Genomic DNA, 115343 nt, shown 5'->3' on the forward strand with positions numbered 1-115343 from the left:
GAATAAAATGGAAATAATAGTTTGTTTTCTGGCCTTGTTGGAACTGGTTAAAAGACGAAATATTATTTTAGATCAGAATAATATTTTTTCTGATATTTCTATAAAAAAAATTAATAATGAAAACGCATGAATTTAAAATCAAAAATAGAAAGCTTACTTTTTGTCAGTATCAGTCCGCTTTCGGTTAGCAAAATTGCTAAACTAGTTTCTTCAGATAAAGATAAAGTGAAGCAGTCCTTGCAAGATCTTAAAGAGAGGCTAAAGGAGGAGCAGAGAGGTATCCAGCTTATGAAGATACAAAACAGTTGGCAGCTTTCAACTAATCCGGATAATTCTTCAATTGTTAGAGAATATTTAAAAGACGAGCAAACTGGAGAATTAACCCGGCCGGCTCTGGAAACATTAACCATAATTGCCTATCGTGGGCCTATAGCTAAATCGGAATTAGATGTTATTCGTGGAGTTAACTGCTCTTTAATTTTAAGAAATTTAATGATTAAGGGATTGGTTGAGTCTTATAAAGATAAGAGCAAGATGGATACTTTTTATAAAGTTACTTTTGAATTTTTAAAATTTTTAGGACTCTCTGAAACTAGTCATCTCCCTGATTATGAAAAACTGAATAAAGATGAAAGTTTAGAAAAATTACTCAATCCTGAAAGTCAAAAAGAGTCTGAAAATGAAGAAAAGGAGAAAAAAAATGAAGAAGAATAATTATTTACATGAGGAGATAAATTTGCTATGTTTAGTATAGAATGGGCTAGTTTATTTAGTTCTTTACCAGGAGAAATAAGTACGTTATTAGTAGCCATGATACCCATAGCTGAGCTAAGAGTAGCTTTACCGATGGCTCTGGGCCCTTATAAATTACCTTTATTTGAAGCTTTTATTTGGTCTTTTATCGGTAACATGATTCCTGTATTTTTTATTTTATGGTTTTTAGAGCCGGTTTCGCGTTTTTTAATGAAAAAATCTCGCTTCTTTAACAAATTTTTTAACTGGCTTTTTGACAGAACCCGCCGGAAATTTACTAAAAATACCGAACGTTATGGTGTAGTCATTGCTTTAATATTATTTGTAGCTATTCCTTTACCTGTTACTGGGGCCTGGACTGGTTCAGTTGCTGCTTTTCTTTTTGCTGTTTCTTATAAAAAAGCCATTCTTTCCATTGCTTTAGGGGTTTTAATTGCCAGCTTTGTTGTTGGCTCCTTATATTTTGGCGCTATTAGTTTATTTTAATATTTATGGCTAAAAATAAAAAATCGAAAAAAGAATTAATTATCATAGCTAATTGGAAGATGAACTTATTTTATCAGGATACTGAAGATTTGATTATTAATCTAAGAGAAATTTTAAAAAATTATAGGGGTAAAATGGAAGTAGTTATTTGTCCCTCTTTGACCTATTTGGACCGGGCTCATGAAATATTAATTGCTTCAAAAATTAAGCTTGGAGCCCAAAATGTTTTTTGGGAGAAAGACGGTAATTATACTGGGGAAGTTTCGCCAAAGATGTTGAAAGAACTCGGTTGCCAGTATGTAATTATCGGTCATTCAGAGAGGAGAAAATATTTGGGAGAAACTGATGAAATGGTTGATCGTAAAACTGTTAATACTTTGCGTAATCATTTAACCCCAATAGTTTGTGTGGGTGAAACTAAAGATGAAAGAAGGCAGCAGGTTCACCAGATGGTAGTAACTGATCAGGTAAAAAAAGCCTTGCGCTATCTTAATCCTATTTTCAGGAAGGAAAGAATTATAATTGCTTATGAACCGGTCTGGTCAATATATCCGGGACAGCCTTGTTCTCCGGATGAAGCCAAAGAAATGGCTTTAGTTATAGAGCAGGCTTTGATAGATCTCTATCCGAAAAAAGTGGTTGGAAATAATTTTAATATCATTTATGGCGGCAGTATCAATGAAAAAAATGTTCTTGATTATATTGACCAAAAACATTTTCAGGGCGGATTAGTCGGCAATGCTTCGTTAGATCATAAAAGTTTTTATAAGATTATTAAAAAATTATAAAATAAACCTATGCTTGTCTCTTTAAAAAAGTTAGTAGAACAGGCTCATCAGCATAAATACGCTGTGGGAGCTTTTAATACTTCAAATTTGGAAGTAACTCAAGGGATTATCCAGGGTGCTGTGGAAATGCAGGCCCCGGTTATTATCCAAGTCTCAGAAACCGCTATTAAATACGCTGGCTTAAAATCAATCACAGCCATTGTTGAAACTGTAGCCAAAAATGAAGCGGTTAATATTCCAGTAGCTCTTCATCTTGATCACGGTCGTAGTTTTCGAGCCGTAGCAGAATGTATAGAAGCCGGTTTTTCCTCAATCATGATTGATGCTTCAAATTTACCTTTTGACGAAAATGTAACTATTACCAAACAGTCAGTTGAGTACGCTCATAAAAAAGGTGTTTGGGCCCAAGGAGAATTAGGTAAGATTAGCGGTTCAGAAGACTATATAGTAGTTGATAAAAAAGACGCCTATTTTACTGATCCTAAAGAAGCAAAAAAATTTGCTAAGCAGACAAAAGTTGATACTCTAGCCGTTTCAGTAGGTAACGTTCATGGTATTTATAAATTACGTAAGGGTGTGCCTAAATTAAATCAAAAAAGATTAAAAGAAATTCACCAGATAATTCCTGAAATTCCTTTAGTTTTACATGGAGCTTCTGGTTTGCCAGAAGATGCGATTATTGAAGGGGTTAAAAACGGTATTAGAATTATTAATATTGATACCGAACTTCGTTTAGCTTTTACTGATAAATTAAGAGAAACCTTAGAAAATGATAAAAAAGAATACGATCCCAGAAAAGTTTTAAAGCCATCAACTGAGGCAGTCAAAAAAATAGTAAAAAAGAAAATCAAAATTTTTCAATCTGAAGGACAAGCTAAGAATTTTCAAAAATAATTAACTATTAATTATAAATATATGAGTAAAAAAATTGCCATCAATGGATTTGGTCGTATAGGCCGAACCACCTTAAAAATTTTAATTGAAAAAAAAGATGTAGAAATTGTAGCGGTTAATGATTTAACTGATGTGAAAACATTAGCTCATCTTTTAAAATATGATTCTTCTTACGGCATTTATAATCATGAGGTAGATTTTAAGGAGAAAAAACTAATAATTGATGGAAATAAAATAAAAGTAATTTCAGAAAAAGATCCCGAAAATTTACCCTGGGATAAACTGGATATTGACATAGTTTTAGAATGCACTGGAATTTTTCGTGATTTTGAAGGAGCTAATAAACATATAAAAGCCGGAGCTAAAAAAGTAATAATTTCAGCCCCGGCTAGGAGTGAAAATATAAAAACTTTTGTTTTAGGGGTAAATGATGATGATTATGAACCCGATAAGGACAAAATTATATCTAATGCTTCTTGTACCACTAATTGTTTAACTCCTCTAGTGCATGTTTTAAATAAAGCTTTTGGTATTGATAAGGGATTAATGACTACTGTACATAGCTATACTAGTGATCAAAAACTTCAAGATTTGCCTCATAAGGATTTAAGGAGAGCTAGGGCTGCGGCTTTAAATATTATTCCTACCTCTACTGGTGCGGCTAAAACTACTACCAAAATAATTACCGAACTTGATAAAAAAATTGACGGTCTAGCTTTTCGAGTACCGACACCAGTTGTGTCAGTAGTTGACTTTGTTTGTTTATTAAAGAAGGAAACTACTAAAGAGGAAATTGATAAAGCTTTTATAGAGGCCTCTAAAAGCAAAAAATTAAAAGGAATTTTAGGAGTTTCCAATGAAGGTTTAGTTTCTATGGATTATAAGGGCAATCCCTTTTCCTCAATTATTGATTTACCTTTAACAAATGTGGTTGGTGGTAATTTAATAAAAATAGTAGCTTGGTATGATAATGAATGGGGCTACGCTACTCGTTTAGCAGAATTATGTCAGCTAGTTAGTAAAAAAATATAATTAATAATTATTTTTAATAGGGAAGGAGGTGAAAAGTTAATGTTTAAACTTAATAACAAAATATTAGTTGAATGTTTTTGGTGGTTTGGCTTAGTTTGTGCTTTATTTGGTATAGTTACTGAAATTTCAGGGCAACAAGTTTATCTTTCCTCTTATTTTTATTTAGAAGTAGCAGTAGTTGCTTTTTTAGCCGGTGTTTTTACCAAGATAAAAGATTAATAAACAAGAATAGTATTATTTTTATATTTTCTTCAGATCATAAGAAAGCGGTTTATTGACTGATTAGAAAAAAAATGTTATTTTCTATGTTATAAAACAGGCCGCTTTCGTCTAGCTTGGTTTAGGACGCATCCCTCTCACGGATGAAACACGGGTTCAAATCCCGTAGGCGGTATTTCAAATTTGTTGTGATTTTTTCACCAGTTACTATAAGTTAATTTATATTATATTAAAAAATTGCTTAGGCCATAGATTATTGAGGGAGAAACTATATTATATTCAAGTACTTTAAAGCTTTTTTTCTAATTTATAAATGATATATTTTTAATTAAACTTTAAATCTTATTTAAACTATCTGTTAAAAAAAAGATAGTTTTAATTTTATGAAAATTGCTATAATTACACAAAGCTATTATCCGGTTAAAGGAGGGGTGGCCGAACACGTTCACGCTCTTTCTGGAGAGTTAGAAAAAAGAGGGCATGAAGTAGTGATAATAACCGGTAATTTTACCGGCTTTGATGATAATTTTGGCCGTAATGTTATTCGTATCGGCCGTGACCTGACAATTTTAGCTAACGGCGCTTTCTGCAATGTTACGATTAGCCTACAGTTTAAGAAACTTTTGGAAAAAATTGAAAAAAAAGAAAAATTTGATGTTGTTCATATCCATCAGCCGATTGACCCAGTATTGCCACTTCTGGCCACTAAATATTTAAAAGCTCCAAAAGTCGGCACTTTCCATACCTATCAGAAGAAAAACTTTTGGCTGGAAATGTTAAAAGAGCCAGCCGAGCCTTATTTCAAAAGGCTAAAGGCTCTAATTGCTGTTTCCAGTTCAGCCCGGCAGTTTATTTCGCAGTATTATAAGGCTGATTATCATATTATACCTAACGGTATAGATACCAAACGTTTTTCTCCTGAAGTTAAGCCAATGGAGCAATATAAAAATGACAAAGATTTTAAAATTCTTTTTTTGGGTCGTATGGATCCAAGAAAGGGTTTTAAATATTTATTAAGAGCTTTTCCTTTAATCTATCAGAAAATTACTAATGTTAAAATAATAGTAGTTGGTGGCGGTATTATGAAGCATTGGTATAAAATGGCTCTGCCTTCTGAATTATCGCCAAGAGTGGATTATCACGGTTTTGTGCCCAATGATCAGGTACCGCGTTTTTATGCTGCCTGTGATTTGTACTGTTCACCAGCTACTAGGGGTGAAAGCTTTGGTATTGTATTATTAGAGGCCATGGCTTCGGGTAAACCGGTGGTGGCTTCAAATATCCATGGGTATAACTCTATAGTCAAGGACGGTCAGACCGGATTTCTGGTCGAAAAGAAAAACCCTCTAGCTTTAGCGGAATCTATTATTAAATTGGCAAAAAATAAAGAGATGAGAAATAATATGGAAAAGTTTGCAAGAGAAGAAGCTTTAAAGTATGACTGGAAGAAGGTGACCGATCGGATAGAGAGAGTTTATAAAGAAGTTTTAAGCTAAAAAAATGCCTAAAAAAAAGCATAAAATAATTAAATTAATTTTATGGAGCTTTATTTCTCTAGTTCTTTTTTTTAGTATTTTGTATTTTTCCTTTGTCTTAGTTATTACGCCATCCCCCCAGCCGAAATTTATACCAAGCCAAAATAATTTGAAAGTAAATAAAGCGGTTGAATTTGATTTTAATATACCCATAGCCAGAGAAGTGAAAGTTGATATTGAGCCAGAAACTTTAGGGGTGGTTAGTTATGAAAATAAATTAATTAATAATCATTTATCACGGACAATAGTTTTTACTCCGGAATATAATTGGCAGGCTGAAACAAATTATAAAATTACTCTTTCTAATCTTAGAAATGCTTTGCCTGGTTTTCGTTCTTCAAAAACATACAGTTTTAATTTTCAGACCGAGAAATTGCCAAGTATTAAAAAAGTTTCTCCTTCACAAAAGGAAAAAATAGAACTGCTTAAATATTTTACCATTGAATTTGATAAAAAACCGAAAAATTTAGCTGAATATTATTTTGAGTTTGATCCTCAAATAAGTTTTACTAAGGAAATCAGCCAGGATGGAAAAATTCACACTCTTAAACCTAATCTTCTGCTTTCACAAGGCACAGAATATAATCTAACAATAAAAAGAAGTAAAATTAGAAAAATCTTTTGCCAAGAAGAAATAGTAGAATGTTTACAAAAAGAAACTGTTTGGCTGGGATCCTGGACAGTTCAGGAGGCTCCTTATATTAATAATTTTTATCCCAAGGGTGATAAGGTTGACTTAGACAGCCAGATAAAAATAAATTTTAGTCAGGAAGTTGATTTGAATTCATTCCTAGAAAAAGTGAAAATCTCTCCTGAATTATCCGGTCAGTGGACGACCAGTGATAATCTTACTTTTATTTTCGAGCCGGAAAACATGGTTAAGGATATGAAATATGAAGTGCTAATTTTAAAAGATTTAAAAACAAAAAACGGCGGATATTTTGAGGAGAATTCTCTTCATAGTTTTACTACCAAAGGACCGGTAAAAATGATAAATTCTTTTCCGCAGGCCGGAGATACTGGTATTTTAGTAAATAGTCCTATAAAAACTACTTTTAGCGGTTCAGTTGATCACTCTTCAGCTCAAAACCATTTTTTAATAGAGCCGGCTATTGAAGGTGATTTTTCCTGGGATAACAATACTATGATATTTATACCAAGGCAGAGTTTAGATTTTAATAAAACCTACACCATCTCTTTAAGTCCGGGTATTGTTTCCCATGAATTATATGATTCTGAAAGTGAGTTTAATTTTAGTTTTTCTACTGAATTATCAACAACTAAACTTGAGGTGTCTTTTCACCGTCAGGAACATAATCTATCCTGTGAAGTAGCCACTTTAGTTATGGCTTTAAATTATAAAGGGGTTAATGTAGGCGAAGCAGAATTAATTAATTTAATTGGTTTTGATCCGACTCCAAAACAAAACGGAATTTGGGGTAATCCGCACATTGCTTTTGTTGGTGATATTGATGGACTTCAGCCATCTACTGGTTATGGAGTTTATTGGCAGCCGATTGCCGCCGCCGGACAGAATTACCGCCCCACCCGCTGGTTCACCGATGGCCGCTTGGAAACTATTACTAGTGAAATAAAAAAAGGCAACCCAGTGATTATCTGGGGCACCGCTGGTACCGGCCGGAGAATAGACTGGAAAACTACTTCCGGTGGTAATGTAGTGGCAGTTACTGGCGAACATACTATGGTGGTCACCGGATTTATCGGCTCAGCTTCCAACCCCACCCGCATTATCGTACTCGATCCGCTTTACGGCGAAAAAACCTTTAGCCAGTCTTCTTTTTTATGGAACTGGGGCCTTTTAAATCGTAGCGGGGTAGTGGTTGAGTAGGAGGGAGTTAGTTAATTAGTTAGGTAGTTAATTGGTTGATTAGTTTTAGCTAGTGGCAAATCCTTTCGTATCTTTACCAGACTTGTCTTTGTGGAATTTAAATAGTTAATTGGTTGATTAGTTGATTAGTGATTAACTAATTAATTATATAGACCCATAGTTGATTGCTTAAATAAAAGGAATCTGTTGACAAAAATGGCAAAATTTATTATTATTTACTATCAATAAAGTATTTATTTGTATGAACAATCAAGAAAAAGATATGTCTTCTGTTTGCCCTCATTGTGGTTACCCACTAGAAATTAAAGAGCATTCACCTGACTGTCCGAATAATCCGGCTAATCAAAAAGAGGATGGGGAGAAATCATCTGAAAGTCAGGTTGACGAATCTGAACTGCGTTTATTTAGCCGTGAAAATTTGCCTGAGGAAAGAAAAAGATTGGCCGAAGAATTATTGGAAATGCGCCGTCTTTATTACGAACAGAAAAAGGCGGTTGAAAATAAATTGTCTGAAATTAGATTTTTAATAGAAAGAAAAACTGAAGAGATCGATGATTTAGAAAGAAAACAAAATGAATTAGAACAAATTGCTAGTGATAAAAATAAAACGCTTTTTTCTCGCCTGTGGCAGCATAGTACTATCAGAGGTATTGATTCTCAGCTTGAAAGTGTGCAGTCTGGAATTGAAGATCGAAAAGAAGCTATTGGTGAATTAATAAGAAGTCAAGAAGAGGTAGAGCAAAATCTGGGGGATAAAAAGTTAATAGAAGAGTCTCGGAGGCGAGTAGACAATTTTTATAAAAGCCACATCGAAGATTTTCTAGAACACCAAGAGAAAAAAAGAATTGAAGAATTAGAAAGATTTGAAAAAGAAGAAAAATTAAGGCAGGTTGAAAGAATAGCCAGAGATCATAAAGGGGCATTTTTACACGGGATCATGAATAAACACGCCCCGGGTACTAATTCATTATTACAGAACGGGACTTCCTTTGAAACTAAATTAAAACTGGCTATTGGGCTCGAACCCACTCTTTCAACTTCAGTGATCCAAAAAGGTGATAGCCCTAAAGCCACCTGGGCCCGAATGGGAGTGGTTATTAGTGAGGGTCGGGTTGACTCAGCCAGTTCACAGGACTCAGCCACAGTAGCCAAAAGTTTATCAAAAAGAACAGTCGGAGCCGGTTCGGAAAAAATTGCCGATATCGAAACAAGCGTTCGCGGTAAGTCTTCCACTGATTATAATGAATTTGTAGTCTCTAGCCCTAAGATTGCTGGCATGTATTATTCTCCCGAACATCATGGTTTAAAATCAAGTATTTCTGAAGATGAATTTTTTTCTCTAGCAAAAAACTTAGAACTTCCTACCTATGTAGTTAAGAGTGGAGAATTATTTGAAATTAGTCTTGATGAAGAAAGTGGAGAATTAATAATTGGCGATTCGGTTGATCCGGAAAAAATCAAAGAAAATGCAAAAATATTTTCTGAGGAAGAGAAAGATAATATTTTAACTGAAACCCTTGAGAACGATATGCCTTTTCGGGTCGAAAGTATTTTACCGGAAGCAAGACTACTTAGTTCTCGTTCAAATGGCATAGAATTATATTTGCAATTACAGCAAAATAAACTCGATACAAAAAATTTAGGCGAAAAAGTGTCAGTTGAATCACTTGGTCTTTATCCTGATGCTGTAAAAGGGAAGCTAGTTGGCGGTAAAGTTAAAGTAATACAGGAAGTTAAATTTCCTGGAGGAGCTACCATCAGATATTTTGAAAATAACGGAATAATTTATCAACAGGAATGGGATTATAATAAAGGTGAATTTAGCCGTAATTTCCGCCAGCCAGAAGATCCTAATCATTTTGCTAGCGAATATATTAGAATTTCGCAAAATACCATGAAACTAGACAAAAAGATTAGAAAACCAGAGAATTACCTTGCAGGTATGGAAAAATGTGTTAGGCAAGCATTAGAAAGATATAATAATATTGATGATCAAGATAAAGAAAATAAAGAATTTTATCATGAATTATTAGGACGATTAGCTTTTCATTTACATGGCTTTGCTGAAACAGCCGAGCGCTATGGAAATAAAGAAAGCAGTGAGAAAGCCTTAGCTATTGCTGAAAAAATTATCTCTGATGATGATTATCAAGAAATGCTTGAGAGACGTATAGATAATAAGGGTAATTTTAAGATTTCTAGAGAAGATTTAGAATAATATTTATCAAGATATATAATAACTTAGTAAATTTATGAAAAAAAGAACCTCCACTATAATACTATTACTACTTTTCGCTTCTTTAATCTGGTTTGGCCGGCATCAGATATTAGATGTTTTGGATTCCTGGACAGCTGAACCGATTCCGGAGGTAACTCCTAAAGATGAGGTTATCAAAAACGAAAATACTAATGAGAATTTAAATACTAATCAAGCCCCGGAACCAGTGGTTTTGCCCGATGAATTTAATTTGAACGTACCCTTTACTACTCAATCACCGTATGCTGAATGGACCGAGCAGGATAATGAATCTTGCGAAGAAGCGGCTCTTTTAATTACTCATTATTATTGGCAGGACAAAGCTTTTACTAAAGAAATTGCTAAGCAGGAACTGCAAAAAATAGTTGATTTTGAAATGGATTATTTTGGTTATTATAAAGATACGACAGCTGAAGAAACTGCTGAATTAGCCCAGCAAATGTGGGGTTATGACAAAGTTGAAGTTATTTCAGATTTTACTATGGAAGACATTAAAAAGCATGTTTATCAGGGCCGGCCAGTTATTTTACCAACCGCCGGACGCATGCTGGATAATCCAAATTTTCGCAGTCCGGGACCTCTATACCACATGCTGGTGGTGAGGGGCTGGAACAAAGATAATATTATCACTAATGATCCGGGTACTCGCAAAGGGGAAAATTTTCAATACACCCCGGAAAATTTATACAAGGCTATTCATGACTGGAATGACGGTGATCCAGTCAATGGCCAGAAAGTCATTATTGTCATCTATGGAGAAAATAGTACTTAAAATTATTGGCTGCCGAATAAACGGAACTACTATTTAATTTTTTAATTAGGGAGTGGACGAATTTTATTCGGCGGCTTTTTTATTTGCTTTATTTTAACTTATAGGCTACACTTGTGAATAAGTATGAAATTTCATACTTTTCATATTAATGATTATTTATTATGACTAAAACAAACCATATTAATATTGGCGGCACCACCAAAATGGGAAAACGCGGACAAGTAGTTATTCCGGCTGATATCAGGCGAGAAATGAAATTAAAAAAAGGTGACCATTTACTGGTTTTTTACAGAAAAGGCCATTTAATTGGTCTGGTAAAATCGGACCAACTTGATAAGATGCTTAGCAAGATGACCGGACAACTTACCAAGTTAAAAAAGTTAAAAAAAGATATTACGAGATAAATGCCTATTATAGAAGTCAATAATTTAACCAAAAAATTTAAAAATTTAACCGCGGTTAATGATGTTTCCTTTAAGGTTAAAAAAGGAGAAATTTTTGGCTTTTTAGGTCCTAACGGGGCTGGTAAAACTACTACCATTAATATACTGACCACGCTACTGCCACCAAGTTCGGGAAAGGCTAGAGTCAATGGCTATGATGTAATTAATGAAAAGGATAAAGTTAGAGGATCTATTGGCTTAATTTTTCAGGAGCCTTCCTTAGACGAGCAGTTAACAGCCTTGGAAAATCTAAAATTTCATGCTTGGGTTTATCATGTGCCCAAAGAAAAAATTGACAAGAGAATCAACAAAATGTTGAAAATGGTTGAATTAGCTGACCGGGCTAAAAATAAAGTGGAAACTTTTTCTGGTGGTATGAAAAGGCGTCTGGAAATTGCCCGCGGATTGCTTCATCACCCGTGTGTTTTGTTTTTAGATGAACCAACCATTGGCCTGGATCCACAGACTAGAAGCCGCATCTGGGAATATATACTGGAGTTAAGAAGAGCTCATAATATTACTATGTTTATGACTACTCATTATATGGATGAAGCGGAATATTGTGACCGTATTGCTATTATGGATCAGGGTAAGATAATTGCCTTGAACACCCCGACTGAGCTTAAAGAGAGTATTGGTGGTGACGTGATTAATATTAAAACCGATAATGATAAGCAAGCGGCTGAAATAATTAAAAATAAGTTTAATTTAAAGGCTAAAAAAATTGACAGTCATATTTGTATTTATGTTAAAGAAGCTGATAAATTTGTACCTAAACTTTTAAATGAATTAGATTTGAAGGTTAGTTCAATCAATATTCACAAACCAACATTAAATGACGTTTTTCTTAAATTAACCGGTAAAGAAATAAGAGATGAAGAAGCTTCAGCTTCGGATAAAATGAAAAGAAGGCTAAAAACGAGGGGCCGGCCTCATTAATTTTAATAATAAACATATGCAATTTTTACGTTCAATTTATATAATTTGGCTACGTGATATGCTGCGTTATTGGCGCAATCGAGTGCGGCTGATTTCTTCGATAGCTATGCCTTTGCTCTGGTTAGTTATTTTTGGCTCGGGTATGAAAGGTTCTTTAAATTTTGCCGGGCCAGAAATGGCAGCCAGTAATTTTGACTATTTGACTTTTCTTTTTCCGGGAGTGATTGGTATGACGGTTTTATTTACTTCAGTCTTTTCGGCTATTTCTATTGTTACTGACCGTGAATTTGGGTTTTTAAAGGAAATTTTGGTGGCTCCGATATCGCGTACGTCTATTGCTTTGGGTAAAATTTTAAGCGGCTCAACCACAGCTGTCATTCAGGGATTAATTATTGTGGCCATAGCGCCTTTAGTTGGTATTAAACTTTCTTTTCTTTTAGTCTTAGCATTAATACCAGCCATTTTTTTAGTGGCTTTTGCTTTGTCTTCTTTGGGTCTTTTGATTGCTTCACGTATTAAGTCAACCGAAGGCTTTCCCATGGTAATAAATTTTATTATGATGCCGATGTTTTTTCTGTCTGGTGCTATGTTTCCTTTAGTTAATTTACCGACTTGGATGTCTTTTGTTTCTAAGATAAATCCCGCTTCATACGCTATTGATATGTTTCGACAAATAGCTTTTAGTTTTATGTCAGTGCCGACTATGGTAAGCGATTTTTTTCGGATTAAGCTTTTTGGTCAACCAGTAACCTTATTCGGGGATATTGCTATAGTTGTCGGTTTTGGCTTGGTTATGGTCATTCTCAGCACTATTGCTTTTAAAAAGAGCGAAAATTAGAGTAATAAGCATAAAGAAAATAAACAGAGGAGACCAACGGCCCTTGACCGCTATTTTTTATATGGTATACTGAAATTAGCACTCGGAGTGTGAGAGTGCTAATAGATAAAAGAAGCTAATATTAGGTAAAAATGCCCGAAAAACGTCAAAATAAGATATTAAATATCATTATAAATGAGCATATCAAAGAAGCTCAACCGGTTGGTTCAGGAGCTATTGCTAAAAAATACGGTCTTAAACTCTCTTCGGCTACTATACGTCATGAAATGAAGGATTTAGAAGATAAAGGCTATATTTATCAACCATATACCAGTGCTGGCCGAGTACCTACAGAAAAAGGCTGGAAATATTATCTAGAAAACTTTTTATCAGAAAAAAAAATATCAGATCAAGAAAAAAAGGAACTGGAGCATTCATTTAATATTAAAAGCGATGATAAAAAACAAAATGTTAAAAATTTAGCCAAAAAATTAGCTGAAATATCTAGAGAAACAGTAATAGTTGGCTTTAGTCCGGAGTATACTTATTATACGGGTCTTTCCCACTTATTTCGTCAGCCAGAATTTGAAGAGTATGAATTGATTTGTCACATAAGTGAAGTAATAGATCATTTAGATGAAGTTATTATAAGATTATTTAAAAATACAGAAAAAGACGATTTTAAAATACTCATCGGTCAGGAAAATCCTTTTGGAGAGAATTGCGGGGCAATAATTTCTAAGTATGAGGATAAAAATGGGCAGGAAGGAATATTTACTTTACTGGGGCCGAGAAGAATGTCTTATGCTCAAAATCTTTCCCGTTTAAAACATTCACATTCATTATTAAAAACAATATAAAAAAGGAAAATTAAATTATGGGTAAAAATAAAACAGACAAGAAAGAAAATTCCTCTATCAATTCAGGATTAGAAGAAGATCAAGAAAGTAAAACAGACTGGGAAAAAAAAGCGGCCGAGTATTTGAATGGCTGGAAAAGGGCTAGGGCTGACTATCTTAATTTAAAAAAGGAAAAAGATAAGGAAAGAGAGGAGATTATGAAATTTTCTAACGCCGCTTTAATTATCCAGCTTTTGCCAATCTACGATCATTTAAAAATAGCTTTTGATCATGTGCCAAAAGACTTAAAAAATAATGAATGGGTTAAGGGAATAGAAGGTATAAAAAAACAAACTCAGGATTTTATAGAAAGTATTGGTATTAAAGAGATTAAAACTGTGGGTGAAAAATTTGATCCGGAAAAACACGAAGCAGTAGCTCATGAAAAAAATAAGGATTTTAAAACTGATATAATTTTTGAAGAAACTAAACCCGGGTATAAACTACACGACAAAGTGCTTTATCCAGCTAAGGTAAAAGTAGCTAAATGACAAGCTAAAGCTTGTCACCCTGTACTTTCTTCAGGGTCTCGTTAAATAACTGACCAAGGTAATTTAACGAGATTCCGGATAAAGTCCGGAACGACTTAAAATAATTAAAAGAAAGGAGGAATAAAATTATGGCATTAATAAAATACAGACCATTTTGGCCGGACTTTGACGAAGACTTTTTTAAGCTGCCATCAGAAATGGGTAATTTCACCCCAGCGGTAGACGTTTATGAAGAAAAAGACAATGTTATTGTTGAATCTCCTTTGGCTGGTATCGACCCAGAAAAAGTAGATATTGAAATTGAAGATAATGTGTTAAAAATTTCCGGTCAGCAGGAAAAAGAGACAGAAGTTGAAGAAAAGGATTATTATCGCAAAGAAGTGCGTTCTGGTTCTTTCTACCGTTCAGTGCCGTTGCCAAAAGCAGTTGATGGGCCAAAAGCTGAAGCAGAATTCAAAGATGGTATGCTCAAAATTACCGTGCCTAAACGGGAAGAAGCCAAACCTAAGAAGATTAAAGTTAAGGCCAAAAAAGAATAAATATTTAAAATACCTGGAGCCTGATATGTCAGGCTATCCAGGCTAGTCAGTAAAAAAAATTACTGGCTGACCTGGCTCATTATTTAAAGTAAATAAAAAAGCGGCTCGCTGAACGCTCGCCGCTCACAGATAAAAAAATTAATTAGGACAGAGATTTTTAGGATAAGGTCCGGGCAGACGCTGAAGCTGAGCATTGAGAGAAATCTCTCCCTGGCCGCACGGATTGTACTGCGGGTGGAAATAAATAATCCCATCTCTGACAGAATCCAGAATATGTGGACCACTTTTTCCCCCGGAAGAGGAAATTATCCAGAACCTTGTACCTTGACTCCATTTCCTAGGGTCGCTCATAAAAACTCCTTTGGTCAAAAAACCCTAAGCGCAGAGGAAGATAAAGAGCTAGAAACAAATTATCATATAAATAAAAATTTGTCAATACCATTATTAACTTAATCACTCAATCACTTAATTAACTCAATTACTTAACTCCATGTTTAAAAATAACTTTAATAAAAAAAATAACTTCCAGCAAATGAAAATAAACGGACGCTGTCCAGTCTGTCAATCTATGTATGATTTTGCCAAGCTAGAGGTTTTGGGCGAAAAAGACCATTCTCTTTTACTCTATATGGAATGTACTAATTGTGGGGCTTCAGTTATTAGTATTCTATCCATGAAACCAAACGGTATGATGGCCAAAGCTATGGTTACTGATCTCTTACCAGAAGAAGTAATAAAAATGGGCCAGGAAGAAGCAGTTTCTTCTGACGATGCTTTGAATATGCATGAAATTTTGAGAGAAGATGAACCAGTTGATAATTTTATCAACTAGCTGATAGCCGATCGCTTATGGTATAGCGAAATAAGCGATAAGCAATTAGCACTAAGCAAAAAGAACTATGAAAAAAGGATCATGGAAAAAAGAAAGAACTACCGGCCGAAAATACTGTAAATCTGATGTTCATAGTGAACCCAAAGCCAAAACCCGTAAAAAAATCTGGGTTAGTGCTTATAAAAGAAAGGGTCAGAAAATCAAGGGCTATTTTCGGAAAAATCCCTGGTATAAATAAGACTGTCACTCTGAGCGAAAGCAAAAGAGTCTTGTAAAAAGTCAAAAAAGACTTAATTAACGGGATATACTAACTCATTACGAGTTATCAAAATTCGCTCAGGATAATAGTATTATTAATTAACAAAAGGAGATAAAAAAAATGAGTAAAATTTTAGGCATTGACTTAGGTACTACTAACTCGGCTATGGCTGTGATTGAAGGCGGGGAACCAAAAGTGTTGGAAAACTCTGAGGGCAACCGCACTACGCCGTCAGTAGTAGCTATGTCAAAAAACAACGAGCGCTTGGTTGGTCAGACCGCCAAACGCCAAGCCGTCACTAACCCTGAAAACACATTATTTTCTATAAAGCGTCTGATTGGACGTAGATTTGAAAGTGATGAAGTACAAAAAGACGTCAAACAAATGCCGTTTGAAATTAAAAAAGACGGCCAGGGCGTTAAAGTAAAAATGGGAGATAAAGACTACACTCCGCAGGAAATATCAGCTATGGTCTTGCAAAAACTAAAGGCTGATGCGGAAAGCAAACTCGGCGATAAAATTACTGAAGCAGTGATTACGGTACCGGCTTATTTTGACGATTCACAGCGACAGGCCACCAAAGACGCCGGTAAAATTGCCGGCTTTGAGGTTAAGAGAATTATTAATGAGCCGACCGCGGCTGCTTTGGCTTATGGTTTTAACAAGAAAAAAGACGAAAAAATAGCGGTTTACGACTTAGGTGGTGGCACTTATGATATTTCTATTCTAGAAGTTTCCGAAGATACTGTAGAGGTTAAGTCTACCAATGGTGATACTCATCTCGGCGGTGAAGACTTTGACCAGAAAATTATTGGATGGATGATAGAAGAGTTTAAAAAAGACCAGGGTATTGATTTATCAAATGACCAGATGGCTTTGCAGCGGCTTAAAGAAGCGGCTGAAAAGGCCAAGCATGAGCTTTCTACTACTCCGGAAACGGAAATAAATCAGCCCTTTATCACTACTGATTCATCCGGTCCTAAACATCTGCAGCTTAAATTAAGCCGGGCTAAACTGGAAGATCTCACTCGTGATTTGGTGGAAAAAACTAAGGAACCGATGAAAAAAGCCTTAGAAGATGCCAACCTAAAAACTTCCGATATCAATGAAGTTATTTTAGTTGGTGGACAAACCCGCATGCCTTTGGTCCAAAAAACTGTTGAAGAATTCTTTGGTAAAAAACCGAATATGAGTGTTAACCCGGACGAGGTAGTGGCCATTGGTGCCGCTGTCCAGGCTGGTGTGCTTCAGGGTGATGTTAAAGATGTCTTATTGCTGGACGTGACTCCGCTCACTTTAGGTATTGAAACTTTAGGCGGCGTGATGACCCCTTTAATTGACAAAAACACCACTATTCCAGCCTCCAAGTCAAAAGTCTTTTCAACAGCCGCTGACAATCAAACTTCAGTGGAGATCCATGTACTGCAGGGTGAACGACCGATGGCGGGTGATAATAAAACTTTAGGCCGCTTTATTCTATCCGGTATTCCGCCGGCTCCCCGAGGCGTGCCTCAGGTAGAAGTTAGTTTTGACATCGACGCTAACGGTATTCTCAATGTCAAAGCAAAAGACAAAGCCACAAATAAAGAGCAGTCAATTACCATTACTGCCTCTACCCAACTTTCTAAAGATGAGGTGGAGAAAATGAAACAGGAAGCCCAAAAACACGCTGAAGAAGATAAGAAAAAGAAAGAACTCATTGACCTGCAAAATCAGGCCCAAAGCTTAGTCTTCACGGCTGAAAAATCAATTAAAGACGCTGGAGATAAACTACCGGAAAAAGACAAAAAAGAAATTCAAGAAAAAATTGAAGCCTTAAACAAGGTCAAAGAATCGGATAAAAAAGACGAAATTAAAAAATCAATTGACGAATTAAATGAAGTCATTCAGAAAATTGGCCAGGCTATGTATGGACAGCAACAAGGACAACCAGGAGCTCAAGGCCAATCCGGAACTGGTCCACAGGGTCAACCTGGCACTGGTTCTCAAGGCCAAGCCGAAGCTCAAGGTGAAAAGGCCAAACAAGAAAAGGATAAAAAGCAGGAATCAGATAAACAGAAAAAAGACGGAGATGAAACTGTCGATGCTGATTATGAGGAAGTGAAGAAGTAATTAACGACTTAAATAGGGCGGGGCCAACGGCCCCGCCCAAATATATAATTATAAAGAATGATAAAAATAATAACTGATAAAAATATAAATGATTACATCAATTACCGCCCTTCATTTGAAGGAAAAAATTACTGATGCCGGGAAAAACTGGCACCACCATTGTTTGCCCAAGACTTGTTTTAAGAATAAAACTGGCCAAGATATAATATTGCTTGAGGTAGAAAATGGCGTATATTACTGCGAAAGCGATCGGGCCTTAAAAAAAGAGCTGGAAGAGATGGCTTTTCAGCAGGCTAAAGGAGATAATTATAAAGAGGGGGAGGTTGAACACAAAGCTCTGGACTTAGTCAAAGACTACACCAAGAAAAAAACCAAATGGCATTTTCATATTTGCTACCCGGACTGTTATTTAAATGATACAGATAAGTTTTTGCTGATTTTGGAAAATGATGAGAATAAAGAAATGAAAAAATGGGAATTTAAGGAAAAACCGGTGGCCCTTGCCCGGGCCATTGATGATTATTATCTAGGGAGAAAAAAATAATATACTATTCCCAAAAAATCACCCACAGAAGTCGTTGTGGTTTGAACCTGATCTTTAAAAATTAAAATAAAAACCCCGCATAAAACGAGGTAAAGATCAAAAAAATTCAGCTCTTTTTTCAAAATTCATCGCAACAGTCAAAGCCGGCGTATAGCTTTATCATCTCAATCATTATTTCAGTGCCGCTGTAGACTAAGAAGGTAATTAGCCAGAGAATAAAAAAGCTGAAGCAACCGCTAAGGGTATATATCTGGGGTTGCGGCCAGAGTAGTAAAGTAGTCGTCAGGACAAAAGAGTAGAAGAGAAATGTTGAAAAATGGTCTTCGAAAATAGCGATACTCCAGAGTGGTCCCAGAGAGAGGAAGGCCAAAAAGAAAAGCGGATTCACCGCTAGATTGAAAAAGCGGTAAACTAAGTAATAAGCGATGAGGAATAAACCGTAGACTGTTAGCTTCAGTAAAACACTAAAAGTTTTCAATATTATCACACTTCTTTATTTTTTAGCCTCTAATTCTTGATTTTTGAAAGCAATTATCATAACCTCTTTCAGGCAAAAGGTGAGCAGAATATTAATAATGAAAAGAATTAAATAGGTAGCGATAATGCTCTGGTAGCCGGAACGGCCCCAAATCGGGTTGAAATAAATAATCGGAAAAATAAATACAGCCAGATAATGCATAAAAGCTAATTTTTTTCCGATTAGCATTCGGCCAGCGTAAAAGCGATCATCGGTATCATAAAAGTCCAGGCCGGCACATTACTGGCATGATGGTGCCAAGTTTGAGCGCCAATAATACCAATTAGCAGGCTAATACTAGGGTTAATCCGTACTTCATTTTACACCTCATTTTTAAAGAGCCAATCATTAACTAGTTAATTAAAGTATCAATGATTTGAGTTTATATCAATTTTTAAGGTAAAATAAAGCTAATGAAACACCTTATTATTATCACTTCATATCGAGCACCAAAATTGATTAAAAAATGTTTGGATAATCTCGTCCTAACGACTAATTTAAATAGTAACAAAATTGTTTTAGTTGATGACGCTAGTGATTTTAAAACTACCAAAATATTGAAAAAACTGGAAGAAAAATATCCGCAGATAAATTTTGTTTATAATAAAAAAAATATATCCAAACCTTGTTCAGTGAATAATGTTTTAAGAAAAAATTCTAATATGGATTACTATACTATTCTTGACCAGGATGTTTTTATAAAAACTAAAAACTGGGATAAAATTTTATTTAAAGCTCATCAAGTTTTTAAAGATAAAGCTATCCTGGGAGTCTTTACCCAGGAAAAAGGTTATTCTTTTCAAAAAGGTGGGTTTAATTTTATGGATCCTTATCCTTTCTGGACTTTAGCTGGGCGTTTTTTCTCATTTTCTAAAAAAATTTTTAGTAAATTAGGATACTTATATGATAAGAGTTATCGTCATGAAGATAGAGAATATTGTTTTCGCGCTTATTTGGCTGGTTTTAGATGGTATTACTTGAGAGATATTAAAGCTAGTACGGTTATCCATTCTTTAACCAAAAGAAGAAAATTTGAATTAAAACGAGGCGAAAAAGAGGAAAAGATTATTCAAAAGAAGAGAAACCAGTATTTAATGCTTACTCATGATATTTATTATTCTCCCTTTAAAAAATAAAAATTTATTATAATTAATCTTTAAGAACTATGAATCAAAATCAAGCCCAAGGGCAAAAAGTTAATCTCAAAGCCACAGATGAAATCTTAAAAGGCCATTATGCTAATAATCTGATGGCGGCACACTCTAAAGAAGAATTTGTTTTGGATTTTATTAATCTTTTTCCGCCACAGGGGCAATTAGTCTCGCGGATAGTTACTTCACCCGGTCATTTAAAAAGAATTGTCAATGCTTTAACTCAAAATCTGAAAAAGTACGAGGAAAAATTTGGCGAAATTAAACAGGCTGAAAATCCACAAAAGCAGGATATTGGTTTTAAAGGCTAAATAAAAACTTTCCATATATAAATGGAAAGCTGTGAAAAAATAAGGCCCTGGTTTTGTTTCCAGAGCCAAGGGAGGGAAGACCTATGCGCTTTAGTGTATTATTATATAAGTTATAAAAGAGGCTAATATAATAAAACCCATCATAACTAAAAGGAACTTATCAGCAAAATCTAAAGGCCGGTGATTCATTCTTTCCATAATATATTCATATTCCCAAGATTCAGGAATAATCCCCAAATAGTTATTGTTTCTATCTCTGGCCATTTCTCTTATCAGCCTCTCTTTAAAGGAACCTCTGTTTAGCAGTTTTGACAATAACATTTATAACCTCCTTTTAAAAGTGCGGAAAAAATTAACAATTTAATTTACCATAAAATATAATATATGTCAAACCAAGATCTTGAAAAATAAGGCAATTTTTGCTAAAATTCATTTATTAAAACCAAATATATGAAATATAAAAATAAACCCAAAATAGATAAAATAAAAGATAAAGTAAAACCGAAAAAAGAAATTTCCCGGAAACAAAAGATTAAAATCTTGGCTATGAGCATAGTTACTTTTGGTGGGGGGCTTTTATCTTGGTATGCTCTTTTCCGAGTTTTAAAAAATGGTATTCGTCTGGAAAGTGGCCAAGTTATTTCTTCTTTAGTTACTTTACTTTTTCCGGTTTTATCATTTTGTTTATGGGTGGCTTTGGTTGGTTTAGTAGCTGTTTTTGTCAACAAAAAATGGTTGCGAAATTTAACCTATTTTCTTTCAGTGGCTTTAGTTTTTATATTTTTTGGAATATCTATTTATACCTTTTTAGTTTTTATTTTTATTAGTCTTGGTTTTCTTTTCTTTGCCAGGGGAGTGCGAAAAGAAAGAGATGATCGTATAAAATTTCATATATTAAACTGTATCAAGGTTCATTTATTGTTTACTTTTTTAATTTGTGTTCTAGGTGTTTCCATACTTTTTTATGCTCAGCTGGTCGGTCAGGAGAGAAGCGATGATGAAAAAATCAGCTCTATTTTGGCCGGCAATTTGGCTAATATTGTTAATTTGGTTTTAGAAAGTCAGTTTGAAACTTATAATCCGGATATGACTTTAGACGAATTTATTTTGACTGGAGCCGAAAGTTTTGTAGAAAATATTGGGTCGCAGATCGGAGATGAGGTTAAAGTTGAGGAAAGTTTTCAACAGCAAGAATTACAGGAAGAGATTCAAAGAGCTATTGATTCGGGGCAGATTAAAAGAGAAAAAATTCCGCCCGAGATTTTAAAGAAAATAGATGAAGGTCGTCTTGAAACCAAAGACATTGTTGAAGCTGAATTAACCGGTTTATTTACTGAAGAGTTAAGTCAGGCCCGGGACGATTTTCTGAAACAAATGGGTATTGAAGCTTCCGGGGACGAAAAAATTGGTTCAGTTATAAAAAAAATAGTATCGGTCAAACTTGATGAAGGTATGGCTTCTTATGAAAATATTATTCCTCCAGTATTGGCAGTGACTTTATTTATTAGTCTGGCTATTTTCAATTATTTTTACAGTCTATTGGCGGCTATTTTTGCTCTAGTTATTTATATGATACTATTTTTAACCGGTTTTGTGGCTATCAGAAAAGAGAACCGAGAAGTAGAAGTAGCTGAGTTGTCTTGAAAATTTAAATATTATGTCTAAGGATTACTATAATATACTCGGCGTTGGTAAAGACGCTGATGAAAATGAAATAAAAAAAGCTTATCGTAAGCTAGCCCATAAATACCATCCTGATAAAAAAGGCGGTGATGAAGCTAAATTTAAGGAAATTAATCAAGCCTATCAGGTTTTAAGCAATAAAGAAAAAAGGGCCCAGTATGATCAATATGGCTCTACTTTTGAAGACGCCGCTTCCGGCGGTGCTAGAGGCGGGTTTAATTGGCAGGACTTTGCTCGTCAAGCTGGCGGTTTTTCCTCTTCGGACTTTTATCGGCAGAGCCAGGGGACCGGAAGAGGACAGTATCAAGATTTCGATTTTGGTGATTTAGGTGATATTTTCGGGGATATTTTTGGCTTTGGCGGCCGTTCTTCGCAAAGGCAAAGTCGTCGAGGTCGGGCCCGCGATATAGAAGCATCTATGAATGTAGATTTTATGGAAGCTGTTTTTGGCGCCGAAAAATTTATTACCCTGGACAAAAATGTCCGTTGTGAGAAGTGTCAGGGCAGTGGAGCCGAACCTGGTAGTAAAATAGAAACCTGTAAAACTTGTGGTGGCTCTGGCCAGGTGCAAAGAATACAAAATACTTTTTTAGGTCAAATGAGAACAGCTGGTGTTTGTCCCGATTGTCAGGGGCAGGGCCAAAAGCCTGGCAAAAAATGTTCTCAGTGTGGCGGCCAAGGAATAGTTAAAGAGAGAAAAGAAATAAAAGTGAAAATACCAGCTGGTATTGATACCGGTCAGGCTATTCGTTTAGCTGGTCAGGGCGAAGCCGCGCCAAGAGGCAGACAAAATAGTGATTTATATATTAGGATAAAAGTTAACCCGGATTCTCGCTTTGAACGCCGTGATTTTGATATTTACAGTAACTTAGAAATTTCTTTTTCTGAAGCGGCCTTAGGCACTAAAAAGCCTGTAGAAACTGTCGATGGAGAGGTTTCTTTAAAAATTCCTTCAGGGGTGCAGACTGGAAAAATGTTAAGATTAAAAAATAAGGGAGTGCCACGCCTTAAAGCCGGTGGCCGGGGCGATCATTATGTAAAAATAATAGTTAAGACACCCGGGCGGTTAAATCGTAAACAAAAGAAAATATTTAAGGAATTAGCTGAAGAAGAGTAAGTAGTCTGTTATTTTTGATTTTTTCGTAAATTTATGCTATAATATAGATATAAAAATAAAAAACAAAAAGTATGGCAATATTTTTTGGCAGTGTGGTGGCTAATGCCACTAATTCAGCTACTACCTATGTATCTAATATAAACTGGGCTGAACCGACCTGGGACTTATTTATAGTCTTGTTTTTTATTATTGCCGGTTTTCTTTACGGCATGTCCTTAGGTAAGGATAGGATTATTATTATAATAATTTCTATTTATATGTCTCTGGCTGTGGTTAATACGCCGCCAGTGATGGATGTGATGAAAGAGATGTTTGCCGTTAAAATGTCTACTTTCTTAGTTATTTTTATTTTATTATTTTTCTTTCTTTCCCGTTCAGCCTTACTTAAGGCTTTGAGCAATACGGATAGCCGCGGTAGCTGGTGGCAGGTTATTCTTTTTAGTATTTTACATGTTGGTCTTTTGGTTAGTATTACCCTTTCCTTTTTACCACCTGAGTCTTTAGAACAGCTATCACCCTTAACCAAAACTTTATTTGCCGGCGACTACGCTCGTTTTGGCTGGATAGTGGCCCCGATTGTTATGATGATATTGATTAAAGGGGATTCAAAAAAGAAAATTAAATACGATTTATAAATATATACTGATTTAAAACAGCTATTTTTTTAAAAGGGAGTTTTTTTTAACCTCTTTTGTATTCTCCTAGAATAGGCGGTTAAGTGGTTAGGCTTAGAACTTGTTTTTTTTAGACTTGACAAGGTTTATCTCTTATGATAATATTCTTAGTTGTTCCAAAAGAGAACAGTCTTGAATATGACTAAATTCGATATTGAATAGCACCTTATATTAGATATTATTTATAATATCAATACACCAAGAGGGGAGAAAATGAACATTAAGAGATTGTATTATGCCTTATATGATTTAAAAAATCAGATTATAGTTTACGGATATATTTCATCGCCTAAAAATAGTATTGAAATAACTGATAAAATAAAAACTCTGATTGCTAATAACCCCAATTTTAAAATCAGTAAAGAATCATCCAAAGTTTTCATCAAACTTAAAAGAATAAATAATCCTGAGAAGTTTATCCGTAATAGACTAAATTTACCTGACGACTTAGTACAAGCGCAGGTTAAAAAAATTCATCTCAATAATATAACAAGCTCCTATTATTAAAAGGAGCTTTTTTTTATTTTTTTAATTATTGTTTTGATTTCTTCAATATGGCTGGTTTGAACCAGTTCTTTTCTGTATTTAGAAGCGCCTGGAAAACCGCTGATATACCAGGCTAGGTGCTTTCTTAGCTCAATCAAACCATGGTCTTTTTTTGTTTTATAGACCAGCCGGGCGTGCTGAAGTATTACTTTTTTTATTTGCGGCCAGGTGAATTCTTTGTATTCATTCTTTTTAAGATAATCTTTTATTTGCTGAAAAAGCCAGGGTTTTCCTCGTACACTACGAGCTAATCCTAAGCCATGACAGCCGGTTTTATCTAGCATTTCTTTGGCTTTTTCAGGGCTGTCAATACCGCCATTGCCTAAAACAGGAATATTGACCAGTCTTTTAATTTTTTTAATCATCTCAAAGTTAACCGGACCAGAAAAAGGTTTTTCATAAGAACGTGCGTGAATCATAATGGCGGATAAGGGCAGTTTTTTTACCTTTTTGATTAGATCTACACCAGTTATTTTTTTTGCTTTATAATTAATAGATGATCTTATTTTTATTGATACTGGTAAGCTCGTGCCTTTAAGTGTATTTTCAATAATTTGATAACATTTATCTAAATCTCTCATTAAAGATACCCCGCCGCCGTGGCGGGTTACTTTCTTAGCCGGACAGCCAAAGTTTATATCGATGCCGCTGGCTCCTGATTTTTCCCCTAAGGAAGCGGCTTTGGTAAATTTTTCCGGGCGTTTACCAAAAAGCTGAATGACAAGGGACTTTTCTTTTTTATTCGAATTTAGTAAGTCTAAAGTTTTTTTACTCTCATAAAAAAGCCCGTCAGCTGAAGTCATTTCCGAATACAAAACATCAGCGCCGTATTTTTGACAAAGCTGCCTAAAGGCTGAGTCAGTAATACCGGCCATAGGAGCCAGAGCCAAAATAGGCTTATTTATTTTTTGCCAGAAGTTTTTCATTATAGATTTATATTACTTTAAATTTTAAGTATTTACAAATAGAAAAAGACCCCCTCCCTCAGTAGTGGAAGGGGGCTGATTAATTGAGCAGTAAAATTTTGTTACTCAATGTTTGGAAGCAAAAGAACGATTTAAACTAATCCCACCATAGCCACTAAGAAAAGGCTGAGACAAGAAACCATAGTACTGGCTAAACAGATACCGCCGGCAATTTCACCGAGGACGTGTCTGTCTTTTTGGCACTCCATGCCTTCAGGAGTTTCTTGTTCAGGAGTGTTTTCTTCGCCTTGGGGATCTTCTTTGATTTTTGACATAATTTTTTCCTTTTTGTTTTTGTTTTTTTTTCGAGCTGAGCTCGATTTTCGACCTTTTATTATCCTAAATATTAGGAATTATCAATTAATTCTGAATTCTCGTCATCGGACCAGTCTTTAAGAGTGGCTTCTACATAATTTTTAGTAACAACTGGTTTTTTGGTATTAAATTTTTCCGGGTGCTTAATAAATTCTATTCTTACCTTGGCGGCGGTTTCGTCCATAAGGTCAATAGCTTTGTCAGGAAAACATCTGTCTTTTAGACGTTTATTAGAAAGCATAACACAAGCCGCTAAAGCCTCGTCAGAAATTTTAACACTGTGGTGTTTTTGGTAGCGGTGGCGCAATCCTTTTAATATTTCCAGGGTTTGATCGCCGCCGGGCTCTTCAATATAGACTGGCTGGAAACGCCTTTCTAAGGTTCGGTCATGAGCAATAGATTTTTGGTAATCCTGACGGGTAGTAGCGCCAATAGCTTGCAGCTGTCCACGAGCCAGAGCTGGCTTTAAAATATCAGCGGCGTCAATAGCGCCAGTAGCTTCACCAGCCTCAGCTAAAGAATGTAATTCATCAATAAATATTATAATATTTCTTTTGGAAGCGATTATTTCGTCAACAATCATTTTTAATCTTTTTTCAAATTCACCGCGATATTTAGTACCGGCTACTAAGCCAGACAAATCCAGAGCTAAAACTTTTTTATTGAGTAGGGGACGGGGGATTTGACCTTTAACAATTTCATTAGCCAATTCTTCAACAATAGCAGTTTTACCGACTCCTGATTTGCCAATTAAAACCGGATTGTTTTTAGTTCGTCTGGTTAAAACTTGAATAACTCTTTCAATTTCATGGGTTCTTCCAATGACTGGATCAAGTTTTCCAGCTTTAGCTAGAGCGGTTAAATCTTTAGAATAAAGATCCAGAGTATTGGTTTTAGCTATAGTTTTTTGGCTCCTGTAATAAATAAAAATTACTAAGCCGACAGCCAGAAATCCGATTATATAATAATGGTTCATTTGAAATTTTAAAAATTAATTATTATTTAGTAATTTGATTAACAGTTGTTTGATTTGTGTTTTCCGTTAAATTCGTATCAGTATAAATTCTAGGCAAAACAAAAGTGTAAAAAGCGGAGAAAAAAGTTAATCCAAGAGTAATAACACCAACACTCACAAAATAGATAACAGAAACTTTTTCGGCCAGTGATTGTTTAGTAATGATTTGAGTTTTTTCTTTTTTCATAAATTTTTTATAAATATTTACGTTTTTTAAAATATTGCCACATGCCCATAGCCACTACAATTAAAAGCATCAAGATGAGCCAAAAAGCCCAGGGCAGATTAAGAAAAGGAGTACCCGGAGCACCAATACCAAATAAAGTAGCCACCAGTGTCATAACAAAGATAACTACCGACATAGTGGTAAAGGTTTTCATAATATCATTCAGCCGGTTAGAAATCAGTGATTCATTAGTGTCTTGCAGAGTTTCAATAGCTTCCTTAAATCCGCCTAAATGATCCCAGATCTCCTTACTTAATTCTATTAGGTCATTATAATAAATTTTAATTTTTGAACTGGTTGAAAAATTACGGTCTTTAATAACGGCTGCTAATTTTTTGAGAGTATTTTTATGGGCCTGCATAATTTTTCTAAAATCTGTAATGTTGCGGCGGGTGATTAATAATTCTGAGAGATTTTTTCTTTCATAACCGGCAAATATTTGTTTTTCAATAGTGCGAATATCAATACTAATATGATCAAGCATGGGGTAACAATAACTAAGTAGTTTATCTAACATTTCATAAAGCAGATAACTTGAGCCGTGAGACAAAAGTCTTTGAGAATCTTCATCATCAGTCTGGCATTTTTCATAAAGCTCATTAACCGGCGGTAGTTTGGTATCATGGATAGTAATAATTAGGTTATGACCGATAAAAAAGTTTATTTCAGACGGCTCAATTTCGCGAGTCTCACGGTTATAAACTGGGAAAATTAAGACTAAAAATATATAATCTTCGTATTTTTCAATTTTTGGTCTTTGTCCAGAAACTAAACAATCCTCTAAATCTAGAGGATGGAAGTTAAAATTATTACGCAAAAAATCAATCTCACCTTTAGTGGCTTCAGAGATATTGACCCAACGTAAATTATTCTTTTTTAGTTCCGCTAAACTCATTTTTTATTTTTATTTTATGGCTAAGTTGCCTCTTTTTTTGTTTTTTTGTTTTTAAAATCCCAAATGCTTTTTTTGGGACATTATACCTATATTGTAGCATACTTTAGTACTTTTGTAAAGGGCACTTGGTAATGTGCACAGACATATGGCGGTTTTCTATAAAACGAATTAAGCCAGTAATTGTAATAATAATTGGCTTTCTTTCACGCCTAATGATATTTATCTCCGCCTAATTAAATTTTTATTAAGAGCGTAGCCGCCAGTCGCGACTGACAGCTACTAGGGTAAAAAACAAAGAAAATAAAAAAAGCCCGGGACAAATAAATGCCACCGGGCTAAATCTTTTCGGAAGGATGTTAATTATTAATAACATCCAGTTCAAACGAGCCATAGCCAGGCTCGTTAGCGGCTTTGGGCAGTCTTATAACACTACCCATTATATGACCGTGCATACTATAAATACGGCCATCGGCGGCCTGGATTTTAATCCGATGTCCTTTGTTAGTGGACATCGAGATTAAGTAATACCCGGGTTTTAACAAGAGTCTTTTAATACCACCTGGCTCAAGTTGCAAATGAATATTTTTAGCTCTACTTTCTTGCAACTTATAATTGTGAGTAGTAGTATTCATATTTTTAGATTTTGATACCCGGGGGGTAAACTCATTCGAGCTTAAAGGCTCTATGCTTACCCTCCCAATATGTATACTGGGATTGAAAAAAGTAAGATAAGCCTTTTTGTGTCGAGTTATACTGTACCTCTTAACATAAGAGGTACAGCCAAATAAACTGGTAATAAAAACTAAAGCGAAGAAAATCAGAATTAATCGTTTCATATCAGGACCTCCTTTTAGTAGGTTTCAACCACTCCCGGCGGAGTAACATCTAGACTGTGACTAAAAAAAATCGAACCAGAATTTATTTTTATTGGTTCTGAAGTTTTAGCAGTATAGACGTTGATTATTTTTATATAAATAATCAAATTAGCCGGCACTTTCACTTTGATTTTTTCGCCTGGCGGGACATCAATGTTGATGTCAAACCTTTTTTTTCGCAGCTGATGTCCGTTAGCGGCATAAGGCTCAAAACGCCCATACCAGTCATAATAGACATGAACTCTAGACATAACCGAAGAATCTCGGTTATTGAGTTCAACTTCAGTAATAGGCCAATTCTCTACCCTTCTAATTTTTTCATATCCGGAGTTATCTACTCCGAATTCCGGATGCAGAATATTATCCCGGAAAAACCCAACTGAGCAACCTATGTTTAGGCTGATAAATCCGAAAAGAATGAAAAGAACAAAAATCCGTTTCATCTCAAGACCTCCTTTTTAAGGGTTCAAATAGATTCTAATAGATTTAAACAAACTTAACTTAATAGACTAACAAAATAATCTACTTTTGTCAAGGAGGGCTGATTTATGGTATAATAATATTACAATAATTCTAAATATATGGCTATTGATGAAAAAAATTTAATAAAACAAAGGGAAAGAAAACCAGAAGATTTTGCTACAAAAGACCAAGAAAAAAGAGAAGTAAAAGAATCAGAACAAGGAAGAGAAAGTGCAGAAAGTCAAAGTGTTTCAGAGGATGAAAAATATAAGCCGGTTAGAAAAACTAGAAGAAGTATCACTGATGAAAAAACAGTTTCTAAGGCTTTAGAAAAAGGCCAGGAAAAAACCGAACAACGGCGGCAAATAGAAAATATTTTGCAGGAAGATTTGATGGATGTTTATCAAAAAATGGACACTCAGCAAAAGGAAATATTTAAAAAAGAAGGAGAAAAAGCAGCCTCAAAAATAGAAGTTTTAATTAATGATGTTAAGGATAAAACCCGAGAAATATTGGAAGTGGTTAAGGGCTGGTTAAAACTGATTCCCGGGGTTAATAAATTTTTTCTAGAAAAAGAAGCGAAAATAAAGAGTGATAAAATTTTGAGAATAAAAAAAGAAAAAAAAGGAGAATAAAAATGTATATTTTTTTACAAGCCTTACTAGATCCTGACAGCGGTGCTTTGCCGACAGTTAATACTATCAAAGACCAAGAAAATGGATTTCTGGCTCATCCAGTAATTGGGGCTATTTTTTATATTATTTTATTTTTATTTATTCTGGCGGTGGCAGCTTTTATTATTCGTTATTTTATGCGACGCAAATACTATCGCTCTGATTCTTTAAGGCGTGATATAATGCTGGTCACCTTGCCTAAGGAAAGAACCCAGGAAGAAAAAGAAGGCCAGCCCGAATCAAATATTCAGGAAATGATTGATCAAGTAGAAGTTTGGTACGCCAATATGGGCGGCATGAGAGCCCAGAGGGGGTTAAAGGCTTTTTTCCGTGGCCGGCAGGATTTTTTCTCTTTAGAAATAGTGGCTCATGAAGGCTTAATTTCTTTTTATGTGGTCACACCCCATTATTTACAAAATTACATGGAAGAGCAAATTCACGCCCAGTTTCCCAAAGCCAATATTGAAATAGTGGAAGACCATAATATATTTAAGCCGGATAGTCAGGTGACGGCTACTAATTTAGTTTTTAGGAAAAAATTTATATTTCCGATTAAAACCTATAGACATATTGATACAGATCCCTTGAGTGCTTTAACTAACACTCTCTCCAAGTTAGATAATGATGAAGGAGCGGTTATTCAATTTATTTGTCGGAGTGCTAAGGGTCAGTGGCACAACCAGGGAGCCAAAGTAGCCCGGAAAATGCACGAAGGTAAAAAATTAAAAGAAGCTACTGGAGGAAGCAGTCGTTTTTTTAATGTTATCAGGGAAATTTATCGGATTTTTGTGCCCAAGAAAGAAGAACAACCTCAAACCCCGGGCCTGGTACAGTTATCAGCCCGTGATGAAGAAATAGCCAAAAGTATTGAAGAAAAAACCTCGCGAGCTGGTTTTGATGTCAACGTAAGATTAATAGTTTCCTCTAAAACTAAACAAAGAGCCAATCATATTTTAAAAGGTATTATTGATTCATTTAACCAATATACTCTTTACGAATACGGGAACGGATTTACTAAAAAGGGTTCTTTTAAAATGAATAAATTAATCGAGCACTATATCTATCGTACTTTTGATGAAAAAAGAAAGGTAATTTTAAATACCGAAGAAATGGCCAGTTTATTCCATTTTCCTTTAAGTATTACTGAAACTCCCAATATTCGCTGGCTGGAAGCTAGAAAAGCCCCAGCTCCGATAAATATTCCAAAAGAAGGTATAATTTTAGGTAAGAATGTTTACCGTAATGTAGAAAAGGAAATCCGCATGAAAGTAGAAGACAGGAGAAGACACGCTTATCTTATTGGTATGACCGGTACTGGTAAGTCAGCTTTAATGGAAGAAATGGCTAAGCAGGATATTGCCAAAGGCCGGGGGGTTTGCTTGGTCGATCCTCACGGAGATTTAGTGGAAAATGTTTTGCGTTGTGTGCCTAAAGAAAGAGCGGATGATGTTATAATATTTGATCCATCTGATACAGAGAGACCGATGGGTCTAAATATGCTGGAAGCTAAAGATCCGGCCGAAGCTGATTTTGCGGTTCAGGAAATGATTGCTATTTTTCATAAACTTTTTCCGCCGGAAATGATTGGCCCTATGTTTGAGCACAATATGAGAAACGTGATGCTTACTTTAATCGCTGATAAAGAATACCCGGGTACTATTACTGATATTCCCCGGATGTTTTCTGATAAAGACTTTCAGGAGTATAAAGTTAAAAAAGTAGATGATCCTATAGTTAGATCTTTTTGGGAAAAAGAAATGGCTAAAACCTCGGACTTTCATAAGTCAGAAATGCTGGGTTACTTAATTTCCAAAGTTGGCCGTTTTGTGGAAAATAAAATGATGAGAAACATTATTGGCCAATCCAGGTCCGGCTTTAATTTTGATAAAATAATGGATGAAAGTAAGATTTTATTAGTTAGTTTATCAAAGGGCAAAGTAGGGGAGGTCAATTCTAATTTACTGGGCTTAATTATTGTTTCTAAGCTGCAAATGGCGGCCATGGCCCGGGCTAAAATGCCAGAAGAAGAAAGAAAGGATTTTTATCTTTATATTGATGAGTTTCAAAATTTTATCACCGATTCTATTGCTACCATATTGTCTGAAGCTAGAAAATACCGGCTTAATTTAACTATGGCTCATCAGTATCTCGGGCAGTTGGTGGAAAAAGGCGATACTAAAATTAGAGACGCTGTTTTAGGTAATGTCGGCAGCATGATTTCTTTTAGAATTGGGGTTGATGATGCGGAAATAATTGCTAAACAATTTTCTCCCACATTTAGTGAATATGACGTGACTAATATTCCTCGGTTTAATGCTTATGTTAAACTTCTAATTGATAACAGTGCTTCCAAACCTTTTAATATGGCTACTTATCCGCCACAGCCAGGTAGCCGGGAAATAGCTGAAAAGATAAAAGAGCTCTCACGCCAAAAATTTGCCCGCCCCGTCAGTGAAGTTGATAGTGAAATTCTAAAAAGAACCAAACTAGGCTCAGAAAAACCAGAAGAGAAATCAATTAAAACTGATTCTGATAGAAAATAAATTCTGAATAAAAAAATTGTTCACTTTTATTTTGTTTAAGGCCAGACTCCCAGTAGCCGGTTAATTTTTTATTTGACTAAAATTTAGCTTCCTGATAATATTAGTGAGCTAAAATAAAAATATAAAAAAATAAAAAAATTAAAAAAATCCCACTTCGTAAAATCCTTGATCCGCACCTACGGCGGGATCGGGACAAAAATTAAAATTTGATATTTTATAAATAAATATAAAAACGTATAAAATAAAAGAAATAAAAATTAACTAAAAATAAAAAAATGCCTAAACAAAACAAAATTCAGCTGATAAAAAAATTAATTGATACAGCTCAAGACAGTATTGCCCAGGCCAAATCACTTTTAGCTGAGATGACTGGACAAGCCGGGTCCTCAAAAATGCAGGAACGAGCCAAGGAAGTGGGCAGCGTTGATATAAATGAAAATGAAAAAATAGTGGAAGGAGTTTTTGACGGACAGAGTATGATCGGACCGGACGGGAAAGAGTATTCCATTCCTGCTAACTACGCTTCAAAATCTAAATTAGTGGAGGGTGATGTTTTAAAGTTAACCATCATGCCGGATGGTTCTTTTGTTTACAAACAAATTAGTCCGGTTGAACGTGACCGCAAAGTGGGCACCTTGATTAAGGATGAAACCACCGGAGATTTTAAAGTATTATCTGATGATAAAACCTATAATGTGCTTTTTGCTAGCGTTACCTATTATAAAGGCGGTGTCGGGGATGAAGCGGTTATTTTAGCGCCTCGCGAGGGAGACAGCACTTGGGCGGCCGTGGAAAATGTGATTAAAAAATAGTTATTTTAACTTCAATTTTATATTTTTTATGACTGAGGCCTTGATTTATCAGGTCAAAGTATTGTATTATAAATAAACAACCTATTTATAATTTTTTTTATGTCTTTGACTCTTTATCGTAAGTACCGGCCCAAGAATTTTGAAGAATTGGTCGGTCAAAACCACATCAAAGAAACCCTTTTAAATGAAATTAAAAGTAAAAACTGGGCTCATGCCTATCTTTTTAACGGTCCCAAAGGAGTGGGCAAGACGACCACGGCTCGTCTTTTAGCTAAGGCTGTTAACTGTCAGCAAAGAAAAGAGGGTGAGCCTTGTAATCAGTGTCAGGCTTGCCAGGAAATAATAAAAGGGCAGGCTTTGGACGTGATTGAAATAGACGCCGCTTCACATACCCAGGTGGATAATATTCGGGAAAATATTATTCCCAACGCCCGCACTGTACCTTCAAGGCTGGATTATAAAGTCTTTATAATTGATGAAGTGCACATGCTCTCATTATCTGCTTTTAACGCTCTGCTCAAGATACTGGAAGAACCCCCGGCCCATGTTATATTTATTCTGGCTACTACTGAGATTCATAAGCTACCGGAAACGATTATATCTAGATGCCAGAGATTTGATTTTCAAAATGTTAATCCAAGAGAGGTAAAAAAAAGACTGGAAAAAATTGCCAAAAAAGAAAAGATTAAAATTGATGACGAGGTTTTATTAACTATTGCTTCTTTGGCTGAAGGTTCAATTCGAGACGCTGAAGTTATACTGGGCCAGGTTTTTTCTCTAGGTGAGAAAAAAATAACCAAAGAAGTAGCTGAATTAGTTTTACCCCGTTCGAATTTTAAATTAATTTACCAGCTTTTTAAAGCCCTGATAAAAAAGGATAAGACTAAAAGCATTGAAATCATTAATCAATTGATAAAAGAAGGGGTTGATATTAAAAATTTCACCAAACAGTTTCTGGATTTTTTGCGCAAAGTTCTTTTAATAAAAGTAGATAAAAGACTGGAGAAATTCTCTTATTTTGAAGTTGAAGATAAATCAGAAGAGGATTTTTATAATTTTATTAAAAGAACGGACTTAAAGGTTTTAAATTTAATGATAAATAAACTCTTAAAATACAAAAAAGAAATTAGCTATGTTTCTATACCTCAATTACCGCTGGAATTATTTGCTATAGACATATGTCACTTTGATGAGGAAAGTAAGCCAATTGATTTTAAAAATAATAATGATAATAATAGTCATTCTAGTCAAAAAAATACTTCATCTTTACCGAAAAAGAAAAGTGAGAGCTCCAAAGATAAAAATAAATCCAATATAAATACAGAAAGTCAAAAATTAAAATCAAATAAAAATACTCCAGTTTTAAAAAAAGCCTATCAAAAATGGCCTAATATTATTAGTCATTTAAATAAAAAAAATCATTCCTTAGCCTTAGTTTTAAAAAATTGCCAGCCCATAGAACATAAAGAGGATAAATTAATAATTGGCTGTAATTTTAAGTTTCATCAGGAAAGATTGAGTGATAATAAAAATATAGTTAAGATAGAAAAGGTAATTGGTAAATTTTTTAAAAAACCCTTGAGAATAAAATTTGTAATCAGTCAGGTTAATATTAACCGAAAGTCCAGTAAACTTGGGCAAAAAGATAAAAAAAATGAAGACTTTGAGGATGTTCTAAAATCATTTGACGGGCAGGTTTTAAAAGCTTAAAAGAATAAAAACAAGTCGAGATCGTCTTCGCCCTTTAATTTTCTTTTGACTTATTTCCTTGGTTCAAGATCAATTTCGGGCTTCGGCCGATAAAATCTTAATACTAAAATATTATTACATAGTGGGGTCGTCTAATGGTCCCGCACCCAATTCTCGTTTTACTCGAATGGGGACGGGATAAATAGGAGGCCTGATTCTGGTTCAGGTAATCCTGGTCCGCCCGCCAAAAATTTCTCGATCCGGGGTCGTCTAATGGCAGGACGCCTGATTCTGGTTCAGGTAATCTTGGTTCGAATCCAAGCCCCGGAGAAATTTTTAGGCGGGTGAAAATCCTGGTCTCCCAGTTTTTTATTTAGGTTCGGCGCTGAAAGGTCTATCTTAGCCAAAAAAGCAGAACCAATCTTCTAAAGTTGATCTATTAAATTTGATTTGATAACCCTTCATAAACTAAAATGTGGATTTTTTGTATTTGACATCAAATTTATGATAATTTAAACTAATAGTATACATTAATGCTTACTATTAGTTTATATATATAAAAAACTTGATTTTGAAAATTTATAAGGCACACCAGCCAGGACATTTTATAGCAGCTCTTCAGAAAAAACTAGCAAAAGAAGATATAAATATTACTTTCTTGGGAATAAATAGAAGGGGGACAAAGAGCTCTCTGAGGAGATTAGATAATCTTTTGAAGAAAATATAAATATAGAGCCGTTGTTTTAAACGACGGCTTTTTTATCATATAATTTTGATATGAATAATAAATGCAAACCAAAATTAATAAGTGCCTGTCTTTTGGGTATTAAATGCCGGTGGGATGCAAAATTTAAACCTTGCCAAAAAGCAATTGAATTATTTAAACAAGGCCAGGTTATTCCCGTATGCCCGGAACAATTAGGAGGTTTGCCTACTCCTAGAATTCCCCAGGAGATTCAAAAAGACGGCAGAGTATTAAATAAAGAAGGGAGAGAAGTAACGGAGGAATTTAAAAAGGGAGCTAGCGAAACCTTAAGAATAGCCAAATTATTAGGAGTGAAAGAATTCATTGGTAAGTCAAAAAGTCCTTCTTGTGGTTTTGGCAAGACTTATGATGGTACTTTTTCGGGTACTTTAGTAAAAGGTAACGGAGTTACAGCAGATCTTTTATCTAAAAATGGTATAAAAGTAATAACGGAAAAAAATTTATAAGGAAATCATTACTCCTGGTGTCTGGGGTCCTCTTGTACTTCTTTTCAGTTTAGTTATTTACGAACCTCTGAAAAATTACTTCGAAAATCTTGCCAACAAATACTTCTTTGCCAGTATTTACAACTACCAGGCTACTCTGGAAAAACTGGCCCAGGAACTGACTCATTCTATTGACTTAGACCAAATCATTGACTCCATTGTCAAAACTATTAGAGAAACCATGAAACTGGACCGGACTGGTGTTTTATTATTTGACCAAGAAACCTATAATTACCAGGTTAAGAGTAATATTGGCTTTTCCGTAGCCAATGGTATTTCTCTAGTTAGAAATAACTTCCTCACTAATTATTTATTAAAAAAAAGAAAACCAGTTATTTACCAAGAACTGGAGTCTTTAAAAAGTAACGGCCATGGTGATCGCTCAGAGATTGGCAAGCTTAAGGCTAATATGAAAAAAATTGAAGCGGCTTTGTGTTTGCCTTTGGTTAAATAATAAATAGTTTAAAGAGTTTTATTTTAGAAAAAAATTATCCTTTTTACTTTTGTAAAAAGAGGCATTTTATGGTATAATTTTAATAACTAAATTATACTCATTTTTTTCTTATACAATATAATGGCTCAAGGGTTAAAAAATAAAAAAATATTAATACTTGGAGGCACAGGTTTGGTTGGTAAAAATACGGTTACCGTTCTTTTAGATCAAAAAGTTAAAAATATTGGAGTGGTTGGCTTAAAAAATGATAAGAATTGGAAATTTATTGAAAAAATTGAAAGAGATAAAAAGGTAAAGATAAAGAAATATAAAAATAATCTATTGTGGCCGTCATGGTTTAGTCAATCTTCTTTTAAAAAAAATACTAAGCAAAGTAATGTCCAATTAAAAAATTTTCTTGCTTCCGATATAAAAAAGGATGAGGTTAAAAAAGAACCTCTCTATAAAATTATCCTTGATTTTTGTCCTGACTATATTATTGACAGTATAAATACTCCTACCCAATGTTCTTATGCCAAGTTTTCATCAAGTATTATAGAGGGTATAGGAATGGGTTCTCTTCTTCTGCTTCGATACTATAAGATTTTATATCATCTACTAAGCTATGATTTTTGGAAAAAGGAAAGAAAAAAAATTAATATTTCACAATACATAAAAATTGGTACGACCGGCATCGGTGGTATGGGTTTAGATATTCCCTTTACACACGGCGAAGAAAAGCCGTCACTTTCTCTCTTAAAAAAAGTGGCCCTGGCCGGTTCACAGACAAATATTTTATTTGCCATGCGTAATAGTCACAGAATTGCCAATATACAAGAGATTATTCCGACAACCTCTGTTTTTCAACTTACCGACTTTAATACCAGTCATAAGGAAATTGACGGCGGTGAAAGTCAGGGATACGCACTTGAAGAATTTCGTTTATTAACAAATCAGAGTCAAATGGGTGTTATTGACGCCCATGAGCTGGCGGAAATTATCATAAAAGCGCTGCAAAAAGGAAAAAGTCCTTATAACACTCTTGAGGCTCTGGCCCAGTCAGGAGTTGCCTGTTCAGATAAATCATTAAAAATGCGTTCTCGCATCCTTGATTCTTGGTGGCAAAAACAAAATAAAAGCGCCAAAGTAAGCGTGGCGCACGGAAATCTCGGTCCAAAACGAACTCGCAAACTTTTATTTGAACTTTTTATTTTACTTGATTATTACCGTGTGAACAGAAAAGATTTTTGGCGTCTTTCACCACGGAAAATTCAAAAGCAAATTAAAGACAAAATTTCAAAAAACTCTTCATTAAAAGAAGAAATAAGGTTAGCCGATATGCGAGTATTGACTTCACCTCCCAAAAAACCCTCTGATAAATATATTGATCTCTCTACTAAAAACATAACAAAATGGCGGAAAGCACTGCAGTCATTGGGGTTGGAGAAGAAAGATATTCCTGCCCAGGCCGGAGATATACTCTCACAATTAATTAAAAAATATCATGAGCTTAAGCATATACCATAAAAGTAATTTTATACTATGGGATTAATTTATTAGCTTATTTTTTATTTTTATATTTATGATTAAAAAAAGTGACATATTCAAATTAATTTATAGAAACTCATATAAGGATTTTATCAACTTTTATAATTTGTCTTCAGATAAGTTTTTTAATTTTTTAGTTACTGAATCTCCAGAAAAAATTGAAGATTTAGGGCAAAAAATGGCCTTGAAGTTATTTCGCAAAGCCTCAAAGGAAGTGCCATCTTACAATAAGTTTTTAAAAGATAAGGCCTTTAATACTAAAAACATTATAACAAAAAAAGAATTTAGCTCTTTACCTATTACTACCAAAAAAAATTATCTCAAGAAGTATGATTTAAATGATTTTTGTTGGAGTGGCAGTTTCCAGCAGATGAATTTAATTTCAGTAAGTTCCGGATCTACAGGCGAACCATTTTTTTGGCCGAGAGGTTTAGGTCTGGAATATGAAACGACGCTCGAATACGAAATTATTCTTAAAAACTTTTTTAAGGCAGATAAAAATAAGACTCTATTTATTGTCGGCTACGCTATGGGAATGTATGTTGCCGGTGTATTTACACTCAATAGCTTGATGAATTTAATAAAAAAAGGATATCCGCTAACGGCTGTAACTCCTGGTTCTGATAGAGATTCGATACTACGAATTATTAAAAATATTGGTAAATATTTTGATCAAGTTATAATTTCAGCTTACCCAGCTGTGCTAAAAGATGTGATTGATAAAGGAGTAAAAGAGAATTTAGGATGGGAAAAATATAATATTAAATTTATCTCTGGTGGAGAGGGTTTCAGCGAAGAATTCAGAAAATATATTTATAAAAGAATTGGGGTAAAAAACTATTATAAAAGTTCGATTAACACTTACGGTTCAGCTGACGCTGCGATTCTTGGCCATGAAACGCCTTTATCAATTTACATTAGAAAACTCGTCTCGGAAAATAAAGAACTACGTAAAGCTTTGTTTAAAGACGAAAGACTACCCTCATTACTTCAATATTACCCTCCATTTAAATATTTTGAGGAAATTGATGGAAATTTAATTTTCACTACATACGGCGGTATTCCATTAGTCAGATATTCTATTGGGGATACTGGAGGTGTTATTTCTTTTAATAAAATGACTGAAACACTGAAAAACTTTAATATTAATATTATAAAAGAAATGACAAAAAATAAATGTGGAGATGTTATTACTCGACTACCTTTTGTTTACTTATTTGGCAGAGCAGATAATACAAAAATATTTTACGGGGCAAATATTTATCCGGAACATATCAAAAAATGTCTTGAACAGAAAGATATCATGCATATAGTTACTGGAAAATACTTTATTGACATCCTACTTGACAGAAATCATAATCAGACTTTTTATGTGGCTGTTGAATTAGCTCACGGTATAAAAATAAACAAGAAATTAAAAAATAAAATAGCTAATACTATACATCATAATTTGCTTAAAATTAATCGTGAATATGAATATCTTCTGCGTACAGTCGGTCATCGTATTTTTCCCTCGGTAGAATTATTTACCTATGGTGACCCAAAATATTTTTCATCAAAAATAAAGCCAGAATATGTCAAAAAAGAATAATTTCTACAAACCACTATTACTTAACCCAAGAAGTAAAAATAACTTAGGAAAAATAAATAAGTTTTTAAAGACAGCAAATTTTATAGTGGATGAAATTGATAATCAAATATCTGAACTTTTTTATATCCGTCATCCAAAATCAATATTTAGAAAAGTAAAAAAGTCTGAACTGTCAAATTTTAGAAAATCATTTTATGAACAACAAGATAAAAAATTATTTGGTACTTGGGTATATTACCCCTGGAATAATCATCTTGTCCATTTTTTACCGGAGAGTTTACATACAGAAATTAGAACCTCCCGTAATAGGAATCTAATAACCAAAAAGGAACAAGAAAAATTTTATAATGCATCAATAGCAATAGCTGGTTTGAGCGTAGGTAATAGTTCGGTCGCTAATCTTCTGTATTCAGGAGGGCCGAAGAATATGCACTTAGCGGATTACGACCATTTAGCGGCTTCAAACATAAATAGAATTAGAACTACTTTTATTAATGTGGGAAAGAAAAAAACTGATCTGAGTGCACAAGAAGTTTACGAGGTTAACCCATATAGTAATTTAAAATTATTCAGAAATGGCCTCAATATAAAAAATCTAGATAATTTTCTATTAAAACCAAGATCAGTTGATGTTTTAATAGAAGAAATGGATAATTTATACTTAAAAGTACAAATAAGACTTTTAGCTCGCAAACATCGCATCCCAGTTATTATGGCAGCAGATAATGGAGATAATATTATTGTAGACATAGAAAGGTTTGATTTAGAACCGAATCGACCGCTTTTACACGGTGATGTACCAGAGAAAGAATTACTAGCAATTACGCCGGAAACGCCAAAAATTGAAGCGGCAAGAATTATTTCTCGTTGGGTGCATCCCGAAAATGTGGTACCAAGAATGCAAGGTTCTCTTTTGGAAATTGGAAAGTCTCTTTATACCTGGCCACAACTCGGGAACGCCGCTTTTTTAGCTGGATGTGCAATGTCCTATTTAGCCAGAAAAATAATTTTGGAAGAATCTCTTAAGTCAGGCAAATTCAACCTTTCTCTAGACCACGTTCTAAATCCAGAATATCAATCAAAAGATTTTCTTTTAAAGAAAAAAAAATCAACAAATGAATTTAAAAAGGTGTTAAATATACCATAATGGACCTATATCTTCTTATTATTATAAGTCTCTTTAATTTCTGGTTAGGAATAGCGGAAAATTCAAAAGCAAATTAAAGACAAAATTTCAAAAAACCCTTCATTAAAAGAAGAAATAAGGTTAGCCGATATGCGAGTATTGACTTCACCTCCCAAAAAACCCTCTGATAAATATATTGATCTCTCTACTAAAAACATAGCAAAATGGCGGAAAGCACTGCAGTCATTGGGGTTGGAGAAGAAAGATATTCCTGCCCAGGCCGGAGATATACTCTCACAATTAATTAAAAAATATCATGAGCTTCGAACCATTCCTTAAAATTTATTAATTTTAATAAGCAATTAATCGAATAATTATGGAATACAAAATCAAAAAAGACTGGTGGAAAAGCCAAGGTGGTTATTTTAATAATATCTACCTTGAGGGAGATAATTCATCGGAAGGATTTTTAAATTCACCTCTTGATTTAGACAATAGAACAAAAAAAGAAAGCGAGGGAGTGCAAAGACTCTGCTGTTTAAATAAAGGCGACAAGATTTTAGATTGCCCTTCAGGATATGGAAGACATTCATTAACTCTTGCGGCTATGGGCTTTGATGTGGTGGGAGCGGATATTAATGAGCAATTTTTAGCAGTTGCTAATAAAGGTTTACAGAAAGCAAAATTACCCAATATACGCTTTATAAAGAAAGATATGCGGGAATTGGATTTTAAAAATGAATTTAACGCGGTTATTAATATGTTTTATTCTTTTGGTTTTTTTGAAGATGAAACCGATAACGTAAAAGCACTCAAAAATTTTTATGCCGTATTGAAACCGGGTGGTAAATTTTTAATGCATACGCATGTTACTGTACCGAAATTCATGAAGGGATTAATAAAAACTCATGAAATCAGAACCTTAAAAACAGAAAAAAAACTTGAATTATTTAGACAGTATAATAAAGCAATTAAGCGTGAAGAAGGTCAATGGTTTTTATTGGATGGAAAAATAAAAAAGGAAGCCAGCGCTCCATACTCCATGAGAATTTATACTGACAAAGAATTTCAGACCTTATGTAAAAATGTTGGCTTTACGAAAGTTAAAATATATGGTGACTGGGATGGTACTGAATATAAAGATAAGTCTGAACTAATGATTGTAGTTGCGACAAAATAATATGATTTTAGATAAAAATAAAATTTATAAAAATTTGTTTTCTCTAAAAGACTGGGGTACTTATTACGGAAGCGACATAAATCGTATTTCTAAAAGCCTTGTCCAGGCTAATCCCGAAATCTTTGAGGAAGAAAGTAAAAATCGCGCTTTAACATTTTTTCGTCGGGTAAGCTCTCAGGTTCCAGCCTATAAAGATTTTTTGAAAAAGAATAATATTGATCCTGAAAAAATAAAAACCGCCAGTGATTTAAAGCAAGTTCCATGGATCGATAAAGAGAATTATTTAAAGCAATATCCGATGGAATCTCTTTGTTGGCATGGGAAAATGACCGCCCCTATTATTTCGGCTAGTTCTGGTTCTACAGGTAATCCATTTTTCTGGCCACGGTCTCCTGAAATAGAAAGAGAAACCACTTTTATCTATGAGCTTTTTTTAAAGGAGATATTTGAGATTAACAAATATAAAACACTTCTAATAAATGGTTTTTCACTTGGTATTTACATTGGTGGAACATTCACTCTTAACTGTTCGATGAGGATCTCGCAGAAGGCATATCCATTGACAATAATTACTCCGGGAATCAATAAAAATGAGATATTAAATTCTATTAAGAAACTACATCGGTATTTTGATCAGATAATAATAAGTGGCTACCCTCCTTTTATTAGAGATATTATTGATGATGGTCAAAAAATGGGTATCAACTGGAAAAAAATTAGATTAAAATTTTTTTTCGCCTCGGAATCTTTAAGTGAAGAATTTAGATCTTATATTTATAACAAAGTGGGTATTAGCGATAAGAGTTACTACTATTCATCAATGAATCTTTATGGTACTGCTGACGCAGCTATTATGGGTCATGAAACTCCCTTAAGTACATTTGTGAGAAGACTTTTTAGCAATAACAAAGATAAATGTAAAGAATATTTTGGAACAGATTATGTGCCGTCTCTTAATCAATATTATCCAATGTTTAAATATATAGAAATTGATAATAATGAAATTATTCTTACATCTTTTAACACAGAGATTCCTTTAGTACGTTACAATATTCATGATCGAGGAAAAGTGTTAACTTATCATAAGATAATTAAGCTCATAGAGTCATTTGGTTACACAGAAAAAAAGGCAGAAAAAATTACCGGAAGATGTTTTTGGCACTTACCTTATGTCTACTTATTTGGCAGAAGTGATTTTACAGTAACTGTTTATGGTCTTAATATTTATCCAGAAAATATTAAATTAGCTCTAGAATCAAAAGAATTAATTAGTTTAACCACGGGGAAATTTGTGTTAGAAACAGCAAATAGAGCCAGTGATCAGAGTCAATACTTATTAATTCACATAGAAATTTTGAAAGATATTCCAATTAATAAAGAATTAGAGAAAAAGTTCCGAGAAATAATTGTTAAATCTTTAAGAAAAGTCAATTTGGAATACAATCATTTATATCAGGCAATTAAGGAACGAGCTATTCCTAAAATTGACTTGAGAAAACAAGGAGACAAAACTTATTTCGCGCCGGCAATTAAACAAAAATGGGTAAAAAATTAATCAACAATAAAATACAAGATAAATTCAAGGTTTTTAGTTATCAAAAATCTCGTAATATAATTGAAAAAATCAGCAAAATAAAGGGTGTTAAAATAATTGATGAGTTTGATGAGCAGATAATTGAATTGTATAAATTTTTTAATCCGGGGGTATCTTTTAATCAAGCTCAGTATAATTTATTCAAGAAAAAATATTTTTCTAAAAGATCGTCAAAAGAGAAGGGAAGATGGATCTGGTATCCATGGAACAAAAGTCTGGTTCACCTTTTGTCGCCGAAGGATTTTCAGAGAATTCGTACTTCAAGAAATAGATATCTCATTACTGATCAGGAGCAAGAAGAATATCGAAAAGCATGTGTGGCTATTGCCGGGGTTTCTGTAGGGTCAAACATTGCGATAACACTGCGTTTACAAGGAGGCGCCCAACATCTCAAACTTTCAGATTTTGATATATTAGAACTTTCAAATACAAATCGGATAACGTTAGGAGTGCCTTATCTTGGAGAGGAGAAAATTGATATTGTTAAACAAAAAATATTAGAAATTGATCCATACACAAAGCTATCTTTATTTCCAAAGGGTTTAAATTCAAATAATATAAGACAATTTTGTCAGGGATCAGACATTGTTTTTGATGAGGTGGACAATTTACAAATTAAAGTACTTTTACGAAAATATGCCCGTAAATTTAAAAAACCGCTAATTATGCTTACTGATAATGATGACGGAGTGTTGGTTGATTATTACCCATATCATAAGAAAATAGATGTCCCATTATTTCACGGTTTACCTGATAATAAAGTACTCAATTTGATTAATGCTAAAAAACCTCCAACAAAATCAGAAATGGTTAAGCTAAGTTCTCAAGTAGTTGGTAAGCAAAATATTTCTCCGAGAATGATGAAATCTCTTAAAGCGGTAGGCAAGACACTTGTATCATGGCCTCAATTAGGTACTGCGGCTATTTTTTCCGGTGTTATTGGTGCTTATATGACCCGGATGATTATTAATGGGTATGATTTTCGCTTTCGCCGGCGATTGATTCGTTTAAATGATCAACTTATATGAATATATTATTCACTATTTTCACAGCAACATTAGGCATTATTATAGGTTATCTCGTTATTAAACAAAACCCACGAAACGCCATGCATTTGGCATTTATGGTATTTTGTGTTTCTTTAGCATTTTGGGCAGTTGCCAATTATTTTTCAATTTCAACTCAAGAAGTTTCAAACATTCTTTTTTGGATGAGAGCTGTAATGATTTTCGCTGTAATTATTTGTATTTCATTTTTTTTATTTATTCATACATTTCCTAAGTCGAAGATTAATCTTCAAAAGAAATATCTCTTTCCTTTGTTATTAGCTGGAGTTCTAACTTGTATTGTGTCCTTTTCGCCTCTACTTTTTTCTGAAGTAACATTTGACGAACAAGGAAATAGATCACCAGTAGTTAAACCCGGTATGTTATTATTTCTTATTGTAGCCGTTGGTTCCTTACTTTCAGCATTTATTATTCTAATTAAAAAAGTTAAACGTTCCACTGGTATTACTAAGATGCAGCTGCGATTTATTCTTGCTGGTACTTTTATTATGTTTTTTTGCATCCTTTTATTTAATTTGGTTTTACCAGTAATATTTAAGATTTCCACTTTTGTTAATGCGGCTCCATTTTTTATATTACCTTTTATTCTAGCAGTTTTTTATGCTATCACCCGCCATCGTCTCATGGACATCCGCCTGGTGGTCAAGCGCACTGCCATCTATGCTTCCACCGTTATTTTCCTCCTTCTCCTCGCCCTCGGTCTTTATTGGCTGGAAATGACTTATTTTAAGGAAATCATTCCTCCGGGTGTTTGGGGGCCAATTGTCCTTTTGCTCGGCTTAATCCTCTTTGAGCCATTAAAGAATTACCTAGAAAGAATTGCCAACAAATACTTCTTTGCCAGTATTTACAACTACCAAGCTACTCTGGAAAAACTGGCCCAGGAACTGACTTATTCTATTGATTTAGACCAAATTATTGATTCTATTGTTAAAACCATCCGGGATACCATGAAACTGGACCGGACTGGTGTTTTATTATTTGACCAAGAAACCCATAATTACCAGGTGAAAAGTAATATTGGCTTTTCCGTGGCTAACGGTATTTCTCTAGTCAGAAACAACTTTCTTACCAATTACCTTTTAGAAAAAAGAAAACCAGTTATTTACCAGGAACTGGAGTCTTTAAAAAGTAATCAGGGTGAAAAGTCGGAAATTGGTAAATTAAAGGCTAATATGAAAAGAATTGAAGCGGCCTTGTGTCTGCCTTTGATTATTAAAAATAAATTGATCGGTATCATTGTTTTGGGCGAGAAAATATCTAAGGACGCCTACACTAAAGAAGATCTACAGCTTCTTGATTCTCTAACCAACCAAGCCTCTATCGCTTTAGAAAACGCCCGGTTGTACCAGCAGGTGCAGGACTTTACCAAAACTCTTCAGCAGAAAGTGGATGAGCAAACCCGGGATATTAAGCAAAAGAATGTTGATCTTAAAAAAATGGCCAAAGAAGTAAAAGAGAAAAATGTCCACTTGGAGAAAGTTCTTAAAATTCAGTCGGAGTTTTTGGATATTTCTTCGCATCAACTCCGGACCCCGGTCTCGGTCATTAAAGGAGTATCTTCAATGCTGGCTCAGGGTGAGATGGAGAAGTTGCCTCCAGAAAAAAAGAAAGAATTCTACCAAAGTGTTTATGATAAAAGCGTGAAATTGGAGAAAATTATCAATGATATCTTAAGGGCTTCGGAGTTTGACGCGGTTAAATTTAGTTTAGACGATAAAACAGCTCTAATTTCACCGGAAGAAGTGATTGAGGAAGCGGTTAAAGAAGCAGAGTTGGAAGCGAAACAGAGAAAAATAAATTTAATCTGGCAAAAACCGGTTTCTCCCTTGCCGAAAATTTATGCGAAAAAAAAGTATTTAGTGGAAGCGATAGGTAATCTTTTGTCGAACGCCCTGAAATATACCCCTTCTCTTGTCCAAGTTAAGGAAGCCCGGAGTAAAAGAAGAAAAAAAGGCGTAGTTATGGTTGAGGCGGAAAAAGAGAAAGATAATATTCTGATTAAGGTTTCTGACAACGGTATTGGTATTCCCAAGAAAGAAATAAGTAAGCTTTTTACTAAGTTTGCTCGGGCCGAAAATGCTACGGATATGTACACAGACGGCAGCGGGCTGGGGCTTTTTATTGTTAAAGAAATTGTAAGTGGCCACCAGGGCCAGGTCTGGCTCGAAAGCAAGTTGGGCAAAGGCACCACTTTTTACATTAGTTTGCCGATTGCTAAAAAATAAAAATAACCTTAATTTAAAAGATAAGAAATCATAAAGAGAATAAAAAAAATGGGAAAAAAACCTAAAATCTTACTAATTGAAGATGACCGAGACCAAATCAAGATGTATCAGTTTAAGTTTGAGAAGGAGGGCTTTATTTTTCTGGCTGGCCGAAGTGGAGAAGAGGGGATTAAAATAGCCAAAGAACAAAATCCGGATCTTATTCTTCTTGATTTGGTTCTAATTAACGAAAACGGAATAAAAGTTTTAGAAAAATTGAAAAAGGATAAAGCCCTGAAAGACATCCCGGTTATAATGCTGACCAATCTGGCTAAAAATTCCATGAAAGAAAAAAGCAAAGAATCCGGCGCCACAGATTTTTTAGTTAAAACCCAGATTGATCCCTCTGAATTGATAAAAAAAGTTAAACAGATAATTAGTGAAAGTGGCTAAGTATAAGCCGAATACTTTTTATCCCTGTACCAAAAATCCGGCCTGCTAAAATATTGGTTCTATAATCTAATTTTAATTAAAAAAAATGGCTATAGCTTCTCAAGAATTAGGAAAAGACTTTGAACAGGAGGAAAGAAAAATGCTTCTCCAGGAAACTTCTCCTGAGGTTTTTGATACAGAAAAACTTTCTAAATTTGCTGAGGAAGAGCTTAAATTGAAAGAAATAAAAAAAGCAACCAAAGGTTTACTTGAAAAATATGTGGTAGAATATGGCTCGGAAGAAAAATCTTATTATCTTTCCAATAATTCCAATCATGATATGGAAAGAGTCTATCAAGATATGCTTTCTATTTATGAACAAATGCCAAAAGGGTCAGTACCAAGACCAGTTGAATATTTAGGTGATTCCCAATCAGTTTTTTACGAAGAGGTGAAGGGAAAAAATATTATGGAAAAAATTGGACAAATGCCGGAAGAGAAAAAAGTGGCACTATTTAAAAATATTGGCGAACGTATGAAAGAATTTCACAGCATGGATATTAATAGATTTGAACAGTCTAAAAAGATTCCAGATTCGGCCCTAGAAAATATTATGCAAACAGTGAGTATAAAATGTTTTGGGATTATTGAAAACAGAGATAGAAAGTTTAATCAGGAATTGAAGGCTCTTTACGAACAAATTATAAAAATGGAAAAAGAAATAAAAGAAAATTCTGAATTGGTCGTAAATCATGGTGATTTACATCCTGAGAATATTATTCAAGATGAAGAAGGTAGGGTGGGACTCATGGATTTAACTGATATTATGATTTCTTCGCGAGCCAAAGACATTGGTGGATTTTTTGAGCAGACGCGGGTAATGTTTAAGGAGAAAGGAGTAATAGTAGAGAAAAATAAGCTCAAAGAATACGAAAATTCTTTTTTAGAGGGATATAATAAAGATATAGATAAAAAAGAAATTGATTTTTATCGAGCCTGGCAGTTATGGCGTAACGCTATGTATTGTGGCACTAAGAAAGACCCTGATTTTAATGAAGCTCGAAGAGAATTAAGGGAAGCAACGGAAATAATTAAAGAAATTTCAGTTTAAATTTTATGAATTTTAAAGAATTATCAATATTTTTAGCAAAAGCCAAGCAGAATACCTATGCCAGTAGCGGTGAAGGGGGAGAGGAAGTATTAGCCGATGGGGCTAAGGAATTTTACTTTAAAGAAAATTCTTTTTATTATCGTGACCGTTATTATGGTTATAATCCATTTAGTGGGCAAGAAGTTGTTTTTTACAATAAAAAGTCAATTTGGACTATGAATTATTATGGAAAAGTTTTATCAGATAAAATTTCACCAAAAGAGATTTATAATTTTCTTAAAACGGCCTTATCAAAGGTCGATAAAAATAAGCCTTTCCGGGGGGCTTGTGATTTAATCAATGATAATTTTGAATATAAAAATAAAGCCAAGGGTAATTTAGCAGAATTTAGCGGCCGGGAAGAAATTTACTATAAAAAAAATTTAGTCTATAAACTAGATTATCACGGCGGATTGATTAATTAATAAAATTTCTGATTTGATTGATTTTATATATTTTGTTAATCTAAAGCATTAAAGTTCCTTTAAATACAATTAGGAGGATCAGTAATGAATGAAAAAGTTGTTAAGAAATTGTCTGAATTAGGCATTGCTTTTTTTGACGGAAAAGAATTTTCTCTGACTCAAAGCGGCAGTTTTTCTTTGGTAGCTATTAGCCATCAATCAGAAGAACCAGACAGATTTGAAATAGTCCTATTAAAAAATCTTGTTGAAAAGTTGAGCCGTGAAAATAGTGGTAGTACTCGCAGGAAAACTTTAGCCGGCTTTAATACTTATATTTTTAGAAAGCAAGACAGATGTTGGACATTTTGTCGCAGAAGAAATCCTCGTGGATGGTTTCCGCAAAAAAAAGTTTTGTCAGCTTTAATTGAAAAAAGTTTAGAATATTCGTCTTAGTTTTTTATTTAACTTCTGATCTTTTTAAAGGTCAGAAGTTTTTTTATTAAAAAAAGAGGGGTGTCAAAGACAACCCTCAATATATAGACTTTTTTTAGTTTTTTAATACTTTAAAAAATTATTATTTTTCAATATTATCTAACAATTCAGACATTTCTTGATAAAAATGAGCTTGTATTTTTTCAGTTAATTCTTTTGCCTCTTTTCCGGACAATAAAGAAGTTTTTCCATTTTCAAACTCCGCTACTTTAATGGAATATTCGTTTTCATTATTATTCATTTCGTATATAGCTTGATCTTTTGGTTCTAAACTAGATTTAATTTTAGCTTTATCAGCTAATGTTTCCATAGGGACGAAACTATTTAATTTATTAAAAGCTCTTTTTTCACCAATAAATTTATTAGTTTTATCATTATTAAGGACAATTCTATCAATTGAACCATTTGCTCCTTCATCTAAATAACTCATTGAAGCCTTTTCATTTCCATGTAATAGCCATTCACTTTCATTTGGTTCCATTTCATTATTATAGTTATCATCTGAATAACCAACTGTTGTTATTGATCCATCTGATGATTCAAGTCGCTTTACTGGAGTATTGCCCATTGTACCTTCTTGTCCTTTTTCATTTATAATAGATATTATTTTTTGGACTTTTTCAGCAGAATTTTCTACTAGTTTTTCAATTCTTTCTTTTGTTTTAATTTTTCTCCCTTCTCCTTTTTCCTGGGCTTTTAAAGATCTTATGCCGGGCATACTTAAAAGGGTTACTATGGCAGCTACTTTTCCGCCGTCTTTAATCTTTCTCCATAAAGTCGAGCTTATCTCTTTTTTATTCAAGGGTTTTTTTTCATTTTCTGGACCGTTTTTTGAAATTTCTTCAGGTGGGGATTGTTCTCGGTTTCTCATAATTTTTTAGTTTAATTATTATTTATTTTATTTTATAATTTTATTAAAATTAAGTCAAAATTCTCTATTTTACAAAAACCCATTTTTTTGTCAATATTGTATTATGACTAGAAAAGAACAAATGAAAAAAAGAAAAAAGGGAGCGCAAGCGCTCCCTGTACACAGAACTCTCTAGGCCGAAGACCTTATGGTGTAGCATCTTCGGGGTTAGCTCAGATACTTGGGTGGTATTCCAATAACGACTCTTATCTAACTGGCGTTAGATCCTCCTAGTCTCCCACCTATCCTATACTTTTCAATTCGCTCCCAGTAGAGCCAACGTAGGGGAGTCGAACCCGCTAGTCACGCGACACTTTTAAGTCGCTTTTCATTTCCCGTAGGTAAACTAGTGACACCATCGCTGTTTCTGTGCTAATATATCTTACTATAGCAATAAATTAAGTCAACTTATGGATAAAAACCAACAAATGAAACTAATTAAAGAAGAAGTTATAGCCTGTAAAAGATGTGAACTTAATAAAACTCGTACTTTGCCGGTAATCGGTCAGGGTTCTCATGAAGCAAAAATTATGTTTGTCGGCGAAGCGCCTGGAGCGCAGGAAAACAAAACCGGCCGGCCTTTTTGCGGGGCGGCCGGCAAAGTGCTTGATCAGCTTTTAGAGTCAATCGGAGCGGAGCGAGAGGAAATTTACATCGGTAATATTTTAAAGTGCCGGCCGCCCTCAAATCGTAACCCCGAGCTGGAGGAAATAGAAAGCTGCACCCCTTATCTTGACCGGCAAATTGAAATTATTCAGCCTCGGGCCATAGCGGCTTTGGGTAATTTCTCAGCCCGGTATTTGATGGAAAAATATGGTTTAGAGGATTTGATCCAGGGTATTAGCAAAATGAAAGGGCAGGTTTTTAGCCCTTCGGGCCAGGACTTTAAGTTAATCCCTCTTTTTCATCCAGCGGTGGCTACTTATAATCGCCATAAATTTGATGATTTGGCCCAGGATTTTAAAATTTTAAAAAAATATTTATGAATAAAAATAAATTAAACTACACCATACTAGGAGTAATTATTTTAGGGATTTTATTTTTATTTTTTTATTTTTACTGGCCGATTGTTAATGAAAGATATGTTTCTCCGCCGGCTGTTTTAAATATTCCTAATACCAATACGGTTATAATTGAACCAGAAGAAAAAATTTCACCTTATGATAATTTAAAAAAAGTGATTATACCCAAGCTAGGCCAGGAGGCGGTTTTAATCTTGCCGGAAAAAGATTTTATCAGTGACAAAAACGATTTTGTGGAAAATAATCTTGATAATGGAGTAGTGATGTATCCCAATAGTATAGAGGATTTAAAAAAAGAAAACTTAGCTCTTTTCGGTCATTCTTCTTCCATTCACCCCCGAGCCGAATACGCTTTGGTTTTTGTTAATTTGGATAAATTGGCTCTGGATGATGAAATTATTTTAATGGATAAAAATGACGAACAGATAAAATATAAGGTTAATCAGGAACCAAAAATTATTGAATCCGATGCTTCAGAAATTGTAGGAAAAAATCAAGGAGAGGGGATAATTACCTTGGTCACCTGCTGGCCGCCCGGGACAACGCAGAAAAGGATTTATGTGACGGGTCAATTAGCGGAATAATATAGTATGGTTTTAGGCTTAGCGGCGGGTAAGGTTTTGGTGGTTAGGTTTAGAATAGAAAACCATTGGAAACTACCTAGTATAAAACAAACTGCCAAGGAAGCCCTTAAAATTACCCGAGAAGCGCGGATCTCCTGATCCGCGTGGCTTTTCCGGTTGGATCAGGAGATCCAACCTTTTCGAAAAAAAATTAAAAAATATCCCTGCGTAGGTGCGGGTCGCGACCCGCACCTACCTAAGATAAAAACAAAACCATAAACTCTGGCAAAGCCATAACTGGATAGAAAATATTTTTTCTATAAAATTTTTAAAACAAAAACTTAATTACATCCACAATAACCCTGTCCGGGCCAAACTGGTTAAAAACCCCGAAGATTATAAATATTCAGGTTATTATAATTATTATTTAAATGATTCTTTAATAAAGACAGATTAATAATTTTAGAGAATTTAGCTTTTTGAAAATTATTTTAGTATTTATAATAAAAAGGGTCGGCCAAAGCCCTCGCTTTGGCTTTATTTTAGAGGCGAGCGAGGGCTCACCTCTACCCGAATTATTCTAACCCCTGGAGATAAATCTCCAGCTACGCGGAATGAGATGTTTGTTTACGCCTAGGTAAAAGATTGCGAGTTTCACGGATATCGAATAATAAATTTTTTTTCTCACGCGTAGGCGGAGATTTATCTCCGCGTTTAAATAAAACCGCCTAAGCGGGAATCAGAGATTCCCGCCTTGCTTTCTCACAATTAAATTTGTATTAATTATTTTAATAGTAGCTGTTATTCGCGACTGACAGCTACGAGTTATTATTGATAGCTAACCTAGGCTAAATCTAATCATAAGGATCTCTCCACTGCGGTCGAGATGGTACGAGGGTTTATTAATCGCGAGGAAATCCTTATGGAAGATTTCAGTCTTCTAATAAGCCACATCAGCTTAATAATAATTAAATTAAAAAACTATCAAATAGGACATTTCTAAATAATCCAAAGTAGGACATTTCTATTTCAACCTTTACATGAATAACTTAAGTATTGACAAAAAAGCAAATTTAGAGTAATTTAAGGGGGTTTATAAGATAAGTGATTAGTAAATTAATATTAATTTAATTATTAAAAAAATATATATGAGAGAAAGAGAAAAAAATATACCGGAAGATGAGATAAATAAAAAAGGTGAGGAAATTACAGAGAAAAATGAAAATTTAGAAAAAAAAGAAATAGAAGTTGATTCTAGTCAAGAAGAAAGAGAAGAAGATGAAAAAATCGAAAAAATTAGGGAAGAAATTGATAAAATAAATTATGATCATGAAAATGAAACCCCCCAAGATATTAAAGACAAGCCCCCAGTTCAAGAATCTATTAAGCCAGAAGGCTTAGCCCAGAAATTACAAAAAGATCGCTTAAATGTATTGGTTGAGAACGCTCGCCATATTCTAGGGGAAAAAGCCAGTAATCAAGAGGTTAAAAATTTATCAAGAGAAACATTTAGAGAATATATTAAAGCTATATTTTTTTCAGCTAAACCTAGATCAAAAGAAAAATTAATGAAACAAACTGAAATATCCGGCAAAGAAGAATTAGGCAGGGCTTTAGAAGAAAATAATAAAGCTATTGTGGTAACTTCGCATATGGCCTATTTTCCTACCGCTATGAAAATGATTCCTGAATTAATGCCGGAAAAAACCAGAGGTAATACCTTGGTAGAGAAAAATCCACTTTGGCCTTTAATAAAAGTTGGCAAGAAAATTGGTGAACTTTTTAAAGGTGATGACCCTAAGGCTAAAAAATTTGATATGCTGGTTAAAGATTCTAAAAACCCCCGCACTCTTTTGTCAATAATAAAGCGTTTAAAGAAAGCTAGCCCTGAACAAAAAGAAATGCTTTTTATGGCTGCTGATAGAGGAGATCTTTCTCCTGATCGCCGTAAAACAAAAGTTAATTTTTTTGATACTAAAGTAAATTTTCCTACCGGTCCAGCTACTATATCTGAACATACAGACGCTCCAATATTACCGACTTATGTAGTTAGGGAAGGGGATAAATTTAAAATTAAAATTGGAGAAACAATTAAAAGAAATACTGATTTATCTTCAGAAGAGGCTAATAATGAGATTATGCAAAAGGTAGCGGATTTTTTTGAACAAGGCATCAGAGAACATCCTGAACAATGGCCTATGTATCGCCATGATTATTGGCCTGGGCAAAAAGATTATAAAGATTAATAAATAATAAAATATTAATAACTTCATTCCATTTCGACCCCCTCGACTCTCTCACTTTTTTGTTTGCTCGGGACAAGCCCCTCATCGGTTCGTCTTCGCTCACCGCAGGCATAGTTCGGGACAAGTCGACGCCCCCCCCCTTACCATTTCGACTAAGGTCCCGCAGGGACCGCATGGAGAAATCCTGTTAAATTAACCATAAGGATCTCTCCGCTTCGTCGCGCTGAGCGCGACTGCGGTCGAGATGGTTTAATATTTTATACTTTATGGATTAATCTAAAAATAATTTATGAAAAATAGAGTCTATTGTATATATATAATGACCAATAAGAATAATACTACCTTCTATGTTGGCTTTTCCAGCACCCTTAAAGAAAGAGTTTATACGCATAAAAAGAAATTAGTCGATGGATTTACTAAAAGATATAATTTAACTAAACTGGTTTATTATGAATGTGATGATGATTATGAAGCCGTTTTAAACAGGGAAAAGCAAATAAAGAAATGGCGGCGTGAAAAGAAAATAGCTTTAATAAAAAATAAAAACCCTGAATTTAAAGACTTATATGATGAAATTGATATGGAGTAAATAAGATCTCTTGTCCCATTCACCATTTCGACTGCTTTTTACCCCATTACCATTTCGACCGCCTTTTACCTCCTTACCATTTCGACTCCCTCGACTCTCTCACTTTGTTCGCTCGCTCGGGACAGGCTGAGTGGAGAAAACCTTCTAAAGTAGTCATAAGGATTTCTCTGTTCGTCCTTCCCCTTCGATTATACTCAGGGTCAGTCCTCAGTCGAGACGGTATGAGGGTTTTTATGGGGCGAGGGTTTATTAATCGCGAGGAAATCCTTATGGAAGATTCTATTACTTTTTTATGTCATGTCAGGCCGTGGATTATTTAAGTATTAACAAAAAAACAAATTTAGAGTAACTTAGGGTGTTATTAACTGGGTTAATAACTTGATTGACAAGATCATCTAGTTTTTGTAAGATAAGCTAATACTCACAAAAATAAATAAAAAAAGCTAATATTAGCAAAAACAACAACTTTATATATCTAAAGGGAGGGATTTAAAAATTAAGTTAAAAAAAATTATGAGAAAAATTAATAGAAAAAATGGCTTTACCAAAGCCTTAAATCTACTTACTTTAGGGGCCCTAGTGGTCTATGCTTCCTTTTTGGGAGTGTTTTTTATGCCTCAGGAAGTTGATTCCTCAGCCAGTTATAACAGTCTTTTAGTTTTGGAAAACAAGTATAATGAGGATAGTGTAAATCAGTGGGAATTTATTGATGATGATGGTATTAAGGGATACCTGCTTTATAATTCCTATGGGCCAGAGTTTGAGTATAGATTTGAGGCTAACGGTTTAAATGATCAGGACTATGTTCTTATTTATTATGCCGATCCTTATCCGGGCAGTCCGGCTCTTATGATAGATGAAGGCACTGCTTCTGGTGGAAATTTGGTATTACAAGGAAGTAATAACACCGGAGATTTACCATATGATAGTGATCCCAATAAATATAATCTTGTTCCAGATAACTATGTACACCGAACTGGAGCTAAAATTTGGTTAATTCCAGCTTCTGATTATGATGCTGATAATGAAAAAACAACTATTAACTGGCATCCACATTCAGAGACAGACCTTTTATTTGAAACCGATTTAATTCATTACACTAAAACAACAGATTTGAACAAAGAATTGATTTTAGAAAACAAAGATAGCAACTGGGATATTGTTCCCGATACTACTCAAGCCAGACTGTACTATAATGATTATGCTGAAAAGTTTAATTATAAACTAAAGGCAAGTGGTTTAGAAATTAATCAGACTTACGCTTTGATTTATTATGCAGATCAACAGGAAAGATTTGATAATTGGGGAGGGGATAATCCCGGTGCATTAATAACAGAAGTAATTGCAAATGAAAAAGGTAATATTACTGAAACAGGACATAAAGATTTGGGAATGAATCTTCCAGAGGATTCAGACTGGAATAATAGTGAAGACGCTGATTATTGTAATTATCATAATGGTTATGATGATTATGACCATTGTAATGGAGCAAAGATTTGGTTAGTGCCTTCAGATGATTATAATGAGACAGACAACCAACTTACTTCTTGGAATCCGGATAATTACTTATTTGAAACAGATTTGATAACTTATACTAAAGCTACAGAAGATTGTCCTAATTTAAAAGAACTTTTTGAAGAGGCATATCAATCTGAAGAAGGCGATGATAGTGGGAAATATGAAGCAGTTTTAGATTTTGATGATGATGGTAAAATTAGTTTAAGTGATTTTGGAGTTTTAGGTAATAATTTTGATAATTCTGAATGGTGTGGGGATATATTAAAAGAGTTAGAGCCAGAAAAGGGATTATCAGATGATTCAAATTTATCACCAATTTCAGAAGTTTCTAGTACTGAAGAATTAGAAAAAAATAATGATGTAAATGATAAAATAGATAGTAGTCATTCAGTTGAAATAAAACCAGTTATAAAAGAAAAGTTAGCCTCTAAAGAAAACACTCTTACTATTACCGGAAATCCTACTAATAATCTTCAAGAAGAAGAAAAAACAGCTGATCAAGTAGTTACTAGTAATGATAATTCAGTCACAAAAAATGAATCAACTGATAAAACAGTTAGTCAGACGGATGGTGAAGTGCAAGGAGCTACTGATAATAAAATTGATAATAAAGTGATTGAAACTGAAAATGAATTGCCCCAAGCTGGTACTAATTTTTTGACTTGGCTGGTTGATTTGTTTTCATTTGGTATTTAAGCATTGTAAAATTAAAGACTCAAATATAAAAGAGGGCTCAAAAATGAGCTCTCTTTTTGTCGGAATAAACCTTCTCTCTTGGCTAAAAGAGGGCTTGACCCGCCCAAATTTATTAAAATTTAGGCCAGGGTTGACAAAAACTCAAATTTAGAGTAACTTGAGGTGTTATTAACTTGGTTAATAACTTGATTGACAAATCTTAGCATTTTTTATAAGATAAATAAATGTTATAAAAACTAATATTAGCTAAAAAATAAGAATTTTATATAAATTAGTAATTATTAATTAAAAAAAATTATGAAAAAAATTAATAGAAAAAAAGGCTTGACTAAAGCCATAAATGTGCTAATCTTGGCCAGTTTAATTATCTACACCTCTTTTTTAGGGGTATTTTTTGTGCCTCGGGAAGCTGATTCACAAGTAGGCTGTTTCCCTGACTTTAATAATGATGGAGAAGTAAGTTTATCTGATTTTGGTACATTTGCTAATACTTATGGAAAATCTGATGGCGATGATGATTATAATTATTTAGCAGATATTAATGGTGATAAAACGGTTAGTAAAGCTGATTTCGATTATTTTAAAAGATATTATGGCCATAAATTTATCTGCAACCAAACAACTTTGCCGGAAAATTACGTAGATATTGGTATGTGTGGAGAAGGGGAATATAATATTAATAAAGATTATGTGAATATTGGAGATCCAGCTAGTGAAAGCGGACATGAATTGTCTGATGAATGGAGTGACGCTAATCATAGTGGTAATTATGGTGGTAGAGATGATGGGACTTTTAGAACAGTTGTTTCATCTGATAATTGTTCTGGTGGTGGTTTGCATGAGGCTAGTTTTACTTTAAATACCGGAGATGAAAAAGCCAATTCATTATTTATCAGACATCTTGATGGTCAAAGTAATCGGGATGGTTTTGAGGTTTTTATTAATGATCAATCAGTGGGTAGTCATACTGACTTAGGAGATAGTATTGAAGAATGGCAAACTACTAAATTTGATATATCTAAATACGATTTTTCCGAAGAATTAAATGTTCAAATTAAATTAATTGATGATATTTGGAATAGATGTTCCACCTATGGCCAATTAGCTATTTCTTGGGCGGCTTTGGATACCTGTTCAATTCCTCCGGCAGACACTGACCAAGATACGATCTTTGATGTTAGTGATAATTGTCCTAATGAATGGAACCAAGATCAGAGCGACTCTGATCAGGATGGTATAGGTGATGCTTGTGATTTAACACCTTTTGGTTATTTAACCAAAGATATGGTTAATTTAAAAAAAACAGTCAATAAACCAAAAGCCGAACTGGGCGATGCTTTAAATTACGAAGTTGATTTTAGCTATAATACGGATGAAAAAATTGAAGTTGGTGTCATCCTTGATTATCTGCCAGAAGGTTTTATAATTGATAAAGATTCAATTTCTGATGAAGGCTTATTTTTACCAAAAGATGAAACTCCTGAGGATCAGGATGTAATTGTTTGGAAATTAGAAGGAATTGAAGAAAATCATACTTTTACGGTTTCTGGTCAGGTTGATCCGGAAATTAATCTTAATGAAGGAACCTGCACCACTTTAACTAATAAAGTTGAATTATTAGAGATACCCGGACTTGAAAGTTATAATGATTTAGTAATCGGTCCGGGAGGAGAAGATCAAGGAGAGCCTATATTATTAGGCAGTGATACTGATGAAACTGAGGTTTGTGTGACTGTGCCTGAATCCGAAAAAAAAGAGCCGGTGATTGAAGAAGAATCTGCTCCGGTGCTAACTATTGATAAATCAGTGGAGAAGTCTTCAGTAGTGGCTGGTGATTCAGTAAATTATATTGTTAATATTAAAAATACTGGTTCAGACACGGCCTTTAATGTCCGTTTAGCTGATACTTTACCGGATGGCTTTACTTATGATGATGGTTCTGACGGTTCCTGGTTTTTTGAAAATCTTGAAGCTGGTGAAGAAATGAACCATATTTATTCAGTCACGGTTAATAGTGATTTAACGGCTGGTACTTACACTAACACAGCCCAGGTTTCAGCTGATAACCACGAGGCTATTACTGATACGGCTGATTTAACGGTTACCGAGCCGGTTTCAGAAGGAGTAGTGTTGGGAGCGGCCACCGAGGCTGGTGATGTAGCCGGAGCCGAAGATGAATTACCCCAGGCTGGTTCTAGTATTCTTTTCTGGCTGGCTAGTTTATTGCCGTTTTTGGGTATTGTTCGTCTGAGAAAAATATAAAAAAGTTAAAAACTTAGATAAAAAGAAGGCCCTTACAAAGGGCTTTCTTTTGTTTTGGATGAATTTTAAAACAGTAGGTGCGGGTCGCGACCCGCACCTACGCAGGGATATTTATTAATTTTTGTATCGCGACCCGCACCTACGGGATTGATTTTGTAATTTAAAAAATCATCGCGATCCCCGGCGGCTCACGAGCCGCCGCTACGGGGATTAATTATATTATTTAAAAATTATCGTAACCCGCCGGTGTCAGTCGTGACCGATGCCAACAGTTTTATAAATTAATAATTTTTAGGATTATTGCGATCTAAATTCCATTTAGAAGGATTAAGAATAATATATTCTCTAACATTATCTAGACTTTTTTCATTGTCAATAATTCGGTCATAAAAAGATCTTTGCCATCTAAATTCAGGAAATCCATTTTGATGGATTAATTTTGAAGAAGTTGTTTTAAAGGCGCCGATAATTTCTGTTATTGGTTTAATTTTTATTCCCCGTAGATGCGGGTCGCGACCCGCATCTACGCAGGGATATTTATTAATTTTTGTATCGCGACCCGTACCTACGCAGGAAGAATCAATAATAATAATTCCATGAAAATGATTGGGCATAATAATGTATTTATCCAGGCTTATATAAGAATATTGTTTTTCTAGCCATTGCCATTGTCTTTTTACTATTTTGCCGTATTTATTTAAAGACATCTTATTTTCTAATATTTTACCAAAGATATTTGTTTTTTGTTTCGTGCAAATTGTAATAAAATAATATCCCTCACTAGAATAATCATAATGAGGTAATCTCATAGATTTATATTTTTTATATGGTGACATTTACAAAAAACCTTTATTGTAAGCCACCAAAGAAATTTGAATGGTCGGGGTACTGGGATTTATCCGACAAAGCCTGCCTGTGGCAGACAAGGCGGATCCCCTAAAGGGGGAAACTCTTAATTTCTTATTTTTAAAAAAAATGATACTAAAATAATTTGGTCGGGGTAGCCTCCCTTCGGGAGACGACCTCATCGTCACTTGTCTGCCATGGGCTTGGTCGGGGTAGCCAGACTTGAACTGGCGACCTCATCGTCCCGAACGATGCGCGCTACCAACTGCGCCATACCCCGACTCTGTCCATCATTTTCTAACGGGGATACCCCGTTAATCTGCCATAATATTAGCAATTTAGCCGCTCATAGTCAATTATTAATAACTTGACCAAATTATTAAAAAACCTTATAATTTTAGTATAAAATCTATAGATAGAAAATATCTTTTTTTATGAAAAATAAAATTCAGGAAAATAAAATTCCCCAGCATATTGGCATTATTATGGACGGTAATCGGCGCTGGGCCCGATCAAGAGGCCTGCCTACTTTACAGGGTCATAAAAAGGGCTATGATAAAGTGTTAAAAGTAGGAGACTGGTGTTTGGAAGAGGGGGTTAAGATTTTAAGTGTTTATGCTTTTTCTACGGAAAATTGGAACCGCTCTAAAAAAGAAGTCGGTTATTTAATGAAACTCTTGAAAAGAGGACTAGAAACAGACATTAGAAAATTACATAAGAAAAATATTAAGGTTCAGGTTTTAGGCCGGATTAAGGAGCTATCCCAGGATTTACAAAAAGCGATTAAAGATACTATGGAATTAACCAAGAATAATACCAAGGGAGTTTTGAATATCTGTATTAATTATGGCGGCCGGGCCGAGATTATTGATGCTATTAAAGAAATGATTAAAGATAAGATTTCTCCTATTCAGGTCACAAAAAAATTAGTGGCTAATTATCTTTATACTAAAGCCCAGCCAGATCCAGATTTAATTATTCGCACCTCAGGTGAGCAGCGTTTATCTAATTTTCTGACCTGGCAGGCCAGTTATTCTGAGCTTTATTTTATAAAAAAACACTGGCCGGCTTTTAATAGAAAAGATTTGCAAAAAGCCATTAAAGAATATTCTAATCGTCAGAGAAGGTTTGGCGGGTAGAGGAAGGCACTAAAAGTAACAAAGGCTTCAGAAGTATCAAAAGAGCTTCTCAAGGAATTGAGAAGTTTTATTTTTGAGGGAAAAGGTGGTAGTATGAATTTAATGGGTCAATAATTAATTGAATTAAATAATTCTAATAAGCTATGTCCCTTAAAACTATAAATATTGAAAATCACGCTTACTTTGTCACCAGTAAGGTTTATTATAATCTAGAAATATTTGTTTATAATAAATTTTGCCAAATGCTAATTAATAATTTTAAATTTTACAGAAAAGCCAAAAATTTTAAGCTATTAGGCTATGTTATTATGCCTAATCATTTACACACAATTATTTGGCCACAGGGTAAAAATTCTATATCGGACATTATGCGCGATTTTAAAGAATTTACCGCTAAACAGATTATTAAATCTCTAAATCACCGAGAAGCTCTGGCCCCTAGGCCTGAGCTTAGTAAATATATAGCCAGAACCGGTCTGGGGACCGGTTCTTCTCCTAGTAAAATATTGAAATGTTTTAAAAAGGGAGCCAAAAATATTAATAATCAAAATTACAAAGTCTGGCAAAGCCGCAACTGGATAGAAAATATTTTTTCTATAAAATTTTTAAAACAAAAACTTAATTACATCCACAATAACCCTGTTCGGGCCAAACTGGTTAAAAAACCTGAAGATTATAAATATTCAAGTTTTAAAAATTATTACCGGGATGAGAATAAGTTAATTAAGATTGATAAAATATTATAATTTATGACTGATTTATTTGACCACAAATTAGATAAAGAACTAAAAAAAGAAGCGCCTTTGGCTGACCGGCTGCGTCCTCAAAATTTTAATGATTTTCAGGGTCAAGAAAAGATTGTTGGTCAGGGAAAAATACTGAGAAAAGCTATTGAAAACGACGAATTATTTTCTATAATTTTGTGGGGCCCGCCGGGCAGCGGTAAAACTACTTTAGCCCGGATTATTGCTAACTTGACTAAAAGCTCTTTTGTCCAGCTCTCAGCCGTTACTTCCGGCAAAAAAGATTTGATTAAAGTGATTGAAAAGGCTAGAGAAAAAAGAAAATTAAAAAGCCAGAGAACTATTTTGTTTGTTGATGAGATTCACCGTTGGAACAAGGCCCAACAGGACGCGCTTTTGCCTTATGTAGAAAAGGGTATTATTGTTTTTATTGGCGCCACTACGGAAAACCCTTCTTTTGAAATAATTGCCCCGCTTTTGTCGCGCTCTCGGGTTTTTGTTTTAGAAAGTTTAGGCGAGGATGATTTGGGCCGAATTATTAAGCAAGCTCTTAAAGATAAAGAAGTGGGTTTAGGAAATTACCAGGTTAAGCTAGGTAAAAAAGCACTAGGCTTGCTGTTATCAGGAGCTAATGGAGACGCCCGAGCGGCTCTCAACGCCTTAGAACTAGCGGTTAAGGCGGTTGACCCCGACCAGGAAGGCTTTCGGCATATTAAAGAAAAAGATGTCAGAGAAGCCCTGCAATACGAAGCGGTTTATTTTGATAAAAAAGGTGAGCAATATTATAATATTATCTCGGCTTTTATTAAATCCATGCGGGGTTCTGATCCGGACGCTGCTCTTTATTGGCTGGCTCGGATGGTTGAGGCCGGACAAGATCCATTATATATTGCCCGGCGTATGGTTATTTTTGCTTCGGAAGATATCTCTTTGGCTGATAAAAACGCCCTATCTTTGGCGGTTAGCTGTTTTCAAGCCTGTCACCAGATTGGTTGGCCTGAATGCCAGATAAATCTGGCCCATGTAGCAGTTTACTTGGCCTTGGCTCCCAAGGATAATTCTACTTATCAGGGCTTATTAAAAGCCAAAAAAGAGGTTAAAAAAACCATGAATGAGCCAGTATCCTTGCCTTTGCGCAACGCGGTCACTGGTTTAATGAAAGACCTAGGCTATGGTCAAGATTATAAATATTCTCATGATTATGATAAGGAAGAAGGCGAGCAAGATTACTTACCCCAGAAATTAAAAAATAAAAAATTCTTTAATAAAAAGAAAGATAATTAAAATGGAAATTGAAGTCAAGGCTAAAGTAAAAGATTTTAAAAAAAAGTATAAAAATTAATTATAAAAATATGAGCAAATTTGAAGAAAAAGGTTATAATCCGGAAAAAGGGTCTGAAGTTAACAAAGAAAAAGAGAGAGAAAGGATTATTCCTATTATTAATATTGTTAGACATGGCCAAACTGATTATAAGGAATTAAAAAATCCTGATTTTAAATTTGATCCTGAAGATCCTGATTTTAAACTTGACCCAGAATGCCTTGATTTAAATCAAACAGGAATAAAAGAAATTGAGCAAGTTGGAGATAAATTAGCTAATGAGATTGATAAAGATAAGGAAGTAGTAATTATTATCACTAGTCCTAATTATCGGGCGCATTCTTCCGCTTTAGTTTTAGAGGAAAGGCTTAAAGAAAGAGGGATAACAATTCTTGACTCCAGAGCTAAATTGCATCCAGGTAAGACTATAAGAAAGGCTGATAATTTACAGCAGATAAAGTATAGAAAAGATATAGATAAAAATATATGGATAAAAAAACACCAGGCCTTTATAGAAGAAAAGCTAGAGGAATTTAAGGATAAATCCCCAGATGAGGTTCATCCAAAAGTAGCTAAAGAATTAGGAGGAGAATTAAAAGATTGGTTTGATGAAGATTATGGTGATATTAAGCATAGGTTTCAGACTTTTTTGCGGCACATGAATAATATAGACTATTATTTAACTGATGAAACTAAACAAAATTTAAAGGATAAAAAAATAAGAATAATTAATATTACACACGAGGAATTGCCGGCTAAATTTATTAAAGAATCGCTTGGTTCAAAATCCACTTTAAAAAAAGGACAAATAATGGAGATTCAATCGCAAAATACTGCAGATTTGGGGGAAGAAGTTGAAGCTAATGTTAAGCTGTATTCAAAAGAAAAGGAGGAAATAGAAAAAGAAAATAATATTAAAATATATTTTTAGGTTGAAAAGGAATAAATATAATTTTTAACGTTTTCTATGCTTAGCAAAATTTTTTTTGAAACTCTTTGCCAGAAATATAATTTAGGTATCTTAAAAAGATATTCCAGGATACCTTTAGGTTTAATTAATGCCAAGTATTTACTTGAGACTAACAAGGGTAAATATGTTGTTCGTATTTCTGTGCGTTCAGCTAAACAACTTGCTTTTGAAATAGCCTTGTTAAATCATGTAAAATCGCTTCCAGTTCCTCAACTTAAATTTGATAAACAGGAAAATTTTATTAATTTTTATAAAAGAAAACCTTTTATCGTTTATAAATATATTGAAGGAGGTAACCCAAAGAAAATTACTACTAATTTAATTAAACAAATTGCCAGATTTCAAGCTTGTTTTCATAAATTAGGTTTTTCTTTTAAGAAAAATATAGATCGTGAACCTTATACTTATAATTTACCTCCAGCAAAAATTAAGAGAATGGAGAAAATGATTATTAAGAAAACGCCAAAAATTTATTATAAAAAATATTTTGTAATCCGTAATATTTTATTAAATATTAAATTACCTAAGAATTTACCTAGTGGTCCAATACATGTAGATATTAAACCGGAAAATACTTTAATTAAAAATAACAAATTATCAGGAATTTTGGATTTTGATAATTCTTATATAGGACCCTATTTAATTGATATTGGTAAGACTTTAACTTGGTATTGTATTAAAAATAAAAAAATAAACTGGAGTTATGTTAAACTATTCTTAAAAGAGTATAGTAAATATCGTAGCTTTGAAAATTGTGAAAAAAATAATATAGAAGATATTATCAAGCATGCTATAGCCAGTCATATTTTTATTGATTATTATAAATTGACTCGAAATATTATCCCCCTTAGTTACTTAAAAATGCTATTAAAAGAATTTTATCCAGTTTTAGAAGTTATTAATAATATTGAAAAGAAGAAGGCGAGCAAGATTACTTACCCCAGAAATTAAAAAACAAAAAATTCTTTAAGAAAAAGAAAGATAATTAAAATAAAAAACAGAAGTCAGTGATAAAAAAAGGATACAAAATATATTAAAAAAGTTAAAATTTAAAAAAGTGGTTACTGTAGAAAAAAATAGGCAGACCTATAAATATAAAAGTGTTAAAATTGTTCTTGATAAAGTTAAAAATTTGGGTAATTTTATTGAGGCGGAATTATTAGGCCGGCCCAGCCGAAAGAATAAAGATAAAGTATTAAAAATAATTGATGAGCTAAAAATTCCCCGAGAAAATATTATTTGGGATTTACGCTACCACGCTATGTTGATGAAAAAGAAAGGTTATAAAAACTATTATTTTTAAATAAAAAAAGGTGGTGTTTCAAGACGGAGGTTGGTATCTTGAAACACCACTGGTTAGCCTAACAGACGCGGGATCTGTTATAATAAGTAGGTAAAATAACGTCTGTATGCCCCACTTGAGGGAACAAATGATCAAAGGAAAAAGTTCATACTTTTCCCTTAATTACATTATATAATAGCTAAAATAATTAATCAAATATATGGAATGTCAAATAAACAAAAATTTAAAAAATTGTCCCTGTACTTACCCGGGTTGTCCCAGGAAGGGCAAGTGCTGTGAATGTATTAGTCATCATCGCCAAAGAGGGGAGCTGCCGGGTTGTTATTTTTCAGCTGAAGATGAAAAAACTTATGACAGGAGTATAGAAAGGTTTATAAATTCATACAATAAATAATTTATAAATAAATTTTTCGTGTAATAGATTTTATTTTTTATAATAATCTTTAAAATGTCAGATTTTAAACCTAAATTATTGCTTCATGCCTGCTGTGCTCCTTGCGCCGCTTATGTTATAGAAAAATTAAATAAAGAATTTGATTTAACAGTTTTTATTTATAATCCGAATATTCACCCTGAGGAAGAATATTTAAAAAGAGTCGATGAATTGATTAGGTACTGTCAAAAATATCAGATAGATTATATCGAGTATTTTTATGACCAGGAAAACTGGTTTAAAGTGACCAGGGGACTAGAAAACGAACCCGAAGGAGGAAAAAGATGTGAGGTTTGTTTTTGGTATCGTTTGGATAAAACGGCTAATTATGCTGATTCTCATGATTATGATTTTTTTGCGACCACGCTTTCAATTTCTCCACATAAAAATTCAAAGATTATTAATAAGACCGGTGAAAAATTATCGGATGAATACGGGGTGAGATTTCTCTCAGAGGATTTTAAAAAGAACGAGGGCTATAAAAAATCTTGTCAATTGTCAAAAAGGCATAATTTTTATCGGCAAAATTATTGCGGCTGTATTTATAGTCTAAAAGAGAGAGGACTTGAAGAATAAGGTTATATTTGCTATTATTTTTATAGAAAATGATTAAATAAATTTATATGAACCAAGAAAAATGGCAGGAAATAAAAGGGAGGATTTTGGATGAATTTGAGGTACTGGAAGAAAATAAGGAAGATTTAGGTGATGACCGGCCCGGAGAAAAAGAAATTATAATATTTAAAGGGCCTTTGGGCCGGATGAAGCTGGAATTTATCACACATCCAGTGGTTTTAGATAAAAAAGGCATCGGCTCGAAAAGAATTGGCAGCCAGGCCAGAGTGGAGTATATTTATTCAGATGACGAATTTGTCCATACTATGAAAGCTTATAAATGGAGTGAAGAAAATGATGATTGGCTGGAAATGGAAGGCAAGGATAGTTTTAAAATTTAATATAAACCCATGCAGAAAAAAAGCATTAAAGTTGGTTTATTAACCGGCTTTTTAGAAGTAATTTATATTACTTTAGTAGCTCTTTTTCTCTGGGGTGGCAGCAGTTGGTTTAATAAAAGCAATAATGTTCTGATATCTATTATCATGCTTTTAATTTTTGTCATTAGTATGGCTGTCTCCGGCTTTTTAGTTTTTGGTTATCCGGTTTATCTTTTTTTGAAAAAGAAAGATTTTAAAGAAGCCGCTCTAACCAGCGCTCTGAGTGTTTTAGTGATAGTTATTTCTTTAATCTTATTTTTATCAATATATTTTTTAAATTATTCTAGTTGTTAATTATTAAATTTTAAAAAAATGAAAAAAACAATTATTATTTTCAGCCTAGTGCTGATTTTAACGCCGCTCGTAGCCAAAGGGCAAACTCTTAACCTTTCTGAGTTAATTGATGAAATAGGCGATGTGACTGGTGAAAACCTTGGGCTTTTGCCAGACTCTTTCTTTTATCCGGTTAAAACCTGGTGGGAAGAGGTAAGACTTTTCTTTGCCTTCAGTGACGAAAAAAAGGCTGATCTGGAGCTGAATTTTGCCAACCGAAGGTTATTGGAGTTAAAAAAACTTTGTGAAGAAAAAGATAAGTGTGATCTGGCTGAAAAACTGGTGCCTAAATTCCAAAACCGCCTTGAAAGATCAATACAAAAACTGGAAAAAGCCAGTGAAAAAGGAAAAGACTTGGAAGAAATGGCAGAGAAATTAAAAGAAAATCAGGAAAAACAACAGGCTGTACTGGAATCACTTTACGATAAAGTGCCGGAACAAGCTAAGGAAAATATTTTAGAGGCCATGGAAAAATCGTCTAAGGGACTTTCTAATGCCATTGAGAAAGTTCAAAATTCAGAAGAAGCCGAACAGTTTGAGAACAATATTCGCAATCAGGCAGAGAACTATGGTGAAGAGGTAAAATTAAAAATTAAAGAAAGATTAAATTTTAATAAAGATGAAGAAACAAAAAATACAAAGGCTAACCAAAATCAAAATATGAATCAAAATCAGAACATGAACCAGAATCAAAATATGAATGTAAATAGCCCGGGTCAGGCTGAAGCTAATCAAGCTGGACAAAATTAATATATACAAAAAAAGAACTGGTCGGATAAATCAGTTCTTTTTTTTATTAATCTATTTTATAACAAAGTCAAAAATAATGCCGAGAATAAAGGCCAGGCCAGACAAAGCAAAAATAGCATAATAATTATATTTAGCTTTGCTGGAAGAAAGAGTTTTAAAAATGTAGCGCATAATGGCTTTATCTTTTTCTGAAAGCTCTTTGACTTGATCGACTTTTTGCACCATATTATTATCCTCAATCAAGCGGTCTCTTTTTTCAGCAATCTGGTAGCGGTGAATAAAATAAATAACAAAACCAATAGTGCCGATATACCAGGAAATTTTAACCCAGAAAGAAGAGTAGAAATTAAGAATAATAATAATGCGGTAAGCTACGGTGGCCACTATACCGGTCCAGAAATAAAACTCGCGCATAAATTTAGGGCTGGCTTTTGGTTGTTTCATATATTTTTACCATGAAAGACATTTTTTTATAAAACGATTTCCTTTTCTTAAAAGTTTTTTTCTTAATTCATCACCAATAAATATGACTAGAGCAAAAGGCAGACTGATGATAAGAATTCTAAATTCAACCGACGTAGTACCAAAAAGTTTATTAGCCGGCGGGAAATAAAGAATAATACTTATTAGAATTATTTCAGATAAAATTCCCAGTAAAACTACTTTGTTGGTAAAAAAACCTTTTTTAAAGATAGATTCTTTTTTGGTGCGGCATATCATAACATTAGCAATCTGGCAAATAATGATAGGAGCAAAAAAAGCACTAACGGCCTTGATGTATAAAGGGTCATTAATAGCTAGTTCCTGACCCCATTGCCAGCCACCTGTATAGAGAACATAAAAGTAAGTAGTAAAGCCAGCAGCCGCTTCAATTGGACCAACAATACCGTAAGAGCGGAAAAGCATTTTCCAGGTCATCAAGGGTTCTTTTCTTGAGCGAGGTTTTCTTTTCATAATGTCATCTTCTGGCTCTTCATAACCAATACCAAGCGCTGGTATAAGATCTGTGCCTAAATCAATGGATAAAATTAAGATTACGGTTAAAGGCAAAGGAATACCTAAAATGGCAAAAGCAATAAAAGGCAGGATTTCAGGGATATTACTGGTTAAAATATAAACGATAAATTTTTTAATATTATCATAAATTGTACGGCCCTGCTCAATAGCTGATACAATAGTAGCGAAATTATCATCCATTAAAACCATATTACTAGCTTCTTTAGCCACGTCAGTACCAATAATCCCCATACTAACCCCAATATCAGCATTTTTAAGGGCTGGGGCATCATTAACTCCGTCTCCGGTTACTGCTACGGTGTGTCCCATTGATTTTAAAGTTTTAACTATTCTCAATTTTTGAAAAGGATTGGTACGAGCAAAAATGATATTATTTTTGCTCAAAACATCTTTTAAAGCGTCTTTATTCATTTTAATTAAATCTTTTCCGGTTATTACAATATCGTTATTTTTGTCTTTGATTATTCCAACCTGTTTAGCTATAGATTCAGCTGTTTGAGCCGCATCACCAGTTATCATAATAACTTTGATTCCGGCTTGTCGGCATTTTTTTATAGCCGCTTTTACTTCTTGGCGTGGAGGATCATACATGCCGATTAAAGAAGTAAAAATAAAATTCTTAGATGGTTTATCATTTTTTATATCACTATAAGCCAAAGCAATTATTCTTTCACCACGAGAAGCTAATTTATTGTAATATTCAGTAACTTTATCTTTTTCGTTTTTGGTAAATTTTTTGACTTTACCTTTGACTAAAATACGGTTACACATTTTTATAACTACTTCAGGAGCTCCTTTAAGATAAGCGCTTTGTTTACTATCTGATTTTGAAAAATAAGTAGTAATCATTCTCTTTTTTTTGGAATCAAATGGTGATTCATTAATTCTTTTATTTTTATAATATATTTTAGTAATATTTGTGTTTTGGTAAGCAAATAAGAGCAAGGCTCCATCAGTAGGGTCGCCTTTATAGGTTTTACAATCAGAATTTAAACGAGAATTATTACACAAGGTGGATATTTTTAATATCTTATTCAGGCCAGCTTCATCTTTATAATCGTTTCCACGGCAATCAAATTCTTCAAAGTTAAAATAAAGTGTTTTTACAGACATTTTATTTTCTGTTAAGGTACCTGTTTTGTCAGTGCAAATAGCAGTAGTTGAGCCTAAAGTTTCTACTGATTCCAAGTCTTTAACTAAGGCTTTTTTCTTAGCCATTTTTTTTGAAGTAACACTTAAACCCAAAGTAACAGTGGGTAAAAGTCCTTCAGGCACATTAGCTACAATAATACCAATAGCAAAAATTAAACTACCCATAAGGTGCTTGCCCATAACTATACTGATTATACCAAAAATTACTCCGAGAAAAATTGCAATAACAGAAATTATTTTTATAAAATGATTAAGCTGTTTTCTGATAGGCGTTTCTCCAAATTTTGTGGTTTTACTTAAGTCAGCAATACGGCCAATTTGGGTAGTCATGCCAGTTTCATAAACTATGGCTTTAGCTGTACCGGTTTGCACCAAAGTTCCGGAAAAAATCATATTACGAGATTCTAAAATATTTTCACTAGTACATGCCAGTTTTCTTAATTGTGGTTCTGACTCGCCAGTTAGAGCGGAATGGTTAACTTTTAAACCGTAGAATTCAATAATACGGGCATCAGCCGGAATTTTATCACCTTCTTTTAGAGATATAATATCTCCTGGAACTAATTGGTCAGCGGTAATTTCTTTTTTACTATTATTTCTGATAACATCTATATGGGTGGGTAGCATATCAATAAAACTTTCCATTATTTTTTCGGCTTTGTGCTCCTGATAGTATGAAAAAAAGGCGTTGAGAATAACAACACCGATTAGGGCTATGCCAATATATAGATTTCCTTCGCCGGGATAGATAGATTCACTTATAAAAGCTAAAATAGAGCCGATCCAAAGAAGTATAGCAAAAAAATTAAAAAGGTGTTTAAGAAATTTTATAATTTCCGGTACGCCTTTTTTTAATTCTAATATATTTGACCCGTATCTTTTTAATCTTTTATTAGCTTCTTTTTCAGTGAGGCCTTTTTCAGAAGTTTTTAAGCGTTTATATAGTTCTTCTATTTTTATTTTGTGCTCATCTCTTTTTCTTTTATCCATATATAAATAATACTAAAAAGTTTAAAATTAGGCAAATTTTATTAGTTTTTTCTTTTAAATTGTTTTATAATTAAATAGAAACTTAATCAATATTTGTGATTAGTCATATAATTCAAATCTCAACTTACTAATTATCAATCACCTAAAGAAAATGACTGGTTATATCTTAGAAAAAATTTATTTTGAGCACCAGGCTGGGGTAAACCATCCGGAGAGCCCAGCTCGGCTTGAAGCCATTCTAGAAGCGATTAAAAAAGTTAAGGGGCTGAAAAAAGTCAAAGCCCGGGCCGCTAGTCCCGAAGAAATTTGTTTTGTTCACACAAAGGATTATTTTGATAAAATAAAAATTACGCGGGAAAATAAATTTACTTCACTTGATCCGGATACAGGCACTAATGATAAATCATTTGAAGCGGCTCTTTATGCGGCTGGCGGAGTATTGAGTTTGATTGATTCAGTTTTTAAAAAAGAAATTGACAATGGCTTTGCTTTTGTCCGGCCGCCGGGCCATCACGCCGAGAAAGACCGGGCCCGGGGTTTTTGCCTGTTTAATAATATTGCCATTGGCGCTTCTTATGCTTTGGAGAGGTATAATTTAAGCCGGATATTAATACTGGACTTGGATTTGCATCACGGTAACGGCACCCAGCAGGCTTTTTATAAGACTGATAAAGTCATGTATATTTCAGCCCATCAATACCCTTATTTTCCGGGTAGTGGTTATTTTGATGAAGTTGGAGAGAGTAAAGGGAAGGGCTATAATATTAATTTTCCCTTGAATATTGGCCAGGGGGATAATTTTTATCATCATCTTTTAGATAGAATTATTAAACCAATAGTTAATCAATATGCTCCAGAATTAATTCTAGTTTCTTTTGGCTTTGATACTTACGGGGGTGATCCATTAGGTGGTATGAAATTAACAACTAAGGGTTATAGAAATATGACCAGACAAATCTTAGAAATGGCGGATGAAAATTGCCAGGGCAGATTAATTTATATTTTAGAAGGTGGCTATAATAAAGAGGGTATTAAAGAAGGGACCAAAGCAGTCTTACAAAGTTTAAAAGGAAAGCCAGTTAAAGAGGGAATTTCAAAGCAGCAAAAGAATAAAGAATTTTGGCAATATTATGAGGAAATCAAAAAATATTACGAAAAATACGGCTTTAATATTTGTTGAATAGCCGGAAAATTAGTATAATAAAATAATAATCTTAATTTTTATTATGAAAAAAACATTATTTTTAGTTTTGGTATTAGCTCTTATTTTAGTTCTTCCGGGCTGTGTTCAACCTAATAAAAAAGGCCAGTATACTGAATTTATCCGGCGAGAGGGGAGTCTGGCTAGTGAAAATGATATTATTGACAATAGCGTGCCTGTTTATGGAGTTTTTCCTTCTGAAATTTCTGTCAAGGGTGAGGAAAGAATTAGAATATATGGAGCTAATTTTGAGGCAAATTCTAAAGCTTTTATTAATCGACCGCAATTTACTCTTGAAACTATTTATTTAAACCCCGGACTTTTGGAAGTTTGGATGCCGTCTTATCATCAAGGTATGTATAAATTGGGGGTAGTAAATCAAGACGGAACATACGGATATTGGTCAAGATTATTTAGGTATCTAAAAGAAGATGAAGGCAGTAATTAGAGTAGAAAATTTAACCAAAACTTTTAATCGCGGCCAAATTAGAGCGGTTGATAATCTTAATTTAGAAGTATTTCAAGGAGAAATATTTGGTTTTTTAGGACCCAATGGCGCTGGCAAGACCACTACTATTAGGATTCTAATGGATTTTATTTCACCGACCTCAGGCCGTGCTAGCATTTTTGGTATGGATTGCCAAAAACAGGGATTGAAAATAAAAAAAGATATTGGTTATTTGGCTGGTGATGTTAAGCTTTATGAAAAATATGACGGCTGGTACCTGACTAAATTTTTGGCTAACTTAAACGGCGGCCTGTATAAAAAATGGGTAGAGGAACTGGTCCAACGTTTAGAAATTGATATGGACCGAAAGATTGACGATTTATCCAAGGGCAATAAACAAAAAATGGGTCTTTTACAAGCCTTATCTCAAAAGCCTAAACTTTTAATTTTAGATGAACCAACTGGCGGACTAGATCCTTTAATGCAAATTGAGTTTTATAAAATTGTTAAAGAAATGAAAAAAGAGGGGACCACTATATTTATGTCCTCACATGTATTATCGGAAGTAGAAAAGATCTGTGATCGAGCCGCTATATTAAAAGATGGCAAACTGGCGGCTGTTAAGAGTGTAGAGGAATTGGGCAAGGCTAAAACCAGGAGGGTTAATTTATATTTTAAAGATAAATACAATTTAAATGATTTTAAGCTGGATAAAATTGAAATTAAACATCAGAGCGAGAAGCACTTGCAGCTAGTTATTCACGGCGATATAAATCCTTTAATTAATGTTTTAAATAAATATCAGCTTCAGGATATCACCTTTAATGAAGCTGATTTGGAAGAAGTTTTTTTAAAGTTTTATCAAAGAGAAGAAAAAAAATGATAACTCTAATAAAAAAGGTATTAAAGGACAATAAAAGAAGCCTAATTGGCTATGGTCTCGGGCTTTTAATTTACAGTTTATTAATGGCCGCTATTTATCCCACCTTTGTAAAATCTGGTTTTGATATTGAGGGCTATATTGAAAATTTTCCCGAAGCTTTTATGAAAGCCTTTGGCATAAACCTCGAGGGCGGCTTTAGTTTTACCAGTTATATTGGTATGGAATATCTGAATTTAATGTGGATTATTATTGTCTTATTTTTCATTGTTTATTTTGCCGCGCGTATAATTGCCTCGACTGTGGATGACGGTACTATTGAGCTTTTATTATCACGACCCATTAGTCGGATAAAAGTAGCTTTAAGTTATATTATTGTTTTTATTTTAGGGGTTATAATTTTGGAGGGTGTAACTATTCTTGGCTTTTGGTTACCGACTTTTTGGGAGGAAACCTTGATTATTGAGTGGGGCAATTTGATCAATACTATGTTCATGCTGCTTTTATTTTCGTTGGCTATTTTCGGTTATTCATTTTTCTTTTCTTCTCTTTTTTCTTCTAAAGGTAAAGTTATTGGTTTTGGGGCCGGGTTGACCTTGGCATTTTATGTTATGAATTTTGTCGCTTTGTACTGGGAAAGCGTGGCCTGGTTAAAGCACTTTACTTTATTTTATTATTACCGGGGCGCTGATTTATTATCCGGTCAGTCAATTATATTAACCGACGCTTTGGTTTTTCTGGGAGTTTTTCTAGTCTTTACTTTAGGTGGATTGTGGTATTTTAAGCAAAGGGATATTTGTGTTAAATAAGAATATTTAAATAAATAATTGAATGAAAAGAAACCGCTGAATCGGCTTTAAAAAAGTATTTAAAAAAAATAGTTATATTTCTTAACCACTTTCCTGCCCGACAACGGCTTCGCCGTTAGGCGAAGACAGGCGGGAGTGGCGTACTGTAGTAATCCTTAACAAAGAACCTTGTTCACAAATTCAATCATACGCGACTAAAGTCGCTAGGAAATATCTTATAGTATTTCTTTATAGAATTTCTTAGCCACTTCAGTGGCGTACTGTAGTAATCCTTAGCAAAAAAATACCTTGTTCACAAATTCAATCATACGCGACTAAAGTCGCTAGGAAATATCTTATAGTATTTCTTTATAGAATTTCTTAGCCACTTTCCTGCCCGACAACGGCTTCGCCGTTAGGCGAAGACAGGCGGGAGTGGCGTACTGTAATTTAAATAAATAATATTAAAATTAATTTAAATTATCATGTCTAGATATTTTGTCGATAAATCATATTATTTTGTTACTGTACCAACAAATAAAAGGTATCACTTCTTTAATAGTAATACTAAAAAGAAAATAATTCTGGATCAGATAAACAGAGTATGTAATGCTTATAATTTAAAAGAATTTAATTTTGGTATTATCTCTAATCATTACCATTTTGTGGCTTATTTTAAAGAAGGAAGTATTATGCCAAAAATATTAAAGCAAATTAATGGTCGAAGTTCTTATGAATTAAATAAATTGACTGATAATAAGAAAGAAGTGTGGGGAGAATATTACATATATTTAATTGAAGATGATGTTTTGTTAGCAAAAGCACTCGGTTATGTAGTGGGCAATCCTTTAAAGCATAAAGAAATTAAATCGTTTAAAGAATTAGAAAAATATCCTTTTTCCAGTTATAAATCACTTATTAAAAGAATGGATAAAAAGGATGTTAATCAATATATCCGATCTGTTATTAATATAAGGGAAAATGATTTTACCGCAAGTAATTTTAAAGTTAGATGTGAATAAATTTATGATGAAATATCTTATAGTATTTCTTAGCCACTTCAGTGGCGTACTGCTATTTCGCAAGCAAGGTTTATACTTTATAATTATATTCAGGACAACGCGACTAAAGTCGCTAGGAAATATCTTATAGTATTTCTTTATAGTATTTCTTAGCCATTTCAGTGGCGTACTGTAGTAATCCTTAGCAAAAAAATACCTTACTCACAAATTCAATCATACGCGACTAAAGTGGTTAGGAAATATTAGGAAATTAAACCGGATTATATTATTTCTGATTTAAGAAAAGTTTTAAGAGAGTTGAATTTATAAAAAAATTAATTATCATTTGTTTAAAGCCTTAATTTTGCCTTTTTAGGCGGTTTTATGGTAGAATATCATTAAATAGCCCTAAAGTAGGGATTATCCACATTATTGAAAACATTAATAATTAGCTAATATAAGCAAAGAAAGGAGGTGTCATCATGGCAAATCTCGTAGTTGGTTCAAAAGTTAAAGAAGCTATTAAAGCTAAAGGCTGTCATACTTCTGGCGAATTAATTGATGCTTTAGATCAAAAAGTAGCTTCCTTATTAAATGATGCTTGTGAACGTACACAAGCTAACAAAAGAAGCACTGTTAAACCTCAAGATCTCTAAAATTTTTGTAAAAAACCTACCTTAATCGTAATTTAGCAAGGCCAGTACTTAACATCTTAAGGGACTTTGCTACCTAATATAAAAAGGGTAGGTTTTTTAGTTGAAAAAATTATATTTTTAGTTTAGAATTTAATTATTAGGCAATATTATATTGATACCTTATTTTCTTAAATTGAAAGAAGGGAGGGATTTATGCCGGGTTTTCAATTCATAGTGCCTTGTGACAAATGCGAGAGCGTTATAAATTGTATTGAGAAAGAACTGGCCGGCAAACTGCGAGATGATCAGAAACTGGAATGCACTAAAGGCCCCTTTGGGGTAATCGTCCGAGGCATCGATGAAGAGCAACTAGTCCATCTTAGAGGAATTTCTGGTATATTTTCGGTGCAGTATGTGGCCTAAAAAAGAGGAGGATAAATTTAGATCTTTGTTACTTATTCGGGCTCCAGATTTGGAGCCCTTTTTTTAATTTGACTAGTTTATTTTATTTTGATAATCTATGATGATAATTTAACCGCTCTTTACAATTTATTTTTTGGAGGAAAAAATGAAAAAGCTGAAGGTTCTATTAATTGATATTGATAATTTTCTTGAAACCCAAATACTGAAGTGGGTATTTTTAAGGAAAGGCATCCAAGTAGTCAGGCCCGATAGCCAAAAAGAGCTATTGGAAAATTTTCCTTATGATTTAAGGAAATGGGAATTCAGACCTGATTTTGTTCTGGTGACTTATTATAATTTTTCCCAGCTGACCTGGCTGATCAGCTATCTGAGAAATATTGAGTCAATTGGCATTAGGGTCGTAAATTCGACTGAAAACATTGAGTTGTTTACTGATTATTTACGGCGCAGCCAGATCCTTTCTCAAAAGGGATATCAAATTCCAAATTTTTATCACGGTTGTTCTTCTAAAATTCCTGAGCATTTAGGAAAGATGGTGGTTTGCAAGACTTTGAAAGAGCATCAGACTTTTCTTTGTCCGAGGACGGGCATCCATTCCCTTAATAGTCCGATTTTTGTCGAGTCCTGTATTGCTAATCCAAAGAAAAAAATTCTTACTATTTATTACGTGGATGGCCTGATTTGGGCTCGTTGGAAAGAAGATGCTCTGCAGACTAAGAAAAGAAACAGAGAACTAATCACTGATTTATCTGGCTTTGCCGAAGAAAAGAAAATCGTAGGTAAAATAGCCCAGGATTTCGGCTTAGTTTTTTTTAATGTCGAGTTTGTTGAGGGTTATGTAATTGATGTTAATACCATTGCTAACCTTTTTTATTCCCAACATCTCCAGCCCCTTGAAGCTTTAGCTGACTGGTTTTTAAATCAGTAGGTCTGGGAAGTATGAAGCGAGAATTCAATTCTCGCTTCTTTTATGTTAAAATAAAATAATATGAAATATAAAGCAGTGATTTTTGATAACGTCGGGGTGATTCTTAATGAAAACCACAAGAACTGGTCCAAAAGAATTGCCGAATATTATAATTTACCATTTGATAGTATTTATCAGAGTTACTCACGCCAGAAAGCCTGGCAGCTTTTTAAGAGAGGAAAAATATCTGAAACTGAATTTTGGCAACAAGGAAACAAAAAATTAGGAAAGAAACTTGACCTGAAAATATTAAAAAAAATGGCCCGGCGTGCGAGAAGGCCAAGAAAGCTGGTGGTAAAATTAATAAAAAAATTAAAGAATAATTATGTTCTTGGTTTATTAAATAACGAGGGCCGGGAATGGGATAATTACTCCTTTCAGAAAAATTCTTTTTATTCATTGTTTGATATTCATCTGGCTTCTTATCATTTTGGAGTAGCCAAGCCAAAAGAAAGGATATATAAAATTTTAATAAAGAAATTAAAAAAATATAATATTAAGCCAGAAGAAACGGTTTATATTGATGATTATTTAGAAAATTTAAAATCCGCCAAAAAACTAGGTTTTGTCACCATTCACTATAAAAGTTATAATGAATTGTATAAATCGCTAAAAAAATTACAAATTATATAAATGTATAAAACCAAAGTAATAAAAATAGGTCATAAAAAGATAGGCGGAAACAATCCGGTTTTAGTCCAGTCAATGTGCAACACGGATACTCGCGATATTAAAGCCACTGTCAAGCAAATTAAAGAGCTGGAAAAAATGGGCTGTGAAATTATCCGGGTGGCGGTTTTGGATATGAAAGCGGCTCGGGCCATTAAAAAAATAAAAAAGCAAATAAATATTCCTTTAGTGGCTGATATTCATTTTGATTATCGCTTAGCTATTGAATCAGTCAAACAGGGAGCCGATAAAATTAGAATTAACCCGGGTAATATAGGCAGTCTGGAAAATTTAAGGAAAGTGGTTAAGGCTTGCCAAAATAAAAAAATACCGATTCGGGTGGGGGTAAATTCAGGTTCGCTTGAGCAAGATGTTTTAAAAAAATACAAAATGCGGGTTACGCCTCAAGGCCTGGTTGATTCAGCTTTAAAAAATATTAAACTTCTAGAAAAAATGAATTTTAGAAATATGGTGGTTTCTATTAAATCTACTAATGTGGCTCATACAATCAAGGCCTATGAAATGATAGCCAGAAAAATTAGTTACCCGCTTCATTTGGGAGTGACTGAGGCCGGTCCGCCTAGTGTTGGTATTATTAAATCTTCAATTGGTATCGGTGCTTTATTAGCCCAGGGAATAGGGGATACTATCCGAGTTTCCTTGACTGGAGATTCAGCTGAAGAGGTCCGAGTCGGCTGGGAAATATTAAAATCATTGAAGCTGAGAAAAAAAGGAGTGGAAATAATTTCTTGCCCCACTTGCGGCCGTACCCAAATAGATTTACCTAAGTTAGTCAATCAGGTTGAAAAAGCTCTTAAAGATATTAAAAAAGAAATAACAGTAGCTGTTATGGGCTGCGCGGTCAACGGCCCGGGCGAAGCCAGGGAAGCCGATATTGGAGTAGCCGGTGGTAAAAAAACAGGTATAATTTTTCGCCGAGGAAAAGTTATCAAAACAGTTAAAGAAAAAGATATATTAAAAGAGCTTTTAAAAGAAATTAAAAAATTATAATATGTCTAGGAATTTGATTATATGGCTAATAATTTTAATAGTAATAATAATTGGTTTTATTTATTTATGGCTTAATCAGGATGAAGTATTAAAAGATGAGAATAAAAATATGAATCTAAGTAATAAAGAAACAATTAAATTACCTGAACCAAGAAAGGATTCAGAAGTTTCTCTGGAAGCAGCTATTAATAAGCGTAGTTCGGTGCGAGAATATTCTGATCAAGAAATAAGTTTAAAAGATTTATCCCAAATTCTCTGGGCCGCTAATGGGACTAATGAAAAAGGCAGCCGCACGGCTCCTTCAGCCGGAGCTTTATACCCTATAGAACTTTATGTAGTGGGAAAGTTTGAAAATTATGCGGCTGGTATTTATCATTACCAAACGCCAAATCACACTTTAGAAAAAATAAAAGAAGGTGATTTTTTGTCCGAACTTTCAGAAATTAGTCTAGATCAACAATGGATTAGAAAAGCACCTTTAAATATAGTGGTCACGGGGGTAGTCAGTCGGACGGCTGAAAAGTACCGGGAGAGAGCAGAGCAGTATGTCGCTTTAGAAGCCGGGCCTGTGGGGCAGAATATTTATCTGCAAGTATCGGCTTTAAATTTAGGTACGGTTTCAGTAGGAGCTTTGCATGATGATCAAATGTCAGATTTTTTAGATTTTGAACCTAGCCAAAAAGCTTATTATATTTTTCCCATTGGAGGACTTAAGTAAATGCCGGAGCTACCAGAAGTAGAAACTATCAAGAGGGGACTGGAAAAGAAAATAATCGGCCAAAAGATTAGCCGTATTGATATTTTAGATGCCAAGCCGGTTGGTTCTTCTAACAAAAATTTTAAAAATAAATTAAAAGGGAGAAAAATAAAATCAGTCAAAAGACGGGCTAAAATTTTAATTATTGGCTTTGATAGTGATTTGTTTATGATAGTGCATTTAAAAATTACCGGCCAATTGGTTTATCATAAAAAAAATGACCAGCATAATAAATACACCCGGGTAATTTTTTATTTTACTGATCAGACCAAGCTTTACTTTAATGATATGAGAAAGTTTGGTTATTTAAAGTTATTTAATAAGACTGAATTAGAAAAAGAGTTAAAAAGACTTGATTTTGGCCCGGAGCCTTTATCTTCAGATTTTAGACTAAAAAACTTTAGAGAAATACTAAAAAAAAGAAAAAATAAGCCGATTAAGCCGCTTTTAATGGATCCAAGGCTGATTGCCGGTATTGGTAATATTTACGCTTCTGAAGCCTGTTTTTTAGCTGGTATTAGACCAAGCCGGCGGGCTGGCACTTTAACTAAAAAAGAATCAGAAAAAATATTTAAAGCTGTTAAAAAAGTTTTAAAAAAATCCCTTAAATATGGCGGTACTTCAGCTGACGCTTATATTAATGCCGAGGGAAAAGAAGGGGATTTTGAAAAAATGTTGTATGTTTATGGACGACGGGGCGAAAAATGTAAAAAATGCCAGGCTGAGATAAAAAGTATTAAACAGGCCGGGCGCGGCACTTATTTTTGTTCTAATTGCCAGAAATAAAAAAAACCGGCTAAGCTATTTAAGCAGGTTTTTTTATTTTAATTATTTTAAGGAATAATTAAGTAAAACATATAAGCTAAGACAATTCCAAGAATAAAGCCGACAATAACTTCAGCTAAAGTATGGCCAATATGCTTTTCTAGTCTTTTTGGAAATAACTGCCTTTCTTTTTTGGGATATTTTGCTATAATTCTTAGCAAGGCAATTGATTGGAAACTGATAATCTGCCGCATACCTAAAGCATCTCTAATAATGATTAATGAAAAAATTACGGTTACGGCGAAAATTGGACTGAAAATTCCTTCAGCTATACCGATAATTGTACAGAGAGAGGTAACAAAAGCGGTGTGGACTGAAGGCATGCCCCCATAATCAAAGGTAATGTCAAGATTGAAATTAGCTTTCAAACCTCGGATTAATATTTTAATGGCAAAAGTAATAATGCCGACAATCAGAGGGATAATTAATAATTTAGGATAAACCATAAATGGATTATATTTACTCAATTATTTACGGATTGGTGCAGGGTTTGACCGAATTTATACCGGTTTCTTCTTCCGGACACCTGGTTATTATGCATCAGATATTTGATTTTGATTTTGTTAGTTCTCTTAGTTTTGATGTCATGCTTCACGCCGGCACTTTAGTAGCCCTGCTCATTTATTTCTATAAAGATATTATAAAATATATCGGCGCTTTTTTCAATAGTCTGTTAAAATGGCAGGTTAAAGAGAAACCAAATCAGCTTATTGCCTGGATGATATTAATTGGCACCTTACCAGCTTTAGTCTTTGGTTTTTTTCTGGAAGAGATTGTAGAAAATTCCTTGCGCTCGCCGCTTTTGGTAGGATTGATGCTTATCTTAGTCGGTTATTTGTTTATTTTATTTGAAAAAAGAACAAAAAAAATAAAATTATTATCTGAAAGCTCCTTTAAATCGGCCCTAATTATCGGATTTTTTCAAGTTTTGGCTCTTATTCCCGGCACTTCTCGCAGCGGCATTGCTATACTAGGCGGTCTTTCCCAAAAATTAAAAAGAGATCAAGCGGCTCGGTTTGCTTTTCTTTTAGCTATCCCAGTTACTTTAGGGGCCGTGGTTAAAAGAAGCGGCCGCTTATTATCATCTGATTTATTAACTCATGAATGGGTATTAATGATATTAGCTTTTCTAGTGGCGGTTATAGCCGGATATTTGGTTATTCGTTTTTTATTAAAATTTTTAAAAACTCATTCTTTAAAAGTATTTGCTTATTACCGCTTTGTTTTGGGAATAATTATTTTAATATATTTTTTGATTAATTAAAAAATTACCTAAATAATTATTTATTAAGAGAAAGGTTTGGATTTAGAGAGCCAGGCTTTTTATGATAGTGCTTGGCTTTTTGATTTGGTCTTTGTTCTAATTAAGAATCCCAACGCAGGCACGGAGAGTGGCGTTGGGTCTATGGGAGGCAGGGAAAAAAAGAGAAGAGAAGAATTTTTCTCATCGCTTAGGCAAAAGATTTATCTCTCTGGCGCCGGATTTATCCGGCGATTTATGTTTTGCTAATTGGTTATGGTTATAGCAGCTAGTAAGGTTTTGGTAGTGGGTTTGGAATAGAAAAACATTGACTCAGCCTAATAACCAAACTAGCGGCTCGGCCTAAAACCCTCTTTTTTGCTAATTGGTTTATACTGGCGGAGTAATCTTTTTAAAATGTCGCCACATGAATGTTGTGCCGGGCTCTAAATTGTTTATAACTTTTCTGACACGGGATTTATCTTGTGACGCAATTTTTAATAATTAAAAATCTAGCGCAGGTCTTTTGTGCCTGCGCTAGGTTATCTTTATAAATAACCAAAAATCCCTCTCAAGTGATGAAAGGGATTTTTGTATGGTATATCTATTTTAACTTAGAATGTTGGTTCTTTAGGCTCTTCAAAGAATTTCTTAGGCCTAAACAGTGTGACCAGTATAGCCATAATGATTGCTACCCAGGGCCACCAGCCGTTAGTCTGACAGGAATATTCAAAATAAATCCAGAAAGCAGCTACAGTTAAGACTAAGGGGAAAAGCCACCACCATTTATTTTTTGATTTTTTGACTAGGAAGTAATAACCAATTAAAACGCCAATATAAATAATGAGAATAATCAGCCACCAGGACCAGGCCAGGGGAGTACATTCATCGGAAGGGCTTTCTTCCTCTTCCTGGGCTTGAGCTTCTTCACTAACTCCGGCTACTTCACCTTCAGGCTCAGTTTCTTGTTCCTCTGATTCTGAGACTTCTTCTGTTTGAGCGGCTTGATTAGTGTTATTATTTACATTTTCTTCGGCTACCGGTGGCAGCAGGGTTTCTTCTTTGACTTCAATTTTTACGCTTTCAGAAATATTACTACTAGTGGCCATAATTTGACCCAAGCCAGTGTCTTTAGGCACAAATACACCTTCCTGGTTTATTTCGCCCAAGTTTCCTTCATGAGAGAAGGTAAGTTCAGGATTTTCAATAGTATTGCCCATGACATCAAAAACTTTGGCTTCAAATTTTTGGCTTTGATTAAGATTAATTACTTCCGGCATAGAGTTGGGATTAACCACAATAGAGTTAACTTCTCCGGAAATTACCTCAATTTCGTCTTGCGCGGCAAAGTTACCGTATTTGGCTTCAATTAGCCAGGAACCGGCCTTGCCAGCTTGATAAACATTATCTTCAATAGAACCGCGTGGATCTTCAGTAATAAAAATAGCAAATTCAGAAATATCCCAGGTATTTTTCTGCTTATCCTGAGCTTTTAAGGTTAGATTAATAGTTTCTCCAGCCTTTATTTCCGCCGGAATATTAACCAGTTTGACCTGATCAATCCCTCCGTGTTCTTCCTGGGCTTGACTGGTAAGCGGAATAATAGCCAGACAAGAAATTAAGATAGTGAATAGCAGTTTTTTCATAAGTATTTTTATTTTAATGGTTATTTTATACTGATATCCTGTCTTTTTCTAAGCCGGTAAATTTGCATACCGCCAGCAGCCGTAAATAAGGTTAATAAGATATAGATGAAATTATAGAGATTCATACCCGCTTCAGCTAAGCCCAGCACCACGCCTTTCCTGACTTCTAGGGGAGCCGTGTCTGAAATATCTTTATGATTAACAGCAGTAACCACGGCTAAGTTGTCATAAGTGTTAGCCTGAACGTCAGCTCCTACCTTGACTTCATAATTAATCACTATTTCACTACCCGGAGCCATGTTGCCTAAGGTCCAAATTCTGACCGCGCTGTCATCATAAGTAAAAGTAAAGCCTGCTGGTAATGTGTCAGTTAAAACTACGTCATAAGCTGTGGCTTCGCCAGTGTTAGTGACAGTAACTGTGTAATTAACCAGAGAATTAGGATTAACAAATTCCTGGTCAACTTCTTTTTCAATATTCAGAACCGGTTTGGCTTCTTCGCTTAAAACAGCTGGTATTCTAACCTCAAGAGTAACGGAATCGTCAATTTTTTCATGGTTGTCAGCCCAGGTTTCAGCCAGGTTATCATAGAAGCCAGCTTCAACCTTGCCAACTGCTACTTGATAGTTCAAATTAAAGTTCTCGCCCGGTGTTAAATCGCCAAGTTCCCAAGTGTGTGTGGCCAGGCCAGTGCTGACAAAAGTAAAGCCGTCCGGAAGAGTGTCTTCAAGTATAACGTTATAAGCGGTTTCATTACCAGTATTTGAGATATTAACTGTGTAAGTAGCCACATTGCCCGGATTGGCAAAAGTTAAGTCAACTGATTTTTCTATACCAAGGATTGGGCCAGACACAATAGTGGTCTCTTCATCAGCTGTGGTTTCATCAGTTTCATCAGAGTCGAGCACGGCTGTGTTATTAATCACAGTATTATTGACTAAGCCTTCATTAGCAGTAACCGTAATGTCAAGCGTGCCCGTATCACCTGGGTTTTTAGTATCCAAGTTCCAACTGACTGTATGATTAGCTTGGTCATAAGTATAAGTCTCAGAAGCGGAGACAAAGCTGACTTCGCTAGGCAGGTTATCTACTAAAGTTAAATTATTAACGGAATCATTACCGCCAACAGACCAAGTTAGGGTATAGGTAAAGTCTTTACCCGGAGCCACTGGGTCTTTACTGTCAATTTTATCTAGACCAATTTCGTAGATCAATTTTTGGTTACCAAAGTTATTATTTCTACTAACTATACCAGAGGCAATAGTAATAGCAGCCGGAGCCATAGTTTGTCTCCAACCTTCTTGCGTGGTTTCAGTTAAATTATATTGACCGGCTTCCAGGTCAGTAAATTCATAATAGCCGTTTTCATTTGTAGTAGTACAAGTATTTTCATCCAAACAAATTTCCCAGCCCTGGAGAGCCTCTTCACCTTCATCCCACTCAGAATTATTATTAACATCTTCAAATTTATAACCAGAAATTAGTCCCAATTTAAAGTTACCGAAGATAACTTCATGGGGTTGGCCGGATTTAACCTCAACCTCATATTCAGTGCCGGTTATGGCCATAAAATCACTGTTTAGAATTTCTTTAACTGTATAAGTGCCTGGTTCAAGATTAGTCCAAGTATAGGAGCCATCGGCGCCAGTTACTTGATTATCACCAACTTGAACTTCACCTTGCCAGAGCTGAACAGTCCAGCCGGGTTTAGGAGTTCGATCATTATCTGTTTTCCATGATCCATCGGCATCAATATATTTGTAAGCAGTTATGCTGGCGTTTTCAAAGTTACCAAAGTCAAAATCACCATCTTTTACATCTACTCCAGAAACAGCTTCAAAGTTATAACTACCTGTCAAAGGGTAGGTTTGGGTCCAGCCTTCTTTAGTTTCTTCGGTTATATTATAACTACCTGGACCAATATCGATATAAGTAACACAACCGTTTTCATTGGTCGTTTTTTCTTGTTCATTAAGATAAACATTCCAGCCTTGATTGTAGACTGAATCATTTTCTATATTACCGTCACCGTTTTTATCAATATATTTACAGACGGTGACATCTATGTTTTGGAAATTACCAAAGTCATTACCAGTACTTTTATCATTGATGCCTAAAGTAATAACACTCGGAGCTAAAGTCTGAGTCCAGCCGGGTTTAAGGGTCTCTTCTAAGATATAACTGCCGGCGGATAGGTTATCAAATTCATAATAGCCATTAGCGTTAGTAGTGGTAGTGTCTAAAACCGGATTTTCTGTAGGCATATTCTCAGGAGTATTTTGATAGACCTTTTCAAAACATTTAGTGTCATAATTATCTAAATTACCATCACCATTTAAATCAACTTTCTGGCTAGCAAAGGCGCCAAAGTCTGAAAGACCAATTTTATTATCCTTACTATAGTCATCGCCTGCTAAATTATAATCATCAAAGTTTTCTGAACAAGCAGAATATAATTTAATTTCCCAATCATCTAAAGCCGGTTCATCATTATCCCAAACATGGTTACCATTAATATCTTCGAATTTATAGCCGGTGATTTTACTGGCGTTGGCTGTGTTGGTAATGGTGCAGGTAACATCATCATCTTTTTCCAGGGTAATTTCATTGCCTTCTAAAGTTTTATTATTACAAATCCATTTAGAGGCGGTATAACCTTCAATTTCACTTGATTCAGAAAGGGTATAAGTGCCGGTTAGAACCTCACCATGAGCCAAGCCATTTCCTTCAATTGTGGAAAGATCTTCACTGGTGGCTTTAAGTTTCCAGTCAATAGCTTGGGCCGTGCCGCCATTAGAATTATCTACTTGTTTAATTAAAGTTAAGTCGGCTGTGTTGCGGGCATTGCAAAGGGTGATTTCAATCCCGTCAGTGGTCACACCCAGTTTAGCTGGCAGTGTTCTGTACTCAGTAGTTTCACAGGTATAAATAGAGCCGTTTACATACCAGCCGGCAAAGTGATAATCATCAACATTATTTTCCGTGATATTGTAATTACCGGTAACAACAGATTCTTCGCTACCCATTAATTTATCAAGAGTTTCACCTTCAAAACCCCATTGGAAGTTAAGGTTATTTGCTTTCGTGTTGTCGCCTTCAAATATTCCGTCGCCGTCAGCATCTACTTTTTTGTTTACTTTAATTTTACCGGTATCGCGGGTGTTGGTAAAAGTGCAGACGATGCCGTCGGTGGTTAAATCAATCTGTCTTGATTCAACTGCTCCATAAGATTGATCATTGCAGGTTAAATCAGTGACATGATAATCATTTTTTTGTTTTTCAGAAATGGTATATAAACCAGTTTCTAAAGTTCGGCTGGAACCAGTAGTAATATCTTGTTCACCATTTTGAATATTCCAGCTCCAATTTGTGGCTCCGATAATATCTTCGGGGTCATCAAGGTCGCCGTCGCCGTTTTCGTCAACATTTTTATAAACGATAAATTCTGCTGTGTTTCTGGTATTAGTGATTGTGCAAACCTTATTCTCACTGTTACCAACTGTTACATTTCCCTGAGCATCGCAATCACCAGAAATTACTGATGTATAATTTGAAAGGTCGGTGTTAGTACCAGCATTTTCTGAGACAACATAATTTCCAACACTTACAGTTTGAGCACCAGTTGTTCCTCCATTACCAACGTTTGTTCCTGTACCAGCTACTACACCGTCGATCATCAAGTTAAATAATCCTGTGTCATTACTAGGCACTAATACTTTGTTAACAGTAAGTGTTCCATTGCATGGTGTAGTAACAGTAGTTTCTACAATCTTAGAATCTAAACCGTTTGGCAGTTGGTCAGCATAAATTGTGCCGTAGTTGTAAATTGTTTCATCTGAACATATTGGTAGCTCATCTACTGTAACTTTAAATTTTACCCAACCGGTTTCGCCCGGTGTTAGAGTACCGGCATTCCAGCTTAGAAGTGATCCGTCAAAGCCAGGATTATTAGCTCCGAATTTTTCACTTGAATATCCGAAATTAACATTTTCGCTTTGATCATGCCAATTAGCGTAAGTAGTTAAAGCAGGAATATAATCATCAACTCTTACTCCACCGCCGGTACAATTAGTTTTTCCAGCGTTATTAAAATTAAGAGTATAAAGCAAAGTATCACCTGGAAGAGCAGTTGGTTTATCAACTGTTTTTTTGATTTCTAATTGACAAAAATCACCCAAACAATCTGGTCCAGGCATTACTCTGTTATCATTTTTATTAGCATATTTTACATAGCCGTGAGCGCCGGTTTGGTCAGTTCCAAAGATTGTGTTAATTGTAAAACTAACTATTTGAGTTTCATTTGAACCCTCTTCGGTAAAGCTAAGTTCAGAAATATCCCATTGAATAACATTATTAACATTAATAGAACCGTCATAAATAGAACCGTCATACTTAATCCACTCACCGCCGTTAGGTGATGTGCTAATCAGATGGTTTTTTACATCTTCGCAAACTTTTAGTGAAACGTGACTAACTTGCTGGGCTTTATCAATTTCATCGATTCGATAAGTCCAAGTTTGGTTAGTATCGTCGTCGGCAACTCCTACAAAATTCCATTCATAATGTCCTTTAGGTTCATCTAATTGAATTGCCCTAGCCTGGCTTGGCTGTATCAGGGCTCCTACCATAGACATATTTAATAATAAGGCTAACATTAGAAAAATGTTAAGACTTTTGACAAGCTTGGTTTTGATAGATTTTTTTGGTAATAAATTGATTTTTACCATTGTTTATTCTCCTTTTAATTTAAGTTAATTTGGTTAATTTAGTATATTAAGTTGATTGTTGTTTTGATTAGGTTCCTCGCATTACTCGGGATGACACTAAAGCGTCAATTGTTAGATTAGCCAATTTTTCAGCGCCTCTTTTTAACTATTTGAGAGTATTTCGGCTTGAAAATTGTAGAGTAGATCCCGTCACTCGCTCTTCTACAAGCTCAGAGCTCGGACGGGATTGTTAGATTAGCCAAATTTTGTTCGCTCATTTTTTATTAATGAAATTTATTGAGCTCCAAAATTTTGCTAATCTAACAAAAAAACCAACAGAAAGCAAATAATTTTTAAAAATGCATAAAATAAGACCTTTTTCTCTCCTCTTTTTTGATCCTCTCTCCTTTTTTAGACCTTTTATTTACTTTTTGTTGGTTTTAAACCTTTCCTCCTGATAGGTTTTATAAAAGAGCGTATGAAATTGTGTACCAAAGAGCGATTAATATATGTTTTCCCTCCTAATATGTAGAAAAAAGAGCTATTTAAGTTTTTTTATCTTAGTTCATTTCTCATAATTTGTCAAGTAAAAAGGAGCCGTTCCATATTTCTTAATAAAACGGCCCCTTTGGATGGGAATTTGATTACTTTTATCTGAAATATATTAGACTTGTGGATAACTCTATTACATATAGGGCACGATTAAAGTTAAAATAAAAAACAGAAAAGAAAGAAATGAATCAACTTTTTTCTTTTTAATAAGATGCTGCTCATGGTGCCAAATATGCCAGAGCTTAGGAGTCATGATAGCAATTTCGGCTAAAAATAGTATTATCAATAAAGAAAGGATTTTTGAGCTGTGTTTAACGTCTTTTACTCCTTTAACCTGACTGTTGATAGCCAAGCGGGTATTTTGATTATAATTATAAGCTAATTTTACATTTTGACTGTTGTAAGAGCGGTCTTCAAAAGTAAGCGCTTGATAATTTTTAAAATTATGAGGCAGAAATTGGTTTTGGTTCTGTTTTATAAAAAGATTATTTTTAAAGTAGTGAAAACGAATGGTCTGGTTGTTTTTGATCAGAACCAGTCTTTCAGTGGCTGGAGAAGCAGCTACAAAAAGATTGTATTGATTTAGATTAACTGGGTCCGGAAAAAAGAAGTAATTAGTTATGTGAAGATTTTTATTAGTAGTAAGTTTTGCTGGTTCAGGTGAATTCATCTTTTGCTGATCTTGTGGCTTGACTTCAGGGACAGAATTTTTGCTCTCTTTATTTTCAACTGGTGGCTGGTTATTTTCTAAAGCAATTACTTTTTTATCTTCTTCTTTTGTTTGAGTATCGCTTTGATTATTTTCCGGTTTTTTATTTTCTTCTTGTTTTTCAACTTGAACAGCTGGAGCCGGTTTGGGTTCCGGGGTTTCTTCTTGGTGAGTAATTGTTGATTCAGTCGTGCTGGCTGTGGCAACAACCGGAGGACTTGAAATAGCCTTATCCTGATGGCCAAACATCTGGACAATTAAAATGGTTGAGTGTCCCTGCAGTTTTCCATTAAGTACAGCCACGCCAATTTCATCATAATCAGAACTTAAAATATTTTCTCGGTGAGTGGGCGAAGCCATCCAGCCTTGCATGGCCCCGGAAGCGGAAGAAAAATCCATAGCCAAATTTTCACCGGCAAATTTATAGTCGTAACCGGATGAGTGAATAAAATCCCAGGGTTTTTTCCCGTCAGGTGCGAAATGGGCAAAGTAATCATCGGCTAGCATATCCTTGGCCTTGGCAACGGCCGCCTGGGTGAGATTGGAATTAAGTTTAAGCTGGGGTAAATTATGATTAAGCCGTTCTTGGTTAGTCAGATTAATAATGGTCTGGCTGTCAATACCTTGACCAAAAGAAACAAAAGGAAGAAGTAAAAGAGTAGCCAGAAGCAGGCTGCTCAAACATTTGGCTAGATGAATTTTTTTAAAAAGATGGAAGGGATGTTTTAATTCTTTAAATCGGTTCCCGGGAGTCTTTAGACGAAAATGGCCGCCTTTATTTTCAGCCATTAAAAAAGGTACTACTTCCACCTCCTTGTATTTGTTTTTCATTTTTGTTTTTATTTTGGCAAAAAAGGTGATAATAAAAAAAAGCGTTTTTTGACAAAAACACAATTTTTATAGACCCTTATAGGAAAACAAATTTTTCTAGCCAAGACACTAAATTTTGATTATACTTTTTTGTTTATGACCTCCCGTATGCTGTACTCATGATAATGGGGGGTAGTATTTTCTATATTTTTGTTTTTGTTTTTAGTATCTTTACTATGCAGTAAGTATAGCATAGATTTGGAGAAAAGTCAATCCCAAATCCATTATAGTCTCACACCATTTACTCTCTTAATAAAAATTTAATGGCAAGAAGGCTAGACGGAGATAAATCTTTTGCCTACTTCAAAGTTTAGAATAATTCGGGTAGAGGCGAGCTCTTTTTATTATAAATACTAAAATAATTTTCAAAAAGCTAAATTCTCTAAAATTATTAATCTGTCTTCATTAAAGAATCATTTAAATAATAATTTTTAAAACTAGAATATTTATAATCTTCCGGACTTTTAAAGCTTTTTTAAAAGACGCTATTATTTTATCGCGAGAAGAACTGGTCTCCAGACCTGTTCTGGCAATATATTTACTAAGCTCAAGGTCGAGTGACTCGAGAAGGTTGGATCTCCTGATCCAACCGAATAAGGTGGCGCGGATCAGGAGATCCGCGCTTCTCGGGTAATTTTAAGGGCTTCCTTGACAGTTTGTTTTATACTAGGTAGAGGCAGGTCATGGCTCGCCTCTAGGCCTGGTTCATTAATATTAAAAATAAATTTAAACAAAAGCATAATATTTGAATATTTAATATATAGCGGGAATAGGGATTCCTATCTACGCAGCTTTATTTAAACGCAGAGATAAGTCCTTGCTTTTGCGAAAACAAACCTCTTCATCCGCGTAGCTGGAGATTTATCTCCAGATTCAAATCGCCGGATAAATCCGGCGCCAGAGAGATTAGAATAATATTATTTCCTGGCGCAACATTTATGTGGCGAAATTTTAAAAAAGATTTATCCGCCAGTATAAAACTTAACCCCATAAATCTCTTGATTCATTATACAGACTTTCGCTTGCTTCAAAAGGTAAAATAAGGTAAATTATAAATATAGATAAACAAAACTTATGAAACATTTAGTCGAAAAATTAAAAAGAGAGGGGATACTGAAAACCCCGCGAATTATTAAAGCTTTTACAGAGATCAATCGGGCTGATTTTATGCTGGAAGAATTTAAGGATGATTATGAAGAGGATATTCCCATGTCAATAAATTACGGTCAGACTATTTCTCAACCCCTAACCGTGGCTTTTATGCTAGAGTTACTGCAGCCCCAAGAAGGGGATAGGATTATGGATGTTGGTTCGGGTTCAGCCTGGAGCAGTGCCTTATTGGCTTATATAGTCGGTGAAGAGGGTAAGGTTTATGCAGTAGAAAGAATTCCCCAGCTAAAAACTTTTGGCGAGAATAATTTGAAAAAATACGGCTTTTCTAATATTGAATTATTTTGCGGGGACGGCACTCGGGGTTTGGCTGAATTTGCTCCCTTTAATTGTATTCAGGTAGCCGCGGCCGCCCAGAAAAAAATTCCTGAATCTCTGAAAGAACAACTAGAGATTGGCGGTCGTTTAGTGATACCTGTGGGGCAGGGCAGTCAGGAGATGATTCTTTTGACTAAGAAAACCAAGAATAATTTTAAAGAAGAAAAATATCCTGGCTTTCAGTTTGTGCCTTTGATTGAAGAAGAATAAAAACCACGAATTTATCAATCACTAATCTCACTAATATTTATTCTCTTTTTAATAGAGTCTAAACAATTTAAATTATGAAAGTAATTATATTGGCCGGCGGCGGCGGTACCAGGCTCTGGCCGGTCAGCCGTAAAAAAAGTCCCAAGCAGTCCCAGAAGATTTTGGGTCAAGAAACATTGCTGCAAAAAACCTTTAAGCGTCTGAAAAAAGGTTTGAATTTGAATAGTATTTATATTTCTACTGGTCAAGATTATTATCAGGAAGTAAAAAAACAAATTCCAGCTTTAAAAAAATCCCAGTATATATTAGAACCCCAGGCTAAAAACACGGCGGCTGCTATTGGTCTAGCCGCTTGTATTTTGCATAAAAAAAACCCGGAAGAAATAATGGTTATGGCTAACGCTGATCATTATATTGATAAAGAAGCTGAATATATTAGAGTTTTAAAAACAGCCGAAAAAGCAGTTCAAAAATATCCAAACCAAACCGTATTAATCGGCCTTAAGCCGGAGTATCCGGAAACCGGCTATGGTTATATTAAATTTTCTTCTCTTAAAGATAAGATCGGAAAATATAAAATTTATCAAGGAGATAGATTTGTTGAAAAACCGGATCATAAAAAAGCCAAGCAATACATTAAAAAAGGCCATTACCTCTGGAATCCGGCTATGTTTTGCTGGCGGGTGGAGCATTTATTAAATTTATTTAAAAAACATTTACCGGCCCATTACCAGTCTTTAATGAAAATTCAAAAAGCCCGGGGCACCAAAAAAGAAAAGTCTACATTAGAAAAAGAATTTAAAAAGATGAAAAATATTTCTATAGACTTTGGCTTGATGGAAAAAATAAAAAAGATGCTGGTTATTCCGGCTTCTTTTGGCTGGATTGATGTTGGCAGCTGGCGTAGTGTCAAGGAAATACTATCAAAAAACCCGGGCGAAAATGTTATCCGAGGTAATCATATCGGCGTGGACACCAAAGGTACCATGGTTTATAATTTATCCCAGCAACTCATTGCCACGGCCGGAGTCGAGGATATGATAATTATTAATACCAGTGATGCTATTTTAGTTTGTCCTCTGGACCAGGCGCAAAAGGTTAAAAAAATCGTGGCCAGGTTGAAAAAACAAAATAAGAATAAATATTTATAAATGTCACCTCGTAAAAAAATTTATTATATTTCTATCTCTCTAGTATTAGTTTTGGTGCTAGTGATTTTTTATTTTGTTAATTTAATTTCCACGCCAGCCTCAGATGAAAATTTAGAAAAAGAAATAATTATTAAAAAAGGCGAAGGTCTCTCAACCATTGCCGAGGTTTTAGAAGCCAAGCATTTAATTAATAATGTAACCGCTTTTAAAATATATGCTTTTATTGAAGGTGTGGCTTCCAAACTACAGGCCGGTACTTATAAACTTTCTACTAGTATGACGGTTAAAGATATAGTACAGGTCTTAAGTCAGGGAAAATTACTTTCCAACGAAAGAACTATTAAAATTTTAGAGGGATGGAATAACCAGGAAATTGCTGATTATCTGGCAGAAAATGAGATTGTGGCCAAAGATGATTTTTTAACAGCCGCCGGAGTAACTAATTCCCAGGAGATATTACCAGATGAAAGTTATGATTTTTTAAGTGATAAAGATGAATCAGTAGATTTAGAAGGTTATCTTTACCCGGATACTTACCGTATTTATAAAGATTCTGAGGCCAAAGATATTATTAAAAAAATGCTGGATAATTTTGGTGATAAATTAACCAGTGATTTAAGAGTAGAAGTAGAAAATCAGGACAAAACTATTTTTGAGATTGTTACCCTAGCTTCAATATTAGAAAAAGAGTTGGAAAAATATGAGGATAAGCAGATGGCAGCCGATCTTTTTTACCGACGGATGGAGATGGGTATGCCGCTTCAGTCAGACGCTACCGTTAATTATGCCACTGGCAAATCTGAAAGACAGCCAACCTATTCTGACTTAGAAGTTGACTCACGCTATAATACATATAAATACCAGGGCTTGCCACCGGGTCCAATTTGTAATCCTTCCATTGAATCCATCAAAGCGGCCATATATCCTGTTGATAATGAGTATTACTATTACTTGCACCCGGAAGACGGGGAAACAGTCTGGTCACGCACCGGTGAAGAACACGCCGAAAACAAGGCCCGGTATTTGGATTAATATTAAATATAGCCTTGACATAAACTGATTTTTGGTTTATTTTATATTGATAGTGTAATTATTGTAGTTAATCAAAAAAAAGCAAGAAAGGAGGAAAATCTTAATTTTTGGTTAATTAGTTAGATGGTTCTTTTTAAACTTACCTAAGGGGAGGTTTTTTTGATGAAAACTACTGCGATTATCATGTTTGTCCTTCTTTTCGCTTGTTCGGTTTCGGCCGATTGTCTCTATCCGCCCAATGACGGGATCTACACCACCACTGATGAGACCATACTCGGCGGCCGGGCTTCCGAAGCCTGGTGCTCGGGCAATCCTGGACAGGCCGGCAACACAATCAACGCCATGTCCTGGAACGGAACAACTCTGGCCGGGCAATGGAAAGTCTGGGGAATGATCAGTGAGGGAGCCGTAGAAACGGCCCGTGATATTGATGAAAATGGCACCGGCTGGATAGATTACGTTACCGACTACAATGAAGGCCGGTTCTGGCTGGACGGCGAAACATTCGGCAGCGGTTTAATGGATTACCAGGGGGATATCAGTTACTTCAATGTTTCAACCCGGGTGAGCTATGTTGGTGGCGAAATGATCGGTGTCACTTCCAATATTCTCTTTACCGGGATTTTTGACGACTGCGGCTGTGCTATCGAGTACGCCATTACCAACGCCATGCTGGTTTGGCAAACCGGCCAGCCCAATCAGCCGGCGGATTATCCGCCCTTCTTGTGCGCAGCCAATTCCGGCGAGTTTTTTGACATCTGCTGCATCCAGGCAAAGATTTACTGCGACCCGATCAGCACCGATGATTCAAGCTGGGGGGCGATCAAAGGCCTCTATAAGTAGCCATTTTTTTACGCAAAAGCAAACCCGCTCAATCTTTGAGCGGGTTTTTTCTATTTGAGAAAAGCACTCTTTTTAAAACCGATCCGGATAATTAGAAAAAAGTCCGTCGACTCCCAAGTTTTTCATTCTCTCGATATCATCTTTATCATTTACTGTCCAGACAAATATTTTTAAGCCTCGCGCATGAGCGTCATCAACAAATTCCTGGTTAATAAATTCCAAGTTTGGATTAATCGAATAAGTTCCCATTTTCTCGGCCAAAGTAGCGTAGTCAGCCGGCATGCCGCAGAGAAGAGCGCCAATTTTAATTTTTGGCTGAAGTTTTTTAATTTTTTGCAGTTCAATATGATTAAATGAACTAATTATAAAATCTTCATCACTCCAGCCTTTATTTTTGTATTGATTGATTATTTGGGCAACTGATTGGGCTGTGTTTTCTTCTTTAAGTTCAATATTAACGGGTACTTTTTTATCAATTAAATCAAGGACTTGTCTTAAGGTAGGAATTTTTTCACCGGCTACGGCCTCCAGCTTTTTTAATTCTTTTAAAGTTTTTTCCCAGACATAACCATGGCCATTTGTGGTTCGGTCAACTTTATCATCATGCATAACAACTAATTCTTCGCTGTGACATTGATAAACATCCAGCTCTATCATATCAACTTTTAGGTCAAGTGCTTTTTGAAAAGAGGCTAAAGTGTTTTCCGGAGCGTAACCGGCGGCGCCTCTGTGTCCAATTTTAAACATATTTTTTTATTATTATTTATATGTTATTATTATAACATATGAAAACAAAAAAAACTCATATTATTTCACTCGGTGGTTCAATAATTGTGCCGGATAAAATCAATATCACTTTTCTTAAAAAATTCAGGAAAATGATTTTATCTTTAGTCAAAAAAGGCCATCGATTTGTTATTGTTACGGGAGGAGGGAATACCGGAAGAGTTTATAATCAGGCGGCTAAAAAAATTGCTAAAATTAAAGATATTGACCTTGATTGGCTGGGTATCGCGGCTACTAAAATGAACGCGGAATTTATTCGGGTTATTTTTTCGGACTCTGCTTTTAAAAAAGTTATTACTAATCCAACTAAAAAAGTAAAAACAAATAAGAAAATTATTATTGGCTCTGGCTGGCGCCCGGGCTGCTCTTCGGATAAAGACACGGTTTTATTGGCCAAGCAGTTTAAAGCCAAAACTGTGATCAATCTTTTTGATAAAGATTATGTTTATGATAAAGATCCGGATAAATATAAAACAGCCCGCCCCCTCAAAGAAATTTCCTGGTCTGATTATTTAAAGATTATCGGCACTCAGTGGTCACCGCGTCTTTCCACACCCTTTGACCCGGAAGCTTCTAAGTTGGCTAAAAAGCATAAAATAAAAGTAATTATTATCAAAGGGACTAATTTAAAAAATTTGAAAAATTATTTATCCGGTAAAAAATATAAAGGAACGATCATTAAATAATGATAAAATTTCTTCATATAATAAATATTGTTTTATTTCTGGTTAGTATAATTATTCCGCCGCTTGATATAGCTTGTCCGGCCAGAAAAGCAGTAAACATAACTATGTTTTGTTTATTGGCGGTAGTTTTATTGGTAGATTTGTTTTTTATATTTTACTTTAATAAAAAAGAAAAAACCACTCATAAAAATTTAAGATATTTATTTATTTTTTACTTTTGTTTAATACTGGTTTTTGGCTCAATATTTTTTCTCTGGAGTCTTAGTTTAGTCTGTTAAATTTAATTAACTAAATACAAATTTATGGAAAACATTAAAACTCAGAGCGAGGCCTTAATTGACGACGGCCAAAGACGGAAGTTTAAAAATCTAAGAATTTTTAACTTAGTCATGTTCTTTTTTCACGCGGTTCAAGGGGTTTTAATGCTGATTTTATCTTCTGATTTTGCTTTACCAGTAACTTCCAGTTTTGTGGAAATGAATCAAGCCACTAGTAAACTGGCCCCTGTTTTAAAGACCGAATTTACTTTAGAAATTGGGCCACTGGTGGCTGGATTTTTGTTTTTGTCAGCTCTGGCTCATTTATTAGTATCCACGGTTTTTTATAAGTGGTATGTTAGAAATTTAAAGAAGGGGATAAATCCGGCCCGTTGGATTGAGTATTCTTTTTCAGCGTCTTTAATGATTGTGGTTATTTCTATGTTAGTTGGTATTTATGATGGTGTGGCTTTAATTTTAATTTTCTTTTTGAACGTTATGATGATTCTTTTTGGCTGGGTCATGGAAGTGCATAATCAAACCACAAAAAAAACCAATTGGCTTTCTTATATCTTTGGCTGTCTAGCCGGCGCTATTCCCTGGATAGCTATAGCCATTTATTTATTCAGTGCCGGCGAAGGGGATAACAAGGCGCCGACTTTTGTCTACTGGATTTTCTTTTCTATCTTTATTTTCTTTAATATTTTTGCCATTAATATGATTTTACAGTACAAAAAAACTGGTAAATGGAGAGATTATCTTTTTGGCGAGAAAGTTTATATTATTTTAAGCCTGGTGGCCAAGACACTTTTAGCCTGGCAGGTTTTTGCTGGTACTTTAAGGCCAGTGTAGGGAATGTAGAAGTCGTTGAAGGCGTTGAAGGTGTTCAAAGCGTCTTTAGGTTTTAATTTTGACTAGTCTCTAAGCGACTTTAACAAGCAAAATCAATTTAACAATTTTATCCATTAAACATTCTATGCGTATCTGGGATATTGACCCAAAATATTTATGCCGCCAGCATTTGCTGGGCGAGCACCGGGAGCTTCATGCTATTTGGACTATTTTGACTAAAAATAAAAAAGGCTATTCTCATCATCCGGAAACCTTAAGATGGCGAGGCAAACTCAAGGCGTTGTTTAATCGCCACGAAAAAATATTAAAAGAAATGAAAAAAAGAGGCTACCAGGAAGCCTCGCCCTTGAATAAAAAATTAGCTAAGGGTAAGACCCGGCAGGATGTTTTTATAAATACTAAAAAGGAACAAAAAGAAATTTTAAAGAAAAAGAAATGCGGGTGTTTTAGTAATTAATTTTTTTGACAGAGATAAAAATTTATGTTAATAAATTATCATAGATAGTTTTATTTAATTTGTTCATTTTATTTAAGGAGGTAGCTTCATGCATTGTTTAATTTGTGGAAAAGATTTTTCTGGTAAAACAGAGGATATTACAATTATTTCTCATAGAAAAATAAAGTATGCCGTATGTAATAAATGTTACGGTACTTGTGTATCTTGTGGTAAGAAATTTGAACCGGGAAGGGCTGGCATAACTAGATTAGTCTGCCCTGAATGCCGGAAAGCTCTGAATAGAAAAAATAGAGAGGAAAAATTTAATACTCATTTTTTGGATATGCCGGGTAAAAGAGCAGATTGGGTCTCTGACGATACATTTAACGAAATAAATAGGAGAAATTTTAAAAGCCGTATTGCGGATTTATTGGGTTGTGAGGATCATAATGAAGAAAGTTTTTCTTTGTAAAAGTATTAAAAAATTATGAGGGAATCTTAAAGGTTCCCTCCTTTTTATTATATCTTCTTGACATCTAAATTCAATCTGCTATACTAAGGATAACCTAAAATATTTGCCACAGATCGTCGGTGTCGCTTCAGTTGAGCTAAGCTCGACAAGCGCGACTCAATATCCGGCCGAGGTAAACAAAAAATGAGGGGAAATCCTTGTTTGTCGTGTAAAAATGGTCTGTGGTAACACAGATCTATTTTTAATCTTAAAAATATGGCTAAAACTAAGGCAAAAAAAGAAAAAGATTTAAAAAAAATTAAGAAAAGTTTGTCAGAAATGAAAACCCTGGTTTTTATTGATTATACGGGGGTGGGAGTCAATGAGGTTAATAAATTAAGGGAATCCTTGCGGGATAATCAAGTGGAATACTATATTGCTAAGCGTACTTTGCTAAAAAAAGCCTTTAAAGAATCAGATATTGATATTGATTGGGAAAAAGTGCCGGGCCCAGTAGCTTTAGCTTTTGGTCTGGAAGATGAAGTGATGCCGGCTAAGTTGATGTATGAGTTTAAAAAAGAACATGAAGAAATTGAATTTTTGGGCGGAGTTTTTGAAGATAATTTCATTGGCAAGGAAAAGGTTTTGGAACTGGCTAAATTACCGAGCCAGGAAGAGCTGATGTTTAAGACGGTTTATCTTATTAAATACCCGATTACCGGACTAGTCAATACTTTAAAGGGCTCTCTTAATAAATTAGTTTACGCCCTCAAGGCCGTCCAAGAAAGTAAAGTTTAATATAAATAATAATTAATAAAATTAATAAAGGAAAAATAATTATGGTAGAAGAAAAGAAATCTATTTCCGAAGAATCCAAAGAGGAAACTAAAGAAGAAAAAAAGACTGAAGAAAAAAAAGAAGCTAAAGATGTTGAGGTGCCGGCTAAGTTCAAAAAAATCGTGGAAGAAATTGAAAAAATGTCAGTGCTTGATCTTTCAGAGTTAGTCAAAATTCTGGAAGAAAAATTTGACGTTAGTGCGGCCGCTCCTGTGGCTGTGGCTGGCGGAGCCGCTGCTGGCGGAGAAGAAGGGGGAGCTGGCGAAGAAAAGTCAGAATTTGACGTAGAATTAGTAGAAGCCGGTTCAAACAAAATTAGTGTGATTAAAGTAGTCAGAGCAGTTACTGAAAAAGGTCTTAAAGAGGCCAAGGGTGTTGTTGATAAAGCACCGCAGGTAATTAAAGAAGCATTACCCAAGGAAGAGGCCGAGAAATTAAAGAAAGAGCTAGAAGAAGCCGGCGCTAAGGTTAATCTTAAATAAAAAAGATTTATACAAAAAAGCACTTCTAAACTAGAGGTGCTTTTTTTTAATTTTTAAATAATGATTTCTCGACTGCGTCGTGCTTAGTGCGACTTCGCTCGAAATGGATTATTTATTTTAACACCATTTCCACTGAGGAGGGAACGATGAGTGGAGAAATCTTTTAATTTATAGATTTATAGTAATTTCAAATAGTTTAGAGCTGGCCAGGAGGAAGGCTTTACTATTATCTTCGTCAACCGAAAAATCTTTTAAGTCATTAAATTGGTCAGAAAAATATTGGTTAACTAGGTTACCTTGTTTATCAAACTGAACCAATCTTTTATTTTGATTATCTAAAATATAAATATAATTTGAGTCTTCACTGGTCCAGACTTTCTCAGCTGAAGATAAAGCTGGGTCAATAATATCTAACGAGAAATCTTGTTCATAGCCCTGAAAGAGTTCAAGCAATTGGCCGTTTGATTTTAGTAAATATATTGAGCCGTCAATAACCAGAGAAACCCCGTCTTGTATATTTAAATCCGGATCTCTGATCCAAGCCGTGCTCGGACCAAAGCCAACTGTGCCGCGTTGGTGGCGATAAATTTGGTTTGACTGACTATCTAGATAATAAAAGCGTGAGCGGTAAACAGCTAAATCTTGTACATTCATATTTTCTTGCGGAAAATCAATAGTTAAAGGTGTCAGTACCCCGGTATTTTTATTAAGCTCAACCATACCTGGATTATTATCATAGAGTAGGACCGTGGAGGTAGTTTCCTGGACCATTTTTTGAAACTGACCAATATCCGTTAAGTTATTTTCAATGGTAATTACTTCGTTGCGGGTTAAATCAATTTCGTAAATATTATTATTAGCATTAATTAAATAGGCAAAGTCTCCAGCTTGAACCAGAGAGCTGACCGGAGAATAATTTTCTAATTCAGAAAAATCTTTTTTTAGTATAGGATTATCCACATTAACCACGTGAAGTGTTTTTTGGTATTCTTTTTCAATTCCGGTTTCTAATTCAGAATAAGTGGCCTTTTCTTCCTTGGATTTATTAGGCAGCTGGGCCAACAAGTCACGAGCCTGACCAAGAAGTTCTTTAGCTCCTCGCTCATCTTCATAGCTTAAAGCAGCTCCAGCCTCAAAGGTTAAGTCTTGGATTTGCCTGATTATTTCGGCTTCTCTTTCGGCTGATAATTTATTGTCATTCTGCCAGCCCAGGTAAACTATACTAGTGGCAAAAATAAAAAGTATTATCAAGGCAATGATCAGAGTTTTCTGAGCTTTTTTGGGAAGACGGCGAAAACGGAAAATGCCGCTGTGAATTTTACTCTCAGTTTTTTCTGGAATTTCTTTGAGTTTATTTTTAATAGTTTTAGGTTTTCTAAAAAGATTAAACAAAGCCCAGAAAAGACTGGCTAATCCCTGAGCTAGCCATTTTATACCTTTTGATAGGTAATTAAAAATATTTTTTAAATAATTTTTACCTGGCTTGGGTTTTTTTATCTTTTTTTCAGGAGAGTAGTATGAAGAATCCGGCAAAGATCTTTTAGGCCCTTTTTTTAGCACTTTTTTACGGTAAATACTACCTAAGACGGAAAAACTTTTTTTTATTGATTTAAAGAATTTAGGAAAAACTGAGGGTGAAAGATACTCTGAAGTTTTTTCTTCTTGACTTCTCAAATCCTGCATAGAAGCCTGAGGTGGGGTATATGAAGAGGAAAGAGCTGTATCGGAAGGACGACGAGATATATCTTTCTGCTCGGGCAGTTTTTCCGGGGTTGGTACCAGCTTGGAGACAATAGCGCCAAAAGAAGTGGCCGCATTGGCTTCAAGAAGAATTTTTTCCAGTTCTTTTGTTGAGTCAGAAGGTAAAGTATTAGAAATCACTCTTTTTAATTTTTCCTGCGAGAAATAATCAAGAAGAGAGGTAGTGCAGAAAAGAAGCTGATCTCCGGGATTAACATTACCTTCAATGATATTGGAAAATATTTTTAAAGGATTTATTTTTGCCCGTGGTTGTGAAGTTTTGGTAATGATATCAATAATTTTATCGCGGTGAATTAAAAAAGCATGAATACGGCCGATATGAGCTAAATATATTCTGGTACCGTGAATAACAGCAATAATAATATTAAACTTATCCAACCAGTTAGTGATGCCTTCGGAAATAATATGGTGCAGAGCTTGATTAGTTTTCGACAAAGCATTTTCAAAAGCGGCCTCAACATTTGTCTCCTCAGAATAATAAAAATGATTCTTTAGTTCTTGCTGAATAATATTTATGATCTCCTGGTTTATTTTTTCTTCAGAATCAATTTCACATATAACAAAGAGGCGTCCCAGATTTTTTTCTTCCAAAGGAGTGGGGCGTGATAAGAAAATATGAGTAGTACTCCGGGATTTATCCGGATCATAAATTAGTAATTGGTCAACTTCGGCTTTAGCTTTTGACATAATTTAGACTTATTATTTGCTGCTTTTTACTAAATATATTATACTATATATATAAATAATTGATAAGGGGTCTAAAATATGCTTGAACAATTATTTAGTTCAAGAACCAGAGTCAAGTTGATAAAACTTTTTATGCTCAATGAAGAGGAGTCTTATTTTATTCGTGAAATTTCTCGCAAAATAAAAGAGCATATAAATTCAGTGCGGCGTGAGTTGAATAACTTAGAATCAGTAGATTTAATCAACTCTTCCGGTCAGGGACAGAAAAAATACTATCAGGTTAATTCTGAGCATGTCATTTTTCCGGAATTAAAGTCTATGGTTTTTAAGTCTCAGATTTTTATGGAAAAAAGTTTTATCAAAAAAATACAAAAATCCGGACGGATAAAACTGCTTATCTTAACTGGTTTTTTTGCCGGGCAGGAAAATAACATTACTGATATTTTAATTGTCGGCAGTATTAACCGTAAAAAATTAAAAAGTCTGGTTAAAAAATTTCAAAAGAAAATTGACCACCCTCTTCATTACACTATTATGACTAATAAAGAATTTGAATACAGAAATAATTTAACAGACAAATTTTTATTTAATATTTTAGAGGGTAAAAAGATAGTTTTAGTGGATAAGATTGATGCCAGCTAAAAATAAAAATAAATTATACTTAATAGCTCACAATATCCGCTCACTTCATAATGTCGGTTCTCTTTTTAGAACCGCCGATGGTGCCGGAGTGGATAAAATTATTTTATCCGGTTATACGGGCTCACCGCCGTGCCAAAAAATCAGCAAAGTAGCTTTAGGAGCTGAGGAAAATGTACCTTTTGAAAAAACAGAAGATATTAATTCTTATATTAAAGACTTAAAAAAGCAAGGCTTTAAAATCATAGCCTTAGAAACTAAATCTCAAGGTAAAAATATATATAAATTTAAGCCCAAATTCCCTCTAGCCTTGCTTATTGGCCATGAAAAAAGGGGATTACCGGCCGAGATATTAGAGTTAGCTGACCAAATACTGGAAATACCAATGAGAGGTCAGAAAAAGTCATTAAACGTGGCCGTGGCGGCTGGAGTGGCTCTTTATCAGATATTGAGGGATTGTCACCCTTCGGGTGATCCGCCTTGTCTGCCACAGGCAGGCTCTGGCGGAAGATATCTAGATATTTAGTGATTAAGATAAATTAATTTAATTATATGACAAAGTTTATTTTCCATGGTGGGGAAACAAAAGTAAAAAATGTTCATAACCAAAATTATTTTAACGAAATAGTCAAGGGCTTAAAATCACCGGTAAAAGGGCTGGAAATTCCTTTTGCCAGACAAAGAGATAAATGGCAAAGTGGAGTTTTACGTGATAAAAAAAAGTTCCAGAGAAATCTTAAAGATAATAAAAAAGTTGAATTAGATTTAGCTAGTGAAAAATCTTCAATTCTACGTCAGCAAATTAAAAAAGCCGAGGTGGTTTTTATTATTGGCGGCTTGGAGATGAAGTGTTTAAAAGAAAATCTGAAAAAAATAAAAGATTTTAAGCAATTAATTAAAGGAAAAGTAGTGGCTGGTTCATCAGCTGGAGCTTATGTTTTAAGTCAGTATTATTATACTCATGGCCGAGCCAGGGTAGAGGAAGGCCTGGGAATTTTGCCAGTAAAAACAATAGCTCACTATGAAAAAGAAAAAGATAAAGGTAATCTAAAAAAATTATCGGAAAAAAACGGCCAATTAAAAATTATCAAAATACCAGAAACACAATATGTGGTTATAAATAAAGTATTATGAGAAAAGAAGTTTTATTTAAGAATAATTTAAATCAAAAACTAGTCGGTGATTTATATCTGCCAAAGAATATTAATAAACCGCCGGTAATTATTGTAATGCACGGATATCAAGGAGGGAGAAAGGGGATAGCAAGGCTAGCCGCAGATTTTGCCTTAAAAAAAGGATTTGCAGTTCTTGCCTTTGATCGCTCGGGTCATGGGGAAAGTCAGGGGGATTATAGTCAATACACTGTTTCCCAGGGAGCTAATGATTTGAAGTCATCGGTTAATTTTCTTTTGAATAATAATCAAGTTGATATTAATAGAATCGGTCTAATGGCTACATCCGGTTCTGCTTATGAGGCTATTATTTATAGTTCACAAAATAACAATCATTTGAAATCTTTAGTATTATCAGTACCAGTAACTAATTATAAAAAAATTGGGGCGGGCCATCCGGAATTTTTACCGGAAAATTTAAATAAATGGCAAGATAAAGGGGTAATTCGGGGAGAAGATAAAAATTTTCCCGGTCTAAAATATAAATTTGTCGAAGATTTTGAAAAATATAATCTTTTCAATTTAGCTAAGAAAATTAATATACCCACTCTGGTGCATTATGCAGAAAAAGATTCTATTATTTCGGAAGCAAAAAAAGATTCAAAAATATTATATAAAAATCTTTCAGCGCAAGAAAAAAATATTTTTGGTACACCGACTGACCATGGCTATCATAAAACGGATTTAAGAGAGGACATATTTGAAAGATTTTTTAGGTGGTTTAAAAAGTATTTATGAGAAAAGAATTTTTTATAAAAAAACCGCCTTCGTATGGACTACGGCGGTCAAGTAAAAAAAGTCAGAGAATTCCCTGTGTTTTGTATTCTAAAGATAATAAAATAGATCCTAAGATACCGACTGTGATTTATTGCCACGGCTTTACCGGACACAAAGAAGAGCACTGGTATCCCAGGTTTTTTTCTTTGTTTCCTAAAAAGGACTATCAATTAGTGGCTTTTGATATGTACGCTCATGGCCAGAGTCAGGAGAAGTTTATTGATTTTACTTTATCTAAAGCCTTGTCTGACTATAAAAGGGTTTATAATTACGTGGCCAACCAAGGCGTCAAAAGAATAGCTATAGCCGGGCATTCTCTGGGCGGTGCAGCCAGTATTTTAGTGGCTAATGATTGGGATATTCATTGTTTAATCTTGCTTTCGCCGGTGACTGACCGTTTTTATTTTGAAAGGAATTTATTAAACACTAAAAAGAAAAAAAAATTTCTTAATAAAATGAGTTTTTTTAAGTATACTGATTCAGTCGGTTTGGTTTTTAAGGTCGGGGACAAATTTTTTAAGGATTTTTTAAAACATAGAATAAGAAGAAAAGCTGCTAGAATAAAAAAGCCAATTCTATTAATTCACGCGGAAAAAGATAATTCAGTGCCTTTAAAAGAGGGTAAAGAATTGAATAAAACCTTTGATTTTGATATTACAGATTTTAAAATAATTAAAGGAGCGGATCATGGTTTTAAAGCGGCTAAATACCACAATCAGGTGATAAAACACTTTTTTAGGTGGACAGACAGATATCTTAAAAAGAGAATTGATGAGGTAGTGACCGTATTTATTAAAAGAGAGGACGGACGAATTTTACTTTTAAAAAGAAGCCAGAAATTGGGCACTTATCAGGGTTTATGGTTTGGGGTTGGTGGTTATGTGGATGACCAAGAATCGCCAAGAAAGGCTGTTTTCCGGGAAATTAAAGAAGAGCTTAACTTAAATAAAGATAAAATTAAAATAATAAAAAAAGCCGCACCTTATCGATTTGATGATAAAAAGTATGATAAGGACTGGCGTATTCATACCTTTCTTTGTCAGGCCAAATCAGGTAAAATAAAAACAGATTGGGAAGCTGATGAATACAAATGGGTCCAGCCAAAAGATATTCTAAAATATAAAACAGTGTCAATTACTAAAAAAGGATTAAAACAAGTTGGATTAATTAAATGAATTTAATTATCAACACAGCCAATAGGAATAAAATAATCGTGGCTATTGGTGATAATAAAAATATTATTAAAGAAAGTTTAGAAACTAGTTTTCATGAATCAGAAAAACTTATTCCATTAATTAAAAAAGTTTTAAAAAAAGCGAAAAAGCAATTAAAGAAGATTAAAAAAATAATTGTAGTCACTGGACCAGGGCCTTTTACTTCTTTGCGTATTGGCATCGGAGTGGCTAATGCTCTGGCTTTGAGTTTAAATATTGCAGTAGTTGGATTTAAAAAAGATGAATTTAAGAGTATCAAGGATTTGATCAAAAAGTCGGAAAACAAAAAATTAAAGAAAAATAATTTTGTTAAACCTTTTTATGATAAAAAACCGAATATTACTAAACCGAAAAAACCATGGTTGAAATAAAACCCTTTATTTTAGGACCCTTGCAGAATAATTGTTTTGTAATAAATGATAAGAACAAAAAAGCAGCGATTATTGACCCAGGCTATCCCGAGGAAGAGTTAATATTTTATCTTAAAGATAATCAACTGGAGGTTAAATATATTTTGGTTACTCACGCTCATTTTGATCATGTTTCATTTGTGCCGGAAATCAAAGAAACTACCGGAGCTAAAATTGCCATGGCTGCTAAAGAAATACCCTTGATTAAAGGCTCATATGAATGGGGCGGTTCAGGCATGGGTTATGAAGTGGATAATTTTAAGCCGGATGAATATTTAGAAGATGGTGATATTATAAAAGTGGGCTTAATGATTTTTAAAGTTATTTCAACACCAGGGCATTCGCCGGGTGGGGTTTCTTTTTATTTAACTAAAGAAAAGATTTTATTTTCCGGTGACACCTTGTTTGCTGGGACAGTTGGGAGGACAGATCTGCCAGGCTCCAGTGAAAAAGTTCTCTGGCAGGGTATAAAAAAGAAAATTTTTACTCTACCGAAAGAGACCAGAATATTACCCGGACACGGACCCGAGACTAGTGTTGGGCAGGAAAAAGAATTACAGGGGTAATTATTAGGTTCTTTCTGTGGCCAGAATATTTAAGAAACAAGAGACAAGAAACAAGTAACAAAAAAATTCCAATTATCAATTTTTCAAACTTTAATAATTAAAACCTATTTGATAATTGAAACTTGAAATTTTATTATTGTTCGTATTATTGTTTCTTGTTTTTTTGTATCTTGAATAAAATTCTCAGACCCCAAATGCTAAAAGGCTATTGTTAGTAATTTTTTTTGCTTAGGAATATAAGATCTTTTTTTTAAAAAAAATGTAATGTTTGAAAGGGGTAACTGGGGTTTTATTAAAATAAGAAAATATAAAAATATAATATAGCCCAGGCTTTTTTGGTCTGCGCTTTTTAATTTTACTTTAAAACAGAAGTTTTCTAATAATAACTACTTGCTTACACCCCTCACCTTTATAAAAGTGGGGGATTGACATATATGTGGAAAAGTATTGTGGTTGACAAATAAACTATTGTGGGGTAAAATGGAAATGAGAGGTGAAAAGTGGATAAATGTGGGGATAAGTAATCATTTCTGTGGATAAGCCTTAGCGAACAACACTTTTCACTTAAATTATTAAAACTTTATTTTTTCCACAAATAAAATGTTTATTGGCGAATATTATCATTCAACTGATCAAAAAGGCCGTCTGGCCATTCCCAAAAAATTCCGGAGTGATTTATCTAAGGGAGCAGTAGTGACCAGGGGATTGGACAAGTGTCTTTTTATATATACAAAAAAAGAGTGGCAAGCTTTAGCTGATAAGTTAGCTTCTTTACCTATATCTAAAGCTAACACTCGGGCCTTTGCTCGTTTAATGCTGGCCGGAGCTATGGAAGTGGGAGTGGATAAGCAGGGGCGAGTGCTTTTACCAGATTACTTAAGAAAATACGCCGGCATAAAAAAGCAGGTGGTAGTAGCCGGTCTCTATAATCGCATTGAAGTTTGGGATAAGTTAGCCTGGAATAAATATAAAACCAATACAGAAAAACAATCCAGCGATATCGCCGAGGCTTTAGAAGGATTAGGCGTTTAAAATACTTTTAAATTAAATTATTTCATTTTGTGCATATACCGGTTTTAAAAAACGAGGTTATAAGATACCTTGATTTAAAATCAGGTGATAATGTCATTGATTTAACAGTCGGTGGCGGGGGGCACGCGCGGCATATTTTGGCTAGAATAGCTCCGAAAGGAAAGCTGATTGGTTTGGACTGGGATAAAAAAGCCCTGAAAATAGCCAGGGAGAACCTGAAAAAATACAAAAAAAGAATTAACTTAATCCAGGCCAATTATAAACAAATAAAAAAAATAAAAAATGAACAGTTTAATCTACTTACAATTAATGCTATTTTACTCGACCTTGGTTTCTCATCAATTACACTCGAGGATAAATCTAGAGGATATTCTTTTCAAACTGATGGGCCACTAGATATGCGCTATAATCCGGCCGAAACCGAAAAAACAGCCGCCGGAATATTAAACCATTACTCTCAAAGAAAATTATCTGAGGTGTTCAAAAAATTTGGTGAGGAAAAGTTAGCTGTTCCTATAGCCAGAGAAATTGTAAAAAAAAGAAAAAAGAAAAAGTTTAAAACAACAAAAAATTTAGTACAGGCAATAATTAATACCTACAAAGATAAATATAATATAAATAAAAAAGAACCTTTTATAAAAAGAAAAGATAAAATACATCCGGCTACTAAGGTTTTTCAAGCTCTGCGCCTTGAAGTTAATGACGAGTTGGATAATCTTAAAAAAGCTCTACCCCAAACTTTAGAAATTTTGGAAAAAGGAGGTAGACTGGGCGTAATTTCTTTTCATTCACTGGAAGACCGAATAGTTAAAAACTTTTTTAAAAAAGAGGCAAAAAAATGTATTTGCCCGCCGGAATTTCCGGTTTGTCGCTGTGGCCATGAAAAAAGCCTAAAGATTATAACTAAAAAGCCAGTTAGAGCTTCTGAAGAAGAAATCAAGAAAAACCCTAAAAGCCGCAGTGCTAAATTAAGGATAGCTGAAAAAATATAGAAAAAATAAATAAAGAGAAAAATAAAAATGACAAAATTTTCCCAGAAATTCCAAAGTCAGAGAAGATCTCGTCTGGCTAAACCGAGCTTTTTAAGTAAGCTAAAAATCAGCCGCCAAAAGCTGAGTGTGGCTTTATTTTTATGTTTGATTATTACTGGCTTGGCCTATCTGGCAGTGATTAATAATGTTTCTATCCGAGGCTTTGAAATAAAAGAACTAGAAAAAAGAGTAGGGGATTTAAAAGAAGAAAATAAAAATCTGGAAATGAAAACAGCTCAGCTGCAATCTATGGAGGTTATTGCCCAGGCTTCAAAAGGCTTAGACTTAGAGCTGGCAGAAAAAGTGGAGTATCTGGAAGTGAAAGCTCCCTTTGTGGTTTTGAAAGATTAACTTGTTTTTAAAGAATATTTCCGGTAAACTAAAATTTAATATTTTAATTTTTTATGGTCTATCGGAATAAGCGAAAAAAAATAAAAAGAGGCAAAAGAATAAAGTACGACCGTATAAATTTTTTAGCGGTGATTGTTTTTATTTTTGCCTTTTTTTTGATTTTACAACTTTTTAATATACAGGTTTTGCAGCATCCTTTTTATGATGCTTTAGCTAAAGGACAACATAGCCTTTATGAAAAACTTTTGCCGGAGAGAGGCAGTATTTTTGCTAAAAATTATTTAAAAGATGGAGAAATCTTTCCTTTAGCTACTAATAAAAAAGTAAACTTTATTTACGCCGTGCCTGAGAAAATCAAGAGCCCCCAAAAAGCAGCGGAAAAATTAGGCCAGTTACTTGATTTGGAGGAGGAGGTAATTTTAGAAAGGCTTTCTAAAAAAGAGGATTTATTTGAACCGATTAAACATTTTGTCTCTGATGAAAAATGGGAAGAAGTAAAATCTCTGGAAATTGAGGGTATTGAGGCCCGGGAGGAAACCCAAAGATATTATCCGGAAAATGAGACTGCTTCTCATGTTTTAGGTTATGTTGGCCAGAGAGAGGATTCTGATCAGCCGGTGGGACAATATGGTATTGAAGGTTATTTTAATCAGGAACTGGCTGGCCAGCAGGGTTACTTAGACACCGAAAAAGACGCGGGTGGCCGCTGGATTACGGTTGGCGGTATGGATATAAAAGAAGCCGTGGATGGAGATGATCTGGTTTTAACTATTGATCAGACGGTTCAATACACAGCCTGCCAAAAATTAGAAAAATGGGTAAAAAAGCACAAAGCTGATTCCGGGACTATGATTATTATGGAGCCTCAAACAGGCAAAATTTTGGCTATGTGCGGATATCCTGACTTTGACCCTAATAATTATAATCAAGTGGAGAATATTGAAGTTTATAAAAATCCGGCTATTTACAATACCTACGAACCCGGATCAGTTTTTAAAGCCTTTACCATGGCTAGTGCTTTGGATTTGGGCAAGGTGACTCCAGAAACCACTTACACCGATACCGGCGAAGAAAAAATCGGGCCTTACACCATTAAAAATTCTGATTTAAAAGCTCATGGTGAGCAGACTATGACTCAAGTTTTGGAAGAATCTTTAAACACCGGAGCTATTTATGCTATGCGCCAGGTGGGAGAAAAGCTTTTTTATCAATACGTTAAAGATTTTGGTTTTGGTGAGAAAACGGGCCTAAAAATGGACACTGAACTGGGCGGCAGTATTAATAATTTAAAAAAATACAAGGAAATTTACGCGGCTACCGCTTCTTTTGGTCAGGGTATTACGGTTACTCCCTTGCAAATAGTTAATGCTTTTTCGGCTATTGCCAATAAGGGCAAATTAATGAAGCCTTATATAGTTGATGAAATCAGAAAACCGGACGGTTCGATAATTAAAAGTCAGCCTGAAGAGATAAGGCAGGTTATTGACCCGAAAACAGCCACTACTTTATCAGCTATGTTGGTTAACGTAGTGGAAAAAGGTCATGGTAAACGGGCTGGGGTGGATGGTTATTTTGTAGCTGGCAAAACAGGAACATCTCAGGTACCAAAAAAAAACGGGGTCGGTTATGAAGAACATCATACTATTGGCTCTTTTGCTGGTTTTGCTCCAGCTTCAGACCCAAAATTTGCTATGTTGGTTAAGGTAGACCGGCCGCGTACAGTAGAATGGGCTGCCAGTACAGCGGCTCCGCTTTTTGGCGAGATGTCAAAATTTTTACTTAATTATTTTTCTATTCCCCCGAGTCGGGATATTGAATAAAAATGAAAAGATTACTAAAAAAAATATTAGAAAAAAAACTGCGTTTTTTTTCAAAGCGTATTTTAAATAAATATGAGCCGGATGTTATTGGAGTTACTGGCTCAGTCGGTAAAACTTCAACTAAAGAGGCTATTTTTACCGTCTTATCGGGCAAGTTTTCCGTGCGACAGAGCCAGGGCAATTACAATAATGAAATAGGAGTACCTTTAACCATTATTGGTTATCATTCTCCGGGCCGGTCAGTATTTGGCTGGCTGGCTGTATTTTTTAAAGCCTTTAAATTATTGCTTTGGCATCACCCTTATCCTAAAGTACTAGTTTTAGAAATGGCGGCTGATAAACCGGGTGATATTGAATATTTAACCCAGTTTATACCGTTAAATGTAGGAATAGTTACGGCGGTGGCTCCGGTTCACACTGAGTTTTTTAAAACTTTAAAAAATATTGCCAAAGAAAAATCTTCCATTATTAAAAATTTACCGCCAGACGGTTTTGCTCTAATCAACGCTGATGACGAGTTGGTTTTACCAATGAAAGAAAAAACTAAAGCTAGTGTTTCTACCTATGGTTTGTCAAAAGAAGCCGAGGTACAGGCTTCGGAAATAAACCTAAGCTATGGGCAGGAGCAGAAGATAGATGGTTTAAAAAGAAGCGAGATAAAGGGTTTAAGTTTTAAAATAAAATATAACGGCTCCACGGCTCCTTTCTTTTTACCCGGAGTAGTCGGCGAGCACCAAGTCTATACCGCTTTAGTAGCGGCCGCTGTTAGTTTAGCCTATGGTCTTAATCTGGTGACTATAGCTAACCGTTTAAAAGAATATCACTCTCCTCCCGGACGGATGAATTTATTGCCGGGCATTAAAGGCACTTTAATTATTGACGACAGTTATAATTCTTCGCCCAAGGCCTCTCTGGCTGCTTTAGAAGTTTTGGGTAAGATAAATTTGGGCCAGGATATGCCTCGGGCCGTTAAACCCAAAGCTATGAAAAAGTTGCCTCGTGGCAGTAAAAGGTTTTTAAAGTTTGCTGCCTTGGGAGATATGGCTGAACTGGGCGAATTTACTCAAGAGGGACACGCTATGGTTGGTCAAAAAGTAGTCGGGGTGGCTGATATTTTAATCACGGTGGGTCAAAAGGCTAAGATTATAGCCAAGGAAGCTTTAAAAAGAGGTATGCATGAGATGCAGATTTTTTCTTTTGACTATGCTGACCAAGCCGCGCGATTTCTTCAGGACAGAATTCATAAAGGCGATATTATTTTAATTAAAGGCTCGCAGGTTTCCCGTATGGAAAAAGTAGTCAAAGAAATTATGGCCCAGCCTATGAAAGCTGATGAGTTATTGGTTCGTCAGGGGGAAAGCTGGCAGGAGGAATAAAGTTCATATAAAATTTATTTAATTTATCAAAAGCGGGTAATCCCCGGTTTTTTAAGTTTGATTAATTAATCAAAAATAGCTATAATTAAGGCATAATTTTATACGGTTCAAAACTTTCACAATTTCGTATAATAAACAAATTTGAGGTGATTATACGAAATCAATTTGTATAATAATGAGTTAAGTCGAATTTTTTCTTCTGCTAAAAATTTAAATCTCTAATATATATTTCCCACGCAAAGAAGCGCGCTAACTACAAACTTAATTGAAGTTTTAGAAACCTTTATAAGATTGAGTAAATTAAACTATTATATGAACAAAACATTATATATTTTAATTGGAGTAATCTTAATTGTAGCTTCTTTCTATATAGGCTATACAATTAAAAGTCCTACATCTGCATCACAAGAAATACAAAATCTTAAAAATCAAATAACAAATTTACAGCAACAAAATAGCCAATTGCAATCTAATGTAAAAGAGCTGCAAAACCAACTTCAAAATGAAAATGGCTCCGAGAATTCTCAAGATTCAAATACTGGAGCAAAGGGAAACATTGAATATGGTAAGGGGGATTGTATGCCTTGTGTCTGTGCAGATGAAGATTGTACTGGATGCCCAGAAAGAACTTATTCTGATTTTAGTGGTGATATTTATTTTATTCTAAAAAGTGATTTAGATACTTTGGGAGATGGTGATTTTGATAACTTAATTGAATCTAGTGCTAAAACTCTGGTTACTAATGGGAATTATGAAATCAGTTTGGCTCCTGGAGAATATTTCGTTATGCCAAGAGATGTTTATCAGTATGATAAAAATTTCATAAATATTTCTTCAGGGAATATGGTGGAGAAAGACTTCAAATTCTTTAAATGTACTTCATATTAAATTAGAGCGCGCTCCCCACCCCAAGATAAGAGATTTAAATTTTTTAAACGCAGAAGAAAAAACTCCTTCGCTTTGCTCGGTGACGCCTTGCAGGCTCTCGACATAAATGCCTCACACGACTTAACAGCGATTATCTGGAATTTTCCTGCGAAAAATCCCAAAATTCTGCTACGCAGAACTTCAGATAATCGCGATATATTAGACGAAATGCGAGCGAGCTGATTGATTTATAAATAGAATATGCTTTAAAATAATTTATGATGAAAATTATTATGGATTCAAAAATTAAGATCTTAATGGGATTTTTGATTATTGGAATTATTCTAATTGGTGTATTGTGGATTTTGAGTAACCGACCATCGGAAAATGTCCCCAATGAAGAAACATACAAAAAAGGCGAAAGTATAACATTTAAGATAGATGATAATGTTCAAATTTGCACCGATGATTTGCCTTTCTCTATAATTAAATTTAATGAAGAGTCGGTAAAATTAAAACATTCCTGTATAGGAGAAATAGGTTCGGGTTTTGATCAATATTGTGAGAATGGGAAAATGGTTTTAAAACCAGTTTATCAACTTTGTGATTTCCTAGAGAAATGGTGTCGGGGTTGTAACGATGCACTTACTTGTCGGAATAAATTTATTCATGAAACATTTGTGTGGGATCAAAAGGAATATGTTGAAACAACTGAAGAATGTGAAGGCAAAATCATTCATAGAGAATTAAAAAAGCAGGTTCCAGAGGGTAAGTATCAAATTATTGTAGACGGAAAGATTATCAAAGAATTTACAATAAAATAAAATTTATGACGGCTCGCTCGCACTTAAAACCCTTCGGATTTTGCCCTTCGGGTCGTCTAACAAGGGCTATACGGCTACGGCTTTCAGCTTTCGCCCAAATTTCGACTTCGTCAAAACTTCGTATAGCCCAATACGTTATATGAAATTGCGGGGCTATAACAAATTTTTGCAAAAGTTTTATTAACCTATACAAAATAACTACAATATTATGAAGAAGAAAATCCTAATCACAACAATCACCATTTTATTAGTAGCTTCTATTACAATTATATATTTCTTTTTTGCCAATCAAAATCAATTACCAATATCGAAAAATGTGTCTCGGAATGTTTTAGAGATATGCAAAGAAAAAAGTAAAATAGAGTGTCATGGCAATTGCATGGATGGTTTTGCAGAAATTGGATATTTTGATTCGCGAAAATATAGTAAACAAGACTTTTTAGATACTCCCGAGGAACTCTACAAAACATATGGGGAAAAAAGAGAAATGATCCTTGCTTCTCATTACCAAAGCAGCTGTGATCCTTGTGGAAACAAATTTGAGCTTAATAAAAATGGTGTTTTTCAAGAGGTTTCTTGTGAAGAATTTTTTGAAACAATTGAAAATATTAATAAATCCTGCAATGGTTGTGTGAACACAATATATTTACAAATTAGTGGATAGTAAAAATCCTGGCCCGGCAACTCTCCCTCACATCTTCGCTGTTCGGTCGGCACGCTGCACTCTCGCTATCGCTCGGCTCACTTAACACGGCTTATGCGGAAACCTCGTTG

At 34.5% G+C, this 115343-nt stretch carries 119 protein-coding genes, 3 tRNA genes and 1 pseudogene (1 of these 123 only partly in view); 103 read left to right on the forward strand and 20 right to left on the reverse strand.

The annotated features are described in order from the left end of the window. From U5L76_00590 to U5L76_00695, 22 genes are all read left to right on the forward strand, one after another. Positions 1-130: the 3' end of a segregation/condensation protein A gene (locus U5L76_00590; GenBank protein ID MDZ7798096.1), read on the forward strand. Its footprint begins 578 nt before the window's first position; only the last 130 of its 708 coding nucleotides appear in the window; its start codon lies beyond the left edge, outside the window; it ends in the stop codon at positions 128-130. After that, the gene (scpB, locus tag U5L76_00595) at positions 127-714 is read left to right on the forward strand and encodes an SMC-Scp complex subunit ScpB (GenBank protein MDZ7798097.1); all 588 of its coding nucleotides are present in this window, start codon (positions 127-129) and stop codon (positions 712-714) included. Before U5L76_00590 ends, scpB begins: the two co-directional genes overlap by 4 nt. Before the next feature lie 27 nt (positions 715-741). Then, complete coding sequence (locus U5L76_00600) at positions 742-1239, forward strand: small multi-drug export protein (protein MDZ7798098.1); 498 nt, start codon at positions 742-744, stop codon at positions 1237-1239. 5 nt (positions 1240-1244) lie between these two features. Continuing rightward, a complete protein-coding gene (gene tpiA, locus U5L76_00605; protein MDZ7798099.1) occupies positions 1245-2027 on the forward strand; it encodes a triose-phosphate isomerase in 783 nt (260 codons plus the stop codon). 9 nt (positions 2028-2036) lie between these two features. Then, entirely contained in the window at positions 2037-2921 is an 885-nt protein-coding gene (fba, locus tag U5L76_00610; GenBank protein MDZ7798100.1) for a class II fructose-1,6-bisphosphate aldolase, read from the forward strand. 21 nt (positions 2922-2942) lie between these two features. Then, complete coding sequence (gene gap / locus U5L76_00615) at positions 2943-3953, forward strand: type I glyceraldehyde-3-phosphate dehydrogenase (protein MDZ7798101.1); 1011 nt, start codon at positions 2943-2945, stop codon at positions 3951-3953. A 39-nt stretch (positions 3954-3992) separates the two neighbouring features. Beyond that, entirely contained in the window at positions 3993-4172 is a 180-nt protein-coding gene (locus U5L76_00620; protein ID MDZ7798102.1) for a hypothetical protein, read from the forward strand. Between the two features lie 100 nt (positions 4173-4272). Continuing rightward, a tRNA-Glu gene (locus tag U5L76_00625) sits at positions 4273-4347 on the forward strand. Between the two features lie 208 nt (positions 4348-4555). After that, the gene (locus U5L76_00630) at positions 4556-5668 is read left to right on the forward strand and encodes a glycosyltransferase family 4 protein (protein ID MDZ7798103.1); all 1113 of its coding nucleotides are present in this window, start codon (positions 4556-4558) and stop codon (positions 5666-5668) included. A gap of 4 nt (positions 5669-5672) precedes the next feature. Further along, positions 5673-7556: an Ig-like domain-containing protein gene (locus U5L76_00635; protein MDZ7798104.1), complete on the forward strand. Its 1884-nt coding sequence runs from the start codon at positions 5673-5675 to the stop codon at positions 7554-7556. Between the two features lie 241 nt (positions 7557-7797). Then, positions 7798-9774, forward strand: coding sequence for a hypothetical protein (locus U5L76_00640; GenBank protein ID MDZ7798105.1), 1977 nt, complete (start codon positions 7798-7800; stop codon positions 9772-9774). Positions 9775-9808: 34 nt separating this feature from the next. Beyond that, positions 9809-10585: a C39 family peptidase gene (locus U5L76_00645; GenBank protein ID MDZ7798106.1), complete on the forward strand. Its 777-nt coding sequence runs from the start codon at positions 9809-9811 to the stop codon at positions 10583-10585. Between the two features lie 161 nt (positions 10586-10746). Next, positions 10747-10989 carry an AbrB/MazE/SpoVT family DNA-binding domain-containing protein gene (locus U5L76_00650; protein MDZ7798107.1) on the forward strand — a complete coding sequence of 81 codons (243 nt, stop codon included), beginning with the start codon at positions 10747-10749 and terminating at the stop codon, positions 10987-10989. Further along, positions 10990-11967: an ATP-binding cassette domain-containing protein gene (locus U5L76_00655; GenBank protein MDZ7798108.1), complete on the forward strand. Its 978-nt coding sequence runs from the start codon at positions 10990-10992 to the stop codon at positions 11965-11967. A gap of 16 nt (positions 11968-11983) precedes the next feature. Beyond that, entirely contained in the window at positions 11984-12805 is an 822-nt protein-coding gene (locus tag U5L76_00660; GenBank protein ID MDZ7798109.1) for an ABC transporter permease, read from the forward strand. A gap of 131 nt (positions 12806-12936) precedes the next feature. Then, positions 12937-13644, forward strand: coding sequence for a winged-helix domain-containing protein (locus U5L76_00665; GenBank protein MDZ7798110.1), 708 nt, complete (start codon positions 12937-12939; stop codon positions 13642-13644). 17 nt (positions 13645-13661) lie between these two features. After that, the gene (locus tag U5L76_00670; protein ID MDZ7798111.1) at positions 13662-14174 is read left to right on the forward strand and encodes a nucleotide exchange factor GrpE; all 513 of its coding nucleotides are present in this window, start codon (positions 13662-13664) and stop codon (positions 14172-14174) included. Positions 14175-14302: 128 nt separating this feature from the next. Continuing rightward, entirely contained in the window at positions 14303-14713 is a 411-nt protein-coding gene (locus U5L76_00675; protein MDZ7798112.1) for an Hsp20/alpha crystallin family protein, read from the forward strand. Between the two features lie 490 nt (positions 14714-15203). After that, on the forward strand, positions 15204-15545 hold the full coding sequence (locus U5L76_00680) for a hypothetical protein (protein MDZ7798113.1): 342 nt from the start codon (positions 15204-15206) through the stop codon (positions 15543-15545). 67 nt (positions 15546-15612) lie between these two features. Beyond that, positions 15613-15783: a hypothetical protein gene (locus tag U5L76_00685; protein MDZ7798114.1), complete on the forward strand. Its 171-nt coding sequence runs from the start codon at positions 15613-15615 to the stop codon at positions 15781-15783. Between the two features lie 141 nt (positions 15784-15924). After that, a complete protein-coding gene (gene dnaK, locus U5L76_00690) occupies positions 15925-17916 on the forward strand; it encodes a molecular chaperone DnaK (protein ID MDZ7798115.1) in 1992 nt (663 codons plus the stop codon). Positions 17917-18004: 88 nt separating this feature from the next. Beyond that, on the forward strand, positions 18005-18460 hold the full coding sequence (locus U5L76_00695; protein ID MDZ7798116.1) for a hypothetical protein: 456 nt from the start codon (positions 18005-18007) through the stop codon (positions 18458-18460). Between the two features lie 493 nt (positions 18461-18953). On the opposite strand, the gene U5L76_00700 is transcribed toward U5L76_00695, so the two are convergent. Next, positions 18954-19166, reverse strand: coding sequence for a hypothetical protein (locus U5L76_00700; protein ID MDZ7798117.1), 213 nt, complete (start codon positions 19164-19166; stop codon positions 18954-18956). A 224-nt stretch (positions 19167-19390) separates the two neighbouring features. On the opposite strand from U5L76_00700, the gene U5L76_00705 reads away from it, so the two are divergent. Next, positions 19391-20113: a glycosyltransferase gene (locus U5L76_00705; protein ID MDZ7798118.1), complete on the forward strand. Its 723-nt coding sequence runs from the start codon at positions 19391-19393 to the stop codon at positions 20111-20113. 29 nt (positions 20114-20142) lie between these two features. Next, complete coding sequence (locus U5L76_00710) at positions 20143-20439, forward strand: DUF3467 domain-containing protein (GenBank protein MDZ7798119.1); 297 nt, start codon at positions 20143-20145, stop codon at positions 20437-20439. A gap of 90 nt (positions 20440-20529) precedes the next feature. Here the strand turns inward: U5L76_00710 and U5L76_00715 are convergent, their stop codons facing one another. Beyond that, positions 20530-20703, reverse strand: a complete 174-nt coding sequence (locus tag U5L76_00715; GenBank protein MDZ7798120.1) for a hypothetical protein — start codon at positions 20701-20703, stop codon at positions 20530-20532. 186 nt (positions 20704-20889) lie between these two features. On the opposite strand from U5L76_00715, the gene U5L76_00720 reads away from it, so the two are divergent. From U5L76_00720 to U5L76_00735, 4 genes are all read left to right on the forward strand, one after another. Then, complete coding sequence (locus U5L76_00720; GenBank protein ID MDZ7798121.1) at positions 20890-22083, forward strand: hypothetical protein; 1194 nt, start codon at positions 20890-20892, stop codon at positions 22081-22083. 13 nt (positions 22084-22096) lie between these two features. Continuing rightward, on the forward strand, positions 22097-23239 hold the full coding sequence (gene dnaJ, locus U5L76_00725) for a molecular chaperone DnaJ (protein MDZ7798122.1): 1143 nt from the start codon (positions 22097-22099) through the stop codon (positions 23237-23239). 71 nt (positions 23240-23310) lie between these two features. Beyond that, positions 23311-23874, forward strand: a complete 564-nt coding sequence (locus tag U5L76_00730) for a hypothetical protein (GenBank protein ID MDZ7798123.1) — start codon at positions 23311-23313, stop codon at positions 23872-23874. Positions 23875-24126: 252 nt separating this feature from the next. Next, positions 24127-24420 carry a hypothetical protein gene (locus tag U5L76_00735; GenBank protein ID MDZ7798124.1) on the forward strand — a complete coding sequence of 98 codons (294 nt, stop codon included), beginning with the start codon at positions 24127-24129 and terminating at the stop codon, positions 24418-24420. Here the strand turns inward: U5L76_00735 and dusB are convergent. The 7 genes from dusB to U5L76_00770 form a co-directional block, all read right to left on the reverse strand. Beyond that, positions 24417-25385, reverse strand: a complete 969-nt coding sequence (gene dusB, locus U5L76_00740) for a tRNA dihydrouridine synthase DusB (protein MDZ7798125.1) — start codon at positions 25383-25385, stop codon at positions 24417-24419. The genes U5L76_00735 and dusB overlap by 4 nt on opposite strands. Positions 25386-25516: 131 nt before the next feature. Beyond that, the gene (locus U5L76_00745; GenBank protein ID MDZ7798126.1) at positions 25517-25699 is read right to left on the reverse strand and encodes a hypothetical protein; all 183 of its coding nucleotides are present in this window, start codon (positions 25697-25699) and stop codon (positions 25517-25519) included. A 71-nt stretch (positions 25700-25770) separates the two neighbouring features. Then, positions 25771-26715 carry an AAA family ATPase gene (locus U5L76_00750; protein MDZ7798127.1) on the reverse strand — a complete coding sequence of 315 codons (945 nt, stop codon included), beginning with the start codon at positions 26713-26715 and terminating at the stop codon, positions 25771-25773. Between the two features lie 22 nt (positions 26716-26737). Continuing rightward, positions 26738-26941, reverse strand: a complete 204-nt coding sequence (locus U5L76_00755) for a hypothetical protein (GenBank protein ID MDZ7798128.1) — start codon at positions 26939-26941, stop codon at positions 26738-26740. 7 nt (positions 26942-26948) lie between these two features. After that, entirely contained in the window at positions 26949-27875 is a 927-nt protein-coding gene (locus U5L76_00760; protein ID MDZ7798129.1) for a magnesium transporter CorA family protein, read from the reverse strand. A gap of 356 nt (positions 27876-28231) precedes the next feature. Beyond that, positions 28232-28711, reverse strand: coding sequence for a hypothetical protein (locus tag U5L76_00765; GenBank protein ID MDZ7798130.1), 480 nt, complete (start codon positions 28709-28711; stop codon positions 28232-28234). Positions 28712-28725: 14 nt separating this feature from the next. Next, a complete protein-coding gene (locus U5L76_00770; protein ID MDZ7798131.1) occupies positions 28726-29193 on the reverse strand; it encodes a hypothetical protein in 468 nt (155 codons plus the stop codon). A 138-nt stretch (positions 29194-29331) separates the two neighbouring features. On the opposite strand from U5L76_00770, the gene U5L76_00775 reads away from it, so the two are divergent. From U5L76_00775 to U5L76_00865, 19 genes are all read left to right on the forward strand, one after another. Then, complete coding sequence (locus U5L76_00775; GenBank protein ID MDZ7798132.1) at positions 29332-29847, forward strand: hypothetical protein; 516 nt, start codon at positions 29332-29334, stop codon at positions 29845-29847. Between the two features lie 2 nt (positions 29848-29849). Beyond that, complete coding sequence (locus tag U5L76_00780; protein MDZ7798133.1) at positions 29850-32429, forward strand: type IV secretion system DNA-binding domain-containing protein; 2580 nt, start codon at positions 29850-29852, stop codon at positions 32427-32429. Positions 32430-32704: 275 nt separating this feature from the next. Continuing rightward, positions 32705-33241, forward strand: a complete 537-nt coding sequence (locus U5L76_00785; protein ID MDZ7798134.1) for a hypothetical protein — start codon at positions 32705-32707, stop codon at positions 33239-33241. A gap of 99 nt (positions 33242-33340) precedes the next feature. Further along, positions 33341-34951, forward strand: coding sequence for a DNA polymerase III subunit gamma/tau (gene dnaX, locus U5L76_00790; GenBank protein ID MDZ7798135.1), 1611 nt, complete (start codon positions 33341-33343; stop codon positions 34949-34951). A gap of 238 nt (positions 34952-35189) precedes the next feature. Further along, positions 35190-35260: transfer RNA gene (locus tag U5L76_00795), tRNA-Gln, on the forward strand. Between the two features lie 447 nt (positions 35261-35707). After that, complete coding sequence (locus tag U5L76_00800) at positions 35708-36142, forward strand: DUF523 domain-containing protein (GenBank protein ID MDZ7798136.1); 435 nt, start codon at positions 35708-35710, stop codon at positions 36140-36142. Between the two features lie 220 nt (positions 36143-36362). Further along, the gene (locus U5L76_00805; protein MDZ7798137.1) at positions 36363-36635 is read left to right on the forward strand and encodes a hypothetical protein; all 273 of its coding nucleotides are present in this window, start codon (positions 36363-36365) and stop codon (positions 36633-36635) included. A gap of 120 nt (positions 36636-36755) precedes the next feature. Continuing rightward, the gene (locus tag U5L76_00810; protein MDZ7798138.1) at positions 36756-38141 is read left to right on the forward strand and encodes a hypothetical protein; all 1386 of its coding nucleotides are present in this window, start codon (positions 36756-36758) and stop codon (positions 38139-38141) included. Between the two features lie 55 nt (positions 38142-38196). Beyond that, complete coding sequence (locus tag U5L76_00815) at positions 38197-39753, forward strand: phenylacetate--CoA ligase family protein (protein MDZ7798139.1); 1557 nt, start codon at positions 38197-38199, stop codon at positions 39751-39753. Next, positions 39737-40900 (forward strand): ThiF family adenylyltransferase, encoded by a 1164-nt coding sequence (locus tag U5L76_00820; protein ID MDZ7798140.1) that lies wholly within the window; start codon positions 39737-39739, stop codon positions 40898-40900. The genes U5L76_00815 and U5L76_00820 overlap by 17 nt, the downstream gene beginning before the upstream one ends. A gap of 129 nt (positions 40901-41029) precedes the next feature. Continuing rightward, positions 41030-41218, forward strand: coding sequence for a hypothetical protein (locus U5L76_00825; GenBank protein MDZ7798141.1), 189 nt, complete (start codon positions 41030-41032; stop codon positions 41216-41218). Positions 41219-41255: 37 nt separating this feature from the next. Then, positions 41256-42059, forward strand: a complete 804-nt coding sequence (locus U5L76_00830) for a class I SAM-dependent methyltransferase (protein MDZ7798142.1) — start codon at positions 41256-41258, stop codon at positions 42057-42059. 1 nt (position 42060) lies between these two features. Then, complete coding sequence (locus U5L76_00835) at positions 42061-43614, forward strand: hypothetical protein (GenBank protein MDZ7798143.1); 1554 nt, start codon at positions 42061-42063, stop codon at positions 43612-43614. Beyond that, entirely contained in the window at positions 43599-44681 is a 1083-nt protein-coding gene (locus U5L76_00840; protein ID MDZ7798144.1) for a ThiF family adenylyltransferase, read from the forward strand. The genes U5L76_00835 and U5L76_00840 overlap by 16 nt, the downstream gene beginning before the upstream one ends. Further along, positions 44678-46948 (forward strand): ATP-binding protein, encoded by a 2271-nt coding sequence (locus U5L76_00845; GenBank protein MDZ7798145.1) that lies wholly within the window; start codon positions 44678-44680, stop codon positions 46946-46948. The genes U5L76_00840 and U5L76_00845 overlap by 4 nt, the downstream gene beginning before the upstream one ends. A 48-nt stretch (positions 46949-46996) precedes the next feature. After that, a complete protein-coding gene (locus tag U5L76_00850; GenBank protein MDZ7798146.1) occupies positions 46997-47380 on the forward strand; it encodes a response regulator in 384 nt (127 codons plus the stop codon). An 85-nt stretch (positions 47381-47465) separates the two neighbouring features. Next, a complete protein-coding gene (locus tag U5L76_00855; GenBank protein MDZ7798147.1) occupies positions 47466-48470 on the forward strand; it encodes a phosphotransferase in 1005 nt (334 codons plus the stop codon). A gap of 5 nt (positions 48471-48475) precedes the next feature. Further along, complete coding sequence (locus U5L76_00860; GenBank protein ID MDZ7798148.1) at positions 48476-48934, forward strand: DUF5680 domain-containing protein; 459 nt, start codon at positions 48476-48478, stop codon at positions 48932-48934. 84 nt (positions 48935-49018) lie between these two features. Next, the gene (locus tag U5L76_00865; protein ID MDZ7798149.1) at positions 49019-49366 is read left to right on the forward strand and encodes a hypothetical protein; all 348 of its coding nucleotides are present in this window, start codon (positions 49019-49021) and stop codon (positions 49364-49366) included. Between the two features lie 121 nt (positions 49367-49487). Here the strand turns inward: U5L76_00865 and U5L76_00870 are convergent, their stop codons facing one another. Next, positions 49488-50276 (reverse strand): hypothetical protein, encoded by a 789-nt coding sequence (locus U5L76_00870; GenBank protein ID MDZ7798150.1) that lies wholly within the window; start codon positions 50274-50276, stop codon positions 49488-49490. 449 nt (positions 50277-50725) lie between these two features. Here U5L76_00870 and U5L76_00875 point away from each other — a divergent pair, with 449 nt between their 5' ends. The 6 genes from U5L76_00875 (at position 50726) to U5L76_00900 (ending at position 59211) form a co-directional block, all read left to right on the forward strand. Continuing rightward, entirely contained in the window at positions 50726-51301 is a 576-nt protein-coding gene (locus U5L76_00875; GenBank protein MDZ7798151.1) for a uracil-DNA glycosylase, read from the forward strand. After that, complete coding sequence (locus tag U5L76_00880) at positions 51298-51921, forward strand: sortase (GenBank protein MDZ7798152.1); 624 nt, start codon at positions 51298-51300, stop codon at positions 51919-51921. Before U5L76_00875 ends, U5L76_00880 begins: the two co-directional genes overlap by 4 nt. 1127 nt (positions 51922-53048) lie before the next feature. Further along, positions 53049-54146, forward strand: a complete 1098-nt coding sequence (locus U5L76_00885; GenBank protein ID MDZ7798153.1) for a hypothetical protein — start codon at positions 53049-53051, stop codon at positions 54144-54146. Between the two features lie 289 nt (positions 54147-54435). Further along, entirely contained in the window at positions 54436-54735 is a 300-nt protein-coding gene (locus U5L76_00890) for a GIY-YIG nuclease family protein (protein ID MDZ7798154.1), read from the forward strand. A gap of 513 nt (positions 54736-55248) precedes the next feature. Next, positions 55249-56949 carry a hypothetical protein gene (locus tag U5L76_00895; protein ID MDZ7798155.1) on the forward strand — a complete coding sequence of 567 codons (1701 nt, stop codon included), beginning with the start codon at positions 55249-55251 and terminating at the stop codon, positions 56947-56949. 297 nt (positions 56950-57246) lie between these two features. Next, positions 57247-59211, forward strand: coding sequence for an NEW3 domain-containing protein (locus tag U5L76_00900; protein MDZ7798156.1), 1965 nt, complete (start codon positions 57247-57249; stop codon positions 59209-59211). A gap of 281 nt (positions 59212-59492) precedes the next feature. Here U5L76_00900 and U5L76_00905 read toward each other — a convergent pair whose 3' ends face one another. Together U5L76_00905 and U5L76_00910 are read right to left on the reverse strand one after the other, a co-directional pair. Further along, on the reverse strand, positions 59493-60047 hold the full coding sequence (locus U5L76_00905; protein MDZ7798157.1) for a transposase: 555 nt from the start codon (positions 60045-60047) through the stop codon (positions 59493-59495). Positions 60048-60261: 214 nt separating this feature from the next. Next, positions 60262-60337, reverse strand: a tRNA-Pro gene (locus tag U5L76_00910). A gap of 154 nt (positions 60338-60491) precedes the next feature. On the opposite strand from U5L76_00910, the gene U5L76_00915 reads away from it, so the two are divergent. From U5L76_00915 to U5L76_00965, 11 genes and pseudogenes are all read left to right on the forward strand, one after another. Next, positions 60492-61196, forward strand: a complete 705-nt coding sequence (locus U5L76_00915; GenBank protein MDZ7798158.1) for an isoprenyl transferase — start codon at positions 60492-60494, stop codon at positions 61194-61196. 143 nt (positions 61197-61339) lie between these two features. Then, complete coding sequence (locus U5L76_00920) at positions 61340-61942, forward strand: transposase (GenBank protein ID MDZ7798159.1); 603 nt, start codon at positions 61340-61342, stop codon at positions 61940-61942. A 3-nt stretch (positions 61943-61945) separates the two neighbouring features. Further along, the gene (locus tag U5L76_00925; GenBank protein MDZ7798160.1) at positions 61946-63223 is read left to right on the forward strand and encodes a replication-associated recombination protein A; all 1278 of its coding nucleotides are present in this window, start codon (positions 61946-61948) and stop codon (positions 63221-63223) included. A 68-nt stretch (positions 63224-63291) separates the two neighbouring features. Next, the gene (locus U5L76_00930) at positions 63292-64191 is read left to right on the forward strand and encodes a phosphoglycerate mutase family protein (GenBank protein MDZ7798161.1); all 900 of its coding nucleotides are present in this window, start codon (positions 63292-63294) and stop codon (positions 64189-64191) included. A gap of 36 nt (positions 64192-64227) precedes the next feature. After that, complete coding sequence (locus tag U5L76_00935; GenBank protein MDZ7798162.1) at positions 64228-65181, forward strand: phosphotransferase; 954 nt, start codon at positions 64228-64230, stop codon at positions 65179-65181. A gap of 61 nt (positions 65182-65242) precedes the next feature. After that, positions 65243-65533: pseudogene (locus U5L76_00940) on the forward strand (CYTH domain-containing protein). Positions 65534-65732: 199 nt separating this feature from the next. After that, positions 65733-65927 (forward strand): DUF6485 family protein, encoded by a 195-nt coding sequence (locus U5L76_00945; protein ID MDZ7798163.1) that lies wholly within the window; start codon positions 65733-65735, stop codon positions 65925-65927. A gap of 54 nt (positions 65928-65981) precedes the next feature. Continuing rightward, the gene (locus tag U5L76_00950; GenBank protein ID MDZ7798164.1) at positions 65982-66542 is read left to right on the forward strand and encodes an epoxyqueuosine reductase QueH; all 561 of its coding nucleotides are present in this window, start codon (positions 65982-65984) and stop codon (positions 66540-66542) included. A gap of 47 nt (positions 66543-66589) precedes the next feature. Beyond that, positions 66590-66922: a hypothetical protein gene (locus U5L76_00955; protein MDZ7798165.1), complete on the forward strand. Its 333-nt coding sequence runs from the start codon at positions 66590-66592 to the stop codon at positions 66920-66922. 9 nt (positions 66923-66931) lie between these two features. Next, positions 66932-67255, forward strand: coding sequence for a hypothetical protein (locus U5L76_00960; protein MDZ7798166.1), 324 nt, complete (start codon positions 66932-66934; stop codon positions 67253-67255). Between the two features lie 18 nt (positions 67256-67273). Then, positions 67274-68044, forward strand: coding sequence for a DUF5667 domain-containing protein (locus U5L76_00965; protein ID MDZ7798167.1), 771 nt, complete (start codon positions 67274-67276; stop codon positions 68042-68044). A gap of 51 nt (positions 68045-68095) precedes the next feature. Here the strand turns inward: U5L76_00965 and U5L76_00970 are convergent, their stop codons facing one another. Both U5L76_00970 and U5L76_00975 read right to left on the reverse strand, forming a co-directional pair. Next, positions 68096-68488, reverse strand: a complete 393-nt coding sequence (locus tag U5L76_00970; GenBank protein ID MDZ7798168.1) for a hypothetical protein — start codon at positions 68486-68488, stop codon at positions 68096-68098. 6 nt (positions 68489-68494) lie between these two features. Beyond that, positions 68495-71203 carry an HAD-IC family P-type ATPase gene (locus U5L76_00975; protein ID MDZ7798169.1) on the reverse strand — a complete coding sequence of 903 codons (2709 nt, stop codon included), beginning with the start codon at positions 71201-71203 and terminating at the stop codon, positions 68495-68497. Positions 71204-71354: 151 nt separating this feature from the next. On the opposite strand from U5L76_00975, the gene U5L76_00980 reads away from it, so the two are divergent. The 12 genes from U5L76_00980 to mutM all read left to right on the forward strand — a co-directional run bounded on the left by U5L76_00980 (position 71355) and on the right by mutM (position 80769). After that, positions 71355-72383, forward strand: coding sequence for a histone deacetylase (locus U5L76_00980; GenBank protein ID MDZ7798170.1), 1029 nt, complete (start codon positions 71355-71357; stop codon positions 72381-72383). Positions 72384-72429: 46 nt separating this feature from the next. Next, positions 72430-72852, forward strand: coding sequence for an IPT/TIG domain-containing protein (locus tag U5L76_00985; protein MDZ7798171.1), 423 nt, complete (start codon positions 72430-72432; stop codon positions 72850-72852). Continuing rightward, positions 72836-73735 (forward strand): ABC transporter ATP-binding protein, encoded by a 900-nt coding sequence (locus U5L76_00990; GenBank protein ID MDZ7798172.1) that lies wholly within the window; start codon positions 72836-72838, stop codon positions 73733-73735. The genes U5L76_00985 and U5L76_00990 overlap by 17 nt, the downstream gene beginning before the upstream one ends. Continuing rightward, the gene (locus tag U5L76_00995) at positions 73732-74541 is read left to right on the forward strand and encodes an ABC transporter permease subunit (protein ID MDZ7798173.1); all 810 of its coding nucleotides are present in this window, start codon (positions 73732-73734) and stop codon (positions 74539-74541) included. Before U5L76_00990 ends, U5L76_00995 begins: the two co-directional genes overlap by 4 nt. 464 nt (positions 74542-75005) lie before the next feature. Then, complete coding sequence (locus tag U5L76_01000) at positions 75006-75542, forward strand: transposase (GenBank protein MDZ7798174.1); 537 nt, start codon at positions 75006-75008, stop codon at positions 75540-75542. Between the two features lie 461 nt (positions 75543-76003). Beyond that, on the forward strand, positions 76004-76177 hold the full coding sequence (locus tag U5L76_01005) for a hypothetical protein (protein ID MDZ7798175.1): 174 nt from the start codon (positions 76004-76006) through the stop codon (positions 76175-76177). A 192-nt stretch (positions 76178-76369) separates the two neighbouring features. Next, positions 76370-76579: a hypothetical protein gene (locus tag U5L76_01010; protein MDZ7798176.1), complete on the forward strand. Its 210-nt coding sequence runs from the start codon at positions 76370-76372 to the stop codon at positions 76577-76579. A gap of 145 nt (positions 76580-76724) precedes the next feature. Next, positions 76725-77507, forward strand: a complete 783-nt coding sequence (locus U5L76_01015) for a hypothetical protein (GenBank protein MDZ7798177.1) — start codon at positions 76725-76727, stop codon at positions 77505-77507. 60 nt (positions 77508-77567) lie between these two features. Next, positions 77568-78179, forward strand: a complete 612-nt coding sequence (locus U5L76_01020) for an HAD-IA family hydrolase (GenBank protein MDZ7798178.1) — start codon at positions 77568-77570, stop codon at positions 78177-78179. Then, positions 78180-79226, forward strand: coding sequence for a flavodoxin-dependent (E)-4-hydroxy-3-methylbut-2-enyl-diphosphate synthase (ispG, locus tag U5L76_01025; GenBank protein MDZ7798179.1), 1047 nt, complete (start codon positions 78180-78182; stop codon positions 79224-79226). 1 nt (position 79227) lies between these two features. Continuing rightward, positions 79228-79944: a SagB/ThcOx family dehydrogenase gene (locus U5L76_01030; protein MDZ7798180.1), complete on the forward strand. Its 717-nt coding sequence runs from the start codon at positions 79228-79230 to the stop codon at positions 79942-79944. Then, positions 79945-80769 carry a bifunctional DNA-formamidopyrimidine glycosylase/DNA-(apurinic or apyrimidinic site) lyase gene (mutM, locus tag U5L76_01035; GenBank protein ID MDZ7798181.1) on the forward strand — a complete coding sequence of 275 codons (825 nt, stop codon included), beginning with the start codon at positions 79945-79947 and terminating at the stop codon, positions 80767-80769. A 47-nt stretch (positions 80770-80816) separates the two neighbouring features. Here mutM and U5L76_01040 read toward each other — a convergent pair whose 3' ends face one another. Beyond that, complete coding sequence (locus U5L76_01040; protein MDZ7798182.1) at positions 80817-81254, reverse strand: divergent PAP2 family protein; 438 nt, start codon at positions 81252-81254, stop codon at positions 80817-80819. A gap of 2 nt (positions 81255-81256) precedes the next feature. On the opposite strand from U5L76_01040, the gene U5L76_01045 reads away from it, so the two are divergent. Next, positions 81257-82072, forward strand: a complete 816-nt coding sequence (locus U5L76_01045) for an undecaprenyl-diphosphate phosphatase (GenBank protein ID MDZ7798183.1) — start codon at positions 81257-81259, stop codon at positions 82070-82072. Between the two features lie 590 nt (positions 82073-82662). Here U5L76_01045 and U5L76_01050 read toward each other — a convergent pair. The 3 genes from U5L76_01050 to U5L76_01060 form a co-directional block, all read right to left on the reverse strand. Further along, complete coding sequence (locus U5L76_01050) at positions 82663-83694, reverse strand: hypothetical protein (protein ID MDZ7798184.1); 1032 nt, start codon at positions 83692-83694, stop codon at positions 82663-82665. 20 nt (positions 83695-83714) lie between these two features. Continuing rightward, positions 83715-88322, reverse strand: coding sequence for an SdrD B-like domain-containing protein (locus tag U5L76_01055; protein ID MDZ7798185.1), 4608 nt, complete (start codon positions 88320-88322; stop codon positions 83715-83717). A 763-nt stretch (positions 88323-89085) separates the two neighbouring features. Continuing rightward, on the reverse strand, positions 89086-90492 hold the full coding sequence (locus U5L76_01060) for a CAP domain-containing protein (GenBank protein MDZ7798186.1): 1407 nt from the start codon (positions 90490-90492) through the stop codon (positions 89086-89088). 1113 nt (positions 90493-91605) lie between these two features. On the opposite strand from U5L76_01060, the gene pcm reads away from it, so the two are divergent. From pcm to U5L76_01080, 4 genes are all read left to right on the forward strand, one after another. Continuing rightward, entirely contained in the window at positions 91606-92229 is a 624-nt protein-coding gene (pcm, locus tag U5L76_01065; GenBank protein ID MDZ7798187.1) for a protein-L-isoaspartate O-methyltransferase, read from the forward strand. 74 nt (positions 92230-92303) lie between these two features. Further along, entirely contained in the window at positions 92304-93380 is a 1077-nt protein-coding gene (locus tag U5L76_01070; GenBank protein MDZ7798188.1) for a sugar phosphate nucleotidyltransferase, read from the forward strand. Next, on the forward strand, positions 93381-94412 hold the full coding sequence (gene mltG / locus U5L76_01075) for an endolytic transglycosylase MltG (GenBank protein MDZ7798189.1): 1032 nt from the start codon (positions 93381-93383) through the stop codon (positions 94410-94412). A 162-nt stretch (positions 94413-94574) separates the two neighbouring features. Then, complete coding sequence (locus tag U5L76_01080) at positions 94575-95255, forward strand: hypothetical protein (protein MDZ7798190.1); 681 nt, start codon at positions 94575-94577, stop codon at positions 95253-95255. A gap of 72 nt (positions 95256-95327) precedes the next feature. On the opposite strand, the gene U5L76_01085 is transcribed toward U5L76_01080, so the two are convergent. Next, positions 95328-96002 (reverse strand): glycerophosphodiester phosphodiesterase family protein, encoded by a 675-nt coding sequence (locus tag U5L76_01085; GenBank protein ID MDZ7798191.1) that lies wholly within the window; start codon positions 96000-96002, stop codon positions 95328-95330. Positions 96003-96040: 38 nt separating this feature from the next. On the opposite strand from U5L76_01085, the gene pyrH reads away from it, so the two are divergent. From pyrH to rplL, 7 genes are all read left to right on the forward strand, one after another. Then, positions 96041-96727 carry a UMP kinase gene (gene pyrH, locus U5L76_01090; protein ID MDZ7798192.1) on the forward strand — a complete coding sequence of 229 codons (687 nt, stop codon included), beginning with the start codon at positions 96041-96043 and terminating at the stop codon, positions 96725-96727. Beyond that, on the forward strand, positions 96727-97005 hold the full coding sequence (locus tag U5L76_01095; protein MDZ7798193.1) for a hypothetical protein: 279 nt from the start codon (positions 96727-96729) through the stop codon (positions 97003-97005). The genes pyrH and U5L76_01095 overlap by 1 nt, the downstream gene beginning before the upstream one ends. A 24-nt stretch (positions 97006-97029) precedes the next feature. Continuing rightward, the gene (heR, locus tag U5L76_01100) at positions 97030-97836 is read left to right on the forward strand and encodes a heliorhodopsin HeR (GenBank protein ID MDZ7798194.1); all 807 of its coding nucleotides are present in this window, start codon (positions 97030-97032) and stop codon (positions 97834-97836) included. A gap of 124 nt (positions 97837-97960) precedes the next feature. After that, entirely contained in the window at positions 97961-98293 is a 333-nt protein-coding gene (locus U5L76_01105) for a pyrimidine dimer DNA glycosylase/endonuclease V (GenBank protein ID MDZ7798195.1), read from the forward strand. A gap of 88 nt (positions 98294-98381) precedes the next feature. Then, entirely contained in the window at positions 98382-98744 is a 363-nt protein-coding gene (locus tag U5L76_01110; protein ID MDZ7798196.1) for a hypothetical protein, read from the forward strand. Positions 98745-98999: 255 nt separating this feature from the next. After that, positions 99000-99521, forward strand: a complete 522-nt coding sequence (gene rplJ, locus U5L76_01115) for a 50S ribosomal protein L10 (GenBank protein MDZ7798197.1) — start codon at positions 99000-99002, stop codon at positions 99519-99521. Positions 99522-99562: 41 nt separating this feature from the next. Next, positions 99563-100042, forward strand: a complete 480-nt coding sequence (gene rplL, locus U5L76_01120; GenBank protein ID MDZ7798198.1) for a 50S ribosomal protein L7/L12 — start codon at positions 99563-99565, stop codon at positions 100040-100042. Between the two features lie 168 nt (positions 100043-100210). On the opposite strand, the gene U5L76_01125 is transcribed toward rplL, so the two are convergent. After that, positions 100211-102490: a hypothetical protein gene (locus tag U5L76_01125; GenBank protein ID MDZ7798199.1), complete on the reverse strand. Its 2280-nt coding sequence runs from the start codon at positions 102488-102490 to the stop codon at positions 100211-100213. A gap of 78 nt (positions 102491-102568) precedes the next feature. On the opposite strand from U5L76_01125, the gene U5L76_01130 reads away from it, so the two are divergent. The 15 genes from U5L76_01130 to U5L76_01200 all read left to right on the forward strand — a co-directional run bounded on the left by U5L76_01130 (position 102569) and on the right by U5L76_01200 (position 115233). Beyond that, complete coding sequence (locus tag U5L76_01130; protein MDZ7798200.1) at positions 102569-103132, forward strand: winged helix-turn-helix domain-containing protein; 564 nt, start codon at positions 102569-102571, stop codon at positions 103130-103132. Further along, positions 103122-103655, forward strand: a complete 534-nt coding sequence (locus U5L76_01135) for a TrmH family RNA methyltransferase (GenBank protein MDZ7798201.1) — start codon at positions 103122-103124, stop codon at positions 103653-103655. The genes U5L76_01130 and U5L76_01135 overlap by 11 nt, the downstream gene beginning before the upstream one ends. 26 nt (positions 103656-103681) lie before the next feature. After that, entirely contained in the window at positions 103682-104263 is a 582-nt protein-coding gene (locus U5L76_01140) for a Type 1 glutamine amidotransferase-like domain-containing protein (GenBank protein ID MDZ7798202.1), read from the forward strand. Then, complete coding sequence (locus U5L76_01145) at positions 104260-105039, forward strand: alpha/beta hydrolase (GenBank protein ID MDZ7798203.1); 780 nt, start codon at positions 104260-104262, stop codon at positions 105037-105039. The genes U5L76_01140 and U5L76_01145 overlap by 4 nt, the downstream gene beginning before the upstream one ends. Further along, positions 105036-106253, forward strand: coding sequence for an alpha/beta fold hydrolase (locus U5L76_01150; GenBank protein MDZ7798204.1), 1218 nt, complete (start codon positions 105036-105038; stop codon positions 106251-106253). The genes U5L76_01145 and U5L76_01150 overlap by 4 nt, the downstream gene beginning before the upstream one ends. Next, entirely contained in the window at positions 106250-106663 is a 414-nt protein-coding gene (gene tsaB, locus U5L76_01155) for a tRNA (adenosine(37)-N6)-threonylcarbamoyltransferase complex dimerization subunit type 1 TsaB (GenBank protein ID MDZ7798205.1), read from the forward strand. Before U5L76_01150 ends, tsaB begins: the two co-directional genes overlap by 4 nt. After that, positions 106651-107268, forward strand: coding sequence for an MBL fold metallo-hydrolase (locus U5L76_01160; GenBank protein ID MDZ7798206.1), 618 nt, complete (start codon positions 106651-106653; stop codon positions 107266-107268). Before tsaB ends, U5L76_01160 begins: the two co-directional genes overlap by 13 nt. Before the next feature lie 600 nt (positions 107269-107868). Further along, the gene (mraZ, locus tag U5L76_01165; GenBank protein ID MDZ7798207.1) at positions 107869-108300 is read left to right on the forward strand and encodes a division/cell wall cluster transcriptional repressor MraZ; all 432 of its coding nucleotides are present in this window, start codon (positions 107869-107871) and stop codon (positions 108298-108300) included. A 29-nt stretch (positions 108301-108329) separates the two neighbouring features. Then, positions 108330-109292, forward strand: a complete 963-nt coding sequence (rsmH, locus tag U5L76_01170) for a 16S rRNA (cytosine(1402)-N(4))-methyltransferase RsmH (GenBank protein ID MDZ7798208.1) — start codon at positions 108330-108332, stop codon at positions 109290-109292. A 27-nt stretch (positions 109293-109319) separates the two neighbouring features. After that, positions 109320-109682, forward strand: coding sequence for a hypothetical protein (locus tag U5L76_01175; GenBank protein MDZ7798209.1), 363 nt, complete (start codon positions 109320-109322; stop codon positions 109680-109682). A 53-nt stretch (positions 109683-109735) separates the two neighbouring features. Continuing rightward, entirely contained in the window at positions 109736-111502 is a 1767-nt protein-coding gene (locus tag U5L76_01180) for a penicillin-binding protein 2 (GenBank protein ID MDZ7798210.1), read from the forward strand. Between the two features lie 2 nt (positions 111503-111504). After that, entirely contained in the window at positions 111505-112878 is a 1374-nt protein-coding gene (gene murF, locus U5L76_01185; GenBank protein ID MDZ7798211.1) for a UDP-N-acetylmuramoyl-tripeptide--D-alanyl-D-alanine ligase, read from the forward strand. Between the two features lie 312 nt (positions 112879-113190). Further along, positions 113191-113766 (forward strand): hypothetical protein, encoded by a 576-nt coding sequence (locus U5L76_01190; GenBank protein MDZ7798212.1) that lies wholly within the window; start codon positions 113191-113193, stop codon positions 113764-113766. A 272-nt stretch (positions 113767-114038) separates the two neighbouring features. Further along, complete coding sequence (locus U5L76_01195; protein ID MDZ7798213.1) at positions 114039-114569, forward strand: hypothetical protein; 531 nt, start codon at positions 114039-114041, stop codon at positions 114567-114569. A gap of 208 nt (positions 114570-114777) precedes the next feature. Beyond that, positions 114778-115233, forward strand: coding sequence for a hypothetical protein (locus U5L76_01200; GenBank protein MDZ7798214.1), 456 nt, complete (start codon positions 114778-114780; stop codon positions 115231-115233). Positions 115234-115343 lie beyond the last annotated feature (110 nt).

The organism is Patescibacteria group bacterium (genome assembly GCA_034520665.1).
Lineage (GTDB): Bacteria > Patescibacteriota > Patescibacteriia > JAXHNJ01 > JAXHNJ01 > JAXHNJ01.

Bases quoted from the DNA above. Each gene is read 5' to 3' on its own strand.
- U5L76_00715 (MDZ7798120.1), bottom strand. From the start codon at position 20,703: ATGGCCAGAGATAGAAACAATAACTATTTGGGGATTATTCCTGAATCT.
- U5L76_00800 (MDZ7798136.1), top strand. From the start codon at position 35,708: ATGAATAATAAATGCAAACCAAAATTAATAAGTGCCTGTCTTTTGGGT.
- U5L76_00665 (MDZ7798110.1), top strand. From the start codon at position 12,937: ATGCCCGAAAAACGTCAAAATAAGATATTAAATATCATTATAAATGAG.
- U5L76_01040 (MDZ7798182.1), bottom strand. From the start codon at position 81,254: ATGGTTTATCCTAAATTATTAATTATCCCTCTGATTGTCGGCATTATT.
- U5L76_01140 (MDZ7798202.1), top strand. From the start codon at position 103,682: ATGACAAAGTTTATTTTCCATGGTGGGGAAACAAAAGTAAAAAATGTT.
- U5L76_00600 (MDZ7798098.1), top strand. From the start codon at position 742: ATGTTTAGTATAGAATGGGCTAGTTTATTTAGTTCTTTACCAGGAGAA.
- U5L76_00830 (MDZ7798142.1), top strand. From the start codon at position 41,256: ATGGAATACAAAATCAAAAAAGACTGGTGGAAAAGCCAAGGTGGTTAT.
- U5L76_01020 (MDZ7798178.1), top strand. From the start codon at position 77,568: ATGAAATATAAAGCAGTGATTTTTGATAACGTCGGGGTGATTCTTAAT.
- U5L76_01105 (MDZ7798195.1), top strand. From the start codon at position 97,961: ATGCGTATCTGGGATATTGACCCAAAATATTTATGCCGCCAGCATTTG.
- U5L76_00805 (MDZ7798137.1), top strand. From the start codon at position 36,363: ATGAAACTGGACCGGACTGGTGTTTTATTATTTGACCAAGAAACCTAT.
- murF (MDZ7798211.1), top strand. From the start codon at position 111,505: ATGAAAAGATTACTAAAAAAAATATTAGAAAAAAAACTGCGTTTTTTT.
- U5L76_01200 (MDZ7798214.1), top strand. From the start codon at position 114,778: ATGAAGAAGAAAATCCTAATCACAACAATCACCATTTTATTAGTAGCT.
- mutM (MDZ7798181.1), top strand. From the start codon at position 79,945: ATGCCGGAGCTACCAGAAGTAGAAACTATCAAGAGGGGACTGGAAAAG.
- U5L76_00670 (MDZ7798111.1), top strand. From the start codon at position 13,662: ATGGGTAAAAATAAAACAGACAAGAAAGAAAATTCCTCTATCAATTCA.
- U5L76_00635 (MDZ7798104.1), top strand. From the start codon at position 5,673: ATGCCTAAAAAAAAGCATAAAATAATTAAATTAATTTTATGGAGCTTT.
- U5L76_01055 (MDZ7798185.1), bottom strand. From the start codon at position 88,322: ATGGTAGGAGCCCTGATACAGCCAAGCCAGGCTAGGGCAATTCAATTA.
- U5L76_00965 (MDZ7798167.1), top strand. From the start codon at position 67,274: ATGAAAAAAACAATTATTATTTTCAGCCTAGTGCTGATTTTAACGCCG.
- U5L76_00655 (MDZ7798108.1), top strand. From the start codon at position 10,990: ATGCCTATTATAGAAGTCAATAATTTAACCAAAAAATTTAAAAATTTA.
- U5L76_00820 (MDZ7798140.1), top strand. From the start codon at position 39,737: ATGTCAAAAAAGAATAATTTCTACAAACCACTATTACTTAACCCAAGA.
- U5L76_00720 (MDZ7798121.1), top strand. From the start codon at position 20,890: ATGAAATATAAAAATAAACCCAAAATAGATAAAATAAAAGATAAAGTA.
- U5L76_00765 (MDZ7798130.1), bottom strand. From the start codon at position 28,711: ATGAAACGATTAATTCTGATTTTCTTCGCTTTAGTTTTTATTACCAGT.
- U5L76_01060 (MDZ7798186.1), bottom strand. From the start codon at position 90,492: ATGAAAAACAAATACAAGGAGGTGGAAGTAGTACCTTTTTTAATGGCT.
- U5L76_00640 (MDZ7798105.1), top strand. From the start codon at position 7,798: ATGAACAATCAAGAAAAAGATATGTCTTCTGTTTGCCCTCATTGTGGT.
- U5L76_01000 (MDZ7798174.1), top strand. From the start codon at position 75,006: ATGTCTAGATATTTTGTCGATAAATCATATTATTTTGTTACTGTACCA.
- U5L76_00880 (MDZ7798152.1), top strand. From the start codon at position 51,298: ATGAATAAAAATAAATTAAACTACACCATACTAGGAGTAATTATTTTA.
- U5L76_01135 (MDZ7798201.1), top strand. From the start codon at position 103,122: ATGCCAGCTAAAAATAAAAATAAATTATACTTAATAGCTCACAATATC.
- dnaK (MDZ7798115.1), top strand. From the start codon at position 15,925: ATGAGTAAAATTTTAGGCATTGACTTAGGTACTACTAACTCGGCTATG.
- rplL (MDZ7798198.1), top strand. From the start codon at position 99,563: ATGGTAGAAGAAAAGAAATCTATTTCCGAAGAATCCAAAGAGGAAACT.
- U5L76_00930 (MDZ7798161.1), top strand. From the start codon at position 63,292: ATGAGCAAATTTGAAGAAAAAGGTTATAATCCGGAAAAAGGGTCTGAA.
- U5L76_00680 (MDZ7798113.1), top strand. From the start codon at position 15,204: ATGTTTAAAAATAACTTTAATAAAAAAAATAACTTCCAGCAAATGAAA.
- U5L76_00710 (MDZ7798119.1), top strand. From the start codon at position 20,143: ATGAATCAAAATCAAGCCCAAGGGCAAAAAGTTAATCTCAAAGCCACA.
- U5L76_00980 (MDZ7798170.1), top strand. From the start codon at position 71,355: ATGACTGGTTATATCTTAGAAAAAATTTATTTTGAGCACCAGGCTGGG.
- U5L76_00760 (MDZ7798129.1), bottom strand. From the start codon at position 27,875: ATGAGTTTAGCGGAACTAAAAAAGAATAATTTACGTTGGGTCAATATC.
- U5L76_01160 (MDZ7798206.1), top strand. From the start codon at position 106,651: ATGGTTGAAATAAAACCCTTTATTTTAGGACCCTTGCAGAATAATTGT.
- U5L76_00675 (MDZ7798112.1), top strand. From the start codon at position 14,303: ATGGCATTAATAAAATACAGACCATTTTGGCCGGACTTTGACGAAGAC.
- U5L76_00775 (MDZ7798132.1), top strand. From the start codon at position 29,332: ATGGCTATTGATGAAAAAAATTTAATAAAACAAAGGGAAAGAAAACCA.
- U5L76_00685 (MDZ7798114.1), top strand. From the start codon at position 15,613: ATGAAAAAAGGATCATGGAAAAAAGAAAGAACTACCGGCCGAAAATAC.
- tsaB (MDZ7798205.1), top strand. From the start codon at position 106,250: ATGAATTTAATTATCAACACAGCCAATAGGAATAAAATAATCGTGGCT.
- U5L76_00950 (MDZ7798164.1), top strand. From the start codon at position 65,982: ATGTCAGATTTTAAACCTAAATTATTGCTTCATGCCTGCTGTGCTCCT.
- U5L76_00935 (MDZ7798162.1), top strand. From the start codon at position 64,228: ATGCTTAGCAAAATTTTTTTTGAAACTCTTTGCCAGAAATATAATTTA.
- mltG (MDZ7798189.1), top strand. From the start codon at position 93,381: ATGTCACCTCGTAAAAAAATTTATTATATTTCTATCTCTCTAGTATTA.
- U5L76_00735 (MDZ7798124.1), top strand. From the start codon at position 24,127: ATGAACATTAAGAGATTGTATTATGCCTTATATGATTTAAAAAATCAG.
- U5L76_00650 (MDZ7798107.1), top strand. From the start codon at position 10,747: ATGACTAAAACAAACCATATTAATATTGGCGGCACCACCAAAATGGGA.
- U5L76_00660 (MDZ7798109.1), top strand. From the start codon at position 11,984: ATGCAATTTTTACGTTCAATTTATATAATTTGGCTACGTGATATGCTG.
- U5L76_01080 (MDZ7798190.1), top strand. From the start codon at position 94,575: ATGAAAACTACTGCGATTATCATGTTTGTCCTTCTTTTCGCTTGTTCG.
- U5L76_00730 (MDZ7798123.1), top strand. From the start codon at position 23,311: ATGGCAATATTTTTTGGCAGTGTGGTGGCTAATGCCACTAATTCAGCT.
- mraZ (MDZ7798207.1), top strand. From the start codon at position 107,869: ATGTTTATTGGCGAATATTATCATTCAACTGATCAAAAAGGCCGTCTG.
- ispG (MDZ7798179.1), top strand. From the start codon at position 78,180: ATGTATAAAACCAAAGTAATAAAAATAGGTCATAAAAAGATAGGCGGA.
- U5L76_00745 (MDZ7798126.1), bottom strand. From the start codon at position 25,699: ATGTCAAAAATCAAAGAAGATCCCCAAGGCGAAGAAAACACTCCTGAA.
- U5L76_01085 (MDZ7798191.1), bottom strand. From the start codon at position 96,002: ATGTTTAAAATTGGACACAGAGGCGCCGCCGGTTACGCTCCGGAAAAC.
- U5L76_00925 (MDZ7798160.1), top strand. From the start codon at position 61,946: ATGACTGATTTATTTGACCACAAATTAGATAAAGAACTAAAAAAAGAA.
- rplJ (MDZ7798197.1), top strand. From the start codon at position 99,000: ATGGCTAAAACTAAGGCAAAAAAAGAAAAAGATTTAAAAAAAATTAAG.
- U5L76_00985 (MDZ7798171.1), top strand. From the start codon at position 72,430: ATGAAAAAAACATTATTTTTAGTTTTGGTATTAGCTCTTATTTTAGTT.
- U5L76_01145 (MDZ7798203.1), top strand. From the start codon at position 104,260: ATGAGAAAAGAAGTTTTATTTAAGAATAATTTAAATCAAAAACTAGTC.
- U5L76_01125 (MDZ7798199.1), bottom strand. From the start codon at position 102,490: ATGTCAAAAGCTAAAGCCGAAGTTGACCAATTACTAATTTATGATCCG.
- U5L76_00975 (MDZ7798169.1), bottom strand. From the start codon at position 71,203: ATGGATAAAAGAAAAAGAGATGAGCACAAAATAAAAATAGAAGAACTA.
- U5L76_00850 (MDZ7798146.1), top strand. From the start codon at position 46,997: ATGGGAAAAAAACCTAAAATCTTACTAATTGAAGATGACCGAGACCAA.
- U5L76_00960 (MDZ7798166.1), top strand. From the start codon at position 66,932: ATGCAGAAAAAAAGCATTAAAGTTGGTTTATTAACCGGCTTTTTAGAA.
- U5L76_00810 (MDZ7798138.1), top strand. From the start codon at position 36,756: ATGGCTCAAGGGTTAAAAAATAAAAAAATATTAATACTTGGAGGCACA.
- U5L76_00905 (MDZ7798157.1), bottom strand. From the start codon at position 60,047: ATGTCACCATATAAAAAATATAAATCTATGAGATTACCTCATTATGAT.
- U5L76_01015 (MDZ7798177.1), top strand. From the start codon at position 76,725: ATGAAAAAGCTGAAGGTTCTATTAATTGATATTGATAATTTTCTTGAA.
- U5L76_01175 (MDZ7798209.1), top strand. From the start codon at position 109,320: ATGACAAAATTTTCCCAGAAATTCCAAAGTCAGAGAAGATCTCGTCTG.
- U5L76_00695 (MDZ7798116.1), top strand. From the start codon at position 18,005: ATGATTACATCAATTACCGCCCTTCATTTGAAGGAAAAAATTACTGAT.
- gap (MDZ7798101.1), top strand. From the start codon at position 2,943: ATGAGTAAAAAAATTGCCATCAATGGATTTGGTCGTATAGGCCGAACC.
- U5L76_00780 (MDZ7798133.1), top strand. From the start codon at position 29,850: ATGTATATTTTTTTACAAGCCTTACTAGATCCTGACAGCGGTGCTTTG.
- U5L76_00705 (MDZ7798118.1), top strand. From the start codon at position 19,391: ATGAAACACCTTATTATTATCACTTCATATCGAGCACCAAAATTGATT.
- pyrH (MDZ7798192.1), top strand. From the start codon at position 96,041: ATGAAAACAAAAAAAACTCATATTATTTCACTCGGTGGTTCAATAATT.
- U5L76_00970 (MDZ7798168.1), bottom strand. From the start codon at position 68,488: ATGAAACAACCAAAAGCCAGCCCTAAATTTATGCGCGAGTTTTATTTC.
- U5L76_00900 (MDZ7798156.1), top strand. From the start codon at position 57,247: ATGAAAAAAATTAATAGAAAAAAAGGCTTGACTAAAGCCATAAATGTG.
- U5L76_00755 (MDZ7798128.1), bottom strand. From the start codon at position 26,941: ATGAAAAAAGAAAAAACTCAAATCATTACTAAACAATCACTGGCCGAA.
- U5L76_01005 (MDZ7798175.1), top strand. From the start codon at position 76,004: ATGGCAAATCTCGTAGTTGGTTCAAAAGTTAAAGAAGCTATTAAAGCT.
- U5L76_01010 (MDZ7798176.1), top strand. From the start codon at position 76,370: ATGCCGGGTTTTCAATTCATAGTGCCTTGTGACAAATGCGAGAGCGTT.
- U5L76_00815 (MDZ7798139.1), top strand. From the start codon at position 38,197: ATGATTAAAAAAAGTGACATATTCAAATTAATTTATAGAAACTCATAT.
- U5L76_00845 (MDZ7798145.1), top strand. From the start codon at position 44,678: ATGAATATATTATTCACTATTTTCACAGCAACATTAGGCATTATTATA.
- U5L76_01095 (MDZ7798193.1), top strand. From the start codon at position 96,727: ATGATAAAATTTCTTCATATAATAAATATTGTTTTATTTCTGGTTAGT.
- U5L76_00875 (MDZ7798151.1), top strand. From the start codon at position 50,726: ATGGATAAAAACCAACAAATGAAACTAATTAAAGAAGAAGTTATAGCC.
- U5L76_00860 (MDZ7798148.1), top strand. From the start codon at position 48,476: ATGAATTTTAAAGAATTATCAATATTTTTAGCAAAAGCCAAGCAGAAT.
- U5L76_00645 (MDZ7798106.1), top strand. From the start codon at position 9,809: ATGAAAAAAAGAACCTCCACTATAATACTATTACTACTTTTCGCTTCT.
- U5L76_00840 (MDZ7798144.1), top strand. From the start codon at position 43,599: ATGGGTAAAAAATTAATCAACAATAAAATACAAGATAAATTCAAGGTT.
- U5L76_00995 (MDZ7798173.1), top strand. From the start codon at position 73,732: ATGATAACTCTAATAAAAAAGGTATTAAAGGACAATAAAAGAAGCCTA.
- U5L76_01050 (MDZ7798184.1), bottom strand. From the start codon at position 83,694: ATGAAAAAACTGCTATTCACTATCTTAATTTCTTGTCTGGCTATTATT.
- tpiA (MDZ7798099.1), top strand. From the start codon at position 1,245: ATGGCTAAAAATAAAAAATCGAAAAAAGAATTAATTATCATAGCTAAT.
- U5L76_01195 (MDZ7798213.1), top strand. From the start codon at position 114,039: ATGGATTCAAAAATTAAGATCTTAATGGGATTTTTGATTATTGGAATT.
- fba (MDZ7798100.1), top strand. From the start codon at position 2,037: ATGCTTGTCTCTTTAAAAAAGTTAGTAGAACAGGCTCATCAGCATAAA.
- U5L76_00895 (MDZ7798155.1), top strand. From the start codon at position 55,249: ATGAGAAAAATTAATAGAAAAAATGGCTTTACCAAAGCCTTAAATCTA.
- U5L76_00855 (MDZ7798147.1), top strand. From the start codon at position 47,466: ATGGCTATAGCTTCTCAAGAATTAGGAAAAGACTTTGAACAGGAGGAA.
- dnaJ (MDZ7798122.1), top strand. From the start codon at position 22,097: ATGTCTAAGGATTACTATAATATACTCGGCGTTGGTAAAGACGCTGAT.
- U5L76_01070 (MDZ7798188.1), top strand. From the start codon at position 92,304: ATGAAAGTAATTATATTGGCCGGCGGCGGCGGTACCAGGCTCTGGCCG.
- U5L76_00825 (MDZ7798141.1), top strand. From the start codon at position 41,030: ATGCGAGTATTGACTTCACCTCCCAAAAAACCCTCTGATAAATATATT.
- scpB (MDZ7798097.1), top strand. From the start codon at position 127: ATGAATTTAAAATCAAAAATAGAAAGCTTACTTTTTGTCAGTATCAGT.
- U5L76_01180 (MDZ7798210.1), top strand. From the start codon at position 109,736: ATGGTCTATCGGAATAAGCGAAAAAAAATAAAAAGAGGCAAAAGAATA.
- heR (MDZ7798194.1), top strand. From the start codon at position 97,030: ATGGAAAACATTAAAACTCAGAGCGAGGCCTTAATTGACGACGGCCAA.
- U5L76_00750 (MDZ7798127.1), bottom strand. From the start codon at position 26,715: ATGAACCATTATTATATAATCGGATTTCTGGCTGTCGGCTTAGTAATT.
- U5L76_01045 (MDZ7798183.1), top strand. From the start codon at position 81,257: ATGGATTATATTTACTCAATTATTTACGGATTGGTGCAGGGTTTGACC.
- U5L76_01190 (MDZ7798212.1), top strand. From the start codon at position 113,191: ATGAACAAAACATTATATATTTTAATTGGAGTAATCTTAATTGTAGCT.
- U5L76_00630 (MDZ7798103.1), top strand. From the start codon at position 4,556: ATGAAAATTGCTATAATTACACAAAGCTATTATCCGGTTAAAGGAGGG.
- U5L76_01030 (MDZ7798180.1), top strand. From the start codon at position 79,228: ATGTCTAGGAATTTGATTATATGGCTAATAATTTTAATAGTAATAATA.
- U5L76_00620 (MDZ7798102.1), top strand. From the start codon at position 3,993: ATGTTTAAACTTAATAACAAAATATTAGTTGAATGTTTTTGGTGGTTT.
- U5L76_00990 (MDZ7798172.1), top strand. From the start codon at position 72,836: ATGAAGGCAGTAATTAGAGTAGAAAATTTAACCAAAACTTTTAATCGC.
- U5L76_00945 (MDZ7798163.1), top strand. From the start codon at position 65,733: ATGGAATGTCAAATAAACAAAAATTTAAAAAATTGTCCCTGTACTTAC.
- U5L76_00770 (MDZ7798131.1), bottom strand. From the start codon at position 29,193: ATGAAACGGATTTTTGTTCTTTTCATTCTTTTCGGATTTATCAGCCTA.
- U5L76_00700 (MDZ7798117.1), bottom strand. From the start codon at position 19,166: ATGCTAATCGGAAAAAAATTAGCTTTTATGCATTATCTGGCTGTATTT.
- dnaX (MDZ7798135.1), top strand. From the start codon at position 33,341: ATGTCTTTGACTCTTTATCGTAAGTACCGGCCCAAGAATTTTGAAGAA.
- U5L76_00915 (MDZ7798158.1), top strand. From the start codon at position 60,492: ATGAAAAATAAAATTCAGGAAAATAAAATTCCCCAGCATATTGGCATT.
- U5L76_00955 (MDZ7798165.1), top strand. From the start codon at position 66,590: ATGAACCAAGAAAAATGGCAGGAAATAAAAGGGAGGATTTTGGATGAA.
- U5L76_00785 (MDZ7798134.1), top strand. From the start codon at position 32,705: ATGCCTAAACAAAACAAAATTCAGCTGATAAAAAAATTAATTGATACA.
- pcm (MDZ7798187.1), top strand. From the start codon at position 91,606: ATGAAACATTTAGTCGAAAAATTAAAAAGAGAGGGGATACTGAAAACC.
- U5L76_00885 (MDZ7798153.1), top strand. From the start codon at position 53,049: ATGAGAGAAAGAGAAAAAAATATACCGGAAGATGAGATAAATAAAAAA.
- U5L76_01150 (MDZ7798204.1), top strand. From the start codon at position 105,036: ATGAGAAAAGAATTTTTTATAAAAAAACCGCCTTCGTATGGACTACGG.
- U5L76_00890 (MDZ7798154.1), top strand. From the start codon at position 54,436: ATGAAAAATAGAGTCTATTGTATATATATAATGACCAATAAGAATAAT.
- U5L76_00865 (MDZ7798149.1), top strand. From the start codon at position 49,019: ATGAATGAAAAAGTTGTTAAGAAATTGTCTGAATTAGGCATTGCTTTT.
- U5L76_00870 (MDZ7798150.1), bottom strand. From the start codon at position 50,276: ATGAGAAACCGAGAACAATCCCCACCTGAAGAAATTTCAAAAAACGGT.
- U5L76_00835 (MDZ7798143.1), top strand. From the start codon at position 42,061: ATGATTTTAGATAAAAATAAAATTTATAAAAATTTGTTTTCTCTAAAA.
- U5L76_01110 (MDZ7798196.1), top strand. From the start codon at position 98,382: ATGCATTGTTTAATTTGTGGAAAAGATTTTTCTGGTAAAACAGAGGAT.
- U5L76_00920 (MDZ7798159.1), top strand. From the start codon at position 61,340: ATGTCCCTTAAAACTATAAATATTGAAAATCACGCTTACTTTGTCACC.
- U5L76_01130 (MDZ7798200.1), top strand. From the start codon at position 102,569: ATGCTTGAACAATTATTTAGTTCAAGAACCAGAGTCAAGTTGATAAAA.
- dusB (MDZ7798125.1), bottom strand. From the start codon at position 25,385: ATGAAAAACTTCTGGCAAAAAATAAATAAGCCTATTTTGGCTCTGGCT.